Raw genomic sequence first — 115,343 nt, forward strand, 5'->3', positions numbered from 1 at the left:
TTCTCCGCAACCGGAAAAGCTGGTTGCGGAGAAGACCAAAGCGCGGTTGGGCTGCGCCCAGGCCGTACGGGGAACGAACCGAGGCCCTTCCTTGGGCTAGATAGCCCGTCAAAAGCGCGCGCTTCGCGCGAAAAGCGGTGGAGTGGGTGGAGGGTTAGGCGGTGCGCTTACCCAAGCGGACCGGGAGTGAGCGCATGACGCGGACGAAGTAGGAGGGGGCCCACACCAATTCTTCCTCCGGCACCGCCAGTTCCAAGTCCGGGTACCGGGTGAACAAGTGTTCCACCGCCACCTGGATCTCCGTCCTCGCCAACTCCGATCCCGGACAGAAGTGCGGGCCGCGGCCGAATGCCAGGTGGTGGTTGTCCTTCCGGTGGAAGTCCATGACGTCCGGGGCGTCGAACTGGCGTGGGTCGCGGCCGGCTGCCGCGATGCCCAGGATGACCGTGTCACCCTTGGCGATCTTCGTGCCGGCGATCTCCAGGTCTTCCGCCGCGAACCGGCGGAAGCCGGTGTGCACCGAGCCGTCCCGGCGGGACAGTTCCTCCACCGCGCGGGCGATCAGGCTCGGGTCCGTGCGCAGCTCGGCGACCTTGTCCGGGCGCTTCAGCAGGGACAGCACGGCGTTGGCGATGCCGGCGACCGTGGTGTGGAAGCCGCCCAGCAGCATGAGCAGGGCCAGGCCGACCATCTCGTCGTGGCTGAGGTTGTTGCCGCCCTCGTCCGGCATCGTCGCCCAGCGCGAGATCAGGTCCTGGCCGGGGTTCTCGCGCTTGGCCGCCACAACGCCGTTGATCCACTTGTAGAGCTCCGCGAACGCCGCCGCGCTGCGTTGCGGGTGCTCGGTGAACAGCTCCTTGCTCCAGTTGCGGAACGCCTCGTGGTGTTCCTCCGGCACGCCCATGATGTGGCACACCGCCAGGATCGGCAGCGGCACGATCAACTCGTCCATCAGGTCCACCGTGTCGCCGTCGCGCACGGCGTCGACCATCTCCGCCATCCAGCGCTCGATCAGCGGGCGCATCGCCTCGATGCGGTCGCGGCGGAAGGCCAGGTTGATGAAGCGGCGGAGCCTGGTGTGCTCCGGCGGGTCGGCCAGGACCAGGTTCGCCGACGGGATGCGTTCCACGATCAGCTGCTCGCGGTAGTCCGGGCCGGCCGCTTCCGGGGCGCGGACCAGGCGGGGGTCGCGCAACGCCTCCGCCACCTCGGCGTACCGGGTCACGTACCACGCCGGCACGCCGTTGATCAGGCTCACCCGGTGCACGGGGCCCTCTTCCAGCATGCGGTCGAACAGGGTGTGCGGGTCGCGGAGGTAGCTCTCGTCGAACGGCATCTTGTGCTGGTGCGCTGGGCACGATGACACGGGACTGGTCTCCTCACTTGGTCCGGGCGGCGCGGCGGGGGCGGTCGGCGAGTCTGGGTTTCGACGCGGTCAGGGGGTCCCAGTCGGGGCCGCCCGCGGTGAGGCGGGTCGGGTCGCCGTAGACGCGGCCCGCCTTGACCTCCGTGAGCAGGTCGCGGCCGAGCACGGCGCTCGCCGTGCCGACGCCGCTGTTCATCACGTTGACGATGCCGTGGCAGAACACGGTCCCCGCCCCGGTGAGGTACAGCCCGCCGATGCCGGTGACCGGACCCGGGCGGTTGCGGCCGAGCTGGTCGATCGCCATCTCCAGGCCGTAGCTGGACCCGTGCGACGACAGCGTGAACCGCTCCTGGGTCAACGGGGTCGCGGCCTCGCGCCACACGATGTGGCCCTCGATGCCGGGGATCAGTTCGGCCGTCCGCGCGATGATGCGGTCGGTGATCCGCTCCTTCAGGTCCCCGTAGGCGGCTTCGCCGCGGTAGCTGCCGTCCGCGGCGTCCGCGAAGCCCCACAGCGGGCTGCCCTGCGGCACCACGGCCATGATCTCCATGGTCGAGTGGCCGGGTGGGGCGCTGCGCGGGTTGCCGGGGTCCTTGACCGTGGCCGAGGTGATGAACAGCGGCAGCTCGTCGGGCAGTTCGCCGCGGTAGAGGGCCTCGTAGTAGCCGTCCACGTCGGTGTCGGGGAAGGTGTAGAAGTTCGTGTTCGGCATCCGGTCCGCGAGGTCCACGTCGAGGCCGAGGTAGACCGTCAGGAGGGGCAGCGCCATCCGGTAGTTCGACACGCGGTCGGCCTGCCGGTCGGTGAGGTGTTCGCGGCCGACCAGGTCGAGGAACGTGCGCCGGACGTCGGCGTTGGAGATGACGGTGTCGGCGTTGATGGTCTCGCCGGAGGCCAGCCGCACACCGGTGGTCCGGCCGTTCTCGACGAGGATCCGCTCGACCTTGGTGTGCGTGCGGACGACACCGCCGTGCGCCTGGATCACGTCGAGGAGGTGGGCGGCGAGGACCTGGCCGCCGCCGCGGGGGTAGTAGGCGCCGCCGCGGATGTACTGGTCCATCGCGGCCGCGTGGACCACCGCGCTGACCCGGTTCGGAGGGGCCGCGTAAGTCGCGCTTTCGCCGGAGATGACCGCCCGGGCGCTTCCGCTCAGGCCGCACAGTCTGTATAAAGTGGACAGCGGGCGCATGCCCAACGTGGTGAGCACCGGCGCCCGCAAGGGGAAGAGCAGCGCTTGTTTCGGTGTCGTCGGCAGGCCCTTGCGCAGTTCCGCGCTCATCCGCCGCAACAACCGGACGCACAACCGCAGGCCGCGTTCCTCGTCGGGGAACGTCTCGACCAGCCGCTCCAGGTAGCGGTCCCACCCGCGCGGCACCCGGAACGTGAAGTCCGGGAACACCAGCGTGGTGAACCCGTCCGGGTCCATCTCCACGAACTCGACCCGGTCGGCCAGGCCCACACCCCGCAGGATGCCGGTCAGCAGGCCGTCCTCCTGGCACGCGCCGATGTAGTGCACGCCCACGTCGAACTCGAACCGGCGCTGCCGGCGGAACACCTGGCTGCACCCGCCGGCCACCCGGCCCTGCTCCAGGACCAGCGGGCGCACCCCGTTGGTCGCGAGGTAGGCCGCGGTGGTGAGGCCGCCGAGCCCGGAGCCCACCACCACCGCGTCCCATGCTTCACCTGGTAAGTCCCCCAGGACCGTCATCAGTCACCTTTCGCCGATGGGCCCGCGCTCCCCAGCACGTGCCCGCCCTCGGGTCGCAGTTCCCGCGACCGCCGGAAGTCGCGGTGCACGAAGATCCGCTGCAACCAGCGGTCCCGGCCGTCGTAGCGCGGGGTGAACTCGGTGCGGCCGTGCAGCGCCAGCCGGTTGTCCACGAACGCCAGGTCACCGGGTTCCAGGACGAACGTGCGGCGGGCGGAGCGCAGGGCGTCACCGAGCACCGCCATCGCCTGCTCCGCCTCGCCGTCCAGCGGGAAGGAGCTCTCGAAGTCGACGCGGATGTCCGGGTCGTCGAAGCTGCCGCCCAGGATGCCGTGCGGCTCCGGCGCGCTGTGCAGGTCGCCGAACGACGCCGGCGGCTCGGTGAAGAACCGCGGCTCGTGCAGCACCCTGCGCACCGCCTCGGGCAGCATCGGCAGGGCGTTGCGGATGGACGCCACCTGCAACCCGGCCACGTTGTCGTGGTCGTTGCGCAGGCAGTGCAGGCCGACGTAGTCCGGCCGGTACATGTGGAAGGCGTTCTCCACGTGCATGGACAGCATCACCGAGCCCGCGTTGCCCTGGAAGGCCTCCATGCCGGGCACCGGCACGACGTCCTGCACCAGCGCGCCGCTCTTCTCCTCGCGGAACGCGATCAGCTCGCCGAGCTGGAGCCCGACGAGCACCTGCGCGGCGGCGGGCACGGTCGATTCCCGTTGCACGGACCCCGCCACGTTCGGCGTGTCCGGCAGGTCGTCGCGCTCCACCGGCAGGTTGCGCACGAGCAGGACGCCGTCCCGGCCCGCGTCCCAGGTGAAGCGCCGCAGCATCTGCCGCAGCCGCGCGGGCAGGTTGCTGGACAGCTCGCGCGCGGTGGCGAGCCACGCGGTCGAGTCCAACCGGCGCGGCGGCCGGCCCGCGAGGTAGCGGGCGATGGTGTCGACCTCGATGTTCTCCTCACTGGTCAGGGTGATCACGCGGTCGGTGCCGTGTGTGGGCTGGACGTCGATGGTCACGCCGAGCCTCCTCTGCTCAAGACTTCTCTGGCGGCTAGCGATCGGATCGGTCAGTCGTCTTCTTCGTCGTCCTCGTCGAAGAACGCGGAGTCGAGGTGCTCCGCGAGCTGCCTCGGCGTCGGGTTGGCGAACAGGTCGGCGAGCTGGGCGGGCAGGCCCAACTCCTTCTTGACCTTCTGCACCAGTTGGGCGCCGAGGAGTGAGTGGCCGCCGCTCGTGAAGAAGTTCGAGTCGGCGTGCAGGCCGGGCCGGTCGAGCAGCTCGGTCCAGACGGCGACGAGCGCGGCGGTCGTCTCGTCCGGCGGCTCGGCGGTGGCGGCGATCGCGGTGGACTCGGCGAGTTCCGCGAGCAGGACCCGGTCGAGCGTGGCCGCGGCCGTGCGCGGGATCCTGCTCACCACCACCGGTTCGGGCACGAACGGCAGGGTCGCCTTGGCGTGCTCGCGCACCCGGTCGGCCGCGTCGGCCTCGGTGAACACGAACACCGTGCCGTCCGCGTGGGCGGCGGCGACCGGTGCGACCGGGGACAGCGCCCGCTCGACGTCCGCGAGGTGGACGCGCTGCCCGGCGACGGTGACGTGGTCCGCCAGCCGTCCGATGACCTCGACCGTCCCGTCCGCGTGGCGGACCGCGAGGTCGCCGGTGCGGTGGAACCGGCCGTGTGCCGGGTGCTCGCCGAACCGCTCGGCGTCCAGGTCGGGTCGGCCGTGGTGGCGGGTGGGCAGCGCGGGACCGGTGGCGCACAGCTCGCCACGCACCCCGACGCCCAGCTCGTGCCCGGTCCCGGGCTCGGCGACGAACCCGGTCCGGGTGTCCGCGGCCGGCGCGGTGTCGGGGGAGACCACGACCCGGCCGCCCGAGGTGAGCGGGCCCAGCACGTCGACCAGCGCGGCGGTGGTGGCGGAACTGCTCCGCCACAACGCCTTGGCCTGCTCGGGCACGACGCCGGCCAACGCCCGGTGCGAGAACTCGACCCCGACGGCCTCGCCGGTCGGCGGGTACTCCAGGTGGGCCGGGGCGTCCACCGCGACGGCGGGCGCGTCGGCCCGGGTCCCGCCGCCGACGGCCGGGACGCGCACCGCGCCCGGCACCGTCACCCCTTCGGCGGCCAGCACCAGGCCCGCACCGGAGTCGGCGAGCCGCGCCGCCAGGTCGGGGACCGGCTGCATCGGGTCCAGCAGCACGACCTTCGCGCCCGCCGCCCACACCCCCAGCCACGCCGCCACCAACTCCGCGCCACGCGGTGCCAGCACCGCCACGGTGTCGGTCCCGACCAGGTCGCGGGTGTCCAGGGCGGCGGACCAGAGTTCGCCGTAGGTGACCGAGTCCGGCCCGTCCTCGACCGCGACCAGGTCCGGCTGCTCGGCGACCGTGCGGTACACGGCGTCGAGCACGTGCCGCTCGACGACCTCCGCGACCACCGGCTCGACGCGGTCCGAAGCGCCCAGCCGCGACAGCTCGGCCACCGGCCGGTCCACCGCGCCACCCAGCTCGACCAGCAGGGCGTCGTACCGCTCCACCAGCCGCACCACGTCGGCCTCGTCGAACGCGTCCACGCGGAACGCGGCCCGGATGGTGGTCCCCTCCGGGCCGGGCATGATGAAGAACTCCAGGTCGAACCGGCTGAACCCGTTCTCCGCCAGGACGTGCCGCACCGGCATCCCGGTCAGCGTCGGCGCGGCCTCGACCGTGCCCGGCACGTAGTTGAACAGGTGCCGGAAGAACGAGCTGCGCCACGACGACGGCGTGTCGCCGAGCACGGCGGGGGAGACCTGCTCCTGCGGCACGCCCGCGTGGCTGATCGCCTCCAGGAACGTGGACCGCGTCCGCTTGACCACCGCCCGGAAGTCGGCCTCGGGGTCGAGCCGGACGCGCAGCGGCAGCAGGTTCGCGTGGTAGCCGATGGCGTTCATGCTCTGCGGGTCCCGCACGTTCACCGGCGTCCCGATGACCACGTCCGAGCCCGCGCCGTGCTGGGTCAGCAGCACGTAGTAGGCCGCCAGCAGCACAACGGCCTCGGACGCCCGCAACTCCTTCTGGAACCGCCGCACGACCTCCCGCGCCTCAGCGGAAAGTCCATAGTGGATGGTCGAAGCGCGCAGCGACGACCCGGCGCCGGGCGGCTTGGCGCACCACAACCCGGACTCGCTCGCCCGCAGCCCGTCCAGGCTCTTCCGCCAGTAGGCGATGCTGCGCTCGTCGGCCTCCGGTTCGGCGCGCGGGGCCACGACGTCGGCGGACGGCGTCCGACCGGCGGCCACCTCTTCGTACGCGGTCAGCAGCTCGCGCAGCAGGATCGTGGTGGACATGGCGTCGAACACCAGGTGGTGCACGACGACGCAGCACACGTCGTTGTCGCCGCTGCGCACTCCCGCCCGCACCAACGGGCTGCCGTCCAGCGCGAACGGGGTCGCGATGAACGCGGTCAGGTCGGCGTCGAGACCGGCGTCCGTCACCGGGACGTCCAGCAGCGGCACGTCGATGGCGGGCCCGACTTCCTTGTCCAGCGCCACGTCGTCCGCCCGGAACACCGTCCGCAGCACGTCGTGCCGCGCCACCACGGCGTTCACCGCCCGTGCGAGCACCGCGCGGTCGAACCGGCCACCGATCTCGAACGCGACGGTGACGTTGTTGACCCCCGTGCCCGGCACGAGCCGTTCCAGGAGCCACATGGCCGTTTCCTTGCGGCTGACCGTCATTCGTCCCCCTCGGCATCGGCGCAGGCCTCGGCGATCCGCGCCACGGTCCGGTTCTCCAGCACGTCCCGCAGCGACAGGGCGAGCCCGAGCTTGCGCGCCTCATTGACCAGTTGGGCGGCCCCGACGCTGGTGCCGCCGCGCACGAAGAAGTCGTCGTCCACACCCACCGCGGACACGCCGGTGAACCGCGCGAACAGCCCGCAGAGCAGGGCCTCCAGCTCGTTGGCCGGGGCACGGCCGGCCGCCTGACCGGTCGGCGCGGGAAGAGCGGCGGTGTCGAGCTTGCCGTTCACGGTCAGCGGCAGCTCCGCCAGCGCGACCACGGCACTGGGCACCATGTAGTCGGGCAGGCTCTCCGCGAGGTCCTTGCGCACCTGTTGGACGTCGAGGTCCGCCGGGGCCACGTACGCGACGAGCTGCTTGACGTCGGGCGCGTCCTCCCGGACCACCGCCGCCGCGTGCCGCACCTCCGGCACCCGCAGCAACGCCGCCTCGACCTCGCCCAGCTCGATCCGGTAGCCGCGGATCTTGGTCTGGGTGTCCACCCGGCCACAGAACTCGTACTCGCCGTCCGCGGTCGGCCGCACCCGGTCGCCCGACCGGTACATGCGGGACCCGGGCGGCCCGAACGGGTTGGCCACGAACCGGCTCGCGGTCAGCGCGGGCCGATCGAGGTAGCCGCGGGCGAGCTGGGCGCCGGAGATGTGCAGCTCGCCGATCTCGCCGGGCGCGACCGGCCGGAGGTCGTCGTCCAGCACGTGGAAGCCCACGCCGGGCATGGGCTGCCCGATGGGCAGGGGGCCCGGCGGCACGACGTCGTCGGGCTCGATGACGACCGTGCTGCACCCGACGGTCGTCTCCGTCGGCCCGTACTCGTTGACCACGCGCGCGCCGGGGTGCCGGCGTCGCCACGCGTCGACCGTCTCGCCGAGCAGCAGTTCGCCGCCGGCCATCAGCTCGCCGGTGGGCGACGCCTCGGCGGGCAGGGCGGTGAGCAGCGGGATGTGCGACGGCGTGACCTTGACGAACCCGGGCCGCGCGCGGCCCAGCGGTCCGGCGGCGGGCGTGCCCATCTCCTCCAACGCGCCGACGTGCACGCACCCGCCGGTGGCCAGCGGCGCGAACAGGGCGGTCACGGTGAGGTCGAACGCGAACGACGAGTGCAGCAGCGCCCGATCGCGCACGCCCTGGTAGGTCCGGACGACGTGGTCGAGGTAGGTGGCCAGCTGCCGGTGCTCGATCACCACGCCCTTGGGCTTGCCCGTCGAACCGGACGTGTAGATGACGTAAGCGGGGTTCTCCGGCCGCAGGTCCACCGTGAACGGCTCGTCCGAGGTCTCCTCGACCAGCACCTCCCGCGCGTCCGACGCGGGGATGGCGTGCCGGTCCTCGGGGGTCGTCAGCAGCAGCGAGGGCTTCGCGTCGTCGAGCATGTGGGTCAGGCGCTGCGCCGGGTAGTCCAGGTCCAGCGGCAGGTAGGCCGCGCCGGACTTGAGCACCGCCAGGGCCGCGGTGACCACGTCGGCCGACCGGATGCCGATGGCCACCAGCCGCTCCGGTCCCGCGCCGAGGGCGACCAGGCGGCGGGCGAGCCCGGTGGACCGCGCGTCCAGCTCCGCGTAGGTCAGGGTGTGCTCGCCCCACGCCACCGCGACCGCGTCGGGCGTGCGGCGCGCCTGCGCGGCGAACAGGTCGGGGAACACCGCCGCTACCCCGCCATCCGCAGCGCGCCGGTCATCAGCTCGGACACCGCCGCCGCCACGTCCGGGTGGCGCAGCATCTGGTCGTGGTCCACGTCCAGGCGGATCTCGCGCGCGAACTCCGCACCGCGCCGCGTCGAGTGCGCCGAGGTGATCGCGGTCGCGTCCGCCCACCGGGGCAGGGGGTCCAGCTCGGTGGCCGCGCGCAGGTAGCCGACGAACGACGCGAAGCTGCCGCCCAGCTCGCCGCGGATGTCCTCGTCCAGGCCGAGGCGCTGCCCGGCCACGTCGATGGCGTCGCGGAAGATCCCGGCCAGCGCCGGGCCGATCAGGGACAGGTCCTCGAACCCGTGCCGCTCCTGGACCGCCTGCCCGTCGGCGTGGAACTTCGTGATCTCGTCGGGGGACAGGATCGTCTTGAGCGCGTCGGCGGCGGCGTGGAAGTCCCGGTACAGGCCGACGATGTTGGGCAGCTCGGGGTCGAGCAGGACCAGTCGCGGCGCGACCTCCTGGGCCTCGGCCAGGCGCGCGGCCAGCGGCGCGGCGAACACCGCGCCCGCGCAGTACCCGATGACGGTGTCCACGGTCCGCTCGCGCTTGCGCACGGCCTTGGCCCAGCGCTCGACGTAGTCCGCGCCGGACATCGTCTCCTCGGCGCCCGCGGCCAGCGCCACGGTCTCCCAGACCTCGCCGGGCGCGGTCAACAAGGGGACGAGGTCGCGGAAGCACGCCTGGGTGCGGCCGGTGCTGGTGAAGTCGACGGTCAGCGTGAGCCCACCCTGCCCGCCCTTGCGCAGTATCTGCCAGGAGTTCTTCTTCACGTGGGATTCCCTTGTCGTAGCAGTGGAAGACGTCAGACGCGGGCGCTGTCCCGCACGTACCGCATGACGACCGCGCCGCCGAGCACGACGGTCCAGCCGGCGAGCACCACGGCCGCCGTCGCGCCGGACCCGCCCTCGCCGACCGCCGCGTGCCCGATCTCGGCCAGCCAGCGGCTCGGCATGACCGTCGAGACCGCCTGCATCCACTCGGGGAACGCCACCGACGGGAACAGCGCGCCGCCGAGGATGCCCAGCAGCATGTGCGACATCGTGGTGAACACCTGCACGCTCTCGGCGGTCGCGATCTGCCCGATGAACACGCCCAGCAGCGCGAACGGCAGCGTGCCCGCCCAGATCCCCAGGACCAGGTGCAGCCAGCCGGCGGCGGGCAGCCGGACGCCCTCGACCAGCGCGCCCACCAGCGCCACGGCGGCGATCGCGGGCAGCGCCACCACCATCGCGGCGGCGAGCTTGGCCACCAGGTACGACGGCGCGGACAGCGGCGTGATGCGCAGCTGCCGCTGCCAGCCGGTGGACCGCTCGATCGCGACCCGGGTGCCGACGTTGAGCGCCACGAAGAACGCGCCGAACGCGGCCAGGTTCCCCAGCAGGTACTCGCTGAAGTCCACGCCCGCCCGGTCGGCGATGTCGCCGCGGAACAGGTTGGCCTGCATCAGGTACATCAGGGTCGGGAACAGGAACGCGATGATCCAGAACTTGCGCGCCCGGACCACCCGGCGCACCTCGAACAGCAGGAATCCGGGGTTCATCAGGCAGCCTCGTCCTCGGTCGCGGTGAGGGCCAGGAACGCCTGCTCCAGGCCGATGGACCCGATCTCCACGTCGTGCGCCTGCGGGTGGCGGGCGAACAGCTCGCGCGCGGCGGCGTCGGAGTCGGAGCACACGAGTTCGACCCGCCGGCCGCGCGCCTCGGCGGCCACGACCCCGGGCAGCAGCCGCAGCTGTTCCGCCGTCACGCCGGGGACGGTGGCCGACAGCGACCGGCCGGCGACCACCGAGCGGATCTGGGCGACCGTGCCGTCGGCGACGACCTTCCCGCCGCGCACCAGGACCACCCGGTCGGCGAACTCCTCGGCCTCCTCCAGGTAGTGGGAGGCGAACACGACCGTGCGGCCGGTGGCGGTGAACTGGTGGATCGACGTCCAGAACACGTTGCGGGACTCGACGTCCATGGCCACGGTCGGCTCGTCCAGCACCAGCAGGCGCGGGTCGGACACCAGCGTCATGGCCAGCCGCAGGCGCTGCCGCTGGCCGCCGGACAGCGGGCCGCGGCGGTCGGCGAGGTCGGTCAACCCGGTGCGGGCCAACACCTCGTCCACCGGCAGCGCGTCGCGGTACAGGCCCGCGGCCATGGTCAGCAGCTCGCGGATCGACACGTCGTCCAGCAGCGCGCCCTCCTGGAGCATCGCGCCGACGACGCCGCGGGTCACGGCCTCGCGCGGGGTGTGCCCGAACACGCGGACCTCGCCCGCGTCCGGGGCGGCGAGCCCGAGGACCAGGTCGACCAGCGTGGACTTGCCCGCGCCGTTGGGGCCCAGCAGGGCGACCACCTCGCCGGGCGCGATCTCCAGGTCCAGGCCGTTGACCGCGCGCACGTCGCCGTAGCGCTTGTGCAGGCCCCGAACGCTGATCGCGGCGTCGCCGGTCGCCGGCGCCGGCCGCGCGACCACGGCGAGCGCGGGCGGTGCCGCGGTGAGCCCGATTCCTTTGTCCATGTGGATTTCCCCATTTGGGTCGGCGCGGGTATGCGCTTATTGTTAGCAGCACCTCCCCGGCGGTCGGCCGGAAATAGTGGGCGCGGGCGCGCGATGTGTGGTCGTGGGGCCTTTTTTGTGGGGGCGCAGGGGTTGCGGTAGGGGTACCCCCGGGTCGCCGGCACCGGTCATGATCAGGCCTGTTGTGGCGGTTGGGTGCGCGTTTCGGCCGCGCCCGCTCGGGGAGGTGCTTCGTGGCACGCATGAAGGGGAACGGTCACTGTCACTCGTTCAACGGTGACGGTCGGATGGACGTCATGGCCCGTGACGACGTCACGGGGGAATTGTTCGTCTTTCCCCACCGTGGCGGTTTCCAGGGCACCGAGACCTTCGGTGAGCCGGTGCTCATCGGCACCGGTTTCGACCCGCTGCGCGACCACTACCTGGTGCGCACGATCGACATCAACGGCAACGGCTACGCCGACGTCCTCGGCCTGAGCATGCGGCCGATGAACGAACACCACGGGATCTTCCTGTACCCGAACAAGGGCGGGCTCAACGGCCTGGACACCCTCGCCGACCCGATCCGCATCTCCGGCGCCCGCGACGACAAGAAGTGGGAGACGCTGGGCATCTACGACGTGGACCTCGACGGCTGCGACGACATGTTCGGCCGCGAGCAGGACGCGGGCAACGTGGACGCGTTCTTCAACCGCCGCGAGGTCAAGGAGAACGAGACCTACGACAAGGCCGCCCACCGGCTGGTCACCGTGGACGTGGACGACTTCCCGTTCGCCATGGCCGACATCACCGGCACCGGCCGCCCGGACCTGTTGGTGCGCCGGAAGAACGGCGACCTGGACGTGTACGAGTTCGCGCACGACGAGTCCGGCGACGGGCCGTGGTGGCGCGGCGAGGGCCGGTGGTCCACCCTCGGCCGGGGCTGGCAGGAGTACGACATCATCACCGTCACCGACCTGGATCTCAACGGCAGCCCCGACCTGATGGGCCTGCGCGGCGACGGCACGCTGGTCGTCCACCTCAACAACGGCTGGGACCCGTCCGCGCCGCTGGACACGTTCGGCGCGCCCGAGGTCGTCGCGACCGGGTGGCAGAAGTTCTCGGTGGTGAGCTGACGTGGACGACCTGCTGGGCACCTTCGTGCACCGGTTCCCCGACGCCGAGTCCGCTGTGGACGGTCCGCTGGCCGGTGTGACCATCGGGGTCAAGGACATCATCGCCGTGGCCGGCGCGCCGAGCACCGCGCAGAGCGCCGTCCACGACCCCGCCTGGTGGGAGGACCGCGACGCCCCGGTCGTCGCCCGGCTGCGCGCGGCGGGAGCGACGATCGTCGGCAAGACCACGATGGCCGAGCACGCCCTGTCCCGGCCCGACCCCGCCGCCGCGTTCCCCGTGCCGCGCAACCCGTGGGACCCGAACCGGTGGACCGGCGGGTCGAGCTGCGGCAGCGCCAACGGCATCCCCGCCGGGCTGTTCGACGCCGGCATCGGCACCGACAGCAACGGCAGCATCCGCATCCCGGCCGCCCTGTGCGGGGTGACCGGCCTCAAACCGACCCAGGGCCTGCTGCCGGCGGCCGGCATCCGGCCGTTGACGCGCTCGATGGAGACCGCCGGCCCGCTGGCCCGCACCGCCCGCGAGTGCGCCCGGCTGCTGGCCGTGATGGCCGACCGGCCCTACGAGGTCTCCCGCACGGCGCTGGACGACCTGGCCGGCGTGCGCGTCGGCGTGCCCGGCGACCTGGTGAAGTACGCCGCCGCGCTGACCGGTGACACGTCCGCCGCGTTCGAGGCCGCGCTGGAGGAGCTGCGCGCGGCGGGCGCCGAGGTGGTGGACGTGCCGGTGCACGAGGGCTTCCCGCTGGTCGCCGCGCAGCTGGTGACGTTGCTGGTGGAGGCGTTCGAGGTGCACGGGACGCACCTGCGGTCCCGCTGGGCGGACTACGGGCGGCCGTTCCGGTGGAACGTGGCGCTGGGCGGCGTGCTGACCGCGGAGACGTACCTGCGGGCGCAGCGCGTGCGCCGGTGGGGCGCGGACGCCCTGCGCGCGCGGTTCGGCGACGTGGACGTGATCGCCACCCCGACGTGGCCCGCCGGCGCGCCGCGGTACGACGACGCCGCCGGCCTGCAGACCATCTCGTGGCTGCCCAGCGTGTGGAGCGCGGTCGGGTTCCCGGCGCTGGCCCTGCCGATGGGCTTCGACGCCGACGGGCTGCCGCTGTCGCTGCAACTGGCCGCCGCGCCCGGCCAGGACTTCGAGCTGGCCGCGATCGCCGACGTCTACCAGCGGCGGACCGGGTGGCACGAGCGCGAGGCGCCGCCGTCGTCCGGGGACGACTTCGCGCCCGTCGCCGCGCCCGAGGCGCCCACCGACACCGTGGACCCCACCGCCCGCAAGTGGCTGGCCGACGCGTTCGGCGAGCTGGAGGTGCCCGTCGGTGACGACGACCTCGACCAGATCGCGATGACGTGGTCCAAGGTCACCGCGCTCACGGCCGTGCTGCCCGAACCACCCGTGGACGTCGAGCCGTTCCACGCGGACCCCAGGAGAAACCGATGAGCACCGTCCCCGGGCCGGCCGGCCACCCGTTGCTGGGCGTGGTGCCCGCGTTCGTCGCCGACCTGCTGGGCACGTTGGAGGCCACGTTCGCCGAGCACGGCGACCTGGTGGCGTACCGGTTCGGCCCGAAGTGGCCCAGCCGCACGGTCTACGGCGCGTACCACCCCGACGACGTGGCCCGCGCCATGACCGACCCCGAGGTGTTCGGGCGCGACACGGCCGGGTTCAAGGTGATCCGGGAGAGCATCGGCGACGGTCTGTTGACGCTGGACGGCGAGACGTGGAAGCGCCACCGCAAGCTCGTGCAGCAACTCTTCACGCACCGCCGGGTCATGGGTTACACGGCGTTGATGGCGGAGGAGGCGGCGAAGATCGTCGACGACCCGTCGCTGCGCTCGGGGACGGTGGACCTGCACGACCTCATGCAGCGCTACACCCTGCGCGTGGTCGGCCGGGCCCTGTTCGGCGACGCCATCGACGACATCGTGGAGGAGCTGCAAGAGCTGGTGCAGCAACTGGGTGAACTCTCCACCGCCCGCCGGTTGCAGCTGTTCACCCTGCAGCTGTCCCTGCCCACCCCGCGCAACCGCAAGCTGCGCGACGTCCGCCGGCGGCTGTTCGCCATCGCCGACCGGGTGCTGGACCTCCCGTCCGACCCGAACGCCGACGACCTCCTCAGCCGCCTGCGCGGCGCACGCGACGAGGAGACCGGCGGTGGCCTGTCGGAGCAGGAGATCCGCGACGAGGTGCTGGGCTTCCTCCTGGCGGGCCACGAGACCACGGCGGGCGCGCTGACGTTCACCCTGCACGAGCTGGGCCGCCGCCAGGACGTCCAGGCGGACATCGCCCACGCCACCGACGACACCCTCGTCCGGGCGACGATCCAGGAGGGCATGCGCCTGTACCCGCCGGCGCACAGCACCGAGCGCATCACATTGGTGGACACCAAGATCGCCGGCTACGACGTGCGGGCGGGCAGCCAGATCCTGATCTCCCCGTGGGTGACGCACCGCCACCCGGACTTCTGGCCGAACCCGACCACGTTCGACCCGTCCCGCTTCCTGGACGGCGGCCCGACGCACCGGTACGCGTACATCCCGTTCGGCGGGGGCGCGAGGGCGTGCATCGGGATGCAGTTCGCCCTGATGGAGTCGACGATCCTCCTCAAGACCCTCCTGCGGTCCTACCGCTTCGACACCACCGCGCACGAGCTGTCGGTGAACCCGTTGCTCACCCTGCGCCCGAACGGCCCGGTCCGGGCCACGGCCACAGCCACCACCCCACAACCCGTGTAAGCCGCCCCCTGCGGCACGCACGGCCAGGTGGCCCCGGGAACCCCCGTCCCGGGGCCACCCCCCTTTTCACGGCTTCAACGCCAACTTCCCGACGGTCCGCCCCGCCGCCAGGTCGGCCAACACCCGCGGCCCGTCGGCCAGGTCGAACACCGTCGGCTCGCCGGGCGCGTAGACGCCCGCGTCCCTGAGCGCCTCCAACTCCCGCATCACCTCGGCGTACACCTCGGGGGCTGCCTGAGCCATCCCGGCGATGTGCAGGCCCATGACCTGGACCTGGTGCCTGAACACCAACTCCCAGTTCGTCACGGCCGCTTCGCCCGCGGCGGCCCCGAACACGACGATCCGCCCGGTGACCCGTTTCGCGAGGGCGAGGCTGTCCCGGAACGCCGTGCCGCCCACCGACTCCAGGACCAGGTCCACGGCACCCGCCACCCGCCGCACCTCGGCCACCACGTCGTCGCCCCGGTAGTCGATCACGTGGTCAGCCCCGAGCCCGCGCACCACGTCGAGCTTGGCCGCGGAAGCCGTGCCGATCACCGTGGCGCCGTAGTGCTTGGCCATCCTCACCGCGGCCTGCCCCACGCCACCGGCAGCGGCCTGCACCAACACCGTGTCGCCGGCCCCGACCCGCCCCAACGGCTTGAGCGCCGCCAACGCGGTGGCCCAGTTCAACACCAGTCCCAGCGCTTGCTCGGCGGACCACCCCGCAGGCGCCGGCACGACCCCGTTCACCGGCATCACCACGTACTCGGCGAACGCGCCATACCCGGTGCCGACGACCAGATCCCCGACCCCGACCCGCCCGTCCCCACCCGCGACCACCTCACCGGCAGCCTCGAACCCCGCCAGGTAGGGCGGCTTCGGCCCACCGTCATACGTCCCGAGCGTCTGCATGACATCGGCGAAGTTGACCCCGGCGGCCCCCACCCGCACCAACACCTCCCCGTCCTGAGGCGAAGGCACCGGCACCTCGACCAGCTCAAGATCCGAAGGCCCACCCCAAGACCCCTGCCGCAACGCCCGCATGGTTCGCATGCGGTCGACGCTAAAACCCTGACGCAAGCGTGAGGGTCAAGCTGACCTGCGAGCGGCGTCCAGGTAGGCGCGCAGGGCGTCCCGGTTCCGCGTGAGACAGGTGATCCGCCGCTCCAGCGCGTCCAGGTGGGAGGCCACCGCACCGAGCATGTACTCGCAAGGCTCCTCGGGCACCAACTCCCCGGTCCCCTCCAGGAAGGGCAGCAGTTCCCGGATGATCCGAGTGGGCATCCCGGCCTCGATCAACCCCCGGATCTGCCGAACGACCTCGACATCGGCGTCCTGATAACACCGATACCCGTTCACCCCCCGACCAGGCCGAACGAGCCCCTCCTCCTCGTAATACCGCAAGGCCCGCACACTAACCCCAGCCACCCGAGCAAGATCCCCAATCCTCACCACCCCAAGCTAACCCGCCCGGGGGACCGCACCGACCCGGAACCGCGGGGTAGGGGTTCAACCGAGGCGAGAACAGCGACAGACTGAGTTGGTGTCGGACAGGGCGCGCGTCCACAACGAGGCCACCGCTGAAGTGCCTGGCGTGGTGGTGCAAGCCGGGGACGTCGACAAGCTGGTGCTGGCCGGCTGGAACGACGCCGGAGCCGACCGGGTCGAGCCGCGCGTGGTCCCGCGGCAACTGCCGATGGCGATCAGGGACTTCACCGGCCGCACGGATTACCTGGCCGCGTTGGACGCGCTGCTCTCCGCCGCCGACGAGGGTGGCGCGGAGGCAGTGGTGATCTCGGCGGTCGACGGCGCCGCGGGGATCGGCAAGACCACGCTGGCGGTGTGGTGGGCGCATCGGGTCCAGGACCGGTTTCCGGACGGCACCCTGTATGCCAACCTGCGAGGCTACGGGCCCGGTGACCCCGCGACGGCGACTGAAGTGCTGGACGGCTTCTTGCGGGCGTTGGGTGCCAGGGCCGAGCGCATCCCGGCGGACGTGGAGGCCAGGGCGGGCCTGTTCCGGTCGATGTTGGTCGGCCGGCGCATCCTGATCGTCCTGGACAACGCCAACAGCGCGGACCAGGTGCGGCCCCTGCTGCCGGGGTCCTCGGGGTGTGTGGTCGTGGTCACGAGCCGCGACAGCCTGACCGGCCTGGTCGTGGGACTTGGTGCGGTACTGCGCCCGATTACCCCTGGCCCTGCGCATCGCGGCGGGTCAAGCCACCGACCCGCACACCACCGTGGCCGAGGTGGTCGCGGAACTCGCGGACGAGGACTACCGCCTGGACGTCCTGAGTCGCAGCGGTGATGAGCGGGCCGCGGTGCGGGCGGTGTTCGACTGGTCCTACCGGCGCTTGGCCGCCGAGCACGCGCGGGTGTTCCGGCTGCTCGGGTTGCACCCGGGGCACGAGTTCGGCGTGCACGTGGCCGCCGCGACGGCGGGCTTGGACCTGCCAGAGGCGCGGCGTGTGCTGGAACTGCTGGCCGAGGCCCATCTGGTGGAACGGGCGGCAATGCGGGGCAGGTACCGGTTCCACGACCTGCTTCGTGCCTATGCCGCCGGCCGCGCCGAACGGGAGGACACCCCCGCCGACCGGGAGGACGCGAGACAGCGGCTGCTCAAGTGGTACGCCTGCCATGCCAAGACCGCCTACGAGGTCCTGTATCGCGCGCACCGGGATTGGTATCCCTCGTTGTCGCTGACGGTCCAAGCCCATCCGGAGATTTCGATCACCGGGCGGCAGGGAGCGTGGGGGTGGTTCGACCTTGAACGGGAGAACCTGGTGGCCGCTGTTCGTGTGGCGGACCGGTACGGGCACACACCCCTCGTCTTCCTGCTCGCCGTGACGACCGCGATGGTGCTGAACCGCAGAGGGCGTTGGGACGATCTGTTCGACGTCCACCGCCGGGCCTTGGCCGCCGCCCGTCGCAGCGGGGACCGGATCACCGAAACCGAGGTACTGCTGAACCTGGCGGAATCGTATGACTCCGCCAACCAGTGGCAGAACGCCCACGACACCTACCGAGCGGCACGAGAACTCGCTCGTGGCTGCGGCGATGAATGGCGGGAAGCGGTCGCGCTCAACGGACTGGGCGTGATGTATGCCCAAGTCGGGCAATACGCCACGGCGAGGGAACACCTCGTCGAGGCTCTGCCCTTGGTCCCAGGGGCTCAGCACGGGCGCATGGAAGCCGTGATCGAAAGCAACCTGGGTGTCGTGTGCGTGGGTCAAGGCGCATACCGGCAGGCCCTGCACCATGTGCGCCGCAGCCTGGCACTTCGTCGGCAGGCTCAAGACCGTGAGGGTGAAGCGCACGTGCTGCACATCATGGCGCTTGCCCATCAAGGCATCGGCGACCGCCCGAAGGCGATCGAACTGTGCGAGCAAGCATTGGCGATCAAGGAACACGATCGTTCGCCACGCGACACCGCCGCGATCCTGGTGACCATCGGCGACCTGCTGCGCGACACCGTCACCGCGCGGGCAGTCCAATGCTGGCGCGAGGCGCTGCGGATATACGACGACTTCGGCGACCGTCGAGCCCCTGACGTGCGCCAGCGCCTCCAGGGCGTCGAGGTGTCGTCGGACACGCCGTCCTCGACCTGATCAGGACGACAGCGGTCTTCGTCCCGCCACACGTCCGAGAGGACGTGGCTGCCCCAACCGGCTCCACCCGCGGCTCCACGCACACCAGGCGGCGAAGAAGATCAACTACGTCCCCTGACCTGCGGTACAGGTCAGGGGCCTGGCCCGTCGAGCGCCCCCGGCAGGATTCGAACCTGCGACCTCGGGATTAGAAGTCCCTCGCTCTCTCCACTGAGCTACGGAGGCTTGAGGGCAGCGACCACGCGCAGTAGCAGGGTAGCTGCCCCACCGGACACATCGTCCGGAAGGCGCGGACCGTTTCGTCCAGGCACCAGAAGAGTGATCAAGACGGCCTAAAAGTGAGGTGGATCACTCCGGTGGGGCTGTCGAGTCGCGTTCCACGAGCGAGACCGGCAGTCTGGACGGCTCGCCTGGTCTCCCTCCGTCGAGCAGGCGCAGCGCCAGCTCGCCGGCGCGTCGGCCCTTGTCCGTCAGAAGTTGACGCACAGTAGTCAACGGTGGGTCTGAGTGTTCGGCGAACGGCACGTCGTCGAAGCCCACCACCGACACGTCCGACGGCACCCGCAGGCCCAGTTCGCGAGCCGCCTGCAACGCGCCGAACGCCAACTCGTCCGAAGCGCACAACAACGCCGTCGGACGCGGCTCCGAGCGCAGCAACGCGCGGCCCGCCGTTCGGCCCAGGTCGCGTCGGCTGCCGGGCACCTCGAACACCGGCGTCGCCGGCCCCGCCACCGCCAGGAACCCGGCCAACCGGTCCCGGCTCACCCGGAACACCCCCGACGACTGCCTGGCCGGCGGCGCGAAGCCCGAGAAACCGTCCGGGTGCAGCCCGAACGTGATCACGCCGAACCGCGTGTGCCCCAGTGACCGCAGGTGGGTCGCGGCCATTCGCGCGCCGCCCTCGTCGTCCACCTCCACGCGTGCCGTGTCCGGCAGAACGGGCTGGTCGATCACCACCAACGGCAGGCCGCGGGCCCGGACCGCGTCCAGGGCGGGCGCGTTGTCCGGCAGCGAGTACGCCACGACCACATCGGCCGCGGCCCGTGCCACGGTCGACGGACGCGGCCCGCCGGTCTCGTTGCCGGGCATCAGCACCAGGCAGTGGTCGTGGCCGTCCACGGTCGAGGCCAGGCCGTCCAGCACGATGGACACCGCCGGGTCGGAGAACGCCGCCGACAGCGGCTGCCCGAGCATGAATCCGACGGCCGCGCTGTGCCGGGTGGCCAGGCTCCGGGCGACCGGGTCCGGCCCGGCGTACCCGATGGACGCCGCCGTCTCCAGGATGCGTTCCCGCAGCGCCGCGGACAGCTGGTCCGGCCGGTTGTAGGCGTTGGAGACCGTCGCGCGCGAGACCCCCACCGCACTGGCGACGGTGTCGAGGGTGGGCTTCCGGGGACGGTCCACGTGATGAGGTTAACCGGGTAATCGATTGGACGTTCTGAAGCGCTTCAGCCACACTCGGACGCGTGTCCCGTGCAGCCGTCTTCGCCGTCTTCCTGTTCAACGGCGCCCTCTTCCTGTCCTGGGCTGCCCGGATGCCCGCGCTCGCGGCCCAGGTCGGCGCGACGGAGGGCACCCTGGGCCTCGCCCTCCTCGGCGCGAGCATCGGCCTCGCCCTGACCGCGCCCTTCGCCGCCCGCGCCTGCGCCACGCTCGGCGCGCGCAAGCTGGTGACCGCCGGCGTCGCGGTCACGGTCGTCGCCGTGCCGTCCCTCACCCTCGCCGACACCCCGCTGCAGCTCGGCCTGATCCTGTTCGTCCTGGGCTCCTGCGGCGCGACCCTCGACGTCGGCATGAACGTCTCCGCGGTCGCCGTCACCCGAGCGCTCGACCGGCCGCTGATGCCCCAGTTCCACGCCGGCTTCAGCATCGGCGGACTGGTCGGCTCGCTCGGCGCGGCTGCCGCCGCCGGCGCCGGCTGGGGCCTCCAGCGCCACCTCCTCACCGCCGCCGTCGTCGGGGCCGTCGTGATGGCCGTGCTGATCAGGCACGTCCCGGGCGCGACGGGGGAGACGCCCGAGGCGCGGGAGGACCGCCGACCCGTCCTGCGCCGCCCGGTGCTGTGGCTGCTGGCCGGCATCACGTTGTTCTCCGCCATCGCCGAGGGCGCCGCCTCCGACTGGTCCGCCCTGTTCTTCGTGCAGGAACGCCAGGTCGGCGAGGCCGCCGCCGCGGCGGGCTACGCCGGGTTCTCCGTCGCGATGGCCATCGCCCGGCTGGGCGGCGAACCCGCTCAGCGCCGCCTCGGCCCGTACCGGCTGCTCGCGGGCGGGGCGATCGTCGCCGCCACGGGTCTCGCGCTGGCCGTCGCGGTGCCCGTCCCCGCCGCCGGGTACGCGGGCTTCGCGCTGGTCGGCCTGGGTCTCGCGTTCTGCTTCCCGGTGGTGATGGACCTCGCCGGCGACGCGGGCAGGCGGGCCGACGGCACCGGCGGCGAACGCGAGATCGGCCTGGTGACGACCGTCGCCTACACCGGCTTCCTGGCCGGACCGCCGCTGGTCGGCGGCATCGCGCACGCGAGCGACCTCAGCGTCTCGCTCGGCTGCGTGGCGCTCATCATCGCCCTGATCGTGCCCACGGTCTTCGCCGCGCGCGCCGCCCGGACCCGGGAGCTCAGCCCGCGGGAAGCCGGTTCACGGCAGCCTTGATCATCGGCTGCAACACGGCGACCATCTGGTCCTCCTTGCCGCCGTTGAGCGACATGGCGACCAGGACGCTGCGGTTCGGGTTCACCGCCGTGGTGGTCGTGCACACGGTCGCGTTGCCGTCCCGCTCGCACAGCACCCAGGACGAGTGACCCTCCACGACCACCTCGCGACCCTTCGGCTGGCGGTCCCGCACGTGCTCGTACTTCTGGTACAGCGCGGCCACCACGCTGCCGTCGGGCAGCACGTACTGGCACGACTCCTGGATCAGGTCGTCCTTGCGCGCCGGGTCCTTGACCAGTGACCCGACCGACTTGAGGTCGTCCCCGGTGAGCAGCTTGCACGGGTCCACGCCGGCCACGGACCGCTGCTTGGCGATCTTCGGCGGACCACCGGCGGTGCCGGACGCGGTCGTCGAGGGCGTGGACGACGGTGTGAAACCGGCCTCGGGCAGCGCGTCGCCGTTGATGGTGTAGCTGCACCCCGAGAGGACGAACGCGGACAGGGCCACCAGGAGCAACGTGCGAGTGCTGGTCACGACAGGCAACGGTAGTCGGTGTGATCGCCGCACGTCCGGCGGTTGGTGGTCGTGCCACCGCTCCGCCTACGCTCGACGGCGTGCCCATCGACGCGCCCTCCCGAACGCAGCGCACCGGTCTGATCCCCCTGCTGGTGGTCGGCACGGCCATAGCCGCGCTGGTCGCGGCGGGCCTCGCGACGCTCACCGGCGCGGACCGGGTCGGACTGCTGGTGGTGCGGGTGCTCACCGAGTCCGCGGCGGCCGTGACGATCGGCTCGCTGCTGCTCGCGGCCTTCCTCGTCCCGCCCCAGGAGAACGGCAACCTCGCCGCCGACGGCTACGCGGCGCTGCGCACGGCGGCCTGGACGGCTCTGGTGTGGACGGTGGGCGCGGTGGCGTCCGTGCCGTTCACCGTCGCCGACGCCCTGGGCCAGCCGGTGGGCGCGGTGATCGAGCCGTCCGTGCTGTTCCAGTTGGCCGGGTTCATGGAGCAGGCCAAGGCGTGGATGATCACCGCCGTCGTGGTCGCGGTGCTCGCGCTGGGCTGCCGGCTGGTGCTGTCGTGGGGCTGGACGGTGGCGTTGTTCCTGCTGTCCGTGTTCGCCTTGATGCCGGTCGCGGTGACCGGGCACTCCTCGGGCGGCGGCGCGCACGACGTGGCCACCAACAGCCTGCTGTACCACCTGGTGGCGGCGGCGCTGTGGGTCGGCGGGCTCATCGCGCTGCTCGCGCACGGCCGGCGCGGCGGCGACCACCTGGGGCTCGCGACCTCCCGGTTCTCCAAGCTCGCGCTGGTGTGCTGGCTGGTCATGGCCGTTTCCGGCGTCATCAACGCCAAGGTGCGGCTGCCGTGGAGCGTGCTGTTCACCAGCGAGTACGGCGTGCTGGTGCTGGCCAAGGTCGCCGCGCTCGTCGTCCTGGGCGTCTTCGGCTACCTGCACCGCACCAGGAGCGTCAAGGAAGTCGTGGCCACCGGCACCGGTCGCTCGCTGCTCAAGCTGGCCGGCGTCGAGATCCTGCTGATGTTCCTCACCCTGGGCCTGGCCGGCGCGCTGAGCCGGACGCCCCCGCCGCCGGAGGGCCGGGCGTTCCCCAGCACCGTGGAGATCCGCATCGGCTACGACCTCGCCGGCGCGCCGACGCTCACCCGGCTGTTGTTCGACTGGCGGTTCGACCTGATCTTCGGCGCGGGCGCGATCGCGTTGGCCGTGGTGTACCTGCTGGGCGTGCGGCGGCTGCGCAACCGCGGTGACGCGTGGCCGGTGGGGCGCACGATCGCGTGGGTCGCGGGCTGCCTGACCGTGCTGCTGGCCACGTCGTCGGGCATCGGCCGGTACGCGCCCGCGATGTTCAGCATCCACATGGAGAGCCACATGCTGCTCTCCATGCTCGCCCCGATCCTGCTCGTCCTGGGCGGCCCGGTGACGCTGGCGTTGCGCGCGCTGCCGGTGGCGGGCAAGGGCAACCCGCCCGGTCCGCGCGAGTGGGTCCTGGCGGTGGTGCACTCGCCGGTGGCGCGGGTGCTGACCAACCCGTTCGTGGCGCTGGCGCTGTTCGTCGGGTCGTTCTACGGGCTGTACTTCTCGGGCCTGTTCGACTGGGCGCTGGACTTCCACTGGGCCCACCTGCTGATGAACCTGCACTTCATCCTGGTCGGGTACGTCTTCTACTGGCCGGTGATCGGCATCGACCCGGCCCCGAAGCGCCTGCCGCCGCTGGGCCGGCTGGGGCTGCTGTTCGCGTCCATCCCGTTCCACGCGTTCTTCGGCATCGTGCTGATGAGCTCCCAGACCGTCATCGGCGAGAACTTCTACCGCGGGCTGGCGCTGCCGTGGGTGACCTCGCAGCTGGAGGACCAGCGGCTGGGCGGCGGCATCGCGTGGGCGGCGGGCGAGGTGCCGCTGATCGTGGTGATGGTGGCCCTGCTCGTGCAGTGGGCCCGCTCGGACGACCGCGACGCGCGCCGCGCCGACCGCAAGGCCGACTCCGACGGGGATGCGGACCTCGCCGCCTACAACGCGATGCTGCGCAAGCTGTCCGAACGGGAGTAGCGCCGGGCACCCACCCGGCGCCACCCCGCGGGTCGGTCGCTCAGAGCGGCTTGCGGAAGCCGCGCACCGCGAACACCCAGCCGACGACCGCGAGCCCCGCGCTGGTCACCAGCGCGCCCACCAGACCGCTCACCGGGTGCGCCAGGGCCAGCGCGCGGGCCGCGTCCACGGCGTGGGTCAGCGGGTTGACGTTCGCCACCGCCTGCAGCCACCCCGGCAGGCCGGACACCGGCACGTAAGCGCTGGAGGCGAACATCAGCGGGAACATCGCCAGGAAACCCACGGTCTGCATCAGTTCGGCGTTGCGCACCCAGGTCGCGATGGCGAGGAACACCCAGCCCAACCCCCAGCCGACCGCCAGCGACAACGCCAGCGCGACGGTCACGCCCGCCACCCCGCCGGCGGGGGAGAAACCGAAGATCGCCACCGCGAACAGCAGCATCAGCACCAGTTGCGCGGCCGTGCGGACCAGGTCGGACAGGCTGCGGGCGACCAGGACCGAGCCCAGCCGGATCGGCAGCGACCGGAAGCGCGCCAGCACGCCGTTCTTCATGTCGGTCACCAGGCCGACCCCGGCCTGCAGCGCCGACTGCATGGCGGTGTTCACCAGGATCGCGGGCATCAGGTAGTCGATGTAGGCGACACCGGTGGGGAAGCCCGGGGTGTTCGCGATGCTGGCGAAGATCTGGCTGAACAGGGTCAGCATGATCAGCGGTTGCAGGACGCTGAAGACGATCATGCGCGGGTCGCTGACCAGGGTGCGCAGCGACCGCTGGGTCAGCACCAGGACCTGGGTGCCGAAGTCCGTGCCACGCCAGCGCGTGGCCGTGAGGGTGGTCATGGCTCTCCTAAGCGGCGTGCGCGAGGGTCAGGTAGACGTCGTCCAGGGTCGGTTCGGCCAGGGCCAGCTCGGTGGCTTCCAGGCCGACCTCGTCCAGCGCGCGGACCACCACGGCCAGCTCGCGGGAGGACGTGACGGGGGCGGTGAGGGTGGCGCCGGCCGCGACCGGCTGCATCCCGGCGCGTTCCAGGGCCTCCTGCGCCTTGGGCACGTCCGAGGCGTCGTCCAGGGTGACGGTGACGGTGCGGCGGCCGACCTGGGCCTTCAGCTCGGCGCTGGTGCCGGCCGCGACGACCTTGCCCTGCGCCAGCACGGTGATCCGGTCGGCGAGGCGGTCGGCCTCGTCCAGGTACTGGGTGGTCAGCAGGACGGTCGTGCCGTCGTCCACCAGGCGCTCCACGACCTCCCACAGGCCCAGGCGGCTCGCCGGGTCCAGGCCGGTGGTCGGCTCGTCCAGGAAGACCACCTCGGGGTGGCCGACCAGGCCGGCGGCGAGGTCGAGCCGGCGCCGCATGCCGCCCGAGTACGTGCGGGAGGGGCGCTTGGCGGCCTCGGTGAGGTCGAACAGCTCCAGCAGCTCACCGGCGCGCGCCTTGGCCTCCCTGGTGGACGCGCCGAGCAGGCGGGCGATGAGGACCAGGTTGTCCAGGCCGGACAGGCCCTCGTCCACGGAGGCGAACTGGCCGGTGAGCCCGATCCGGCTGCGGACTTGGTGGGCCTGGCGGACCACGTCGAAGCCGGCGACGCGAGCCTGGCCCGAGTCCGGCGGGAGCATGGTGGTGAGGACGTTGACCAGCGTGGTCTTGCCCGCGCCGTTGTGGCCGAGCAGGCCCAGGACGGTGCCCTTCGGGACGGAGATGCTCACCCCGTCCAGCGCTTTTTGCGCGCCGAACGCCTTGCCGACGTCGGTCGCCTCGATCATCGGGTCGTTCACCGGTCTCCCCTCAGTACGCCGTGCAGGAAAAGCTCCACGAGCTGGTCGGTGTCGGCGGCGGAGTCCCCGAACCCGTCGCCTTGCATGCGGTTGGTGAACACCAGGCCGAGCAGGAGGCGGGCGGCCAGCTCGGCGTCCACGCGCAGGTCCGCCGCGTCCGGCTCGAACAGCCGCGCCACGCCCTCGGAGATGCGCTGCATCTCGACCGGCGGGCCCTTCTGCTTCTGGTGGTCGGGGTGGTAGCCGGAGTCGCGCAGGACGCTCATCAGCTTCCACATCCGGTCGAGGTAGCCCGAGACGGCGCTGATGGCCCACGACAGCCGTACGGGGAGCGTGGCGGCCTGGCGGGCGTCGTCGAGCAGGGCCAGTTCGGCGTCCACGGCGAGGACGGACTGCACGCAGGTGGCGAGCAGTTCCTGCTTGTCCTTGAACGCGCGGAAGACGGTGCCCTCCGCGATGCCCGCGGCCTTGGCGATCTGGCTGGTGGTGACGTTCGCGCCGTGGTCGAACAGCAGCGGCACGGTGGCCGCGACGATCGCCTCCCGACGGTTCTCGGGGCTCATCGCGGGGGCGCGCCTGCGCTTTTGCGTCGTGTCCTCGGGCATGGTGCCGACTGTATGAGTGAGTCCTCACTCATGTCAACGAGTGAGTGCTCACTCATTCGCGGTTGTCCACAGGTCCCGAGTTGTCCACAGATCGCCGGCTCGTCCTTTCCGCCCTGCTCAGTGCCCGGAAACCTGGTCTCACGGAGATCGCTCCGGTTCGGTCCAGTTCGGTTCGGTTCGAGGAGGACGTCATGGCTTACAACGAGACGCGCGTCACGCTCACCGGTTCCGTGGCGAGCGAGGTGACGTGCACGAAGGTGGGGACGGGCTACAGCCGCGCCAACTTCCGCATGCTGACCCGCGAGCGCTTCTGGGACGTCGAGCGGAGGCTGTGGGTGGACGGCAACCACATGTTCCTGTCGGTGACGTGCTGGCGGGACTTGGCCGACAACGTCAAGGCGTCGCTGGCCAGGCACGACCCGGTGGTGGTCGCGGGCAAGTTGACGGTGAAGGAGCTGCCGGAGGGCGAGCGCTACCGCCAGTTCATCGACGTCGAGGCCTACGCGGTCGGCATAGACCTGACGAGGTGCTCCGCCGCCATCACCAAGCCCCAAGCCCCACCCGACACGTCCACCGCCGCCAAGCCGCCGGACCGCACACCGCCGGACCGCACACCGCCGCGCGGCAAGCGGCCCGCAAAGCCACCCGAACCCGACAACCCGGCCACCCCGCCGGCCGCCGACCCGCCGCCCGCCGCCGACCCGCCCGCCGCCACGGTGGCCGCTGGCCACTCGGCCGCCGGTCAAACCGCTGCCGCCGGCCAACCCGCTGCCGCCGACCGACCCGCTGCCGCCGACCCACCGGCCGCCAGTCCACCCGCCCCCACCCCGACTCCCACCCCCGCCGGCCAACCCACCGTGGCCTCACCGCGTAAGGAGAGCGAAGCCCTCCGAACCCGCTCCAAGACCCGCTCACCCCTCAAGGAGGTGGACAAGGTGCCCTTCTAACCCCACCCGTCCCACCACGTGGACACAGCGCGCGAATCCACCGCTAGTGGAGCAGTCGGCAGCCGGTGCGCGGTGACGCTCGGCAGCGGGTCCGCGCAACCGAAGCCGCGGCCTGAGCCGTTCGGGGCATGAATGGCCGAAACGGGTCCGGGCACCGGCCGAGGTTGCACAATGCCCGTCGAGTGTCGCCGTCACCGAGCTGTCGAGGAGGGAGGTCGTGGGGTCGGCGTCCGTCGGCGGGTCCCGTGCAGGCATGAGGGCTTGACACCGCACCGAGTTCGCGCATCAGGCCGGATCCGCTGGTCACAGCGCCGCACCTGAGTGGTCACCGCACGCTGTTACAGGTGTGGGTGACCCACGTTCGCGTTAACTCTGCGTTGTCGCACCCTTCGTTGCCGGCGTCCGAGGTACTTGCCCGATCGGCACCGCTCTACGATCGCGGGCATGGCCGAGTTCATCTACACCATGAAGAAGGTGCGCAAGGCGCACGGGGACAAGGTCATCCTCGATGACGTCACGATCATGTTCCTCCCCGGTGCGAAGATCGGCGTTGTCGGTCCGAACGGCGCCGGCAAGTCGAGCGTGCTGAAGATCATGGCCGGCCTGGACACACCGGGCAACGGCGAGGCGTACCTCTCGCCGGGCTACACGGTGGGCATCCTCCAGCAGGAGCCGCCGCTCAACGAGGAGAAGACCGTGCTCGGCAACGTCCAGGAAGGCCTGGGCGAGATCAAGGTGAAGCTGGACCGCTTCAACGAGATCGCCGAGAAGATGGCCGTCGACTACTCCGACGAGCTGATGGAGGAGATGGGTGCCCTCCAGGAGGAGTTGGACCACGCCAACGCGTGGGACCTCGACTCCCAGCTGGAGCAGGCGATGGACGCCCTGCGCTGCCCGCCGCCCGACGCCGACGTCAAGACCCTGTCCGGTGGCGAGCGCCGCCGCGTCGCCCTGTGCAAGCTGCTGCTCAGCAAGCCCGACCTGCTGCTGCTCGACGAGCCCACCAACCACCTGGACGCGGAGAGCGTCCTGTGGCTCGAACAGCACCTCGCCCAGTACTCCGGTGCCGTCCTGGCGGTCACCCACGACCGGTACTTCCTGGACAACCTCGCCGAGTGGATCCTGGAGCTGGACCGGGGCAAGGCACACCCCTACGAGGGCAACTACTCCACCTACCTGGAGAAGAAGGCCGAGCGCCTCGCCGTCCAGGGCAAGAAGGACCAGAAGCTCCAGAAGCGCCTGAAGGACGAGCTGGAGTGGGTCCGGTCCGGCGCCAAGGCGCGCCAGGCCAAGTCCAAGGCCCGCCTCGGCCGCTACGAGGAGATGGCCGCGGAGGCGGAGAAGACCCGCAAGCTCGACTTCGAGGAGATCCAGATCCCGCCGGGCCCGCGTCTGGGCAACGTCGTGGTCGAGGTGGACAACCTCAAGAAGGGCTTCGGCGACCGCGTGCTGATCGACGGCCTGTCGTTCAGCCTGCCGCGCAACGGCATCGTCGGCGTCATCGGTCCGAACGGCGTGGGCAAGACGACGCTGTTCAAGACCATCGTCGGCCTGGAGGAGCCCGACGCGGGCACGGTGAAGATCGGCGAGACGGTCAAGCTGTCCTACGTCGACCAGAACCGCGCCGGCATCGACCCGAAGAAGAACGTGTGGGAGGTCGTCTCCGGCGGCCTGGACTACATCCACGTCGGCAACGTCGAGATGCCGTCGCGGGCCTACGTCAGCGCGTTCGGCTTCAAGGGCCCGGACCAGCAGAAGCCCGCGGGCGTGCTGTCCGGCGGTGAGCGCAACCGGCTCAACCTGGCGCTCACGCTCAAGCAGGGCGGCAACCTGATCCTGCTCGACGAGCCGACGAACGACCTCGACGTCGAGACCCTCGGCTCGCTGGAGAACGCCCTGGAGCAGTTCCCCGGTTGCGCCGTGGTCATCTCCCACGACCGCTGGTTCCTCGACCGCGTCGCCACGCACATCCTCGCGTGGGAGGGCACGGACGAGAACCCGGCGCAGTGGTACTGGTTCGAGGGCAACTTCGAGGGCTACGAGAAGAACAAGGTGGAACGCCTGGGCGCGGAGGCGGCACGTCCGCACCGCGTCACGTACCGCAAGCTCACACGAGACTGAGCCGAGGTAGGGACGATCGTGGCGGCGAGGGGCGAAGCGCAGGCGGACGTCGAGGTGAGCACGCTGGTCGTGCCCGCCTGGCGGCTGCGTTGGCGGGCACCGGAGCTGGCTCTGGTGCTGGGCGAGCGCGCGGTGGCGCTCGCCTCCGCCCGCCGCGACGAGGTCGACCGGTTGCGCGCGGAGTCGTTGGTGGTGTTCGCGAGCAACCAGGTGGGCCGGAGCGTCAAGGTCGCCGACCGGGCGTTGGACGCCCTCAAGGCGGCCGAGGCGGAGTCGGAGCACGAGACGGCGTGGCGGCTGCGGGTCGAACTGGCCCACAGCGCCCGCGCCGTCGGCGCGCCGCTGACCGGGTTCGCCGCGGTCCGGCCGGTGCTGGAGGCCGAGGGCGTCCCCGACGCGCTGCGGGCCTCGGCGCTGGTCCAGGCGAGCGAGTGCCTGGTGTCGGTGGGGCGCGGTTCGGCGCTGACCCAGGCGCTGGAGGAGGCCGACCAGCTCTACACCGCCGACCCGGTGCTCGACCACGACGCGGCGTTGCTGCTGCGCGGTCTGCTCCGCGCGTCGGCGGCCGGTCAACACCGCCGCTGGGGTGACCTGGAGGCGGCGATCGCGGCGGCCCGCGAGGGGATCGAACTGCTCGACCAGCTGGGCGACGCCGAGGCCGACAGCGGTCAGGTGCGCGGCAGCCTGGTCGTGGAACTGGTCTGCGCGCTCATGGACGCCGACAAGCACGCCGACGCGTCCGAGGCGGGCACCCCGTTCCTCGAACGCCCGGTGCGCGCCCCGTCGGCCACGCCCGCGGGGTGGTTGCGGCTCGCGCTGGCGACCCGCGTGCACCTGCCGGCGGGCCGCGTCGACCAGGCGCGCGACCTGTTGCGCGAGGCAGCCGACAGCGCGGAACGCCACCAGTTGGACACCCTGCTGGCCGAGAGCCTGTTGGCGTTGGCGCACGTGCACGAGGTGTCCGGCGACCTGACCGAGGCGCTGGCGGACCTGCGTTCGGCGCACGCGGCGGAACGCAGGCGGGCCAGGTCCGTCTACGCGGTCCGCGCGCGGCTGGCCGCCGAGTTCTCCGGCGTGCACCGCCAGCCGTCCGGCCTGCACGACCAGTTGGCGGCCCTGCTGCGCCGGGAGGCCGCGCCGGGCGAACACCGGGAAGCGGCGCTGCCCCCGGAGGTCAAGCAGCAACTGCGGCAGTGGCGTCCCGTCCAGGTCCACCGCACCGAGGGCCTGCGCGTGAAGCGGGCCCGGCGGGCCGCCGAGGACATGACGGTGGAAGGCATCTCGGCGGCCAGGGCCCACGCCGCCGACCGCTGGCGCCTGGTCCAACCCTTCGGCGACCCGATGGAAGCCGAACCCAAGCCCGGCGGCCGCCGCCGAGCCCCGGAACCGGACACCAAGACCCCCGACACCACCACCCCGGCCGCCGCGACTCCGGAAGCCCCGACCGCGGCTGCCACCACCCCGGCCGCCCCAACCCCGGCTGCCCAGACCCCGGAAACCACCCAGGGCCGCCCGGAGCACACCAGCACGGCCGAAGCCCGCCCCCGCCCCCGCGGCGGCACGTACCTGGAACAGGCCTTCGCCCACCACGAACGGCCAACCCCACCCCTCTTCCCACCCCTGCCCCCGGCGCTACAGCCCCACCCCACACCCCCGCCGCAGACGCCGCCCGCGCAGCTCGCGCCGACTCCGGAGCAGGCGACCCCCGCACCACCGCCGCTGCCGCCCGCCGCTCAGCCCGCGCCCAGCCCGGAGTTCGCCGCACCGCAGCCTCCGCAGACGACGGTCCCGCCCGCGACCGCTGTGCCGCCCGCGACCGCTGTGCCGCCCGCGACCGCTGTGCCGGCTAGCGCTGTGCCCGCGCCGCCGGCGAACCCTGCGCCCGCGCCGCCGGTGAAGCCTGCGCCTGCCGCCGCTCCGACGCCTCCAGTCGCGCCGCCCACTCCGACCACCCCGACCACCCCGGTCGCCCCGCCTGCGCCCGCCACTCCCGCTTCTCCGGCTGCGCCTGCTGCGGCCCCCGAGGCCGAGAGCGCCCCGCAGTTCCCGCCGCCCGCTCCGCCCTTCCCGGGAACGTCCTTCCCGGCGACCCCTTTCGCCTCGACGCCCATCACGTCCGCGGCTTTCTCGGCGTCCGAGCCGCAAGCCCCGGCCTCCGCGCACGAAGTGTCCGAGAATGCGCCCTCGCCGAAACCCGAGCTTCCCGCGCAACCCGAAGCGGCGCGGGAAGGCAGTGGTGAGCGGACTGTTTCCGCTGCCGGTCTCATCGCCGCCGCCGGTGCGGTGCGCAGTGGGCGGCGGCGGGCGGCTCGGGAGGCCGCTGAAGGGGAGGAGCAGGCCGTCGTTCCGCAGGGGTCCGATGGCGGGAGCGTGCTGGAGACCCTGAAGGCCGCCGGGCTCTTGGACTCCCAGCGTGCCGGCGGCCGGCGGCGTGCGCCCGAGGTGGAGGAGTCCGGGCCGTCGGACGACGAGGTCCAGTGGCGGGTCGAGGCTCCCCAGCGGTTGCGGGAGGGGGGCGACGTGGACATGTTCGACTCGCCCGCCATGGTCAAGCCCTCCGAGCCGGACGAGGACCTCCCGCCGGTCGGGCTCGGAGCCGCGTTCATCAAGGGACCGGTCATCCCCACGGCGCGCGTGCCCGAGCCGCTGCCCGAGCCGGAGATCGGGACCTCCGACAGCTTCCTCGGGTTCGGCGATGTCGAGCCGGATGAGCCGACGCACACCGAGCCGACGCCGATCGAGGCGACGCTGACCGAGCCGGTGGAGAGCGTCCCTGCGGAAACGCCGGAAGCCGAGATGCCGGAAACCGAAGCGCCGGTGGCCGAAGTGCCGGTGGTGGCCGAGCCGGTCGTCGAGGACGAGCCTGAACCAGCGGCCGTCGCGGAACCGGTGTCCACGTCCGAGCCCGAAGCGGTCGAGGAAGCACCGGCGGCAGGGCCGGACGGGGAGCCGTTCGTGCGCACGGTGGTCGTCGGCGGGCGGACCATCGACCTCACCGACGGGTCGCCCAGTGCCACGCGCGCCTCGCGCCGGCCCAAGAGCGACCTCAGCCTCGCCGAACTGCTCGCCGAAGCCCTCGTCGCCTACGAGGCCGGCCGCCGCGAGGACGAAGCCGCCCAAGCCCAGCACCAGCACAGCCACGAGGACAGCGCCGAGAGCACGGTCCCGATCACGCCGGTGGCCCCTCCGGTCACCGACAGCGAGACGACCGCGCCCATCGAGCGGGTCACCGCGGAACCGCCCCGGTGGACGTTGCCCGAAAGCTGACAAAAGGCAATTGAGGTTTTATTGAGGTTTCCCGCGGGTAACTTCCGCGGGACGCCGAAAATAGTCCGTGCGGACCGACTTTTCCACTTGACCGCAAGTGGCTCGATTCAGTGTCCAGGGTTGCTCCGACAGGGCGGAGCGAGTCTGGTTAAGTGGTGCGCGGACCCGGCACACAGAGGTGCCGGATAGCGTGGAGTCGCCTGAACATGACCTCGACTGGAGTCCCGTCCCGATCGGACCTCCCCACTCGCCACGACGCCGGTGCCGGCCGCACCCAGGCCAGTCCCGAACAAGCGCGTGACGAATTGATCGAACGGGCCGCCGCCGGCGCCCCCGAACTCGCCGACCTGATCCGGCTGTACTACCGCCACGTGCCCGCCGAGGAAGTCAACGACGACGACCCGGTGGACCTGGTCGGCGCGGTGCGCTCGAACTACCAGCTCGCCGAGACCCGCGTGCCGGGTCGCCCGGTGGTGCGCATCCTCAACCCCACCCGCGCCCACGACGGCTGGACGTGCCCCGCGACCGTGGTGCAGGTCGTCACCGACGACATGCCGTACCTGGTCGACTCGGTGGCCTCCGAGCTGACCCGCGGCGGCGTGCAGGTGCAGCGGGTGGTGCACCCGATCGTGGTGGTCCGCCGCGACCCGGTGACCGGCGCGCTCAACGAGGTCCTGCCCACCGCCGACCCGGCCGACCCGCCGGGCGACGCGATGGCCGAGTCGTGGATGTACATCGAGGTGGACCTGCTCACCGACCCGGACCGGGCCCGTGAGCTGGAGACCAAGCTGCACACCGTCCTCAACGACGTCCGCGAGGTCGTCGAGGACACCAAGAAGATGACCGACACGGCGCTCCACCTGGCCGACCAGCTCCAGGCCAGCCCGCCGCCCTTGAACAGCGAAGAGGTGGACGACGGCGCGCGCCTGCTGCGCTGGCTGGCCGCCGACCACTTCACCTTCCTGGGCTACCGCCAGTACGAGCTGGTCCGCGACGACCCGTCGACCGGCGGCGAACCCGCCCTCCGCGCGGTCCTGGCCAGCGGGCTGGGCGTCCTCAGACAGGACAGCCTCGCGGCGCGCAGCCTGACCGCGGGTCCCGACGCGGGCGCGCAGGCCCTCTCGCCCGAGCTGCTGGTGCTGACCCAGGCGAGCGCCCAGTCGAGCGTCCACCGGTCGGTCTACCCGTACTACGTCGGTGTGAAGACGTTCGACGCGGACGGCAACGTCACCGGCGAGCACCGGTTCCTCGGCGTGTTCTCCACGACCGCCCTGCACGAGGACGTCCTGGACATCCCGGCCATCGAGCGCCGGGTCCGCGACGTCATCCACCGCGCCGGCTTCCCGCTGCACTCCTACTCGGGGCAGCGGATGCTGGAGGTGATCCAGAACTACCCGCGCACCGAGCTGTTCTCGGTCGACACGGACACGCTCTACCAGACCGTCACCGGCGTCATCGCGCTCGCCGAACGCCGCCGCCTGCGGCTGTTCCTGCGCCGCGACCCGTACGGCCGCTTCTACTCGTGCCTGGTGTACCTGCCGCGCGACCGCTACACCACGACCTCCCGCCTGGCCATGCAGGAGGTGCTGATCGCCGAACTCGGCGGCGTCAACCTGGAGTACAGCGCCCGCGTCGGCGAGTCCGCGCTGGCCCGCGTGCACTTCATGGTGCACACCGACCCGAACCGCCAGGTCGAGCCGGACACCGGCTACATCCAGAACCTGCTCGCCGAGGCGGTCCGCTCGTGGGACGACCGCATGGTCGAGGCGGTGCTGGAGGCGCAGGGCGACGGCCTGGGCGCGGAGTCGGCCTCCGAGCAGGGCCTGCGGTTCGCCGCCGCGTTCCCCGAGGCCTACAAGGAGGACTTCACCGCCGCCGAGGGCCTGGAGGACTTCCGGCGCATCGAGGCGCTGGGCCGCGGCGACCTGGACATGCAGTTCTACGTGCCGCGCGACGCCGAGCCGGGGGAGCGGCGGTTCAAGCTGTTCCTCGCCGGCGCCCGGATCACGCTGTCGGACGTGCTGCCGATGCTCCAGCGCATGGGCGTGGTCGTCGCCGACGAGCGCCCGTACGAGCTGGTCCGCGAGGACGGCACGGAGTGCTGGATCTACGACTTCGGCCTGCGCATCGACCAGGTGACCCTCGACCGGCTGTCCCAGGAGGACCTGGAGTCGGTCCGCACCCGCTTCCAGGACGCGTTCGCCGCCGCGTGGCGCGGTGAGGCGGAGGTCGACGGCTTCAACACCCTCGTCCTCAAGGGCGGCCTGACCTGGCAGCAGGCCGCGATGCTGCGCGCCTACGCCAAGTACCTGCGCCAGGCGGGCGTCGCCTACAGCCAGGACTACATCGAGGACGCCGTCCTGGGCCACACCGAGGTCGCCACGGCCCTGGTGCGGCTGTTCGAGGCCCGGTTCACGCCGACCCTGGACGACGCCCACCGCGCGTCGCGCACCGAAGCCCTGGTCGCCGACATCACGGCCATGATCGACGACGTGACCAGCCTGGACGCGGACCGCATCCTGCGCAGCCTGCTCACGCTGGTGCAGGCGACGTTGCGCACCAACTACTTCGTGCGCGACGCCGACGGCAACCCCCGCCCGTACCTGGCGGTCAAGCTCGACCCGCGCGCCATCCCGGACCTGCCGCAGCCGCGGCCCCGGTTCGAGATCTTCGTGTACTCGCCGCGGATCGAGGGCGTGCACCTGCGGTTCGGCCCGGTCGCGCGCGGCGGGTTGCGCTGGTCCGACCGGCGCGAGGACTTCCGCACCGAGATCCTCGGCCTGGTCAAGGCGCAGGCGGTGAAGAACGCCGTGATCGTGCCGGTCGGCGCGAAGGGCGGCTTCGTGGTCAAGCGCCCGCCGGCCCCCACCGGCGACCCGGGCCTGGACCGCGAGGCGTTCATGGCCGAGGGCATCGCGTGCTACCGCATGTTCATCTCCGGCCTGCTGGACCTGACCGACAACCTCAGCTCGGGCACGGTCATCCCGGCCCCGCAGGTGGTCCGGCACGACGGCGACGACACCTACCTGGTGGTCGCGGCGGACAAGGGCACGGCGTCGTTCTCCGACATCGCCAACGAGGTGTCCCAGTCCTACGGCTTCTGGCTGGGCGACGCGTTCGCCTCCGGCGGCTCGGTCGGCTACGACCACAAGGCCATGGGCATCACCGCCAAGGGCGCGTGGGAGAGCGTGAAGCGGCACTTCCGCGAGCTGGGCGTGAACACCCAGGCCGAGGACTTCACGGTCGTCGGCGTCGGTGACATGTCCGGTGACGTGTTCGGCAACGGCATGCTGCTGTCCGAGCACATCCGCCTGGTGGCCGCGTTCGACCACCGGCACATCTTCATCGACCCCAACCCCGGCGCGGCCACCAGCTACGTCGAGCGCAAGCGGCTGTTCAACCTGCCGCGCTCCTCGTGGGACGACTACGACCGCTCGCTGATCAGCCCCGGCGGCGGCGTGTGGCCGCGCACCGCGAAGTCCATCCCGGTCAGCGAGCAGGCGCGCGAGGCGCTGGGCCTGCCCGAGGGCGTGGTGAAGCTGTCGCCGCAGGAGCTGATGAAGGCCATCCTGCTCGCCCCGGTGGACCTGCTGTGGAACGGCGGCATCGGCACCTACGTCAAGGCCGGCGCCGAGTCGCACGCCGAGGTCGGCGACAAGGCCAACGACGCCATCCGCGTCAACGGCGCCGACCTGCGGGTCAAGGTCATCGGCGAGGGCGGCAACCTGGGCCTGACCCAGCGCGGGCGCATCGAGTTCGCCCGCGCCGGCGGCAAGGTCAACACCGACGCCCTGGACAACTCGGCCGGCGTGGACTGCTCCGACCACGAGGTCAACATCAAGATCCTGCTCGACGAGCTGGTCCGCGAGGGCAAGCTCGACCAGCGGCAGCGCAACGAGCTGCTCGGCCAGATGACCGACGAGGTCGGCGAGCTGGTGCTGGCCGACAACTACTCGCAGAACCAGGTCCTGGGCGTGTCCCGGGCGCACGCCGCGCCGATGCTGTCGGTGCACGCGCGCCTGGTGGCCGACCTGGAGCAGCGCGGTCACCTGGACCGGGCGCTGGAGGCGCTGCCGTCGGCCGCCGAGTTCCGGGCGCTGGAGAAGGCCGGCGACGGCCTGACCTCGCCGGAGCTGGCGACGCTGCTCGCGCACGTCAAGCTCGCGCTCAAGGAGGAGGTGCTGGCCAGCGACCTGCCGACGATCGACGTGATCGCCCGCAGGCTGCCGGACTACTTCCCGACCGAGCTGCGCGAGCGGTTCGCCGACGCGATCGGCAGCCACCCGCTGGCCCGCGAGATCATCACGACCGTCCTGGTCAACGAGGTCGTGGACGGCGGCGGCGTGTCCTACGCGTTCCGGCTGGCCGAGGAGATCAGCGCGTCGGCGACCGACGCCGTGCGGGCCTACACGGTCGTCACGGCGATCTACGACCTGCCGTCGCTGTGGCGCGACATCCGCGCCCTGGACACCAGGATCGCCACCGACGTGCAGGACGACATGGTCCTGGAGAGCCGCCGCCTGCTCGACCGCGCGTCGCGGTGGCTGCTGACCAACCGCCCGCAGCCGCTGGCGGTCGGCTCGACCATCGCCCGGTTCGCCGGGGTCGTGGGCGAGCTGGCGCCCAAGACCCTGGACCTGTTGCAGGGCCGGGAGAAGGAGTCGGTGCTCGCGCACGTCGAGCGCCTGACGACGGCCGGCGTGCCGGAGGACCTGGCCCGCCGGGTCGCGGTGCTGCTGTTCACCTACGGCCTGCTGGACGTGACCGAGGTGGCGGAACTGGCCGAGCGCGAGGGCGAGGGCCACGGCGTGGGCCAGGAGCGCTCGCACCTGGAGACCGCGGAGCTGTACTTCGCGCTGTCCGAGCACCTGGACGTGGACCGGATGCTCAGCTCGGTGAGCGGCCTGGAACGCGGCAACCGCTGGCACGCCCTGGCGCGGCTGGCCCTGCGCGACGACTTCTACTCGTCCCTGCGGTCGATCACCATCGACGTGCTGCGCTCCAGCGAGCCGGGCGACACCCCGGCGGAGAAGATCGCGACGTGGGAGCAGGCCAACACCTCGCGCCTGGCCCGCGCCCGCGCGGCCCTGGAGGAGATCAACCGGGCGAGCCGCCTGGACCTGGCCACCCTCTCGGTGGCCGCCCGCCAGGTCCGCAGCATGATCCGCTAGGCACGGGCTGAAGGCCGGGGTTCCCGCGCGGAACCCCGGCCTTCAGCGTGTTCAGGCGAAGAGGACCGACCTGAACAGGGTCTTGTCCGAGCCCCTGCCGACCTTGGCGGCCAGCTCGAAGGAGTCGGTCCCCACGCAGCCGGAGGCCTTGAACCCGATGGCCCTGACATTGGTCTGGTTGCGGGGGCGGAACGCGTGCGCGTCGGGCGTGTTGGCGACTTCGGGGACCTCGATGCACACCGGCGCGTTGTCCGGATCGATCAGCTCGGCCTTCCGCGTCTCGCCGGCCGCGTCGGTGTACCGGTAGCTGAACTCGCCCTCGGCCGCGGACGCGGTCCCGGCGATCGTGAGGACCAGTGCGACAGCACTGGCTGTGGAGACCAACGTGGTGCGCAGGCGCATCGGACCGGATCCTTTCAACGGGGGATGCTCACGCCAACGTCCCTGGTCACAGCGGTCTCCGCGCGCCGGTCCACCCGACCGTGCGACGCCGTGTCATCTGCCCGGGTGAGCGTCTCCGCGCTAGGGCCGCCAGGTGTCGTTCAGCGTCGCGGGTGCGGTCGCCGTGCGGTTCGCGCCGCTCTCCCACGTCACCGCGCCGGACGAGTCCTTGCGGATGTACTTGTACTGGAACGCCGTCCCGGCCGGCACCGCCACCGAGCCCCGCCACACCGGGTAGGACGCCGACGACAGCGCCACCGCGTTCGCCGTGTTCCACGCCCCCAGCGACGGGTGGTCGCCGACCACGAAGATGTTCTGCCCCAACGACGTCGTGGCGTTCACCGCGAACGACGTGCCCGACGCCGACGACGTCGCGCCGACGTGCAGCGCCAACGCCGCACCCGCGCCCACGGTGGCCGTGAAGCGGCCGGCCGAGTCCACGGTCACCGGTGAGCACCCGGACTTCTGCACGTCGCAGTACGTGCCGGCGGGCAGCGAGGTCTGGAAGGTCCGCGTCAACGCCGACGTCTCCCGGTTCACCACCACGTACCCGCGCGTCCCGCGCCCGAACGCGATGGCGTCCGCCCCGTTGTCCCACCAGTTCACCACCGACGTCCCGGCGACGGTGTTGCGGAACTTCACCATGTTCGCGATCTGCGCCCACCGGTGCTGGCACTTCCAGCCCACGTAGCACTCCGAACCACCGGGCGGGCCGGCGTCGTGGTCGGTGAACTCGTAGCCCGAGTACACGTTCGGGGCACCGTAGGGCCACGCCAGCATGAACACGTTCGCCAGCGTGTAGGTCGAGCCGTCCTTGTACGTCAGCGTCGAGCCGTTGCGCTCGGTGTCCCAGTTGTCCACGAACGACCGCGCCTGCCCCGACGGCAGGTAGCCCCACGCCTGCCCGAAGTTGCTCAGGTAGGCCAGGTTCTCGTTCTGGAACACCCGCTTGAGGTCGTAGGCGTAGCGGAACTCGTCCACGTCGCCCGACCCGGTGTACTCGCCGGGCTGCACGGCCTCGCCCGTGCCGTAGATCACCTCGTGCACCCAGAAGATCCCGGGGTTGGTCAGCTTGCCCTTGATCGCGGCCAGGTCGGCGGCGGCCATGTGCTTCGCCGCGTCCACGCGGAAACCGTCCACGCCCATCGCGATCAGCCGGTTCAGGTACGCGGCGATGGTGTTGCGCACGTACTCGCTGCCCGTGTTCAGGTCGGACAGCCCGACCAGCTCGCAGTTCTGCACGTTGTCGCGGTTGCGGTAGTCGGTGATGTGGGCCCGGCAGGAGTGGAAGTCCCAGTCGCTGTAGTAGCCGGGGTAGTTGTACTTCGAGTACGACGAGCCGCCGGTCCCGACGCCGGACCCGGCGCTCATGTGGTTGATCACCGCGTCCGCGATGACCTTCACGCCCGCCGCGTGGCAGGTGTTGACCATGTCGCGGAACGCGGCCTCGTCCCCGAGCCGGCCCGCGATCCGGTAGCTGACCGGTTGGTAGGAGGTCCACCACTGGTGGCCCTGGATGTGCTCGGTGGCGGGCGACACCTCGACGAACCCGTACCCGGCGGGGCCCAGGGTGGACGTGCACTCGGCCGCCACCCGGTGGAACGGCCACTGGAACAGGGTCGCGGTGACGTCCTTCGGACCCGGCGGTGTTGCAAAACTTTGCGGAACGACCAGCAGGCTGAACAGCACGGCCGCGCACAGCAGGAAGGCGCGTTTGACTGAGGAAACCACGTTGTCTCCTTCGGCAGGGATGTGCTCTAGGTCATACCATCTGCGGGACTTGCTGAAAACACTTGCAAAGTATTTCATCGGTCCCGCCACTCCCGGAGGAAGGACGGAACCCATGAGCCAGGACTGGTGGCGCGAGGCCGTGATCTACCAGGTCTACGTGCGCAGCTTCGCCGACTCGAACGGCGACGGCGTCGGTGACCTGCCCGGCATCCGCTCCCGCCTCCCGTACCTCGCCGACCTCGGCGTGGACGCGGTGTGGATCACCCCGTTCTACTCCTCGCCACAGGCCGACGGCGGGTACGACGTCGCCGACTACCGCGCGGTGGACCCCATGTTCGGCGACATCGAGGACGCCCGCGCCCTCATCGCCGACGCGCACGACCTCGGCATCCGGGTCATCGTGGACCTCGTCCCGAACCACACCAGCAGCGAGCACGAGTGGTTCAAGCAGGCCCTCGCCGCCGCGCCCGGCTCCCCGGAGCGCGCCCGCTACCACTTCCGCGACGGCGACGGCGACCAGCCGCCCAACGACTGGGAGTCCATCTTCGGCGGCCCCGCCTGGACCCGCGTCCCCGACGGCCAGTGGTACCTGCACCTGTTCGCCCCCGAGCAGCCCGACCTGAACTGGGAGCGCCCGGAGGTCCGCGAGGAGTTCCTGGACGTCCTGCGCTTCTGGTTGGACCTGGGCGTGGACGGCTTCCGCATCGACGTGGCGCACGGTCTGGTCAAGGCCGACGGCCTGCCCGACGTGGGCCGCACCGAGCAGCTCAAGCTCCTGGGCACCGAGGCGCTGCCGTTCTTCGACCAGGACGGCGTCCACGAGATCTACCGCGACTGGCGCAAGGTCCTCGACTCCTACCCGGGCGTCCGGGTGGGCGTGGCCGAGGCGTGGACGCCCAGCCCCGAGCGCACCGCCCGCTACCTGCGCGCGGACGAGCTGCACCAGGCGTTCAACTTCCACTACCTGACCGCCGAGTGGGACGCCGCGGCGCTGCGGACCGTCATCGACGAGTCCCTGGCCGCGATGGCCCCGGTGCAGGCCCCGACCACGTGGGTGCTGTCCAACCACGACGTGCAGCGCCACGTCACCCGCTACGGCAGCCTGGCCCGCGCCCGCGCCGCCGCGCTGCTCATGCTGGCCCTGCCCGGCTCGGCCTACGTCTACCAGGGCGAGGAGCTCGGCCTGCCCGAGGTGCTGGACCTGCCCGAGGAGGTCCTGCAGGACCCGGTGTGGGAGCGCTCGGGCCACACCGACCGGGGCCGCGACGGCTGCCGCGTCCCGATCCCGTGGACCACCGACGGCCCGTCCTACGGCTTCGGCGACGGCGGCTCGTGGCTGCCGCAGCCCGACACCTGGGGCGCGCTGAGCGTCGCCGCCCAGCAGGAGGACCGGTCCTCGACCCTGCACCTGTACCGGGACGCCCTGCGCATCCGCCGCGACCACCCCGCGCTGGGCCAGGGCACGGACGTCGAGTGGCTGGACACCCCGGCCGGCGTCCTCGCCTTCCGCCGCCGCGGTTTCACCTGCGTGGTGAACCTGGGCGCGGAGGAGGTCGAGGTGCCCTTCGCCGGCGAGGTCCTGCTCGCCTCGGGCGACCACCGCACCACCGACACCACGCTGGTGGTGCCGTCTGACACGACGGTGTGGTGGCACCGGCCGTAGAGTCACCCGGTGTGACAGCGCGGCTCAGTGACATCGCGACCCAGGCAGGCGTGAGCGAGGCGACGGTCAGCCGGGTGGTCAACGGCAAGCCGGGCGTCTCGCCCGCCACCCGGCAGGCGGTCGTCGCCGCGATGGACGTGCTCGGCTACGAGCGCCCACCCCGCCTCCGGCAGCGCAGCGCCGGGTTGATCGGGCTCATCACACCCGAGCTGAACAACCCGATCTTCCCGGCGTTCGCCCAGGTCATCGAGCAGGTGCTCAGCCGCGACGGGTTCACCCCCGTCCTGTGCACCCAGACCCCGGGCGGCTCCACCGAGGACCAGTTGACCGAAATGCTGGTCGACCGGGGCGTCACCGGCATCGTCTTCGTCTCCGGCCTGCACGCCGACACCACCGCCGACACCGACCGCTACGTGAAGCTGGCCGGCCGCGGGGTGCCGTTCGTGATGGTCAACGGCTACACCGACCGCGTCAAGGCCCCGTTCGTCTCGGTGGACCACCGGGCCGCGGTCCGCCTCGCCGTGAGCCACCTGCAGGACCTGGGCCACGAGCGGATCGGCCTCGCGGTCGGCCCGTCGCGGTTCGTCCCGGCCCAGCGCATGGTCGAGGCCTTCACCCAGCTCGACCGCGACCCGGCGTGGGTGGAGCACTCGCTGTTCACCGTCGAGGGCGGCCAGGCGGCGGCGGACAAGCTCTACGACCGGGGCTGCACGGCCGTCGTGTGCGGCAGCGACCTGATGGCCTTCGGCGCGATCCGCGCGGCCCGCCGCCGGGACCTGCACGTGCCCGGCGACATCTCCGTGGTCGGCTTCGACGACTCCCCGCTCATCGTCTTCGCCGACCCGCCGCTGACCACGATCCGCCAGCCGGTGGAGGCGATGGGCCAGGCGGCCGTGCACGCGCTGCTGGAGGAGATCGGCGGCACCCCGGCCCCGCACGCGGAGTTCGTCTTCCAGCCGGAACTGGTGGTCCGGGGTTCCACCGGGGCCAGGCGATGACCGTTCTGGCGCAACGCATGCGCGCCCAACGCCTGTCCGACCGGCCGAGCACCACCGACGAACTGCTGGACTCCGTCCTGGCCCTGCAGGCCCAGGACGTCAACGCCCTGCGGCTGGCCGCGCGAGCCAGGGGCGTCCACGACCTGACCGGCGACGTCGTCCGCACCTGGGCCATGCGCGGCACCCTGCACCTGCTCAGGAGGGACGACCTCTGGGTGCTGGGCCCGCTGTCCCCGGTCAACGTCCACCGCGGGAAGCGCCGGCGCGAGGAACTCGGCCTCACCGACGACCTCTGCGCCCGAGCCCTCCCGGCCCTGCGCGAGGTCCTCACCGATCCCCTGCCCCGGCAGGACGTCGTCGCCCGCCTGGCCGAGGTCGGCATCACCCTCGACCCGAAGTCCCAGGCACCGGCCCACTTGATGGCCTACGCGGCGGCCAACGGCGTCCTGTACCGGACCCTGGACGACCGGTACGCACTCCTGACGGACATCCCGGAACCCGGCACGGTGGAACAGTTGTGGCGGCGCTACCGACGCGCCTACGGCCCGGCCACGGTGGCCGACTTCGCGGCGTGGAGCGGCCTGCCCAAGTCTCAGCTCCGCGACCTGCCCGAGATCGAGGACGAACCGGCCACCCCCACCGGCACCACCCGCATGCTCGGCCACTTCGACACGTACCTGTTGGGCTACAAGGACCGCAGCCTCGCCCTGGACCCGGCGCACGCGAGCCGGATCCAGACCGGCGGCGGCGTCCTGACCCCGCACGTGGTCGTGGACGGCCGCGTGGTGGCGACGTGGCGGCGCACCGGAACCGGTTTCGAGGTCGACGCCTTCGGCCCGCGCCCGGACCTGGACCGGGAGATCGCGGACCTCAGCCGGTTCCTGGGCGTGGACGGCGCTCCAACCTGGGCTTAGCGGTCGGATAGGGTCACGTGGATCCGTCCGACATGGGAGGCGCGTTCAAGTTGGGTGTGTTCGTCACGGGAGTGCGTCCGAGGTGGTCGGACATGGACGCGTACGGCCACGTCAACCACGCCAACACGGTGACCCTGCTGGAAGAGGCGCGGATAGACCTCCTGTTCACCGAGGCGGCGCGGCACGGCGTGCCGGACATGGCCGAGGGCGTGGTGGTGGCCCGCCTGGTGGTCGACTACCTGGCCCCGCTGGTGTTCACCGGTGACGAGATCGTGGTGGAGATGTCGGTCCGGGAATTGAAGTCCGCGTCCTTCACGTTGGACTACACCGTACGCAACGGGCGCCGGGAGGGGAGCCCGGTGGTCGCGACCGCCGAGACCCTGATGGTGCCCTACAACCTCACGGCCGGACGCCCGCGCCGTCTATCAGAAGCCGAACGCGACTTCCTCGCGGGCTGGCGTGCCGGAGGCAACGGTGCCTGAACTGGTCCTGGCCGACCCGTCCGAGCGAGACGACCTGGGCGCGTTCGTGGCCCGAGCGGTCCGCCTGGACGCGACCACCGTCGTCCGCCTGCGCAACCGCCCGTCCGGCGACCTCCTGGACGCCTGGGTGGCGACCCCGTTCGACACCCTGGCCACCCGCACGGTCGCCGGCCGCATCACCCCCGGCGACGTCACGGTGTCCGGCACGGACCTGCTGACGGGCCTGGCGGTCGTGCGCAGCGAAACCATCGACCCGGGCGCACCGAAGGACCTGCTGTGGCGCTCGGCCCTGCCCCCGGCCGAGGGCTGGCAACAGGTGGACCGCCTGCCGGGCAACGTGGTGTCGGACCTGGCCGAACAGGGCGTGGCGGTAGCCCGCGAGAACACCGGACCGCACGGGACGCCACCGGCGTCGTTGCTGGACCAGACGGTGCTGACGGTCAGCGGGTCGGGGTTGGACGTGAAGGTGCCGCTGCGGTGCCTGTTCGCGTTGTCGGGGATGGGTTTCCTGGGCGGCGACGACGTGCGGGTCACGGCAACGGACTCGTGGCTGCGCATCGATGCCCGTTTCGGCGCGGTAGTCCGCCGCCGCCACTCCATGCTCCCGCTCCTGGTCTGACCCTGGCTCCTCGGTCTGACCCCCGCGCCGCTCCGCCCTTTCGCGCGAAGCGCGCCCCGCCGCGCAGCGGCGGTTTTGGTTTGGGCTCCCAGCCACAAGGGGCCTTCGTGTTCCCCACCGTATGACCTGCCCGAAGGGCTACCACACTTTTCGGGGGTCGGGCCAAAAAGTTTTGCGAGGAACGAGCAAAAGTTTTTCGACCGACCCCCGAAAAGTGTGGTTGGCTCCGCCAGGTCATGCGGTGGGGAACACGCAGGCCCTTCCCCCCACTGGAGGCCTCCCGGCCGCTTTTATCTTTAGAGCGCGAAGCGCGTTCGAGCTTGAGAGCGCGGAGCGCGTTGCGTGAGGACCCGCGAAGCGAGGGCTTGAGAGCGTCAGCGTTCAGTTCAAAGATCAAAAGAGCCTCGCCGGCGGGCGAGCCACCAAAGATGACACAACTGCCAAAGCGGGGGCTTCTTGCTTGTGTCATCTCCGCATGACCCGGCAAAGCCAACCACACTTTTGGCCGGGTGCCGCTAAATTTTTTGCTCGTTCCTCACAAAAAATTCGGCTGCACCCGACCAAAAGTGTGGTAGCCCTTCGGGCGGGCCATACGGAGATGACACAAGCAAGAAGCCCGGCTTGGGTTGTGTCCTCTCCGGTGGACTGCCCGCTTGCGGCTTCGCCGCCCCCGTGGGGCGTTTGTGCTTAGGGCAGTAGGCCGGTTAGCAGGAGGTCCAGGCGGGTGTTGTGGTGGTCTGGGCGTAGGCGGTCGCTGCCGGTCAGTGTTGCCAGGCCGTGTAGGGCGCTCCACAAGACCTCGGTGAGGGTTTCCAGGTCTCGGTTGCCGGCCAGGGGTTGCACTACCGAGACGAAAGCGCCGAAGGCCGCCTTCAGTTCCGGTGGTGACTCCGGGGTGCCGAACGGGATGTCGGTGCGCTGCACGAACATCGCGTCGTAGAGGGCCGGGCGGGTTCGGGCGAAGTCCAGGTAGGCCTCGGCCACCGCGCGCAGGGCGGCCACGGGGTCCGGGTGTGCGTCCCGGGCTTCCGTCAGGGTTTGTGCCAGGTCGCCGCAGCCCTGGATCGCCACGGCGGACACGATCGCGTCCTTGCCCTTGAAGTGGCTGTAGAGCACGGGCTGGCTGTACTCGACCCGTTCCGCCAGCCGGCGCGTGGTCACCGCCTCCCAGCCCTCCGTCTCGGCCAGGTCCCGGGCCGCGTTGACGATCAGGCGGTGGCGTTCGGCGCGTTCGCGTTCACGGCGCTGTTGGATGGACACACCCCGATGCTAGCACCGCTAGACAAGCGAGCGGCGGCCATCTAGTGTTGCTCTCACACCTAGCAGCGCTAGAAACTGGAGCATCGAATGAAGCGCCTCAACACCGTCCTGGCCGTCCTCGTCGTCCTCGCGGGCTTCTACTTCGGCCTGGGCTTCCTGCTCGACGGGGTGGGCGCGGCCTCGGGGTTCGGGATCACGCCGTGGCCCACCGACGAGGGCACGGGCTACTACATCGTCAAGGGCGTGCGGGACATCGCCTACGGCACAACCGCCCTGATCCTGCTGCTCATGAACCACCGCAAGGCGCTGGGCTGGGTCATCCTCAGCGACGCGATCATGCCGATCGGCGACTGCGTCGCGGTCGCCACGCACGGCGGCACGGTCGGGTACGCGCTGGCCGTCCACGGGTCGGCGGCCGTCATGGTCGTCCTGATCGGCGTGCTGCTGCTGGTCGAACAGCGCCGCGCGGTCACGTCCGCCCGGTGATCAGGCCCGTCCGGTAGGCCATCGCGATCGCCTGGGTCCGGTCGTGCAGGCCGAGTTTCGCCAGGGCGTGGGAGATGTGCGACTTCACCGTCGCCTGGCTGCGGTGGATCGCCTTCGCCGCCTGGCCGGTGGTCAGGCCGCTGGCCAGGAGCCTGAGCACCTCCAGTTCTCGGGCGGTGAGCAGTTCGAACCGGTCGCTGCCCTGGGTGCGCGGGGCGGGCAGGCACGACGTGAGCTGGTCGAGCACCTGCCCGGCCAGCGACGGGGCCACGAAACCCTTGCCCTCGGCCACCGCCCGGACGGCCTCGACCACGTGCCACGCGGAGTCGCTGCACAGCAACAGCCCGCGCGCGCCGTCCCGGACCGCCCGCTCCACCTCCTCGGCGGAGGCGTCCCGGCACAGCACCACCACCGGCAGCCCGGTGAACGCGCCGCCCGCCCGGCCGCTGACCACCAGGTCGGGCCGGGTGTCGCGGCGGACGGCGGCGGGGTCGTCGCCCGGCGCGGTCTCGCCGACCACGGTGATGCCGGGTTCGGCGTCGAGCACGATCCGCAGGCCGGTGCGGATCAGCTCGTTGTCCTCGTCCAGCAGCACCCGGCAGGGCGGCGCCGCGCCGTTGCGGCGCACACCCGGCACTTCTGCAGCCATCCACTCGCCCCCAACGCGCTCACGGGTCTGGCCAGGGCCCGATGATGCCTCCCGGAATGTGGGAGCCGCACCCGTGCCGACCACAAAAGCGGGCGGACGGCTTCGGGGTCCCGCCACCGCGACCACCCGGGTAGCGGACTGTGACCGCCGCCTCACCGGTACGGCGGTTGCGTCGGCACGGCGGGACGGGGCGTGAACGTCCAGCGCAACCGGTCCACCGCGGCCGGCAGCGTGTCCGTGCGGTCCAGCCGGGCGAGCGCGCGCAGCGTGCCGCGGTGCTCGCGGTACCAGGACAGCCCGCCGGACCGCCGGGTCGTCAGCTCCCGCACCTGCTCGCGGTAGCGGTCCACGACCCGCTGCACCGCCGCCGCCGGGTCGGCGTCCGGGTCCGCGCCCGCGCCGTGCAGCCGGACCAGCGCCGCGACCCGGTACCGGTTGTGCGGCAACGGTTCCAGCAGCCCGGCGTCCACCAGCCGCTCGGCCGCGCAGCGCGCCGGGCCCTCGGCGGTGTCCAGCAGGGCGGCCACGGTCCACGCCGTCACCACCGGCAGGTCCAGCTCCGCCAACAGGGTCAGCGCGGTCACCGCCGTCCGGTCGCCGTCGGCGCGCAGCCGCCGCACGCACGACCCGAGCAGCTCCCGCACCCCGGTCAGCACCTCCAGCCGCTGCCCCGGGTCGGCCAACCGGTCGGCGAGGTCGGCGACCGTCCACTCCGGACGCGCGGCGAGCCGGCCGCCGGCCACCCGCACCGCCGGCGGCAGGCACTCGCACCACGACACCACCGCCGCCGCCGGTTCCGGCTCGGCGTCCGCCCGCTCGTGCCCGACGACCCGCCGCAGCAACCCCACCGCCGCCGCGACCGGCAGCCGGCCCAGCCGCAGCTGCCGGTACCCGTCGGCCGCGCCGACCGCCGCCCGCCCGGTCAGCACGGCCGCGCATCCCGGTGGCAGCAACGGTTTCACCTGCTCCGCCGCACGCACGTCGTCCAGCACCAGCAGCACCCGGCGCTCCGCCACCACCGCGGCCCACTGCGCGGCCGGCCGCGATTCGCCCAGTGGCACACCGAAGGCGTCCAGCAGAGCGGTCAGCGCGTCCGCGGGGTCCAGCGGGTGGTCGGTGGAGCCGCGCAGGTCCAGGTGCACCCGGCCGTCGGGGAACCGGTCCGCCACCGCGTGCGCCGCCCGCAACGCCACCGCGCTCTTGCCCACGCCCGCCATGCCGTGCACGGCGCACACCGCGCCCTCGGCCAACGCCGCCGCCACCCGCGCCACCTCGGCCTCCCGCCCGTGGAACACCGGGTCGCACGCGGGCAGCAGGTCCGGCGCCTGCCGGGACGGCGGCGCGGCGCGCAGGCCCACGTCCTCGGCCAGGATGCGGGCTTGCAGGTCCCGCAACGGTTTGCTGGGCTCCACGCCGAGTTCGTCGATCAGCAGCCGGCGCAGGTCGCGGTACGCGCCCAGCGCGTCGGCCTGTTGTCCCGACCGGTACAGCGCGACCATCAGGTGCTCGTGCAGCCGTTCCCGCAGCGGGTGCTGGGAGATGACGAGCTTCAGCTCCGGCAGCACCTCGTCCGGCTCGCCCAGCTCGATCCGCAGCCCCAGCCGCATCTCCTCCACGGTGAGCCGGGACTCCTCCAGCCGCGCCCGCTCGGCCATCACCGACTGGGTGAACGACACGTCCGCCAGCGGTTCGCCGCGCCACAGCTCCACCGCCGCGGTGAACGCCTCCAGCGCGCCCGGCAGGTCGTCGGCCGCCCGCCGCACCCGGCCCACGTCCACCAACCGCTGGTACTCCGCCAGGTCCAGCGCGCCGGGCGGCACGGTGAGCTGGTACCCGCCCGGCCGGGTCACCAGCGCCCGCCCGGCCTCGTCGCCCAGCGCGGCGCGCAGCCGCCACACGCAGCCCGCCAACAGGTTCTTCACCCGCGAGTACGGCCGGTCGCCCCACAGCTCGGCGTGCAGCTGGGCCACCGGGACCACGCGGTTGGCGTGCAGCAAGAGCAGCGCCAGCAACGTGCGCTGCTTGGTCGACCCGATCGACCGCCACCCGTCGCCGCAGGAGAACTCGACCGGCCCCAGCAACCGGAACCGGGCGCCGCCGAACGCCGAAGTCGCCAACGACCCTCCCCACCCGAACGATGCTCAACAATCGCACACCGGGAATCGTTGGCACATCAGGACAATCGTCGGGCAAGACCTACACCCGAGGTGAGCCGGCGTCCGTTCCCGGCGCGACTGCGGACGAGGGTGTCTCCACTTTCGGTGGAGAACCCACCAGTTCGGCCAGGCGCGACCGGTCCACTTTGCCGTTGGCGTTGACCGGGAACCCGTCGAAATGACGGTAGGCGAAGGGCAGCATGTAGACCGGCAGGCGGCGGCCCGCGGCCTGCGCCAGCTCCCGGTCCAGGCCGGGCGCGCCGGTGTAGCAGGCGTGCAGCACCAGGTCCCCGCCGGCGCCGGGCACCGCGACCACCACGGCGTCGTGGACCCGGTCGTGGCCGCGCAGCACGCCCTCGACCTCGCCCAGCTCCACCCGGTAGCCGCTGATCTTGACCTGGTGGTCCACCCGGCCCACGTGCACCAGCAGGCCGTCCTCCTCCCGCACCCGGTCGCCGGTGCGGTACCAGCGCGGGCCGTCGGTCGTGACGAACCTGCCCGCGTCGGCCGCCGGGTCCACGTACCCGTCGAACCGCTGCTCGCCGCGCACGCACAGCTCGCCCTCGCGCGCCGGCCGCCCGTCCTCGCCCAGCACCACGGCCTCGACGTGCGGGTAGACGTGCCCGATGGGCAGGGTGCCGTTGGACGTGCGCGGCCACTGGTCGGGGTCGGCGGGCAGGCGGTAGTCGGTGACGGTGACCGTGGTCTCGGTGGGCCCGTAGACGTTCATGATCACGCTGTTCGGCGCGGCCGTCGCCCACGCCCGCGCCTGCTCGTGGGTCAGCCGCTCGCCGCCGAAGATGCTCCACCGCAGCCCCGGCATCACCCCGGGCCGCAACGCGCGCAGCCGCCGCGCGATGGAGATCACCGACGGGACGGAGAACCAGTGCGTGATCCCGCGCCCGGCCACGAACCGCACCGGCACCAGCAGCTCGTCGGCCTGCGGCACCACCACGGTCGCCCCGGACGTCCAGGCCACGAACAGGTCGAACACGGAGATGTCGAAGGTCAGGTCCGCCGCCTGCGACACCCGCGCGCCGGGGCCGACCTCGTAGCGCTCGGCGCAGAAGGGCAGGTAGGTCGCCAGGTTGCGGTGCTTGATCGGCACGCCCTTCGGCGTCCCCGTCGAGCCGGAGGTGAACAGGACGTAGGCGACGGCGTCGAGGTCGTCGGGGACCGGGCCGCGGTGCGGCGGCGGCAGGTCGCGCAGCTCGGCGACCGGGCCGGTGGTCACCGCGGCGGCGGTCTCCGCGCCCCGGTCGTCCACGATCACCACGTCCACGCCGGTCTGCTCGCACATGGTCCGGTTGCGCGCCGGCGGGAACGCCGGGTTCAGCGGCACCACCGCCGCGCCCAGCCGCAACGCGCCCAGGTAGCCGGCGTAGGCGGGCAGGCTGCGGGCGGCGAGCAGCCCGACCACGCGCGGGGTGCCGGCGCGGCTGAGCAGGGCGGCGGTCCGCTCGGCCAGCTCGACCAGCTCGCGGTAGGTCAGGGCGTCGTCGCCGACCTCCAGCGCGGTCCGGTCGGGGTGGCGGCGGGCGGTCTCGGCGACTCGGGTGAACAGGGTCGTCATCGGGTCTCCCGGAGGCTGCGGACGGCGTCGGCGACCCGGGCGACGGCGGGGGCGCGCAGGACCGTCCAGTGGTCGGCGGCGACCCGCACGACCCGGGTGTCGTCGGGCAGGTGGGCGCGCCAGCGGGTCACGTCGTCGTCGGTGAGGTCGGCGGCGATCACCGTGGCGGCGGTCCGGGTCCTCTTCTCGGAGACGTGGGCCGCGCCGGCGCGGGCGTGGCGGCGGTAGGCGTGCCAGCGGTCCACCAGGGCCCAGGCGGGGACGTCGTCGCCGGTCACGGCCAGGTGGGCGGCGAGGGCGCGGACGGCGAGGGTGTCGTCGTCGGAGTCGGGGGCCTTGAGGTCGGTGACCATGGCCGCGAAGTCGGCGGTGGTCGGGTGGTCGGGGTGGCCGGTCGGGGGTGGGGTGTCGATGAGCAGGAGGGCGGCGTCGTGGGCCATCTCGTGGGCCACCAGGCCGCCGAAGGACCAGCCGGCGATGACGTCGGGGGCCTGGCCTGAGAGGTCGGCCGCGTAGGTGGCGGCCAGGGCGGTGACGGTGGTGTGGGTGGTGCGGTCCTGGGAGGCGGTGACGCGCCAGCCGGGGAGGGCGTCCACCAGGTCGCGGAAGTCCTGCGGGGAGCCGCCGGCGCCGTGGACCAGGTGCAGGTGGGGGCCGGTGGTGTCGCGCAGGACGACCAGGGTGGTCGGGGTGTCGGTGCGGCCCTGGCCGGCCAGGCGGCGCGGGGTGGGGTCGGCGAGCCAGGCGATGAGGTCCGGGCGTTCGCCGGTGGCCGCTTCGACGGCCGCGGCCAGGTGCAGGACGGTGAGGGAGGTGCCGCCGGCGGCGAAGAAGTCCTGGTCGGGGGAGGTGGGCGGGTGGCCCAGGACCTGCCGCCACGCGTGGGTGATCGCCGGCGGGAGGGGCCGGTCCTGGGGTGGGGTGGCGGTGGGGCGCGGCCTCCGGCCCCCGGTTCCATTGTCCCACGGGGGACCGACAATTCCGGGTTCGGCGGGCGTGCGGGCTTCGACGGTTTTGGTGCGCAGGGGGAGGGAGCTGATCGGGTCGGTTGGCGCCGCGGCCAGGACCGTGTCGAGGTCGTGCAGGAGGCGCAGGGTGGTGGCCCGGTCGTAGCGGTCCTCGCTGTACTCGACCTCGATGACGATCCCGTCGTCGGTGTCCCAGTAGCCGATGGTGAAGTCGGCTCGGGCCGCGCGGTTGGGGCTGCGGTGCGGGGTCAGGGGGATGGGGCCGAGGCTCAGGCCCGAGGACAGGGGGCCCAGGTGGGTCAGGACCACCGGCGGGATGTCGCCCAGAGCGGCCTTGGTGTGGTCCGGGAGTTCGGCGAAGACCTTCGGGTAGGGGGCGGTCTGGTGGGACAGCATCTGCCACACGGTGTCGCGGGCGCGGGTGGTGACGTCCGCGACGGTGTCGGTGTCGTTGATGTGCGCGCGGGCCACGACCAGGTTGGTCAGGTAGCCGACCAGCTTCTGCTCGCGGGCGGTCAGGCGGTTGGCCGCCGGGGTGGCGACCGTGACGTCGCCGCCGGCACCGCCCCGGGCCAGGACCGTCTGCAACGCCGCCAACATCACCGCGAACGACGTGGTGCCCGCCGCTTGGGCGTGGGCCGCCAGACCGCGTGCGGCCTCCGGGCTGACCTCGTGGCGCAGCGTCGTGCCCGCCCCGCCGGGTCTGGCCCGCACGGGCCGGTCCGGCGCGACGGTGACCGCCGAGGCGCCGTCCAGCGCGGTCCGCCAGTGCTCGATCGCCTTGCGCCACCGGCCCTTCTCCTCCGCCGCCCGTTGGTCGAGCGCGTACTGGGCGAAGGACGGCGCTTCGGGGAAGGTCGGCTGCCCGCCGCTCAGGGCGGCTTGGTAGGCGGTGGACAGGTCGTCCAGGACCAGGCGGATCGCCCAACCGTCCACAACGGAGTGGTGTGCGGTGAGCAGGAGTTCGTGCTCGTCGTCGACCCGGACCAGGACCAGGCGCGCGAGGGGCGGTCGGTCCAGGGGCATGGGTTCGTCGTGGACCTCCTCCGCGATGCGCGCCAGCAGAGGGGCGGCCGGGCCGGACGTGTCCACCGACACCGTCCGCACCGGCGCGCTCAGCCGGTCGGCGACGGCCGCCCGGACCACGCCGTCGTCGGCGGCCAGGCCCATGCGCAGGGCGTCGTGCCGGTCGACCACCGCCCGCCACGCGGCGCGCAGCGCGGCCGGGTCGGGCGGCGACGCGCAGCCCAGCCGCCACGTGATGTGGTAGACGGACTTGCGCGCCGCCCGCTGGTGCGCCCACCACAGCGCTTCCTGCGCCGGGGTGGCCCTCGGGTCACGCACCGCCGGCCGCGAACTGCGCGGTCAGCTTCTTGCGGTCCACCTTCCCGACCGTGGTCAACGGGATGGCGTCGCGGCGGTGGAACCCGCGCGGGTGCATGTAGCGGGGCAGACCGCCGAGCAGCTCGGCGAACTCCGCCGCGGGCACCTCCGCGCCGGTGTAGAGGGCGTGCAGGTCCACCTCGCCGTCGGCGGCGGTCACGGTGATCACCACGACCTCCACCACCGCCGGGTGCTTGCGCAGCGCGGACTCGATCTCGCCCAGCTCGACCCGGTTGCCGCGGATCTTGACCTGCTCGTCGATGCGGCCCACCAGCACCAGTTCGCCGTGCTCGATGCGGCACCGGTCGCCGGTGCGGTAGTAGTGCCGCGGGGTCAGCGGCTCCGACCCGTCGTACAGCGTGCCGACGCCGTCCTCGAACCGCACGAACCGGCCGACGTTCTCGCCCGGGTCCAGGTAGCCGGGGAACCGCTGCCGGCCGCGCAGGCACAGCTCGCCGTCGTCGCCGGCGCGCAGGTCCTCGTCCAGCAGCACCCACTCGACGTTCGGGAACGGGTGGCCCAGCGGGATGTGGCGGTTGGACACGTCCGGCCAGTCGGCGCGGTCGCGCGGCACCACGTAGCCGGTGACGATGACCGTGGCCTCCGACGGCCCGTAGCAGTTCTGCACCTTCGAGTTCGGGGCCGCCGCCGACCACGCCTCGGCCTGCTCGAACGTCAGCCCCTCGCCGCCGAACTGGCTGCTGCGCAACGTCGGCATCGACCCCGGGGCCAGGGCGCGCAAGCGCTTGGCGAACGAGATCAGCGACGGCACCGACAGCCAGTGCGTGAGCTGCTTCTCGTTGACGAACCGCACCGGCGTGAACACGTCGCTGTGCTGGGCCACGCACAGCGTCGAGCCGGACGCCAGCGCGCCGAAGATCTCGATGACCGACCCGTCGAAGGACATCTCGAACGTCTGCGACACCCGCGCGCCGGGCCCGAACCCGAACCGGGGCACGATCTCGTCCAGGAACGAGTCCATGCAGTCGTGGGTGACCTGGACGCCCTTGGGCCTGCCGGTGGTGCCGCTGGTGAAGATCAGGTAGGCGATGTCGTCGGGTCCGCGCTCGGCCTCCGGCGGCACGGGCCCGCGCGGGTCGAGCATGGGCCGCCACCGGTCGCCGGTCAGGTCCAGCACCTCGCCGGGCGTCTTCTGCCGGTACTCGCCGACGTCCGCGCCGGAGGTGTCGTCCACGACGGTCAGCTCCAGGCCCGCGTCCTCGGTGATGGTGAGGTTGCGCAGGGCGGGCGCGGCCGGGTTCAGCGGCACCGCGGTGGCCCCCAGCCGCAGCGCGGCCAGGTAGGCGACGTAGCTGACCGCGCACCGCGAGGTGAGCAGCCCGACCTTCGTCGGCGACGCGCCCCCCAACGCCTCGACCATGCGCGCGGACATCCACTCGGCCGCCGCTCGCAGGGCCGCGTAGGTCAGCTCGACGCCGTTGACCTCCAGGGCCATCCGGTCGGGGTTGGCTTCGGCGGCGGACCGGAACCGTGCGTAGAGGGATGTCATCGTGCCGTCCTTCCGCGTGACGGCAGGACCGGCGTCCTGCCGCTCTCGATGTGCAGGAGGTTGCGAAACGTCAGGTCCACCAGCGAGTCCCGGGGCCGGCCGCGCCGAGCGGAGTCCACGGCGAACCGCAACGCCCCCGGCAACTGCCGCCAGGCGTCGGCGGCCCCGTCGTCCCCGACCCGCCGATACCGGAACACGTGGTGCCCCGAAGCCGTCCACAGGTCGTCCAGAACGACGGAAGCCCCCACCGGATCCCGCCGGAACCACTCCGCCAGGAACGGCAACGCCTCGCCGACGCCCACGAACTGTCGTACCCGAGCGCGAGAATCGAACCGGGGGCCGGAGGCCGCCCCCCGCTCCCGCCGAAGCCACGTCCGACCACCGCCCGGCACCTCGACCGGGTGCCCGAACGCCAACGCGTTCCGCCGGACCTGCATGGGCGACAAGCGTTCCGGCCCGTCCATGGCGTGCATCAGCGCGGAGGTGCTCATCACGCCCTCGAAGGGCCGCTGCTCTCCGGTCGGCAGCAACCCGGCGAAATGGTCCACCACGTGCCACTCGTCGCCCGCGCACCCGTCGAGCAGCACCCAGTGCGGCGCGGTGGCCGCGGTCCCGAACGACGGCGACCACGGCAGCCGAGCGTTGTCCGCCACCACGATCACCCGTCCGTGCAAGGCGATCTCGGCCCGCAACGCCTCCGCCGTCTCCTCGCCGCCACTCGCGTACCGCAGCACCGAGCCGTCCGGCAGCACGTCCAGGGGCGTGCGGTGGTGCGAGAACGCCGGCTCGTCCAGCCGGACCGCGAGCCGCACGGACTCCGCGAACCGGTCCACGGCGGTGTCGTCCACGGCGGCCAGGTAAGCCAGCAGGTTCGCGGTGTAGCAGCTCAACCCGGTGAACTCGCTCATGCCCGCTCCCGGTAGGCGCAACTCGCCGGGACCGGGGTCGGCAGCCGGTGCCAGCGGTAGCCGTGCCACCCGCCGGTCACCTGCCCGACCTCGACGGGAACGCTCCACGGCAGCCCGCCGATCCCCGTGCCCTCCGCCTTCACGCACGCCTCCTGCACCGACCACATCCACGCGAACTCACCATCCACAGTGGACAGGGACGACAGCGCCGCGAACGCGGTCGAGGTGCAACAACGGCGCAACATCCCGTGCGACACCGGCAACGGCGGCTGCACGTCCACACCCACGTCCACCCCGATCCCGACCGCCGCCGCCACCCACCCGCCGTCGTGCGACAGGCTCACCGACAGCTCCGGCCGCCCCTCCAGGAAGGGCTGCCCGCTCTCCCGGGACGACACGGGGAGCAACGCGGCCGACGGCTCCACCACACCCAGCAACCGGGCCAACATCCCCCGCGCCGCCAACCCCTCCGACGCGCAAGCCGCCCGCCCCACCGCGGCGAACACACCCGGCGCGACCGCGAAAACCCCGGGCGCGACAACCGAAACGCCCGCCGAGGCGACAGTGCCCGCGTTCGAAGTCACCGCGCACCACCCACCAGGTCCTCCGCGTGGTCGGCGATCCCGGCCAGCAGCGCGCCCGAAGCGCCACCGGCGATGCCGAACATCGCCGCCTCGGCTCGCAACCCGGCCACCCCTCCGTCCGCGAAAGCGTCCGCCCCCAGCAACTCCGCGCACGCCGCCAGCACCCGGTCCACGCTCTCGGCCACCGCGACCTTCACCAGCATGCTGTCCACCAGCTCCCCCTCCCGGAACGAGGCGCACAACGCCTCCACCCGCCGCGCCTCCACCAACCCGCGCGCGAACCGGTCCCGCACCACGGCGTTGTCCCAAGCCACCCCGCCGCCCAACGGCCGCGACACCAACACCCGCCGCGTCTCGGCCAACACCCGCCGGCACAGCACGGCCGCCCACAACGCCCCCGCCAACCGCTCGGTCGCGACGTGCCGGGCGAACACCGCCAACCCCCGCCCCGGAGCGCCCACGACGTGCTCACGCCCCAACGACACCCCGGAGAACGTCAGATGCCCCACCCCGGCGCCCGGGAAGCACGACCCGGCCGACTCCCGCGTCACCCCGGCGGCATCCAGCGGCACCAGCACCCACGCGAAACTGGTGAAGTGCCGCTGCGGCCGGTGCCGAGCGAGCACCAACGCGTGATCGGCCGACAGGGCGTTGGTGATCCACCGCTTCCCGCCGTCCACGACCACCCGGTCCGGCGACAACCGGGCCGACGTGGTCAAGTCCATCAGGTCCGACCCGGCCGCGCCGCCGTCCGTCGCGGCCAACGCCACCACGACCTCACCGCGCACCGCCTCCGCGCACACCCGCCCGACGACACCGGACGGCCCGTGCGAGCGCAGGATCGGCAACGCGGACGCGATCTGCACGCACACCGACAGCACGATCCCCAACGGGTGGCGGGCGTCCAGCGACGGCAGCACCGACCGCAACACCTCGACCGGCCGGTCCTCGGCCAGCACCCCGGACCGCCCCAGCGACGCCCACACCGCCCGCGCGTCGAGGGCCGGCACCGCCTCACGCAAGGCGGACCTCCGGGTCCAGCAGCACCGCCACCCCGTTGGCCAGCCGCAGCCGGTCGTCGGCGTAGTTCAGCGACGCCGACCGCAGGTCCCGGAACACCCGTTCCAGCCACAGTGCCGACCCGCGCAGGTACCCGTGGCGCAACCCGACGATCTCGACCAGCACGTCCACCGCCGCGAAGCACTGCGCCGCGGCCTCGACCTTCAAGGTGTTGACCAGCATCCGCGCCGGCGCGGCGGACAGGTCCGGAGCGGCGGACACCACGTCCACCGCCCGCCGCAGCACCGCGTTCACCACCTCCAGCCGGCCGCGCACCACCGCCAACCGGGACAGCAGCAGGTCGGACTCGGTGTCGAACTGCTTGCGCCCCTCCGGCGACCGGATGTGCCCGACCACCCGCGACAACGCCCCGCACGCCGCGCCCAGCCACGCCGCCGCCCACCCCAGGTGCGCCAACGGCCCGAACGTCGCCGTCACGATGTCGCGGAACCCGCCCGGCGCGCCCACGACCTGCGCCACCGGCACCGCCCCGGTCAGCCGCATCGGCACGCTGCGCGTGGCCCGCATGCCCAACGGGTCCCACCCGCCCAGCACCGACACGTCCAGCTGCGACCGGTCCGCGTACACCAGCGACACGTGGCTGGGCGAGGCGGCGTCCGGCGCCAGGGCCGTGATCAGGTAGGCGTCCGCGTGCTCGCCGCCGGTGACGATCGGCGCGTCCCGGTCCACCCGCAGCACCTCGGCGTCCCCGGTGGTCGCCGACTCCGACACCAGCAGGTGCCCGCCCTTGCCGCGCTCGGTGGTCACCGACCCCAGGTACAGCTCGCCGCGCCCCAACGCCGGCAGCACCCGCTCCCGCAGCGACGGGCCGGCGTGCCGCACAAGCGTGGCCGCTTGCTGGCAGTGCATGGCGAACACCATCGCCACCGACATGTCCTCGCGGGCCAGCCGCAGGGTCACGTCCACCATCTCGGCGTACCCGCCGCCCATGCCGCCGAACTCGCCCGGCACGAGCAGCCCCAACAGCCCCGACGACCGCAGCGCCGCCAACGACCGCACCGGGAACCGCGCTTCGCGGTCGGCCTCGCCGGCTTCCTCGGCGACGACCGCCAGCACCTCCGGAAGCGTCAGCACGACCGCGCCCCGGAGATCGCGGCCCACAGGCTGCCGGCCGTGGCGAACGTGGTGTCGGTGAGCAGTTCGTCGGGCAGCGACACCTGGTAGGTGTCCTCGATGGCGAACAGCAGCTCGATGGCCTGCATGGAGTCCAGGCCCAGGTCGCGCAACGACGACTCCACCGTGATCTCCGCGCCGCCCGCGTACTTCAGGAACGGCCGCAGCATGTCCGCGAAACGGGAATCCACTTCTGCCTCACTCCCAGTCGTGATCGGTGGCGCGCTCCCGGCGCAGCGCCAGGGCGGAGACGTCCAACACGCGTCCACTTCGGACGGTCACCTCCACGGGCGGCGGGTGCCCGAGGAACGCGACGAGGCTCGCGTACAGGCCGTACGCGCCGACGTTGGGCACGGCCAGCACGTCACCGGGCCGCGCGGCCACGACGTCCACGCCCCGGCCCCACGTGTCCAGCGGCGTGCACAGCGGCCCGGCGACGATCGCCCCGCGCAGGACCCCGGCGGGGTGATCCGCGTGCAGGTGCGGCACCATCGGCGGCAGCCGGCGCAACCCGGACATGCCGCCCAGGTGGTTGATCCCGGACTCCAGCACCAGCACGGGCGTGCCGTGCGAGACCTTGGCGTCCAGCACGCGGGTCAGCAGCCGGCCCGCCGTCGCGACCAGGTACCGGCCGGACTCGAACGCCACCCTCGGCCGCCCGTCCCGCCAGCCCGGGAACGCCGAGTCCAGCAGGTCGGCCACCCGCCCGGCCAACCCGGCGAACACGGGCAGGTCCCCGGCGCGGGCGAACGGCGCGCCGAACCCGCCGCCCAGGTCCAGCACCTCGACGTCCCACCCGCAGGCGTCGGCGAGCTTGCGCGCGGTCGTGGCGGCCTGCGTGAACTGGGCGACCAGGGCGTCCTCGTCGGTCAGGTTCGTGCCCATGTAGAGGTGGAACCCGGCGGGCGTGGCCGCGACCCGCGCGCCGAACAGCTCCGGCCGCGCCAGCACCCACTCGGCGTCGGCCCCGAACTGCGACGCCACCCCGGTCATGGTCAACCCCTGACCCGGCACCGGCGCGCTGTCGTTGACCCGCAGCAGGAACCGCGCGTCACCGGGGGAGAGCCGGTCGAGCTGGTCGATGGCGTGCGGCGAGTCCACCGAGAACCACCGCACCCCCAGCCGCAACGCGCCGGCGACCTCGGCGTCCCGCTTGCCCGGCCCGGTGTAGAGCACCTCTTGCGGCGAGAACCCCGCCGCCAGCGCCACGTCCAGCTCGCCGGGCGAGCACACCTCGGCGTGACAACCGGCCGCGCGCAGCGCCGCGACCACCAACGGGTGCGGGTTGGCCTTCAACGAGTAGTACAACCGGCTCGGCGACGGCAGCGCGGCGCGCAGCAACGCCGCCGAGCGGTCCACCTCGTCCAGGTCGTAGACGTACGCCGGGGTGGTCGTCACAGCGCCACCGCCAGCGCCCGCCGGTCGGTCTTGCCGTTGCGGGTCAACGGGATCTCCTCCACCGCCACGCACCGGCCGGGGACCTTGAACTCCTCCAGCTCGACCCGCAGCCCGGCCAGCACCGCCTCCGGCGCGACCTCGGCGACCACGAACAGCACCGCGCCCTCCCGGCCGTCGCCGGGCGGCAGCACGGCCGCCGACCGCACCCCCGGCACGCGGTGCGCGGCGGCCTCGACCTCGGTCGCGCTGACCCGGAAGCCGCGTTCCTTGTAGAGGTCGTCGCGGCGGCCGGAGAAGTACAGGTAGCCGTCGGCGTCCAGGTGCCCGTAGTCGCCGGTGTGCAACTGCGGGAACAGGCCCTCGACCCGCCGGAACCGCTGTGCCGTCAGCTCGGGCCGCCGCCAGTACCCGGCCATCACGTTCGGTCCGCGCACCACGATCTCGCCGACCTCGCCCGGCGGCAGCCGCCGGCCCTCGTCGTCCACGGTGAACACCTCGGTGCCCGGCAACGCCCGCCCGCACGCGCCCGGCCGGCGCAGGTCCTCGTCCGGCGGCATGATCGTGGCCCGTTTGCACTCGGTCAGCCCGAACATCAGCTGCACCCGCAGCCCCGGCACCCGGGACCGCAACCGCCGCAACGGTTCCTCCGGCATGGCCGCACCCGTGTTGGTCACCAGCCGCAGCGGCGGCGGCTGCGCGCCGGGCCGGGACAACAGCCGCGCCAGGCCCTTCGCCATCGCCGGCACCGCCGGCAGCACGGTCGCCCGGTGCGCCACCAGCTCCCGCAACAGCCGGGGCCCGGCGTCCTCCGCCGTCGCCAACCGCACGCACGCGCCCGACAGCACACCCAGGAACACCTGGTAGAGCCCGTAGTCGAAGGACAACGGCAACGCGCAGAACACCACGTCGTCGCGCCGGTAGGCCAACACCGACTGGATCGCGGTCGCCGCGAACACCACCTGGGCGTGCGTGGACACCACCGCCTTGGGCCGCCCGGTGCTGCCGGAGGTGTAGATCAGGCACACCGGGTCCACGGCCGGCACCGGCACCTCGACCTCCGCCTCGGCACCGGCCCGGACCTCGGCGCTCGTCACGGTCTTGACCCCGCGCCGCACGGCCGCCACCTGCGCGGCCGGGTCGTCGGTCACCAGCACGGCCGGTTCGCAGTCCTCCAGCACGTGCACCAGCGCCGCCACCGGCGTCCGCTCGTGCACCACGCTGAACACCGCGCCGGCCCGGGAGCACGCGAACAGCAGCGCCGGCACCACCGCGTCGGTCGGCACGCACACCACGACCCGGTCGCCGCGCCGCACGCCCGACCCGGCCAGCACCCCGGCCGCCCGCCGCGCCGCCGCGTCCAGCCCGGCGACCGTCACCGTCTCGTCGCCGCAGGTCAACGCCACCGCGTCGGGGTGGTCGGCCACCGCGCGGTCCAGCAGGTGGTGCAGCAGCGTCACGGCCCGCTCACCGCCCTCCGGAACAGCCCGGCCAGCGCGTCCACGTCCCGCAGGTCGCCGGTGGCCAGGTCGTCGGGGTCCAGCTCGACGTGCAGCGCCGCCTCGACCCGCTCGATCACGTCGACCAGCCGGAACGAGTTGAACCTCGGCAGCTCCCGCAGCGGCCCGGCCACCGCCGCCTGGTCCAGCTCCAGCACCGCGGCCAGCGCCCCGACCACCGCCGAGCGCACCGCCAGCTCCACCGCCAGGTCCCGGTCGGCCAGCAGCAGCTCGTGCACGCGGTCCACCAGCGCACCGGACATGCCGCCGCCGCGCTTCGCCCGCCGCATCGCCACATAGGTCTGGGCGGCCAACGTCAGCCACGCGGCGGCGCCTTCCGCCGCCCGGCCACCGTCGTCCACGCCGGCCCGGGCGAGCCACCGCGCGTGCAGGGCCCGGGTCCGCGCCACCAGCCACACGTCCAGCACCAGCGCGTCCCACCCGGCGGGCCGGTCGCCGTGCTCCCGCACCGCCTCGACGTACCGGTCCACGAAACCCAGCGCCCGCGCGGTCGCCACCAGCTCGGCGCCCACGTCCAGCGCCGGCACGGCCGACGCGGTCACTGCGAACGCCGACGACTTCGGCACCGCGGCGTCGAAGTCGGCCACCGCCATCCGCCACACGGCCGGCCGCGCGGACCCCCACGGCGTGTCGTTGTGGTAGGCGTCCACGAGGGTGCACGACTCGCTCACGGCCGTCAGCAGGAAGCTGTGTTCCATGTGCTTCTGCCCGAAGTAGGGCACCCACGGCATGGTGTGCGCGTCGCCCACCACGTACAGCGGCCCGTGCGCGGCGGCCAGGCGGCGCAGCGCCGGACCGTCCAGCCCGTCCTCGCGGACCGCCACGGCCAGCCCCAGCAGCCGGGACGCCTCGTCCAGCCGCCCGTCCAGCGGCACGTCCAGCGACGGCGGCCCGTCGGGCGGGAACGCGGGCGCGAACCGGGGCGCGGCCCCCAGCGCCACGTGCGTCCCCGCGCCGTGGTGGCGGTCGGCCAGGACCGCCAGGTTCGCCTGCAGGCAGTCCAGCTCGGCCGCGTGCACGCCGTCCAGCACCGGTGACCACGTCCGGTCCACGGTCTCGCTCGGCACGGTCACGACCATCACCCCACCCCCGTCAGATCGGCTTCGACCAGGCGCAACCCGGCGGTGGCGGCGGCCAGCGCGGCGTCGTCGGCGGCCAGGTCGCGCACCCGGCCGGCCAGCAGTTGGTCGTAGGCGGACAGGTCGAGCAGGCCGTGCCCGCTCACGCACACCAGCACCCCGCGCCGCGACCCGCGCGCCGCCCGCGCCGCGCCGGCCAGCGCGTGCCCGGACTCCGGCGCGGGCACGACCAGTTCGGACACCGCGAACCGGCGGCCCGCGTCCAGCGCCTCCCGCTGCCCCACCGCGACCGCGTCGATCGACCCGTGGTGGCGCATCGCGGACAGCAGCTTCGCCGCGCCGTGGAAGCGCAGCCCCGCCGAGTGCGACGCCGGGATGGGGAAGGAGCTGCCGATCGAGTACATCGCCTCCATCGGCCCGGACCCGGTCGCGTCGGTGTGGTCGTAGGCGTACACCCCGCGGGTCAGCTTGGGCGTGGCGCTGGACTCCACCGCCAGCAGCCGCGCCGCCTCCGCCTCGCCCGCGCGGTGGCGGGCGTGGAAGGGCAGCGCGACCCCGCCGAAGTTCGAGCCCGCGCCGACGCTGCCGACCACGGTGTCCACCTCGGCGTCCAGCGCCGCGAGCTGCTCGGCGGCCTCCAGCCCGATCACCGACTGGTGCAGGATGCTGTAGTTCTCGCCGCTGCCGATGCAGAACGCCCGACCCTCGCCGCCCCGCGCGTACTCCACCGCCTCGCCGATGGCCAGCGCCAGCGAGTTCCCGCCTTCCGCCAACGACGTCAGCCCGCTCGGGCTCGCGTGCACGGTCGCGCCGAGCAGCCGCATCAGACTGCCCCGGTAGGGTTTGTCCCGCAGGCTGCCGCCGACCATGAACACCGTGCACCGCAACCCGAACGCGGCGCACGCGGCGGCCAGCGCCGTGCCCCACTGGCCCGCGCCGGTCCCGGTGACGACCTCGCGGATCCCGGCCCGCTGGTAGTAGAACGCCTGCGCCAGCGCGGTGTTGAGCTTGTGGCTGCCGGAGATGTTCCCGCCCTCGTACTTCACGTACACCGGCACGCGGGCGTCGATCTCCTTCTCGAACGCCGTCGCCCGCCACAGCGGAGTGGGCCGGTACTTGCGGTACTGCGCCACGACTTCCTCGGGGATGTCCCACCACTCCCGCAGCGAAATGCTCTGCCGCACCAACTCCAACGGCAACCCCGTGCTCACCGGTCCCTCGGCGCGCTCGGGCGTGAGGTCCGGCGGCAGGTCGTAGCCGAGGTGCGGGAGGACACTGCGCCAGGCCTTCACCGGTGCTCCTCCACGGCCCGCAGCACCACGTCCACCAGGTCCGACACGACGGTGAACACCTTGCCGGTGAACAGGTCGTCGGGCAGTGTCACGTCCAGCTCGTCCTCCAGCCGCACCAGCATCCCCAGGAACCCCAGGGAGTTGATCCGCAGCACCGCGCCGTTGAGCGGCTCGTCGTCGGCGATGTCGGCGGGCGACAGCGACAGCCGGGACTCCCGGACCACCAGCCGTTTCACCGCCTCGGTCACCTCGTCGCGCCTGCTGTGCGTGGTCGTCACCGAGCCCCTCCCGTTCCCCGGACCGCACCCCGGCCGCGGATCGCCCAGCTGTGCGTGAGCAGCGCGGCCAACCCCACCGGGCCGCGCACGTGCAACCGGCCCGTGCTGATCGACAGCTCCGGGCCCAGGCCCATCGTCGGGCCGTCGTGCAGCCGCATCGACCCGTTGACCACCAGCGCGGCGGCGTCGGCCCCGCGCAGGAACCGGTCCACCACCACCGGGTCGGTCGCCGCCACGCCCTCGGTGTGCCGCGAGCCGTGCCGCCGGATGTGCTCCAGGGCGGCGTCCAGGTCCGGCACCGGGCGCACCCCGAACGACCGGTCCAGGAACTCGCGGCCGTCGTCGTGCCCGGCCAGCGGCACCACGCGCGGGTCCGCGGCCCGCAGCCGCGGGTCCAGGCGCAGCGTGAAGGCGTCCGGCCGGGCCACGAACCGCCGCACCAGCTCGTCGGCGACCTCGTCGTGCGCCAGCACCATCTCCAGGCTGTTGCACGCGGTCGGCTCGGTCAGCTTGGCGTCCAGCGCGATGTCCACGACCACGTCCAGGTCCGCGCTGCGGTCCACGTACAGGTGGTTCACCCCGCCGCCGCTGGCGATCACCGGGATGGCCGAGGTGGTGCGGCAGTGGTCCACCAGCGACGGGCCGCCGCGCGGGATCAGCGCGTCGATCGCGTCGTAGCGCTTGAGCAGCTCGCGCACCATGCGCCGGTCGGTCTCGGCCAGCACGTGCGCCATGCCCGGCAGCCCGGCGGCGGTCAGCGCCTCGCCGATCACCCCGCCCAGGGCGGCGTTGGTGGCCGCGATCTCCCCGCCACCGCGCAGGATCGCCACGTTGCCCACGGCGACCGGCAGCAACGCGCCCTCCACGGTCACGGTCGGCCGGGCTTCGTAGATCATCAGCACCACGCCCAGCGGTTTGGGCACCTTCCGCGCGGTGCAGCCGAGTTCGCCGGTGACGGGTTCGCCGACGGCGGTCACCGCGGGCAGCCACGACTTCACCCGCTCGGCCAGCCCCACCAGCACACCCAGGTGGTCCCGGGTCAGCCGCAACCGGTCCACCAGCGACTCCGGCAGCCCCTTGGCGGCCCCTCGCGCCACGTCCTCGGCGTTGGCGTCGAGCACCGCGTCCCAGTGCTTGCCCAGCCGCACGGCCAGTTCGTCGCAGTAGGCGGCGTACCGGTCGTCGCCCGGGGGAGGGGCCAGCGTGCGGGCCGCCGTCGCGGTCGCCAGGATCTCCTCGACGGTGCTCATCGCCCGCCCTCCCCACGGCCCAGGAACGCGCCGATCGCGTCGGTCAGCTCGGGCAGGTGCTCGGGGTCGAACACCTCGAAGTGGCTCGCGCGCAGGGTGCCGCGGTCGAGGTGCTCCGCGAGGGAATGCCAGCGCTCGGCCTCCGCCTGAGGCACGCCCTCGTCGGCGCACAGCAGCAACAGCACCCGGCCGGCGTAGGGCCGCTCGACCCGGTGCGCCGACAACGCCCGGACGTGCGCGTCGAACGTGCGCACCAGCCGGTCCACGGTGTCCGGCGCGGGCCGCGCCCCCAACTGCGCCACGATCACGTCCCGGATCGCCCCGTCGCGCTCCACAGTGGACAGCCACGGTTCCGGGGAGCTGTCCACCACCACCAGATCAGGTGTGGCGCCGCGCGCGGCGAGATCGGCGCACACCTCCCACGCCACCACCCCGCCCTGCGACCACCCGAACACCAGGTCCGGCACGATCCCGGCGTCGTCCAGGGTGGCCAGCACGGTCGCGGCCATGCCGGGGATGCTCTCCTCGGGCTCCTCGCCGGGCAGCAACCCGGTCGAGCGCACCGCGTACACGTTGTGCGTCTCGCCCAGGAACGACGCCAGCCGCAGGTACGGCCCCAGCCCGCCGCCCGCGCCCGGCACCATCACGCACACCGGCCGGTCCTTGCGGCGCACGAACGGGATCAGCCGGCCGGGCAGCGTGCCCGCGCTCACGGCCCGTCCTCGTCCCGCAGCCGGCGCACCAACGCGGCCAGCGCGGACACCGTCGGCACGCGGAAGAAGTCCGCCACCGGCACCGCCACGCCGTGGTCCTCCTCGACCCGGGCCAGCGCGGTGAACACGTTGAGCGAGTGCGCCCCGTACTCCAGCAGCGACCGGTCCGGCTCGACCTCCTCGACGTCGAGCACCTCGCACCACAGCGCGGCCAGGTCGCGTTCGAGGTCGTCGGCGTACTCGACCGGACCCGTGCTCTCCGGGGTCTTCTGCAGCCGGCCGGCCAGGTCGGCGAGCGCGGCGTGGTCGGTCTTGCCGGTGCCCGAGGTCGGAACCTTGTCCAGGTCGTGGATGCGCGTGGGCACCATGTAGGACGGCAGCGCGGCGGCGAGCCGGTCCCGGACTCGCCGGTGGTCGGCTCCACCCACGAGGAAGAGCACCAGTTCCCGGTCCGCGCCCGCCCCGACCGCGACGGTGACCGCCTGCCGGACGCCCGCGACGCCGTTGGCCACGGTGTCGATCTCGCCCAGCTCGACCCGGTAGCCCCGGATCTTGACCTGGGTGTCGCCGCGCCCGAGGAACACCAGCACGCCGTGCTCGTCCCGCACCACCAGGTCGCCCGTGCGGTACATGCGGCCGGCGCCGGCGAACCGGTCGGGCAGGAAGCCCTTCGCGGTCTTCTCCGGGTCGTTCAGGTAGCCCTCGGCCGGGCACAGGCCGCCCAGGTGCAGGTCACCCGGCACGCCCACGGGAGCCAGGTGGCCGGTCTGGTCCACCACGTACGCGGTGACACCGTGCAGCGGCAGCCCGATCGGGACGTGCGCGGGCCAGGTCGCCTGGGCGGCGGTGAGTCGGTGGGTGGTGACGGCGTGGGTCTCGGTCGGGCCGTAGAGGTTGACCAGGGCGCAGTGGGGGTGTGCGACGAAGAAGTCCCGGATCTCGTCGTCCACCATGAGCTGTTCGCCCGAGACGCAGACGTGCCGCAGGTGGGGGAAGCTCGTTCGCGCGTCCCTCGCGGCCTGCACGAAGGGCCGGAGGGCGGCGACCGGCAGGTAGATGTGGGTGACCTCGGTGGCGGCGACGTGGCGGACCAGGGCGGGGAAGTCCCGCCGGTCCACGCCGCCGCGCCCGACGACCGTGCCGCCGGCGGCCAGCGTGGGGACGATCTCCTGGAACGACACGTCGAAACCCAGCGGCGCGTACTGGAGGAACCGGGTCTCGCGGCCCTGGTCGAGGTAGCCGATCTGCCAGGCGGTGAGGTTGAGCAGCGGCCCGTGCCCCATCAGCACGCCCTTGGGCAGGCCGCTGGAGCCGGAGGTGAACATCAGGTAGGGCGCGGCCCCGGCCACCCCGCCCGGCACCTCGCCCGCCGCTGCGTTCTCGGTGCCGTGTGGGGCCGCCGGCACCACCTCGACCCCGGCCAGCTCCACGCCGCGGCCGACCACCAGTCGGCACTCGGCCTTGTCCGCCATGTACTTCAGGCGGTCGGCGGGCAGGGTCGGGTCCAGCGGCAGGAAGGTCGCGCCGCACATCAGGATCGCGAACATGGCGGTCGTGGTGTCGCACAGCGTCTCCGCCGCCAGCCCGACCACGTCGTGCGGCCGCACGCCCCGCGCCACCAGCTCACCGGCCAGCCGCTCGGCCCCGGCGACCAGCTCGGCGTAGGTCAGGCGCGCGCCGGGCTCCTCGATGGCGGGCGCGTCGGGGCTCGTGCGGGCGGTGTCGCGGACCCAGTCCACCAGGGTCGCCGCCGGGACGCGGCCCGGGTAGCCGTCGGTGCGCAGGGAGTCCACCCACGACGAGTCGGCGAACAGGTCCGCCACCGCGCGCGTCCCGTCCGCGACCGCCCGCCGCAGCGCGGTGCGCAGGGAGTCCAGCAGGCCGTCGGCCACGGCGGGCGCGATGAGCTGCCGGTCGTACTCCAGCTCCAGCAGCCAGCCGCCCCCGCGCGGGGTCGCGCCCAGCCACAGGTCGAACTTCGCGGTGTCGTTGCCGGGCTCCCGGACGTCCAGGACCGTGCTGCCCGGGGTGCCCTCGAACGTGTCCTGCATCGCCAGCATCGCCGAGAACAGCGGGTTGCGGTTGCTGGTGCGGTCCTGGCGCAGCAGCGCGACGAGCTGGTTGAACGTGACGCCCACGTTGGCGCGGCAGTGGTCCACGGCCGCGCGCGCCACCTCGCCCACGTGCTCGTCCACCGTCCGCGACCAGTCCACGTCCACCCGCACCGGCAGGGTGTTGACGAAGAACCCGCACAGGTCGTACGAACCGACCGTCCGGCGCGCGGTGAACGGGCTGCCCACCAGCACGCTGGTCACCCCGCCGTGCCGCGCCAGCACCGCCCCGTACACGGCGGTGAACAGCACGAACGGCGTCACGGACAGGCGTTTGCAGGTCTGGCGCAGCAACTCGTTGTCCCGCTCGGACAGCAACCACGACACTCGCGCGCCGGTGAAGTCGGTCTCGTGCGGCCGGTCCGGGCGGGGGCTGAGCACCAGCGGCGGCACGTCACGGAGGCGCTCGGCCCACGCCCGTGCGGCGTCCACAGTGGACTGTGCGGTGGCGGTGCGGTTCTGGGCGTTCAGCTCGCGCACGAAAGCGGTCTCGCGCGCGGCGGCCAGGTCCGTGGTCAGCTTGCCCGCCAACGCCGCTTCGAGGTCCCGCACCAGCGGACCCATCGACACCCCGTCACCGACCACGTGGTGCGCGCACAGGACGACCGCCGCCGCGGACCCGTCGGTGGCCCGCACGTAGCCGAACCGGTAGGCCGGGCCGGCGTGCAGGTCGAACGGCTCGCCGCCGAGCTTGGCCGCCAGCGCCGAGCACGCCGCGGCGTAGGCCGGGGCGGGGGAGTCGACGCGCTCCAGCGGCAGGGTCTCGCGCGTGGGCGGCGGGGTGAGGCGGGCGTGCAGCTCCGGCAGGGACAGGAACACCTGCCGCAGGCCCGGCTGCACCGCGACCAGCACGGTCAGCGCGTCCAGGACGGTGTCCGGCGGCAGCGACGGGTCCAGCTCGACGTGCATGAGCTGGTTGTAGATCTGCGCCGTGCTGACCCAGCCGTCCACGACCAGCAGCCCCTTCTGGGACTCGGTCAACGGCAGCGCGGCGAGCCCGGTGTCGGTGGTCATCAGGCGTCCGCCGCCGGTTGGCCGGCCATCTCCGCCAGCCACGCCTTGAGGTCGCCGATGGTGCGCAGGTCCACCATGCGGGTGGCGTCGATCTCGGTGTCGTCGTCGCCGGCCACCTCCACCGCGAGGCGCAGCAGCGACAGCGATTCCAGACCGGCGTCGAGCAGCGGGGTCGAGTCGTCGTAGGCCGCGGTCGCGTGCTTGGCGATGGCCGCGTCGAGATCCACTGGTGCGGTCGTCACGATGCTCCCCAGATCGTCCGTCCGTGCGCCGGCGTGGGGCCGGTCACACCATCCGGGAGCGATGGTTCACAGTGGCGATGCGCGGTCGATGTGCCCGTGATTCGCGGTCGATGTGCGCTTCGGGACCCCGCTGCGTCAGGGGCGCGGGTCGGCGGCGGCGCGTTTGCGGGCCGAGTAGGAACGGGCCTTCGCCCGGTTGCCGCACACGCGCATGGTGCACCAGCGGCGCGAGTGGTTGCGCGAGACGTCCCAGAACACCCAGCCGCACGTCTCGTCCGCGCACCGCTTGAGCCGCTGCGCCTGCCCGGTCACCGCCACCTCCGACCAGGCGATGGCCAGCACGCCCATCGCCTTGCGCGCGGCGGGCAGCGCGGGGTCGGGGCGCAGGCCGTGCCGGGGCGGCGGTCCCTGCGGGTCCGGGTCGGCGGACAGGAACACCAGCACCGGCAGGTCCCGCAGCACGGCGTTGGCCACGGCCAGCACGTGCGGGGACGACGGCCCGTCGCTGCCCAGCGCGTCCCGGACGCCGGCCCGCAGGTCCAGCAGCATCCGGTGCTCCTCGCGGGTCAAGGCCACCGGCCGGTCCACCAGCCCGCGCTCCAGCAACCACCCCGCCGCCTCGGGCGCGGAGGCCAGCACGTCGGTCTCGTCCTCCAGGTCCACGGTGTTCGCGAACGCGGCGACCAACTGCGCCTCGGGGGACGCCTCGATCATCGGCGACCTCCCTCGGTGCCCGGCTACGCCATTCGGTGGTTACTACGCGGTGTTGGCTACAGCATTGTCTGTCGCGGGCGTACTGTCCAGTCAACCCGGTAGCCGGTTAACCTCTGGGAGCCGAAACATGGCCGAGCAGACCAGGGCCGCAGACGCGCCGCCCGAGCATGGGGCGGCTGTGCAGGGGGCGTCCGAGCACGGGGCGGCTCAGCAGGGGGCGGCTCGGCAGGGGGCGGCCGACCCCAGTGGTCGCAACACCGCCGTCCTGGTGGGCTTCACCGCCGTCACGAACCTGACCGACGGCGTCACCAAGATCGCGTTCCCGCTGCTCGCGACGACCATCACCAGCTCACCCGCGCAGATCTCGGGCGTGGCGCTGACCCTGTGGCTGCCGTGGCTGTTGGCCGCGCTGCACGTGGGCGTCCTGGTGGACCGCGTGGACCGGCGCAAGCTGCTGTGGGCGGCGAACCTGGTCCGGATCGTCGTCGTGGCCGGCGTGCTGTGGACGGTCGTGCGCGACGCCGTGTCACTGCCCGTGCTGTACGGCGGTGGCCTGGCGCTGGGCGTCGCGGAGGTCGTCGCCCTGACCTCGGCGGCGGCCCTGGTCCCGGACGCCGTCCGGCCCGCCCACCGCGAGCGCGCCAACTCGTGGGTCGCCGGTGCGGAGACGGTGTGCAACGAGTTCGCCGGGCCGCTGGTCGGCGGTCTGCTGGTGGCCGCGAGCGCCACGCTGGCGTTCGGCACGTCGGTGGCCGGTTACCTGGTCGGCATCGTGATCCTGCTGGGCCTGGTCGGCACGTTCAAGGTCGCGCGCGCGTCGGACGAGCCCCGCGAGTCGGTCAACAAGCAGATCGCGGCCGGGCTGAAGTTCCTGTGGCACCAGCGGATGCTGCGCATGATGGCGTTGGTGCTGACGGTGCTGTGCGCGTGCTGGGGTGCGTGGTTCGGTCTGATGCCGTTGTACGCGACGAGTGTCATGGGCCTGGACGGTGCGGGGTACGGCGTGCTCATCAGCGCGATGGGCGTCGGCGGTGCCCTGGGCGCGTTCGTCACCACGACGCTGAACCGGTTGGTGGGTCGGCGGTGGGTGATGCTGGCCGACCTCGTCGGCACGCTCGCGATGGTGCTGGTGCCGGTGCTGTTCCCGTCGGTGTGGCTGGTCGCGGCGTCCGCGTTCGTCGGTGGGCTGGGCGGCACCCTGTGGACGGTGAACTCGCGAACCCTGAGCCAGGGCATCGTGCCCACCGAGATGATGGGCCGCTACAACGCCGCCGCCAGGTTGTTCAGCTGGGGCGCGATCCCGCTGGGGGCGGGGTTGGGCGGCCTGCTGGCGGAGTGGTTCGGCATGAAGGTCGCGTTCGCGGTCTTCGCGGTAGCGGTGTTCCTCTTGATCCCTTCGTTCCTGCACACGTTCACCACAAAAGCGCTGGCGGAAATCGAACCCCCCAAGGAATAACCGCCCGCGCGTCCCCCACGCCGTTCCCGGTCGCGCTTGCTGGCGCACGCGACCGGGAACGGCGCTTTGCTTCGGACGACGCGCTGCGCGCTCTCAAGCGAACGCGCTGCGCGCTCTCAAGATCAAAAGCGCCTCGCCGGCGGGCAGGCCGCCGGAGATGACCCAAAAGCAAAAGAAAAGGCGGGGGCTTCTTGCTTGTGCCATCTCCGCATGGCCTGGCGGAGCCAACCACACTTTTGGTCGGGGTGCCGCTAAATTTTTGCTCGTTCCTCACAAAAATTCGGCTGCACCCGACCAAAAGTGCGGTAGCCCTTCGGGCAGGCCATACGGAGATGACACAAGCAAGAAGCCCGGGTTGGGTCGTGACCTCACGAGGCGCTGAGCGTCCGGGGGACTCGGTCAGTTCTCGTGCACGAAAGTCCTGATCAGGGTCGCGACCCGGCTTGGTGTTTCGACCACGGGGGAGTGGCCCGCCTCCGCGATCGTCTCCACCCGCGCGCCCGCCGCCGTGTACCGCCGTGCCGAGCGCGCCCCGTAGAACCGGTCACGTTCGCCCAGCACCACCAGCGTTGGCAGCCCCAGGTTCCGGACTCGGGTGTCGAGTGGGTTCGCTGCGAGCCGCCGGCGGCGGTGGCTGAGCACGATCGGGAACATGCCCGCGTCCAGCGCCCGGTGGTCGTCGAGCGCCTGCCTCGCCAAGGCCGCCCCCACCCGGAAGCCGGGGGCCACCGCGTGTGCCGCCACCGCCCGGACCGCGAACGCGGGCGCGAAGCGGTGCAGGAGGGAACCCAGCACCGGCAGGGTCATCAGGAAGTCCCCGCGTGGGAAGGTCGCGTCCGAGTAGTCCGGTGCCTGCGCCACGACGACCACGCGCGCCACCCGGCCCGACGTCTCCGCCAGAGACAGCGCCACGTCCGCCCCGAACGAGTGCCCGACCGCCGTCACACCCGACAGGTCCAACCGGGCCAGCACCCCGGCCACCGCCCGCGCCTGCTCGTCGGCATCGGCCGCCGGACCACGGGTCATGCCGTGCCCCAACAGGTCCACCCGGACCACCCGGCACCCGGTCAGCAGCGGCACCACCCGGTCGAACCAGTGCAGGGAACCGCCGAACCCGTGCAGCAGCACCAACGGCGGACCGGCAGGCGGCCCGTCCACCCGGTAGTGGACCGACCGCCCTCCGACCGACGTGAACGACCCGGCCACCCGCCTCACAGCGAACGGGCCAGTGCCAGGCCCGCCGCACGCCCCGAGAACACGCACCCGCCCAGGAACGTCCCCTCCAGAGCGTTGTACCCGTGCACGCCACCGCCGCCGAACCCGGCGACCTCACCGGCCGCGTACAGCCCCGGCAGCACCGACCCGTCCGCGCGCACCACCTGCGAGTCCAGGTTCGTCTCCAACCCGCCCAACGTCTTGCGGGTCAGGATGTTCAGCCGCACCGCGATCAACGGGCCGTGGGCCGGGTCCAGGATGCGGTGTGGTTTGGCCACGCGCGTGATCCGGTCGCCCAGGTACCGCCGCGCGTGTTCGACGGCCGCCAGTTGCAGGTCCTTGCCGTACTTGTTGCCCAGCTCCCGGTCGCGCGCCACGATCTGGCGCTCCAAGTCGTCGTGGTCGATCTTCGGGCCGCGGGCGATCTTGTTCATGCCGTCGACCAGTTCGCGCAGCGTCCGCGCGACCACGAAGTCCACGCCGTGCTGCTTGAACGCCTCCACCGGGCCGGGCGCGCCCTTGGCCAGCCGGCTCTTCAACGCCAGCTTCACGTCCTTGCTCGTGATGTCGGGGTTCTGCTCCGACCCCGACAGCGCGAACTCCTTCTCGATGATCGTCTGCGTCAGCACCAGCCACGAGTAGTCGTGCCCGTCGGCCAGGATCGCCTTCAGCGTCCCGTTCGTGTCGAAGCTCGGGTAGTTCGGGGCCGGCAGGCGCTTGCCCGCCGCGTCGAACCACAGCGACGACGGACCGGCCAGGATGCGGATCGCGTGGTCGGGCCAGATCGGGTCCCAGTTGACGATGCCCTCGGTGTAGTTCCACATCCGGTCGCGGTTGACCACGTTCGCGCCGGCCGTCTCGCTGATGCCCAGCATCCGGCCGTCCACGTGCGCGGGCACGCCGGAGATCAGCGTCTCCGGGCACTTGCCCAACCGCTCGGTGGGCCAGTACTTCCGGATGATGTCGTGGTTGTGCCCGACGCCGCCGGACGCGACGACCACGGCCGCCGCCCGGTGCTCGAACTCGCCCACGACCTCCCGTGAGGACGCCTTGCCGCGCTCCAGGTCGTCACACGGCTCCAGCACGGCCCCGCGCACGCCGACCACGGCCCCGTCCTCGACGATCAGCTCGTCCACGCGGTGGCGGAAGCCGAACTCCACCAAGCCGCGCTTCTCCGCCCCCAGCACGGGCTCGGCGAACACCCGCACCACCTCCGGACCGGTGCCCCAGGTCAGGTGGAAGCGGGGCACGGAGTTGCCGTGGCCGTCGGCCTTGCCGTCGCCGCGCTCGGCCCACCCGACCATGGGCAGCACGCGCAACCCCAGGTCGTGCAGGTACTGGCGCTTGCCGCCGGCGGCCCACTCGACGTAGGCCTGCGCCCACCGCCGCGGCCAGTGGTCCTCGCGCTCGCGGTCGAACGCCGCGCTGCCCAGCCAGTCCTGCATGGCCAGCTCGTAGCTGTCCTTGACGCCCAGCCTGCGCTGCTCGGGCGAGTCGACCAGGAACAGCCCGCCCAGCGACCAGAAGGCCTGCCCGCCGAGGTTGTTGCGGTTCTCCTGGTCCAGCACCAGGACCTTCCTGCCCGCCTTGGCCAGCTCGTGCGTGGCGACCAGGCCGGCCAGTCCGGAACCGACGACGATGACGTCCGGGTTCATGCGTCCCCTCCCGGGGTGGTGTAGGCGAGCACGACAGCTTCGAACAGGTCCAGCCGGCGGCGGCGCGCCGCGGGGTCGTCCGGCTCGACCAGGCACTGCACGGTGGTCCCGTCGTGCACGGCGACCAGCGCGAGCGCCAGCGCCCGCGGGTCGGCGACCGCGCGCCCGACCCGCCGCAGGAAGGACACCAGGACCGGGGTGAGGGTGCCGGCGATCGCGTCCTCCCGCTGGGCGACCACCTCGCGCAGGCCCGGCGTGCGCAGGGCGTGCGCGGTGAACTCGGCGGTCACGCGGTACCAGGCGTCGTCCACGCCCACCGCCGCGTCGACCAGTTCCACCAGGTCGCGGGCGGTGCGCACGTCGGTGGTGTCGGCCGCCGCCAGCGCCGCCCGCAGGTCCTCCAGCAGCGCCCGCGACCGCTCCGCCCACATGGCCAGGAACAGCTCGTCCAGCGAGGCGAAGTTGGAGTAGAACGCGCCGCGGGTGAACCCGGCCCGCTCGCAGACCTGCTCGACGCTGGCCCGGCCGAAGCCCTCGGCGGCGAACACCGCCAGCGCGGCCTCGTGCAGGCGGCGCAGCGTCTCGGCCCGGCGGCGGGTGGGCGGCATGCGAACCTCACTCTCGATACACCAATGTATCGGGTACACCGCTGTATCGGAAGTGGTCAGAGCCAGCCGCGTTCCTTCGCGAGCATCCCGGCCTGGAAGCGGGTCGCCGCGCCCAGGCGCGCCATCAGGTCGGCGACGTGGGTGCGGTACTTGCGCAGCGACACGTTGACCGCCCGCGCCGCGACCTCGTCCTTGTCGTACTCGGCCAGGCTGCGCAGCACCTGGCGTTCGATCGTGGTCAGCGGCACGTCCAGCTCCCGCGCCCGCGACCAGGTGCCCTCGAAGGCCTCCACCAGCGTCGCCACGATCCCCGGCTGCCGCACCTCCAGCGCGCCGGCCTGCCCGTCGGCCGGGTCCAGCTGCACGAACGCCACCGCCCGGTCGATGATCAGCACCTGGCGGCGGTACTCGTCGCTGATCCGGTGGTGGTCGCCGGCGGCGTGCTGGCGGCGGGCGTAGTCGTGCTGGGCCGGGTCGTCCAGGGACGCCGATGGCACCAGCGTCCGGCACCGCAGGCCCGCCGCCAGCCGGCGGTGGAACGCGCGGACCGCCTTGTCGTCGGCCCGCGCGCGGCTCATCGGGCGCGTTTTCATGTTCATCGTCTCGGTGCACGTGGACGCCAGCTGCCACACCCGGTTGTTGACGGTGTCCGCGCCCTCGATGCGTTCCACCAGCTCCACCGGCCGGCCCCGGGTCTGCTCCTCGACCAGGTCGCGCACCACCACCCACGCCGAGCTGAGGTTGTGCAGCTCGCGCGAGGTCTCCTCGACCCGGCGGCGGATCAGGCGGTCCACCGCCACCGCGGGCGGGACGGGGGTGTGGGTGGCGTCCACCACCTCCAGCTCGTGCAGCTCGGCCAGGACCGCGGGCACGTCGAGGCCGTCGAGGTCGGTGGGCGCCCGGCCCGGTGACCGCAGCAGGTGCCGGTACACCCGTTCCTGGTCGGCCGTCAGCCCCAGGCTTGTCAGGTTCAACGCGCGCGACCCTCCTTTTCGTTGCCTGCAACAAGCTGCAGCGAACGTGCAGGTTGTTGGACTTCAGCCGCAATGATCTTCCGGCGATCCTCGCACGGACAACCGGGTTCGCAGAGGGGGAGACCGTGAGCGACAGGGCGGAGATCGTCGAGGTGTGCACGCGGATGGCCGTGCACGCCGACCGGCGGGAGTGGGACGAGCTGGCCGAGGTCTTCGCGCCCTCGGTGACCCTTGACTACACCAGCCTCAACGGGGGTGAGCCGGGCGTGCTCACCCCGGCGGAGATCGTGGCCGCGTGGTCGGGTTTCCTGGGCGCGTTCGACGCCACCCAGCACCTGGTGACCAACCACCTGGTGACCGCCGCCGGGGACAGCGCGGTGTGCACGGCGTCCTTCCAGGCCACGCACGTGCTGGCCAACCGGTTCGGCTCGCCGCTGTGGACGTTGGGCGGGGACTACGAGTTCCACCTGGTGCGCGTCGAGGGCTCCTGGCGGATCGCGGGCGTGGTCATGACCGTGGTCTGGGCCGACGGCAACAAGGACCTGCTCGCGCTGGCCGCCGCCGGGGGCGCGTCGTGACCATCGTGGAGCGCGTCGTCTTCGACAGCGACGGCGAGGAGTTGACCGGCAACCTGTACCTGCCGGAGTTCCGCGCGCCCGCCGTGGTCGTGGCCGGGACGTGGACCAGTGTCAAGGAGCTGATGGCCGACCGGTACGCGCGCCGCCTGGCCGACCGCGGCATCGCCGCGCTGTCCTTCGACTTCACCGGCTTCGGCGAGTCCACCGGCGAGCCGCGCGACGTGGAGGACCCGGCGGGCAAGATCAAGGACATCCGCGACGCGCTGACGTTCCTGTCCGGACACCCGGAGGTGATGGGCGACCGGCTGGGAGCGCTGGGCGTGTGCGCGGCGGCGATGTACATGGCGGGCGTCGCGGTGGAGGACCCGCGGGTGCGGTCGTTGGCGCTGGTCGCGCCGTGGCTGCACGACGCCGCGATCTGCGAGGAGGCGTACGGCGGTGCCGAGGGCGTGGCGGCACGGACCGAGGCCGGGCACCAGGCGCGGGCCCGGTTCGAGGCGACCGGCGAGGTCGAGTACGTGCCGGTGGTGAGCGGGACCGATCCCCGGGCCGCGATGCCGATGGAGATCGACTTCTACCTCAACCCCGAGCGCGGCGGCATCCCGGAGTGGCCCAACCGGTTCGCGGTGATGGCGTGGCCGGGCTGGCTGGGCTACGACTCGATCGCCCTCGCGCCGCGGGTGTCCGCGCCGACGATCATGGTCCACAGCGAACAGGCGGCCATCCCCGACGGCGCGCGGCGCTTCTACGCCGGGCTGCCCGGCCACAAGGCGCTGGTGTGGACCGAGGGCACGCAGTTCGACTTCTACGACTGGGAGCCGAACGTGACCATGTCGGCGGCTGCCGCCGCCGCGCACTTCCGGGAGACGCTGTGACCGTGCTGGTGACCGGCGCGACCGGCAACGTGGGCTCGGAGGTCGTGCGCGCGCTGGTGGCGCTCGGGGTCGAGGTGCGGGCGCTGGTGCGGTCGCCGACGCCGTTGGACGTGCCGCAGGTGGTCGGCGACCTGAACGACCCGGCGTCGCTGTCGTTCTTCGGCGTGGAGTCGCTGTTCCTGCTGCCCGGCTACCGGGACATGCCGGGCATCCTGGCCAAGGCCGTGGACGCGGGCGTGCGCCGGGTGGTGCTGCTGTCCAGCCCGGCGGTGACCGCGTCGGACACCGCGAACGCCGTGTCGCGGTACATGATCCGGTCCGAGGAGGCGGTGTTCGCGTCCGGTCTGGAGTGGACCGTGTTGCGGCCCAACGGTTTCATGTCCAACACCCTGCGCTGGCTGCCGCAGTTGGCCGCCGGGAACGTGGTGCGCGACGCGTTCGGCGGCGTGCCGGTGGCGATGATCAACCCGTACGACATCGGCGAGGTGGCGGCGCGGGCGTTGACGTCCGACTTCGCCGGGCAGGTGCTGGCGCTGAGCGGTCCGGAGAAGCTGTTGCCCGGCGACCGGGTGCGGGTGCTGGGCGAGGTGCTGGGCCGCAACCTGTCCTTCGTGGCGTTGCCGGACGAGGTGGCGCGGGCGGAGATGTCGGCGGCGATGCCCGCGGAGTACGTGCACGCGTTCTTCAGCTTCTACAGCGACGGCACCCTGGACGAGTCCCGCGTGCACCCGACGGTCCAGGACGTGACGGGCCGCCCGCCGCGCGACTTCGGCACGTGGGCGCGGGCGCACGCGGCGGAGTTCGCGACGGCGTGACGGGGACGCCCTTCTCCGGCTCGCTCCGCGGAGTCGGAGAAGGGTTCGTTCAGGGGAACGCGAATGCCCGCCGAACTCTGGGAAGCTCGCGGCCATGCAGCCACCGCCGGGTGCCACGGGTTCACTCATCGGACCAGCGGACGCGTTCGACGTCCCCGTCTTCGTCCGTCGATCCGCACCGCTCAGCCCGAGCGTGCGGCCCAGGCCCAACGCGGTCGCCAGCGCGTCCAGGCCCTGGCCGACGCCCTCGGACGTGCCACCGTCCGGGGCCTACCGGGTGGCCACGACCTGGCGCGACGTCATCGACGCGGCGATGTCCGTCGGTCGGGACGTGACGACGTGGCTGACGGCGACCCCCGTTCTGGCGTGGGCGGAGATCGTCGCACGGAGGGCTCCGCTGTCGGCTTACCTCGGCCGCACTTCGCGCCCAGCTTGGGGGAGCACGGGCTTCGTCGTGGAGCCGAACGTCGTGTACACGGACGGGACCGAAGCGACGGCCAAGACCGCCTTCGGCTACCGCATGGGCATGACCATGGCGGAGTGGGCGTGTCGCGGCTTGTTGGGCCTCGGTCCGACCACTCATGCCGAGTCGCTGACACCCGTTGACGCTGGTCCCGCTTGGTCCACCGCCTCCGGGCTGCCGGACCTCGTCGGTTATCACCCGGCGACCGGTGACTTGACGTGGCTGGTCGAAGCCAAAGGCAGTCGGAGACTGGGCCAGCCGATGCTCGCGAACGGTGTCGAGCAACTGTGCCGCCAGGGCCTCATGGTGGGTCCCCACATGAGAGTGCTGTGCGGCACCAGTCTTGAGGACAGGCTCTTCATGATCATCGACGTCGAAGAGGTGTCCGGTACGCCCCGGGACGACTGGTCGACCGACGACGGCCTGCTTCCACTCGCGCGGTCACGCATGCTCCTGTACCTCGCGTTGAGGGCCATGCCGACAGAGTCGCTCACCGTGCTGCCGGTCGGCTCCGGTGTCGCGGAGCAGCGCGGACGCCGGGGCGGACTTGGAACGGTCGCGCTGTTGGAGGACGATCCCGCGACTGAGGAAGCACGCCGAGAGGCGCGGTCTCGGCCAGGGCGCAGGGGCGTTCGGCAGTCCGACATGCTCACGGCGCAGGTTCCCGGCACCGATCTGGTCATCGGCATGTCGCGCCGCCTCTATGGCGCTTGCGCGAGCCTCGCGCGGGTAGAGGCGGAGCTTGTTTCCGAGGTCAACGTCCGGCAACCACCTCCGCGACCCGATGCAGGCGAGAACGAGATCGAGGACGTTTCCCAACGACGACTGCACCACCTGCACGTCTTCGAGCGCGAGCGCCGGTCGTCCGCTGCCGCCGAGACCCAGCAGGGTTACTACAGAGGCGCGGAGTCGGAGTGGGACGACTTGGTCGGGAGCGAACCGAGGTTCAGCGCCGAACCGGTCTCCGGGTACCTGGAGGCGGCCACCGAGGACATCTACCTCGCGGTCGACGATCGGTCCATCACCGGAGTTCAGCGGTAGCCCACGCAGGCGACGATCGCCGCCATGTGATCGGCTCAGCCGGTCAGGGCTTCGCGCACGCGCGTGATCACCGCGTGTTCGCCCTCGCCCACGAACCCGTCGGCCGTGGCGACCTCGCGGCAGACGGACAGGACCGCCTCCGGGAACGTCCGCGCGTCCGCCGGGGACTTCGCGGACAGGATCTCCGTCGACCGGCGCAGCGCCGTCAGGACGCCCGCCTCCACGTCGGCCACCGTGCCCTCCGGCAGCACCGGGTGGTCGGCGGACAGGACCTCGCGCAGGGCCGGCGAGAACGTGGCCAGCGCGCGGATGCCGGCGTGGCTCTCCTGGTCCAGCGCGCCCGGTTCGGCGGTGGAGACCAGGACCATCGCGCCGAACACGGCCGTGCGCAGGGTGCGGGCTTCGGTGTCGGTGTAGATCACCCGGTCAGCCTAGAGAGCAATGACTGCGATCTTCAGTAACTGCTACTCGAAGTTACACATATTTGGTATGGTCACCGAAACCCGGCGCACGGCAGGAGGCGACGATGCACGTCCTGGCACACGAGGCACCACCGGCGGGTGGGGCGGAGTTCTGGCAGGTCCTGGTCGCGGCGGGGATGGCGGCCGTGGTGTTCGTGCCGGTGCTGCTGTTCGCGGTCAAGGAGCGGGCCGGGCGGCCCAACGCGGTCGGGCGGCTCGCCGACCGGGCCGCACAGCGAACCGGCCTGCCGCGCTGGGCCGCGCTGCCGATGGGGCTCGCCGGGCTGTCCGGGTTCGCGGCGCTGGTCGGGGTCTACTGGGACGTCCCGATCCACATGGAGCTGGGCCGCGACGAGGGGCCGCTGGCCAACCCGTCGCACTTCCCGATCTACTTCGGCCTGATGGGCATCCTGGCCAGCGGCCTGGTCAGCGCGGCCCTGGCCAAGGACCCGCTGCCGACGCGGACCCTGCGGATCACCAAGGACTGGCGCGTGCCGATGGGCAGCGTGCAGATGACGGCCACCGGGCTGGTGGGCGTGGCCGGGTTCCCGCTGGACGACGTGTGGCACCGGCTGTTCGGGCAGGACGTCACCGAGTGGGGTCCCACGCACATCCTCATGATCGGCGGCGGCGTCGGCGTCGTGATCGGGCTCCAACTCCTGCTGGCCGAGGCACGCCAGGTCGGCGCGCACGGCCGGCTGGTGCGGCTGCTCGGGCCGGTGCTGGCGGGCGCGTGGCTGATGGGCGCGTCGACGTTCCTGATGGAGTTCGACCTGGGCGTGCCGCAGTTCCCGATGCTCGCGCAGGTGGTGCTGGTCGGGCTGGTCGGGGCGTGGACGCTGACCGTCGGGCGGCTGTCGTGGGGGCCGGGCGGGACGCTCATCGTGCTCGCGGTGCTGCTGGGCAGCCGGGTGCTGTACTCGGCGATCCCCGCGGTGGCCGACCTGCACGTGGCGGTGCCGCTGCCGTACCTGGCCGAGGCCATCATCGTGGAAGCGGCGGCGCTGTTCGTCACGAGGTGGCGGTTCGCGCTGGTCGCCGGGGTCGGGGCGGGCACGGTCGGCATGCTCGGCGAGGCCGCGCTGTCGCAGACCCTGATGCCCAACCCGTGGCCGTCGCACCAACTGGTCTGGTACGTCGCCTACGGCACGGCGGCGGCGGTGGCGGGCGCGCTGATCGGCGTGTGGCAGCACGAACGCGTCGAGGAGGTCGCCGACCGGTCCGAGAGCGCCGGTCCGCGCCACCTGCCCGGCCTGGTCGGCGCGCTGGCGGCGGTCGGCCTGATGGCGGCGGTCGCGGTGCCGCAGGACCCGGAGCCGACGAGCGGGACGCTCACGCTGGCCGAGGCCGGCGCCGGCTTCGAGGTGTCCAACCCGAACAGCGACGCCACGCCGAAGTGGGTGCACGCGACGGTCCGCCTGGAACGCCCGGTGGACAACCCGGTGTGGCTCAACGGTTTCGCGTGGCAGGGTGGCGACTTCGCCACGACCCCGCTGGAGGAGGTCGGCGACGGCGTCTACCGCACCGCCCAGCCGCTGCCGGTCTACGGCCAGTGGAAGTCCGGCGTCCGCCTGCACACCCCCGACGGCGTGATGGCGATCCTGCCCATCTACGCCCCCGCCGACCCGGCCGCCGGTGCCGCCGCCATCGAGGCGCGCGACGGGGCACGGGCGTTCATGGCCGAAATCGACTTCCTGCAGCGCGAACGCAAGAGCGACACGCCGGCCGTGCTGTGGGTCGTCGCGTACGTGATCGTGGGCCTGATCTTCGCCGGCATGTGGATCCTGTTCGCCTGGCTCTACGCCAACGCGTCCCGGGTCCGGGGCCTGCACCGGGCGGTCTGACGACCGGCGGGGGGGGGGGGGGGCCCCCCCCCCCCCCCGGGGGGGGGGGGGGGGTGGGGGCCGGGGGGGGGGGCCCCGCCGGGGGGGGTCTCCCCCGGGGGGGGGGGCGGGGGCCCCCCCCCCCCCCGCCGGAGGTCAGGACAGCTTGACGATCTGGGCCGCGACCTCGACCGGGGCCTCCAGCGGCAGCATGTGGCCGGCGTCCTCGACCACGATCGACTCGCCGCCCACCGCCTCGGCCAACGCCCGCGCGTTGTACTCGCCGACCAGCCGGTCCTCGTCGCCCACGATCGCGATCACCGGCTTCTCCGCCGCCACCGTCAGCGCCGCCTCGCGGTCGTAGCGGTCCACGGCCGGGCGGAACAGCGCGATCGTCTCCGGCCAGTGCGCCCACACCATGTCCGCCGTGAGGTCCACGTCCTCGGCGCGCGGTTCGTCGCCGAACAGCCACCACCGCAGGCCCGCGGTCTTCGCCGGCTCGATGCGCTCGCGCACCGCCCGCACGATCGGCCCGAACGCGCGTTCCAGCTCCCGCACCAGCTTGCCCAGCGCCTTGGGCCACGCCAGCGAGGTCTCCGACAGGCCGCTGGCCGCCGTGGACACGAACACCAGCCCCGCCACGCGCTGCTTGTAGAGCCGGGGCCGCCGTTCGGCCATGGCCATCGCCGCCATGCCGCCCATCGAGTGGCCCGCGATCACCACCTGACCGGTGGGGACGAGGCGTTCGATCAGCTCGCCGAGGTCGTCACCGAGCTGCTCGATGGTCGCGGTCTCCCGGGTGGCCGGGCCGGACGCGCCGTGGCCGCGGTGGTCGTAGGCGATCACCGCCACCGACTCCGGCAGCTCCGCGACCACCCGGTGCCAACTGCGGTGGTCCAACGCGTAGCCGTGCGCGAGCACCACGGTCACCTCGGCGTCGGGCGTGCCGCTGCGCACCAGGTTCAGCTCGGTGCCGTCTTCCAGCCGCAACCGCTCGGTCGCCATACCGCCGTCCTTTCGTCGTCGGACCTCACCCGGATCAACGACGAGCCGAACGGAACGTCACGGTTCCGCCGCGAAGGTCCCCGTCCGGGCGGGACCAAAGACCCCAATCCGGCGGAACCGCTAACGGGCCGTGAGCACCACCCGAAACACGGACCAACAGATGAATCGTCAACGACCGGACGGACGCGCCCGCGTGACCCGTTCGGCGGAGCCCTCGACCGGAACCGGTGCACCCATGAACCCGACCTCACGGCGAGGACTCGTCGTCGTCGCGGCGCTGGCGCTGCTCGCCCCGCCCGTCGCGCAGGCCACCACCTTCGGCTCACCGGCCGCCGCCTACACCGCGGGTGGCATCTCGGCCGGCGGCCTCTACTACGCCAAGTCCGGCAGCACCCTCACGCTCACCGTGAAGACCGACGACCGCGCCCGATGCGTGCAGGTCACCGGCCTGACCACGCAGACCTCGCCGACCGCCAAGACCACCTGGACCTTCACCCGCCCCGCCGGCTCCGGCGCGGACGGCGTGCGCACCGCGACCGTCACCATCGGCGAGAACGTCAACACCAACGGCGTGTGCACCGTCCGCACCGCCACCACCGGCGTCTCCCACGTGCTCGACAACACCGGCCCCACGGCCACCGCGTCCCTCGACCCCGCCGCCAACGCGGCCGGCTGGCACCGGGACGCCGTCGCCCTGACCTGGACCGCCGACGACGGCGGGGGAGTGGGCGGCGGCACCGTCACGCCCCCGTCCACCGTCACCGACGACACCGCCGGCACCACGATCACCGGCACCGCCACCGACGCCCTGGGCAACACCGGCCCGACCGCCTCCGTCGTGGTCCGCCGCGACACCGGCGCGCCCGCGATCAGCGCCGCCACCACCCCGCCCGCCAACGCCCACGGCTGGCGCGACGGCCCGGTCACCGTCACCTTCACCTGCGCGGACCCGTTGTCGCACATCGCGTCCTGCCACGCCGACGGCACCACCTCCGCCGCCCGCACGCTCACCACCGAGGGCGCGGACCAGTCCGTCACCGGCACCGCCACCGACAACGCCGGCAACACGACGACCACCACCGCCGGCGGCATCGCCATCGACACCACCCCGCCCACCATCACCGGCTCGCACACCGCGACCGGGTGGACCAACCAGCCGGTCACCGTCACGTTCACCTGCGCCGACCCGCTGTCCGGCGTGGACACCTGCGCCGCCCCGGTCGTCCTGGACGGCGAGGGCGCGGACCAGTCCGCCACCGGCACCGCCACGGACAAGGCCGGCAACACCGCCACCACCACGCACGGCGGCATCGACATCGACCGCACCGCACCCGTCACCACCGCCACCGCGCCCGGCACGTGGACCAACACCGACGTCACCGTGGGGCTGACCGCGCACGACGCCCTGTCCGGCGTCCGCGAGACCCGCTACACCGTCAACGGCGGCCCGGAGAACACCGGCACCAGCGTCCCGTTCACCGCCGAAGGCACGCACACGCTGACCTACTGGAGCATCGACCACGCCGGCAACGCCGAGACCGCGCGCACGGTCACCGTGGACATCGACAAGACCCCGCCGTCGATCACCCACACCATGACCCCCGACGCCAACGCCAACGGCTGGCACGCCGGGACCGTCACCGTCGCGTTCACCTGCGCCGACACCGGCTCCGGCGTCGCGAGCTGCGGCCCGGACCGGACCGTCACCGCCGAGGGCGCGAACCAGGCCGCCGACGGCGCCGCCACCGACCACGCCGGCAACTCCGCCACCGACCCGGTCCGCGTCAACCTCGACCGCACCGCGCCGACCATCAGCGCCGAGCCCGCCACCGCCCCGAACGCCCACGGCTGGCACCGCGAGGACGTCACCGTCACCTACACGTGCGCCGACGCGCTGTCCGGTGTGGACACCTGCCCGTCGCCGACCGTCCTGGGCGAAGGCGCGGACTCCGCGTCCGGCACCGCCGCGGACGCGGCCGGCAACACCGCCACCACCACCCTGACCGTGAACATCGACAAGACCGGCCCCACGCTCACCGGCACCCCCTCGACCACCGCGTGGAGCACCGACGACGTCACCGTCACCTGGACCTGCGCCGACACCGCCTCGGGCGTGCTCGACGCCCCCGCGCCCAGCACGGTGACCGGCGAGGGCGCGAACCTCGCCGCCACCGCCACCTGCACCGACAAGGCCGGCAACACCACCACCGCGACCACCGGCGGCATCCGCATCGACCGCGCCGCCCCCGCCACGCAGGCCGCGCCCGTCGCCGCCGGCTGGCACGCCGACCGCGTGGACGTGACCCTGAACGCGGCCGACGCCCTGTCCGGCATCGCCCAGACCCACTACCGCGTGGACGACGGCCCCGCCCAGCCCTACACGGGCACGTTCGCCTTCACCACGGGTGGCAAGCACACCATCGCGTACTGGAGCACCGACGCGGCCGGCAACACCGAGGACCCGCGCGCCCTGGCCGTGTGGATCGACGACGCCGACCCGACCGTGACCGCCGACCACCCGGCCGCCAACGCCCACGGCTGGCACAACGCGCCCGTCACCGTGACGTTCACCTGCGACGACACCCAGTCCGGCGTGGCCGGGTGCGCCGACCCGGTGGAGGTCGGCGAAGGCGCGGACCAGTCCGCCACCGGCCACGCGGTCGACGGCGTCGGCAAGTCCGCCACCACGACCGTCACCGGCCTGGACATCGACCTCACCCCGCCCACGCTGACCCCGTCGCCGACCGCCGGCTGGCACCGCTCGGACGTCACCGTCGGGTGGACCGCGTCCGACGGCCTGTCGGGCATCGACTCGGCCCCGGCCGACAGCGTGATCACCGGCGAGGGCCGGTCGCTGTCCGCGGGCCCGGTGACCGCGAGGGACAAGGCGGGCAACGAGAGCGCCCCCGCGTCGGTGACCGGCGTGATGATCGACCGCACCGCCCCCGTCGTCGCCGGCACCACGCTCACCGCGCCCAACGCGGCCGGCTGGTTCCGCGACGAGGTCGTCGTCGACTTCGCCTGCACCGACCCCGACCTGGCCGACGGGACGGCCGGTTCGGGCGTCGCGACCTGCCCGACCAGCCGCGTGCTGCGCGGGGACGGCGTGGACCAGTCGGTGACCGCCGACCCGGCCGCGGACGTCGCCGGCAACACCGGCGCCCCGGTCACGTTCGGCGGCGTGGACATCGACGGCACCCCGCCCACCACCACCGCCGACAACCCGTGCACGGGCTGGTGCACCGGCTCCACCGCCACGGTCGTCCTGACCGCGTCCGACGCCCTGTCCGGCGTCACCGAGATCTACTACCGCATCGACGGCGGCCCCGAGCAGACCGCCGCGGGCGCCACCACGACGGTCGCCGTCCCCCTCGACGGCACCGGCTCCGGCACCATCAGCTACTGGTCGGTCGATGCGGCCGGCAACGCGGAAAGCCCCAACACCGCCGCCCTGAAGTGGGACAACATCGCTCCCGCGATCACCCACACCCTCACGCCGGCCCCCAACGCCGACGACTGGAACAACAGCGACGTCACCGTCACCTTCACCGCGCGCGACGACGACGCCGGCTCCGGCATCGACCCGTCCACCCTCACCCCGCCCACGGTCGTGTCCACGGAGACCGCCGGCACCACCATCACCGGCACCGCCCGCGACCTGGCCGGCAACACCGGCACCGACACGGTCACCGTCCGCCTGGACAAGACCCCGCCCACCATCACCGCCGAGCTGGTCGGCGGCCCGAAGCCCTGGCACACCACCCCGGTGACCATCCGCTTCACCTGCACCGACAACGGCTCCGGCATCCCGGCCACGGCGTGCCCCGACGACGTGGTCCTGTCCACCGACGGCGCCGCTCAATCCGCCACCGCCTCGGTCACCGACCGGGCCGGCAACACGGCTCAGGCCTCGCTCACCGGCATCAACATCGACCAGTCGGCCCCGACCATCACCGGCACCTCCGTCACCGACGGCGCGATCTACGACTTCACCGCCCCCGCCCCCGCGTGCACCGCCACCGACGCGGTCTCCGGCATCGACACCTGCGCCGTCACCGTCCAGCCCGGGGCCGAGGGGGTCCACACCTTCACCGCGACGGCCCGCGACCAGGCCGGCAACACCACCACCCGCACCGGCAAGTACCAGGTCCGGCGCTACCGGTTCAGCGGCTACCTGCAACCCGTCAACGACCCGGCGAACCCGGTGAGCGTGTTCAAGGCGGGCAGCACGGTGCCCGTGAAGTTCCAGCTGTTCGACGCCGCCGGCACGCCGGTCCAGGCGGCCACCCCGCCGACCTGGCTGACCCCGGTCCGCGGCGGCGCGACAACGACCCCGGTCAACGAGTCCGCGGGCACCGAAACGCCGACCGGCGGCACGTTCCGCTGGGACGAGACAGCCCGCCACCACATCTACACCTGGCAGACCAAGGGCCTCACGCCCGGCTACCACTACAAGATCGGCGTGAAGCTGGACGACGGCCAGACCAAGTACGTCACGGTGGGCCTGAAGTAGTCCCCAACGCCCGGACCCGCCGATCCAACAACCAGGCGAACCCCTCGGGATCGCCGACGACCATCTGGATCACCCGCCCCTCGGCCCGCACGGCGACCACAGGTCCGCCGGGCGGGCCGTCGGCGTGGGCGACCCAAACGCCCTGGACGTCGCGCAACGCCACCCGCCCGCCATGCAGGTCAGCCCCGGTCCCCACCCGCCACCACAACCACCGGCCGTCAACACCGGCGGTCGCCAACACCGGCTTCCAGACCCCCAACCCACGCACAGCCCGAGCCCGACTGCGCATCACCAAGGAGGTCCCCGCGACAGCCCCGTTGGCGGCGTCGAACAACACCTCATGCGCCCGCAAGACCAACAAAACGCCCAACACCCCGGCCACAACCGGCGGCACCCCCAACAAGGCCCGCCCGGTCACCCCCACAACCCCCACCACCTGCACCACCGCACCGAGCGCGACCACCCAGCCCCCGCCGGCCCTGACGAACCCCCGAGCGGCGAAGAACCCCACCGGCAGGAGGCACCCGACGACCAACACCCCCCACCACCCGGCGTTCCGGGTCCCACCCACCGCGGCGGTCACCGCACTCTCGACCGGCGGCCCCAGGAACCCGGCGAGGAGCAGCGGAAACACCCGCCGCCACCGCCCGCGGAACTCGGCGAGGACGGCGGCGTGGGCAACGAACGGCAAGCCCACAACCCACCTCCCGACCCCTCCACGAGACCACGGCCGGCCCTTCCGCGCGCGCCGAAACCGTCGTCCCCCCGTGAGACGATCGAACCGGGGGCCGGAGGCCACACCCCCTCACGCGGCTCGTCCACCCCGCCGCTGTTCGCGCGCCAGCCGGTCTCACCCCCACAACGCCGTCGGCCGCCGCACGCCCCGGCACCCCGGACCGCACGGCGGCCGACCCGTCGGTTCAGCTGTTCCGCAAGAACCGGTCCAACACCCGCACCCCGAACTGCAACGCGTCCACCGGCACCCGCTCGTCCACCCCGTGGAACAGCCCGGAGAAATCGAGATCCGCCGGCAGCTTCAACGGCGCGAACCCGAAGTTCCGAATCCCCAACTGCTGGAACGACTTGGCATCCGTCCCCCCGGACAGCATGTAAGGCAACACCCGCGCGCCCGGGTCCTCCGCCGTGATGGACGCCGTCATCGCGTCCACCAACGCCCCGTCGAAGGTCGTCTCCACCGGCGGCAGCCCGATCCACTCGCGCTCCACGTCCGGCCCCAGCAACTCGGCCACCTCGCGGTCGAACGCCTCCTCCCGCCCCGGCAGGATCCGGCAGTCCACAGTGGCCTCGGCGACCGACGGGATCACGTTCGCCTTGTACCCCGCGTTCAACATGGTGGGGTTGGCCGTGTCCCGCAACGTCGCCCCGATCATCCGGGACAACGCCCCCAGCTTCCCGACCGCGCCTTCGACGTCGTCGTCCGGGAACTCCAACCCGGTGATCTCCGAAACCCCGTCCAGGAACTCCCGCACCGACGGCGTGATCACCACCGGGAACCGGTGCTGCCCCAGCTTCGTCACCGCCGCCGCCAGCTTCGCCACCGCGTTGTCCCGGTGGATCATCGACCCGTGCCCGGCGGTCCCGCGCACCCGCAGCTTCAGCCACCGGATGCCCTTCTCCGCGGTCTCCACGAGGTAGGCCCGCACGTCGTCCTTCAACGTGATCGAGAACCCGCCCACCTCGGAGATCGCCTCGGTGACCCCCTCGAACAGCTCGGGCCGGTTGTCGACCAGCCACTTCGCCCCGAACAACCCGCCGGCCTCCTCATCGGCCAGGAAGGCGAACACGATGTCCCGAGGCGGCACCACACCATCACGCTTGAACCGACGAGCCACCGCCAGCGACATGGCGACCATGTCCTTCATGTCGACGGCCCCGCGCCCCCACACGTACCCGTCCTGCACCGCGCCCGAGAACGGGTGCACCGACCACTCCGACGGGTCCGCCGGCACCACGTCCAGGTGCCCGTGCACCAGCAGCGCCCCGCGCGACGGGTCGGCCCCGGCCAACCGCGCGACGACGTTCCCGCGCCCCTTGGCGCCGGACTCCACGTAGGTCGTCTCGTACCCGACCTCTTCGAGCTTCCCGGCGACCCACTCGGCCGCCTTCCGTTCCCCGACGAGCGTCGTGGGATCCCCGGTGTTGGTGGTGTCGATCCTGATCAGCTCGCTGGCGAGGCCGACGACCTCGTCCTGCGCCACCCGGAGGCCTTCTTCGACGTTGCTCACCCCGCCTTCCTACCACTCCGGCCCGACCCGCCTTGCGCCCGCGTTGCGGGGGAGGACCATGGGAGGTGTCCCCGAACGAAGGTGGCCCGCGATGCCGGACGACTTCTTCCGCTTCGGCAACAACCCCCTGGAGGACCTCGTCGGCAAGCTGTTCGCCGGCCTGGGGGGCGCGCCCGTCTCGCAGACCCGCCGGGCGGAGCGGTTCGGGCGTGACCTGACCGCCTCCGCGCGCGAAGGGGCGTTGGACCCGGTGGTGGGCCGCGACGACGTCATCGACGAAGTGGTCGAGGTGTTGTCGCGGCGCACCAAGAACAACCCCGTCCTGCTCGGCGACCCCGGCGTGGGCAAGACCGCGATCGTGGAGGGCATCGCCACCCGCATGGCCACCGGCCACGTCCCGCCCACCCTGGCCGGCCGCCGCCTGATCTCGATCGACCTGGCCGCCATGGTCGCCGGCTCCAAGTACCGCGGCGAGTTCGAGGAACGCCTCCAAGGCGTGATGGACGAGGTCGCCGCCACCAACCGCATGATCGTGCTCTTCATCGACGAACTGCACACCGTCGTGGGCGCGGGCAGCGCCGAGGGCGCGGTCATGGACGCCGCCAACATCCTCAAACCCGCCCTCACCACCGGCCGCCTGCAACTCATCGGGGCCACCACGGTCGAGGAGTACCAACGCCACATCGCCAAGGACGCCGCCCTGGAACGCCGCTTCCAACCCGTCCTGGTGGACGAGCCGTCACCCACCCAGGCGATCACCATCCTCACCGCCCTGCGCGCCCGCTACGAACGCCACCACGCCGTCCGCATCACCGACGAAGCCGTCCGCGCGGCGGTGGAACTGTCCGCCCGCTACGTCACCGACCGCTTCCTCCCCGACAAGGCCATCGACCTGATGGACCGCGCCGGCGCCCGCGTCCGCCTGCGCCAGAAGACCCCGCCCCCGGACCTGGACGCCCTGGAGGACCGCGTCCGACGCCTCCGCGAGGACGACCCCGACCAACGCCTGCCCGAAGCGGAAGCCGAGCTGGCCGCCGCCCGAGCCGCCCTCGCCGACGCCCCCCGGGTGGACGCCGACGACATCGCCGAGGTCGTGTCCCGCAGCACCGGCATCCCGGTCACCCAGCTCACCGAGTCCGAACGCCACCGCCTGCTCACCCTCGAAGACCAGCTCCACCGCCGGATCATCGGCCAGGACGAGGCCGTGGAAGCGGTGGCCGACGCCGTGCGCCTGGGCCGTGCGGGCCTGAAGCACCCCGACCGCCCCACCGGCTCGTTCCTCTTCCTCGGCCCCACCGGCGTCGGCAAGACCGAGGTGGCCAGAGCCCTCGCGGAGGCCCTCTACGGCTCGCCGGACCGCCTGATCCGCTTCGACATGTCCGAATACGCCCAACAGCACGTGGTCCCCGCCCTCACCAGCGCGGCCCGCCGCACCCCGTACTCGGTGGTCCTGCTGGACGAGATCGACAAGGCCCACCCCGAAGTCCTCAACACCCTGCTCCAACTCCTGGACACCGGCCGCCTCACCGACACCCACGGCCGGACCACGGACTTCGCCAACACGGTCGTCATCATGACCAGCAACACCGGCCCGGAGCACGTCCTGCACTTCCGCCCGGAGTTCCTCAACCGCCTGGACGAAACCATCCTCTTCCGCGCCCTGGACGCCGACGACCTGCGCCGGATCACGAAACTCCTCCTCAACGACACCCGCGACCGCCTGGCCGCGCAGAACATCACCCTGGACGTCACCGAAGAGGCCGTCACCTGGCTGGCGGCCACCAACTACACCCCAGACCACGGCGCCCGCCCCCTGCGCCGCACCATCGCCAAGGAGTTGGACCGCCGCCTCTCCCGAGCCCTGCTCACCGGCGACCTGCGCCCAGGCCACCACGTCTCCGTGACCGTGCAAAACTCCGAACCGGTCCTGACCATCACCGGTCGGGCGGGCGAGGAGGAGTCGAAGTGATCGTGGTCGGCGTGGACGGTTCGCAGGAGGCGCAGGCGGCGGCGCGGTGGGCGGTCGCGGAGGGGAAGCGGCGCGGGCTGCCGGTGCGCCTCGTGCACGCCTACCGGGTCCCGCCGATCGGGTTCCCCGTGTCGTTGCTGCCCGCCGAGGACGTGCGCGCGGAGTACGAGGAGCAGGGCCGGCGGATCCTGGCCGAGGTCGCGCACGCGGGGGAGACCCGCCTGGTCGAGGCCGGGACGGTGGACGCGCTGGTGGCGGAGTCCCGGCAGGCGGAGTTGGTCGTGGTCGGCGCGCGCGGGGCGGGCGGGTTCGAGGGATTGCGGGCCGGTTCGGTCGCGACGGCGGTGGCGGCGCACGGCAGTTGCCCGGTAGTCGTCGTTCGCGGCCACGAGCGCACGACCGGCCCGGTGGTGGTCGGTGTGGACGGCGCGCCGGCCGGTGAGGCGGCGATCGGTTTCGCGTTCGAGGCGGCTTCCACCAGGGGCGCGGCGCTACGCGCGGTCCACGTGCCGTCGCCGCTGGTAGTAGCCGGTCCCGACGCCGCGCCGCGACTGGCGTTCGACCGGGACGTCCTGGACCGGGAGGGTGAGCGCCTGCTGGCCCAGCGCCTGGCCGGGTGGCAGGAGCAGTACCCCGACGTCACCGTCGAACGCCGCGTCGTCCACGAAACCCCGGCCCAAGCCCTGCTAGACCACGCCGAAGACGCGCAACTGCTGGTCGTGGGCAGCCACGGCCACGGCGGCTTCGTCGGAATGCTACTCGGCTCGATCGGGCAGGCGATGATCCTGCACGCGCCCTGCCCGGTGGCCGTAGTGCGCCCTTCGGAAGGGCGATAAGTCCTCGGCGGGGCGGCGATCAGCGTGATCAACTGACGACGGAAGCGGTCACACTAGTCCGCCGCCCCAAGGCCGACCACGTGGCCCATCCAAAGATCCGCAACAACCTAACGAAGCCGCCCACCCTGGGTTCCCAACACCGCGGGCGCAGCACCCGTCACCGGTTCAGTAACAGCGTTATACGCGCTTGGAAAACGATGGTCAGCGCATCAGTCACTCCAAAGGGAGTCTTCACCCTAAACGTTCCAATATAAGCGCACGGTAACGAATGGCGATCATCAAATGGACGCCGCACCCATGCACCTTCTCGCCCCAACCTGGAACGCCGAGGTGCCCACCCCACCCCAACGCTCAACCCTGAACCCCTGCCCCCGCCGCGCCCCCGGCCGACGCCACGCCAAGTCAAGCCCCTGAGCAGCGACAACCCGGGCAACCCTCGTGACAGGTACCCCGATTTGGACCATGAAAGACGATCATGTAACCTATGACCACACCACGGCGAGAGCCGAGTCCGGGTGGCGGAATGGCAGACGCGCTAGCTTGAGGTGCTAGTCCCCGCAAGGGGGTGGGGGTTCAAGTCCCCCCTCGGACACAAAATGAGCTGATATCTCAGCCTCACCCCCAGTGATCTTCGCAGGTCACTGGGGGTTTTGTGTGTCAACATGAGATAACTTCAGCGCCTAGATGATCTTCTTTTCGGCGCGTGTTCAAGGCGACACTCTAACACCGCCGCTGCATAGTCGCTGGTCAGCGCGTTGTGTGGTGAGTGTCTACTGTGGACATTGATGACCTGTCGGCGCGCGCCCAGAAAAATCGCCAGCCGCTCATTACCGTCAGTAACGGACGTATCGTGCGGCTCGGCATGCGGCACAGACCGGACGGCGGAGCATGCTCCAGGCATCGCCCCGCAGAACCGGGCCGTGCCGGAAGTCAGACTTCGTCGTCCGTAGGCCGGAACAGTTCGAACGGCTCCACCTGCAAGGCGTCCGCCAAGACGAACACACGGTCGAGACTCGGCGAATGACGGCCGTTCTCGATGCGGTTGATCGTCTTGCGGTCGAACCCGCTCGCCTCCGCCAGTTGCTCCTGCGTCAGATCGCGTCCCAAACGCAGTGAAGCGAGGCGGTGCCCGAAGCGCGCACGGTAGTCCGCGAGGCGCGGATGAACCGGGGACGCTGGCACGGGGGCAACGTTGGTACGTTTGGCCGTGCGAGTCCGTACCAACACTGGTACAACATGCGGCACCGGAATCCGGACCGACGACGTTCACGCTGGTCAGCCCGCCACCGCCGCAGCACCATGACTCGAGGACACCGTTGAGCACCGACCCCAAGACCGTCCAGGCCGCCCGACTGCTGATCGCCCAACTCGGCCTCACTCCCCAGGACCTGATGTGGGTCCCGACGGACATCCCGACCTTCGCGCAGTACGTGCCCAAGGTGGTAGCGGCCTCCGGCCCAGGCGCCGCCCGCACCTACGGCACCTACTGGACCCGCATCACCGAGACCTTCGGCGACCGGCGCCTTGACGAGGTCACCGCCACCGACATCGAAATCCTCAAGCGACAGCTGGTCGCCAATCGACGCATCAGGCGCAACGACCGCGGCGGCCAGTCTGTGGCCGAACACCTCGTCTCAGCCATGCGAGCCATCTACGCCCAGGCCATCAACGACAACCTTCTGCCCCCTCACCACAATCCTGCCCTCAAGGTCGCCAAACCCCGCCCTCGCCCCATCACCCACTACGCCTTGGCGTCCAATGAAGTAGCCGCCCTGTCCGACGCACTGACCACCAGCGGCCACGACGCCGTACTGGACACCCTGCTGTTCCGTCTGCACCTGGAATCCGCCTGCCGACGTGGCGGCGCACTGGCCCTTCGAGAGGAGGACATCGAACCGACCTCCTGCCTCATCCGCCTGCGCGAGAAGAACAACACCGTGCGTCTGCAACCGATCAGCCCCACCCTGATCGCCTCACTACTGGCCCACCGCGAACACCGCGGGAACGGCAAACCCACCACCGAACCACTGCTGCGCCACCACAACGGCACCCCGATCAACCGCCGCCGCTACGACCGCATGTGGCAACGCCTGGCCGACCGCATCCCCTGGGTAGCCGCCCACAACATCTCCACCCACTGGCTGCGCCACACCACCCTGACCTGGGTCGACCGCCACTACGGCCCTTCAGTCACCCGCGGCTACGCAGGCCACAGCCACCCGCGCGGCGACAACGTCACCGGCACCTACACCAAAGCCACCCTGCCCGAGATCGCCACCGCCCTGGCCGCCTACACCCGCGAACCACACCCCTTGGCCACCACACCACCACCCGAAGGCGGACAGCCCACGTTCCCCGTCTTCACGCCGGTACGTCCGTGACCGAGCGTCCCACGCGGCTTTTCGTCCCACCGACCAACCGCCCGCAGGTACCGCTGCAGACCATCGCCCCGCCACCGGCGCTTTCAAGGAAGGCCGAACTCCTGCTCGTCACTGCGGCCATCGACCACTCCGGCCGCATCCCGGCCCGTCGACTTCTGCGTGCACTGGCCTGGAACCCAGGCGACTCCACCAGCACCCAACTACGCGGCGACGTGATCACACTGCGCCTCGACCCGAAGAGCCCGCGTCGGATTGACAGCCGGCACCACGTCTTCGTCCCCCTCGGTCTACGTGACCTGACGGGTATCCGCACCGCCGACCACATCGCACTCCTCGCCGTGCCCCAAGAACAGGTGCTCCTCATCTGTCCTGTGGGGGTCCTACGCTCGCTGATGGCAGATCATTTGACGCTGGAGGACGACGCTGTAGTAAGCCAATCCTGATCAACGCCCTCAGCGTGAGGTCGCAATGAGTGCCTCTCGCAACGCGCTCGATCACGCATCGCTGCAACTAGGAGTGCACCTTGCTCCGAATCCGAGACCGATACGCCGGCATGGCTGGTGAGCGCACTACACCCCTTACGTCAACGACTCGGGCTGGTCGAACCAGTCAGCCAACATGGTCGCGGACAGCACCTCGACCCCGACGTGTTCCTGGACCAAGCGCCTACCATCAGCGACCGCAGAAGTCGCGGCCTCCCCTAGTGGCTCGTCGAACCACGTTCGCGCCCACGCGACGAGGGCGGCCGTCGGGCGTGCTGTGTTCGACGGGCGTGCGGTTCCGTGGTGAAGCAAGAGTCGATAGAGCCCACGTGCGGGTATGACCGGTGGTAGAGCCAGCTCCGCAGCACGGCTCTCGGCCAGCTTGGCGACTCGCAGACCTCCCGTGTCGATGTCGCCGAAGTACCAGCAGGCGGTGGGCGCAGGTGCCATCGTGCTCAAAGCCGCGAGGCGGGTCCCAACCTGGTTGCCCGAGCCCCAAACGACCCGACCGTCGAACCCCAACTGTTCCGCCCGGTCGCTGATCGAGCGGAAAGTGGTGTAGTTCTCGATCACCAACCACGATCGGTCGCCAAGCGTTGTCTGCTCCACCGGCGGCCAGCACGCGTAAGCTTCGAGCAGTTCGAGGGTGAGCCTCCCCGGACTGAAGAGCGGGCCGAGCACCCAGCCTTCCAACTCCTTCTCGTCGCCCAGAACCTCCAAGGAGCGCTCGCGCACCGGGACCCGTATGGCCCTGCGCTTCGGCAGCCAGTTGTTGACCGCCTCGAGGAACGACAACTCGGCAGGGCTCAGGAGATCTTCGTCGAAGAGCCGGGCCGCCCACGCCAACTCCGCATGCCAGACCACGGGTGGTCTCGCGGTTCGCTCGGGACGGAGCGGCGCGGGCCTCGTCACGTAGAGGGGGAGTGGGGGATGGGCTGAGCGATCCAGCCTGGTCCGCGGCAGTTCCACTCGCCCCTCAGCAGCCAGAACGGCGAGAGCCCTGAGCACACGGCTCCTCCATCCCACTGCGGCGGCAGCAGTCCGATCGACCGACGCGGCGGCGACGAGGACGGCTTGCAGGGGCACGCGACGGACACGTGACTTCTCCACCGCCAGGGCGATGGCGTCCGCGATGGCCTTCTCATGGTTCATGCCGCACCGCCGACACCACGTCGACGACCTGCGAGTTGTTGTCATCGACCTGCACGTACGCGCGACCTTCGCGCGTCGTGGAGGACCGCTTGTGCATGGCCGCGATCCGGGGGAAGGTCGTAACGGCCCCGAGGTCGCCGATACCCGTCCAGAACACCAACTGGACGCCGTTGGCCCGGGCGACCTTGCGCTGGAGTTCGAGGAAGGGCAGGTAATTCGCCTTGCCGAGGGGGTTGTCCAAGGGCACCACGCCGCCCGCGGAGCCGGCTTTGGCACCGGTGCGCTGCTCGGCGCGCAGTCGGGCGAGTACGCAGAAGAGCACCAGTGAGGCGGTGAGGTTCTCACCACCGGACCACTTGCGCATCTCCTCCACCGGGGTTCGCCCGATCGGCTGATCGGGCGAGGGCTTGAGCACGGTTGCCTTGAATCCCTCGACGACTGACGCTTCCGTCGCGCGCCACAGCAGCTCGACGGCGTCCAACTCGATGCGGCCACTCCGGACCATGCGGTCCACCAGCTCCCCGACCCGAAGGACGACCTGTTCCCGGTTTGGACGGTTGCGCGCTTCGACCACCAGGAACTTCCGGTGTTCCCAGCGGCCGATGCCCTCCGGCAGCTCAGACAGGGCGGAGGCGCGGTTGAGCAGGGCGAGAGCATCGGCGACCAGGTCGCTCAACCTCACCACGACGTTGTTCTTGTGGGTCTCGACGTTGTGGAGCTGCTGGGAGATGGCCTTCTCCCTGGTTTCCAGGTCGAAGGCCAGCTCACCGGCCAGCGCGGCCACGCGTTCAATGACGTGCTCGCCGCGGAACATCTCCCGCAGTCGATGCACGGCCTGCCCGTGTTCGTCCTCCGCGACCGCGGCGAAGCGGTCCTGCCCGGCCCAAGTCCGCAGGTCGTGCACGGCCGCAGTGCGGGCGCGATCAGCTGCCACATACGCCTCCTGCACCTTCTCCAGCTCCGTGACGAGGTTCCCGACGACGGCCCGGGTCTCCTCGTCGTCGTCGGGAACCGTCCCGGACGGCTCGACGGCCGCGGCGACCGGACGCAGCTTGTCGGCCTGGTCGCGCAGGAGACCGGCGCGGGTTTCGGCCTTGCGGACCGCGTCGGCCGCGGCATCACGGTCCTTCTCGGTCTGTCCCAGCTTCACCTGCCCCTCCGACGCCTCCGCCTCCGCGGCCGCGGCCAACCGCTCGGCGTGCTCCTGGTCGACGGGCTGCTCGATCTCGTCGGTGCCGCGGAGCTTGCTCACGGGTGCTTCGGCTTGTTTCCGCCTGGCGGTATCGAGATCCGTCCGAGCCGCGCCGACCGCCTGGTTGGCGCGTTCGAGGCGCTCGGCGGCGCGGGCGGCGGCGCGGGCGCGGAGGTCGTGATCCGCGGATGCCTCACCGGCGACCAGTTCGAGGGCGGATCGCTGCACCTCCTCCGGGTGCGCGTACCACGCCCTGCCGACCTTGACGACCTCGCGTTCGGCATCCTCCACCGCCCTGCGCAGCTCTCGTTCCGGGAACTCCTCCCGCAACTGGCGCTGGGCTTCGGCGTCGACGGTCTCGGCCGCCTCCAGTGCCAGGTCGGTAAGGGTGGCCGGTCGGGGCAGTCCTTCACGTCGTCCCGTCCACTCGGTTCGCCGCCGGTCCAGCTCACGGATGTCCGTGGCAAGTCGCTCGATGATCTGAGCCGCGTCCTCGCGGTGCCTCTCGGCCTGGCCGGCCTGGGCCGCGGCCCGGGAGCGCTCGTCCGGGATCGCCGCCAGCCTGGCCTTCGCGGGTTCCGCGACGTCCCGTTCACCAGCGGCCAACGCCGCCACCCGTGGCAGGACCGCCCCGATCCGCGCGAGCTGCTCCCTCCGGTCAGCGAGCAGGCCGGCTACCTCGTCCGCGCCCTCCCGGGTCGTTCGCAGCTCCTCCGACACGGTGTCCTCGTGCTCACGGGCTCGTGCCAGTGCGGACTCGGCGGCGGAGGTGCGCTCGCGCAGGCCGTCAATGCCGTCAGCGGGCAACTCGCCGACGAACGCCTGGATTCGCGCGATCCGGGTGGCGTCGTGGCCGCGCTGCTCGCTCAACCGTGCCAGGAGCTCGCCGTCCGCGGTGTGGCGGCCGCGTCGACGCTCCAGTTCCGCTGAGGCCGCGCCGGGGTCGTGGTGGGCCCGCGCCGGGCCGAGGACGACACGTGGCGCGCCGGGGTGGGCGAAGGCCGTCGCCGGAGCCAGGACGACCACGTCCTCGACTGCCGTGGTGATCTTGGCCGCGGCACCGGCGGGGTCGCCGTAGACCACCACACCGTCGACCACGTCGGGCAATGCCGCGATGACGGCGGTGTGCTCGTCCGGCCGCACGTGTTTGGCGAGGTAGTGCCACCCGGAATGCGCCGTGATCCCCTGCCGGTGCAGCTCGTGGAGCACCTTTTCGACCTCGGGGCGCGGTGGCAGCAGGTCTGTTTGCTCAAGGCCGAGAATCGCGCGCTCGTCCCGTGCCCGTTCCTCCCGAACGTTGATCACTCGGTGATCGGCAGCGGCAACGGCACCGGCGAGCCCATCCAGGATGTCGTCGACACCGTGTGTCAGGTCCACCAGGTCGGTTTGGAGCAGTTCCCGCAGGCGCGCGTCATCAGCCAACTCCGCAGCTCGCCGCGTCAGCCGGCGGAGCTCCTCCGCGAGGGGCTGATGCACGTCGCGGGCCTTGGTCGTCCCGGCCCGGGCCAGTGCCAACCGCTTCTCGCAGGCACTGATCTCCTCCAGTGCGGCCACCTGAGCGGCCCGCAGCCGCTCGACGTCCTGCCGAGCGGCTCGTTCCTCCTCACGCCACCGGACCTCGGCCGCGTCGATGCTCTCATCCCGGGTGATGATCCCCTCGGTCACGAGCTGCTGCTTCTCGGCCTGGAAACGCGCGAGGTGGTCGTGGAGCGAATCTTCTTCGCTCTTCAGTGCGGCGAGCCGCTCGTTCGCGGCGTCGAGTTCCGCCTGCGCCTTGACCCTGACGCCGCGGGCGTCACCGAGAGCGGATCTCATCGTCCCGAGTGAGCGATCCGCCTTGGCGATCTCGTTCTCCAGCGCGCCGGCCACGAGGGCCTTCGCCGCCTCCGCCCTGCGGACGAGCGGTTCGACCTGGTCGGCCGCGTCGAGCAGGGCGTCCTTGGTCGTGTCCAACCTGGCCTTTGCGACTTCCAGGACGAGGTGGTCCTCCACCGCGCCCCAAGCGCGCACTTCCAAACCAACCGCGTCCACCTCGCCCTGCGCTTCGGCGAGCCGGGTCTTCGCGGAGCGGACGAGGAAGTCCACGGCGATCCTGCGGTACTCGTCCCGCCGCCTGCGGGCGGCGTCAACGCCACCTTTCAGGTCGGTCAGCCTCCCGCTGAGATCCTCAACCAACCCGGCCGCGTCGTCACGCCTGCCCCGGGCGACTTCCTCCGCCTGGTGCAGAGCGCGCTTGAAGCCTGCTGCACGCACCCATACCCCATCGCGGTTCTTCGAGGCTTTCTCCACGGCCTGGTGCGTCTCACCCAGCGCGACGACCTTGGGCGCCGCCGTGGTGCAGAACTCTCTCTCAGCCTGGTACATCGGGCGTTTGGCGATCTCGGCGGCGGTGTCCGCGAGCAGTTCGCGCACCGGAGCCACCCGCTGTTTGTCGCCGACGAAGCGCAACAGGTAGCGCACGAACGCGCCGGGGGAGTCGATCTCGGCGAACAGCCCGTCGATACCGCCTTCGGCGGCGTTCACCTCGGTGAAGTAGTGGAACAGGTCGGGGTCGAAGTTGCGCTCGCGCAGCGCGTTGTGCCACTCGGCGATGGTCTGGTCGGCCACCACGGCGTTCACGCCGAGTGCTGCCAGTTCGTTGACGTGCGACCGAAACCGCTCGAGGTCGTACCTGCCGCCGCTGCGGAGGGTGAACGGCAGGTCGTCGAGGGTCGAGCCTTCCACGTACGGGTCGGGGTGGACGCACCACCAACTGCGCCGGAGCTTGTCCTTGCCTGGGCCGTTGTAGTCGCGCGGCCGCACCCGGCCATCCCACTCGTAGACGGCGCCGGTCAACAGGAGGTTGCCGGCCGGGTCCGCCCATTCGGCCACCACGTGCGCCGTGTCCTTCGCCTGGACCAGGTCCTCCAGCGTGCGCTTCTTAGTCCGAGTGGCGAGGAAGTCGCGCCGGTCGGGCAGGATCAGTGCGAGCAGCAGTGAGAGCATCGTGGTCTTGCCCGCGCCGTTGCGCAGCCACACGATGGCGTCGCAGGGGTCGCCGGCCACGTCGGTGAAGTCGACCGACAGGTCGGAGAACCGGTTCTCGGGAACGCCGATGGAGTCCAGGTACAGCCGTCGCAGCCGGAACATCAGTCGCTCTCCTGCCCGGAGCCGCGCGCCAGGGCCGCGAACACCAACGATTCGGTCGTCTCGGCAAGCCCCACCCGGAACCGGTCGTTGAGCATGTACGCCTTGCCCCGTTCGTCGTCGAGGGAGGGCTCTCGACGGGCCCGCCCCGTCGTGACCAGGAATTCGAGGGTGCGGTGCACGTAGTCACGACGGCAATCGCGCTTGAGACCGCCGTTCTGAGCCGGCAACACCTCAGGCAGGTCCTGCCACATCCGTGCGGCTTCGCCGAGCTGCCCGTCCAACTCGTCCTCGACGCCGGCTGCGGCCTCGACGACCGCGCCGATGTTGCGGTCAAGGAAGCGCTCCAGGTCCACCGGGCGGACGGTCGGGCTGCCGGTCTCGATCAATGCTTCACCGTTCGGGTAGGCGAAGGCCGCGACGGCCACCAGTACGAGGCCGAAGCAACGCCTGTCCTGTAGCCGGTTCTGGCCGGTGCGGATAGGCAGACCGGAGTTCTCCAAGGTGACCGCGAACGGACCATCGCCGCGTCCGGATACGAGCAGACCCAGCGGTGTGGGCTGCCGCAGGTCCAATCCGAGCCCGTCGGCGACACGTGACACGATCTCGGCGAAGCCGGTGTCCGTCATGTAGCGGTCCAGCAGCGCGCGGTACGGGCTGCCCGTCGTCGGGCGTTCCTTTGGACCGAGCGCGAATCGGATGAGCAGTGCGGCGCTGGTCACGTCGGCGAGGTTCATGCGGCTCCACTCGAATCGAGGTCCATCCGGTCGAGCGCCACCGATGTGGCGAGCACGAGGTCGGGACCGCGGTAGCGGTCGTCCACCAGAGAGATGCCTTGGTCGAGCGCGACCAAGGGGGCCAGGGCGGCTGCGATGTCTTCACTGCGCGGCCGGTCGTCGGGCGCGGTGTCGTCTCCCGTGACGAACACCCACAGCGAAGCCCCCCACACCACGTCCAGCAACCGGGTCGGGTCGTCGACCTCCGCCGCCCGGGAACGTGCGACGGCGAGCAGCTCGGACAGCCGCGTCGGGCGGTGCGCCGCCGCAGCGAGGATGTCGGCCGCGCACCTGGCCACGTCGTCGGGAACCGAGTCGCCGACGGCATCTCCGAGATCACCGGGATCGTCGACCTCCGGATCGGGTTGTTCCCGGATCACCGGGGCGCGCAGCAGCACTGAGCACAGCTCGTCGAGCCCCCAACAGGAGGGGACAACAGGTGGTGCGACGCCCGCCGTCAGCTCGTCCGCGGAGACCGCGAACGAGTCGTCGTCCGCAGTGAGGAGTGGCCGCAGCACGTCTCGCGCAAGGTCGATCGCCGCTGCGAGGCCACGCGGCTGGAACCGCTGAACCTCTTGGGCGGCGAGGAACACCGGAATCGCCCGTTGGACGTACCGCTCCAGCCGCAACCACACGTCCTCGCCGCGCCTGACCTCGCGCACGATCTCCCTGCACGTGTCCCGTGCCGCCGGGTCGGCGCTGGACCGCTCGGCCAGGTCGCGAAGCTGTCGATCGCGTTCGAGCTGCGTCGACAGCTGGGCCAGAACGTCTGTCAGCCACGTCGGCATCTCGCCGCGCCAGTCCACGGCCCGGATGTCGCGGCGGGTGTCCTCCAGCCTCTCCCGCAAGCTCGCCGAGAGCCCTTGGGCCGTTCTGGTCGCCTGCCGCGCCGACGCGAGCGCCTTGGCGAATTCGCCCGCCTTCATCTGAATCTCGACCATCAGCTTGAGCGCCAGTGCACGGTCGGCGAGGTCGGTGTTGAGCGCTTGCAGGTAGAGCACGATCGCCTGATCGGTGGCCGTGATGGCGGCACCCTCATCACCGTCGGTCAGGCGTAACAGCCGGAACCGGAACGCCTCGGTCCGCTCACCGGTCTCGTCGTCGGCGGCGGGCTCCACCCACGTCGCCTGATGCGGTCGACCATCGTTCAACACGGTGCCTAGCACCAACTTCGCCACCTTGGCCCACGGACGACGAGGGTCGGACGGGTTCATCCGCCTCGCCACCTGCGTCAGGTGGTCCACCACGGCGGCCGGACTGACGGAGCCGTCGAGGCTGGCCTGGTTGAGCACGACGTAGTCGATCAACCGAAGTGCGAGCTGGGCCAGGTCGTAACCCCGGTGCTCGAAATCCGCCCTGGGCGCGGCACGGTTGAGGAGTTCGAACACGGGCCCCAGCAGCTGCAATGTCTGCCATCGCCCGTACAGCTCCGTGGCCGAGCGGGCATCGGACGGTCGGCTCATGCTCCACGGGTTCCATTCATGCCGGGACGTCGCTTCTGACCGGTCTAGTCGCCCACGGTGCCGAGTGCGTTACAGACTGTCCAATTGCGTTCCATCGCCGTCGGTCTCGGTCCGAAGTCGTGGTTGCGGTGGAAAGAGCTGCGACCGTAGGTCAAGGTTCCTTTGCAGCTCGTCGCTGGCCAGCTCATCGGCTGGCTTCTGCGGAAGATGCTCAACGAATAGCGCGAGCCACCGCGCCACGGCGGTCCTGGCCAGCGCATTGAGCTATCCGGGGCTGGCCGGGCTGACCACCAGGTGCCCGCTTTGGCATCGACGACGCGGAAGACGGCGCCAAGGATGCCGCGTCGTCGCCACCGCGGCTACCGACGGAACACCACGGGGTCGTTCATGCAGTACGACGAGACCAGTCATCGCTGCCGCATCGTTCGCGCACTGGCGGTGCAACGAATTCTCTCACAGGGTGAAAGCCAGACTCAGGGTCATCCTCACAGGCAGAGCGCCCGACACGGGGCCGACCAACTCCGGTTGCACAAGAGAGCTGCGGCTCGCGTCCGCGCACCACCCAGCAAAGGTGACCGGCGCGTTGTTTTGGGCGCTCGACTGGTCGGAGGATCCGCTGGCGCCGGAGATGCCGGCGTGGCAGGCCCTCCACCGCGGCGTTCCCGTCGCGCGACGGATCGCCGAAGCAGTGCTCGCCGCAGCGCCCGTCCGCCTGGCCTCCGACATGGCTGACACCGCCGCTTGTGAGTAAACCTCAGACGCGCGTGCGAGAGCACCCTCGTCGTAGTCGGCGACCACGGGCAGATGGTCCGACGCAGCGCGCGTGGCCGGAGTGTCGACGATCATGTGGTCACGCAACGCCGTCACCACCTCGGCAGTGACCCGGACGGCGTCGACCCGCCGTGACCCCAACGGGTCACCGGGCCAGTGGCCGCTGCTAGCCGTCCACGGCACGCCAAACGGCAGGTGCTCGTGCAACACCGCGACGGCGTCGCGCAGGCCGCCGGAGAACAGCACGTCGGCGGGCTCACGGTCCGCGCGCCATCCGGACCGCCTGCCCTCCAGGTAGGCCCAGGTGGTCTGCCGACCCCGACGGCGTGCACGTGCACAACGCCATTGGCGAACTGGGGGAGCATCCTCAGGTCATTCCATGAGCCCGCCGGTTCCCGGATCGGTTGACAAGGCGGATGCGCTCCCTGGTGCGCGGCCTGCCGCGAACGCCCGCAGGCCCCGCACCAGGGCGGTGTCGATCAAGACGCGCTTGTAATCGCTGATCAACGCGACGACCTGCTCCGGATCAGGCGCTGTCGCGTCCGAAGATCTCGGTCAATCGACGGTGTCATCCTCGTCGGGTCTCGGGTCCGGGTCGTCGTCAGGATCCTTCTCGGGCATCAGCGCGGCGCGGATCACCTCTCCCACGTCGTTCAGCTGCTCGACGGGGATGGCGAGCTCGCCCTCGTACACGCGGTGGTGTCCTCGCGCGGTAACCCGCCAGGTGCCGCGCAGCTCCGCGATGTCGGACGCATGGACGACCAGGGCGAACTCGTCGGGGTCGGTGTCGTGCACGCTTCAGGGTCGCAACGCGTCCAGCGTCACGGTGAGCGACGTCGACCCGTCGTTGCGGTACAGCACCTCGATCCGTGTGGCAGCCTGTCCGAACACGTTGGTGCCGAGGTACCTGCCCAGGCCCACTGAGCTAGACAGCGGCGTGTCGGCACCCCACCGGACAGGAAGGTCCGGCAGCTGTGAGGCGAGGTTAACCCGATCGGGCTCGACCGGGTTGACGGCCGTCGCTTCACCTTCGATGAGGACCTGTACTTGCACGTTCTCCAGGAATACGTCACTACTGTTGCGGATGCGCAGCACGGTGCCGTGTCCGGCGTAGCCAGCGAGGTAGTGCAGGAAAGCCGGCCACGCCTGCCGCACCTCCTGCTCCCAAGACTCGACCTCCGCCAGGAACTTCTCAGGGCTGCGACGGTCGGAGAACGCGAACGGGGCGAGCTGATCGTTCCACCCGAAGGCACGGGCGCGGATCCTGCCGCGGGCCGATGCCTCGCCGAGGCTGTCACGGTGCGCCCGGATGTAATCCTCCAGCACCTGTTCATAGCCGTGTGGATGCCGTACCGCGCGGCCGACCACGGTTACGTCCAGCTCGGCGGCGACGGCATGCTGTCGGCTCCGATCGACCATCGCGCGGATCTCCGCGCCCTTGGCCAGTCGCGTCTCGCCGTCGGCCCGGAGGAAGATGGCACCGTCGGTCAGCTTCTCGGGCCCGTCGTTAAGGCACGTCCACACGCTGCCGGTCGGCGGGTCGACGACGATGACGATGACGTCCTTACCGTTCCCTGCGGGGATGCGCTCGAAGTCCCAACGGGGGCCGGGCGTCCCGGTATAGCGGGCGACGAACCGGGCCAGCTCCATCGCCTCGAACGGCGCGATGCCGGTGACCGCGCCGGGAGCGACCCCGAGAACCATCAGGGCGCGCCCCTGGAAGTACCGGGCTGCGGTGTCCGGGTCGCGATTGGCCGCGCCGAGGATGACCGGAGGCTTACGCGAAGTACCTTCATGTTTTGACTGTCGTGCGGCCACACTGCGAATTGTCTCAGCCGCGCACCAGGACGGAGAACGGTCGCCCCGGCGGCAGCGGGACGTATCACGATCCTCCGCTCACCCGAAAGTTGTCCACGTTCACCGGCCAACGCGGGGCCGTGGTGGGCGGCGGCAACCCCGGCGCGCGGATCGCCGTCGACCTCGCCGACCTCACCGGCCACGGCCGGCTCACCCAGCGCCCCCGCTGCGCTACCTGCGCGACGAGATCGACTGCGAGACCCTGTTCGACGTCGCCACCCACAACCAGAAGGCGTCGGCGCGCTGGGCGACATCGTCGCGGTCCCACCACCCGCAAAGCCCGCGATCGAGACCTCCGTGGTTTGGTCGTGTGGTGGCGTCAGCCGGGCGCCACCCCGCCGCGTCAGCGAGAAGGGGTAGTCGATGGAAGCGAGTCTGTGTTGTGACGCGCTGTTATCGTTCCCGAATGGCGCAATGGCCTCCCATCACGAGGGATGACCTCCGGCACGCCGCCGGTCTGGCCGGGTTCGATGCCGACTTCCCTCTATTGGTGCGCCGATTGATCGCCGAGACCGGCTGCGGTGTGACAGAACTGGACATGCCTGGGGGTTCGGGTGTGTCCACCGGCGGCTTCGACGGGGTCGTGACCACCTCGGAGTCCGCGCTGTTCGTCCCCGCAGGGATGTCGGTGTGGGAGCTGTCGGTGGAGAAGGACGCGCAGGGCAAGGCGAATGCCGACTACGGCAAGCGTCTCACCGGTCCCGGCGGCGAAGCCACCTGCGACATCAGCTACATGCAGGTCAGCCTGGCGCATTGGGGGAAGGCCAAGTCGTGGGCCGCCGAGCGCAATCGAGAGGGGCGATGGAAGAAGGTCTACGCCTACAACCTCGACAGCGTGCACACATGGCTCGACACCGCGCCTGCCACGATGGCATGGCTGGCCGAGCGTCTGGGCAAGGCATGGCCGGGAGTCCAGGCCGTCGACACGTGGTGGGCCGACTGGTGGCTGTCCTCGACCACCGTGCCGCTGGACGCCGATATCGTCCTGGCTGGACGGCACTCCGCCGCCAAGACCTTCGACGAGCTGGCGCGGTCAGGCCAAGCAACGATCACCGTCGGTGGTGACCTGCACGCCGATGAGCTGCGCGCCTTCGTCGCCGCACACTTCGAGCACGCGAACAACGAGAACTCCACGGCCGTGGCCGCACGGACCCTGTTCGTCGATTCCCGGGAGAGTCTGGCCCAACTGCTCCGACATCCGACCCGCCTGGTGCTCGTCGTTGCCGACGCCGCCCTGCTGACCGGGCTTCCGCTACAGCACGGCCACCAGGTCATCGTGCCTGTCGAGCCTGGCGAGGACGCGGACGTGGTGGTGCCCCGGCTCGACGACGACGAGGTCGCCAACCGCCTGCGGGCGGCAGGGATCGAGCACGAGCACGCCTACCGGTACGGCATCCTCGCGCGTCGAAGCCTGTCGGCCCTGCGTCGCGCCCTGGCCGTGAAGCCTGCCGTGCTGCGACCACAATGGGCGCGCGCACCAGGACGAACCGAGCGGCGCCTGGTGCTCATTGGAGGCTGGGACGGCACCAATGTTCACGACCGGCACCTCGTTCAGAAATTGGTCGGCTGCTCCTACGACGATGTTCAGGAAGCCGCACACCTCCTGGCGGCGTCCGGCGAGATGCCGTTGCTGGGCAACCTGCGCGAGCACTGGCATGTGCTGTCGCGGGGCGATGCGTGGTCGCTGTTGGAACACCACTTCCACCGCGACGACCTCGAAGCCCTTCGGGAAGCCTGCCTGGAAGTCTTCGGCGAGCCGATCCCACCCGGACACAGCGGCGGGTACAGCCGACGGCACCGGTACTCGACACTGCTGCGAGAAGGGTTGGCCGACTCCCTCGCGCTACTCGGCACTACCAAGGACCTTCCGCAACTGCCCAGCGGCATGACCGGCGGCGGCACCGCCGAAGCAATCGTCGAAGCCCTGGTAACCGCGGCCAACGCCGACGACACCTACGGTCTGTGGATCTCCCTGACCGATGTCCTACCCGAACTAGCCGAGGCGGCCCCCGACCCAGTCCTGCGCGGCATGCGAGCCGGACTACGAGGCCCTGCGCCACTGCACCGCAGGATGTTCCTCGACAACGACACGAACGTTCTCGGGCCGTCAGGCTGGTCGCCACACCTGGATGTACTGCGGGCTCTGCATGTGCTGGCCTGGTCACCCGACCACCTCGACGAGGTCGCCGACATTCTTGCCGCGCTGGACGACCTCGACCCCGGCGGCAGCTGGTCCAACCGGCCCGCGGCCAGCCTGGTCGAACTCTTCCATCCGGCACGTCCCAGCACCTCAGCGGACTGGCGACACCGCCTGCGGGTCCTGCGGCGGCTGCTGCACCGCCACCCTGAGGCCGGGCGCCGTCTGCTCAACGCACTGCTGCCCGGTGGACGACCGTCCCGCAGCCTGCACGGAGGCCCGAAGCACCGCGCCTGGGCTCGACGGACCCCGCTCAACAACACAGACCTGAACAGCACGCTCTCCGGCATCATGGACCTCCTGATCGACGACCTCGCCGACGACCCCGCCCCCTACCGGCTCATCACAGACAAGATCGACCGCCTCACCCCCGAGAACCGCCACCGGCTGACCGAACGCTTCATCCAGCTCGGCTCGACACTCGACGACGAGGCAGCCCGAGCAGACCTCTCCCACACCCTGCGGACAAGAGCCGCCCGCCACCGCGAGTACCCCGACGCCAAATGGGCCCTTCCCGAGGACCAACTCCAGGTCATCGACCAGGCCGCAGCCGCGATGCAACCACGGACCGCAGTCATGCGAGCCGCTTCGCTGTTCACCATCACATGGCTGCACCTGGGCATACCCCACAAGCGCGACGATCCCGTGGCCCACGAACAAGCCATGCAACGAGTACGCACCGAGGCTCTCACGGCGGTCATAACCGAAGGCGGGCTGACCGCAGTCGCAGAACTGGCCGCCATGACCCAGTACCCCCACCTCGTCGGCGCCGCGCTCGCCGACCACACCACCGACCTCGACGCCACCATGCTCGACTGGCTGGACAGCCCGCAACCGCAACGCGAAGTCGCTATGACCTACTTGCGGATGCGGCTGTCCCGCGAGGGCACATCACTGCGCGACAACCTCCTCACCGCCGCCGCCACCCCCGCGATCCAGGCATCAATCCTCGAAGCAGGCGGCGACTCGGCCGAAGCGACGCGCACCCTCCAAAAACTTCCGTCCGAGGTCTCCGAGCACTACTGGAGTTCACTGTCCTGCTACGACGTCGCCCGGACCGACTCCCACACCCTGGAGGCCGCACGCGGCTTCCTCAGCGCGGGGCGACACGAAGCGGCGATCACGCTGATCGCGATGCGCGTCAAGAACACCGACACAGCCGAAGCAGCGGAACTCGCCGCGACCGCGATGGAAGCGCTGCTGACCGCCACGACACCCGAGCCGCGCTCACCTCGACCAGACGAGTACCACTACCAGGCGTTGTTCGCACTGCTGGCATCCCACGCCACCACGGTGGGACGCCAACGCGTCATGCGCCTGGAGTGGCTGCTGTTGCCCAAACTGGGCCACGAGCCCGACGCTCCAACCATCCACGCCGCCCTGGCCGACGACCCCGCACTCTTCGCCGAGGTCGTCGGACACCGTTACCAACCGCTCGACGACGACACCGATGATCCGATCGCCGAGGACGAGCCGCGCAGGTTCATCAAGGTCCGCGCCTACGAAATCCTCGACTCCTGGTCCCACTGCCCCGGACTGGGCCCGGATGGCTTCGTCGACGCCGAACGCCTCCGCGACTGGGTACTCCAGGTCCGCGCGCAACTCGACAACCTCGGCCTGACCGAGCAGGGTGACCGCGAGATCGGCTGCATCCTCGCCCGCGCCCCGGCAGACCACGACGGCCTGTTCCCACCTCGCGCGGTGCGTGCCGTCCTGGAGGACCTCGACAGCGACCACGCCGACGACACCTTCCACTCCGGTGTCATCGCCAGGCAGGGCGTCACGGTCCGAGGCATGACCGACGGCGGCGTCCTCGAACGCGACCTCGCGGCCGCGTACCGCCGGCAAGCCAACGACTGCGACGACGGCCCCCGAACCCGACGACTGCTGCGCAACATCGCTCAGACCTATGAGCACCTCGCCCGCAGCGAGGACGACGAAGCGGAGCGCCTCCGCCGCGGCCTTCCCGACTAACCGGTTACGGGCCGAGCGGGGACGGCAGCCGGAGCCATCGAAGTCAGGTATCCCGGCTGACCGCCGCCTAGCTCGTCAACGCGGTGGGCACGAAACCCGTAGGAGCCGATCCGCTTACCTCGGCGCATCGGCTATGGCACATGACCAGCGTTCGGTGGGGCCTGGGCTCCCTCGGCCGTGCTTGTCGGACAGGCCCGCTCCACATCCAACCGCCAAGCCGAGACGTCCACGGAACCTGATACTCGCGCGTCGTCCGCTCCGTGGAATACGAACCGCAACCCCAAGTCACCACTCACCACGTCGCTAGATCGCCATCCCCCCGGCAGCGACACGCATTGAACTACCCCTGACCGGGCGCACCGCCGCCGTAGGGTTGCCTAATGCCTACAAGTCGAAGATCCAGCGAGTGTGGCCCGGTGCTGCTCGACTGCCACGACCTCGACGCGGCAGTGCGCTCACTCGCCGTCGCGAGCGACCGCAGGGAGCAAGCACTGATCGACGCCATCGCGTCGGTCGACCTTCCTGGAGGCACGGTGTCAGAGGACACCGAGACCGCAGTGCCACGTCGAGCGTTCGAGATGCTCGAACTGACCGACGAAGACTTCCGGTTCGACGGCACCTGCTTCTTCCACGGCACACGAACGCTGGATCCGTCGAGCTTCCGGCGACATGGCATCCTTCCGCTCGGCCGCACGGTGGACCAACTGTGGATGGACCTGCATAAACTGATCTCCGAAAAGATCACCCTGGCCGAATGGCGTGATCACCGAGCGATGGTGGAGAGAGGCGGAGGAGGCCACGGCGGCTACCTCTATCGCCTGAAGACAACCGGGCTGTCCTTCCACGGTGGCCCATACGCTTTCCTGATCCGTGACCACCACCTTGACAGAATCGACGGCAATCACGACTACCTTGCCACGCCGGAGATTGTCCACGACATCGCGCGCACCTGCGATTTCGACCTACAGCAGGTTTTCGAGGACGCGGCCAAGCCGTACATCGTCAAGTTTCGCACGGCTGAAACGACAATCCATGCGCTGCATGCAGCATTCTGGTATGTCCACGCTGCACTGCGCGGCGAGAAATCCGGCTGGTACAGCCTGTACGGGCATGATTGCCGCAACACCGTCGTTTCTGTTGAAGACGTGCTGGACATCGCCCCTGTCGTCCCCCCTGCTTGATTCCTGTACCCAGTTCGAAATCCTCTCAGTCGCTTCTCGTGGCAAGCCGATCTACCGGCCGCTGTCCGTGGGATGTCTGCTGGTGTGAAGGCATAAGCAGCGGGTGGTGTTCGGCTCTTGTGTCGGGACCTGTTGACTGAGGTCGTACCGGAGTCCACTCGCGCCAACACTTCCGCCACGTCCGCGAACTCCCGCGCCCGCACCAAGGCTTCGACGCACTGCGGAGCGTGTCGGGATGATCGTCACCGAGCACCCGTCCCCGATGGCAAGCACGTCCTGCAACTCCGCCTCCCCGGCGGCCAGATCGCCGAGCCGGCCGAGCACCACCGCGCGGGCATGGCGGACGTCCAAGGTGTACCGGTGCTCCGGCTCGAGCGTCCGGGCGTACGCGTCGGTCAACGCGTTGTACTCAACCGCGGCGACCGCAAGATCGTCCTGCTGCTCCAGGAAGCCTGGCGATCTGGAAGTTCGCGAACAGCACGGACGGATGATCTGGCCTGCGCACCCGACGCTGAATCCGCAACCGCCGCCGGGCATCCGGCCCCGACCTGCATGGCGGCCGACATGCGTTCAAGTGGACTCGACCGGGACCGGAACTCGAGCATCTCGCTGAATGGGCGGGATTGTCGGTGCCGTCCGCTGCCGTGGACGCATTTTGATCTTGACGAGAGCGCAGACGTTGCGGTGGTGGTGTGCCCGGCCCGCTCGGATGACTTGTTGGCGAAGCGGGTGGACGTACTGGTGGCCGAGCGAGGGCTGGTGGGCTGCCTGCGGTGCCCGATGACCCGGCGTTCCGATCGGCGTCATCGGCTTCGTGCCCTGGGCGCTGAAACCAGCCGTAAGCCCGTGACCACCCATCGAGTTACGAATCGATCACCGATCCCAAGATGCATATCCCAGCCTGACCCCGGCTGACGATGTTCCGGCAAGTTCACAAGTCAATATCGTCGTAATCAGGTATCGCAGCGAGTGGAAGGTATGGGTGGAGAGCCTCAACTTGCGCGAAGTGGGGTCCGGTTTCGTCGACCACTTCGTAGCAGTGGATGACGACAGGGTTCTTCGGTCGAGTGGAAAGCGGATTACGGCGGTTGACCGCTTGCTGATTCTGTTCCACGCGCTCAACGATGCTGTCCAGACGAGACGTGAGAGTGTCTGGGATCAGGTTGCGGGGCACGGCTCTGGACAGCCATTGAAGGAACGGGGTTACGAAGTGTGGCGCTGCCGAGGCGCCGTGGGCCGTAAGGAAGTCGATCACCTGTGTTGTGAACTGCACGGCGGCACGCTCAGGAAGAGGTTGAGGAGCTGGCGCCAGGGCAAGGGGAGGGATGCGACCGACGTCGCGCATGGGGGTGGTCGTCGCGACGCTCAGCCAGGTCGAGGTGTAGTGCGTCCACTCGTGGAGACGTGCTTGGAGGGTACCCCTCAGTACGAGGTAGGCGACAACGTCGCGTGCTGCATGGCCGTGGCGTAGCCGCGACAGCAACCTATCGTCGCCGCGCAGGCGGGCGTGATGCAGGTATTGCAGGTGCGGGACCGATCCGCGGAGACCTTCCCGGGCGACTGTAGTGCGGTCGACCAGGTCGATCGCGCTCAGCATCGAGTGGTAGCCCTGTTCGTCCAGACCGGCACGCCACAGGTCAACCACACCTCGCCACGAGTGAAGCGAATCGAGGGCATCCGGAAACAGTCTGGCCAAGGGCACGCCAGTGTCGCCGAGTGGCCGTCGGATCCGCAGGAGGACAAGATTGGCCGTGTAGCAGGCCATCGCGCGCAGAGCGTCGGGAGAAAGCGGTCGGTAATCGACGATCCGATGGGACGCACCGCTGCGGCTGTAACCGGCCACGAGGGTGTCGAGTGTGGCGCGGATCCAGATTAATTCCTCGGGTTGCAGGTCTACAAGAAGGTCGTCGGCGAATTGCAGCACAGGAGATTGGATGGCCAGCGGCTGATGCGACAACAGCGCGCGCAGCAGGTTGTCGTCAGGCTCATGACGTTTACGCCGCCCCAGAGCACCTTCAGCGGTGTCGCGCAAGACGTCGATCACATGTGCGGCGACGAGGTACTCACCGAAGGTGGCGTGCAGGAACTCGTAACTGCGGCGCACCGTGCTGGTCTCGCGGACCTCGGGGGCGTGGATGAAGAAGAACTCGCCCAGTACGCGCTCTCCCGTGGGCGCCAGCCCTTCCAGGGCAGCGAGGTCCGCAGTCAGGTCGGCCTCGGTGATGTCCTGCCTGCCGCGGTTGAACATGCCGAGCGCAGCGATCGACAACGCCCGCAGTTGCGTCTCGATGGCGGCGTCGAGTTCGTTGCCGTGCAGGCGTCGTCCTGCTTTCTTGGTCGCCTCGCGTTGCGCGTAGTCGGCGACCAAGCGCTGGTACAGGTGTGTGGACGACAACGTCGCGGTCTCGCCGGTCCGGTCGCGGGAGGTGTAGTACAGGGTCAACAGCAGGAGCAACAGCGGCTGCGCTGCCAGTTGGGGATGGGAATGTGCGACGGCCGCAGTCATGGTGGCTGACCCCGGGACGGTCTGGGCGGAGTTCCAGCGTCGAACCCATTCGCGGATCGCAGCGTGATCGAAGTCCTCCAGCTTCGCCACGGGCATGGCCGCCGGAACCGAGATCCGGTCGACGGCGAGGGTGCGGGCGGTGACCACGACTGCGACCGGATAACCCAGAGCGGCCTCGGTGCGCTGAAACTCGACGATCCGGTGCAGGTAGTCGGCACGGTCGACCGTGCCGACCTGAAGCAGCTCGTCCAGACCGTCCAGTAGGACAACGCGGATCCGGTCGGCGCTCTGCTCTACGAGGTCCGGCCAGGGCACCCGGTTGTGGGTCGCGGCGTCCAATGCCTCTTGGATCTGGACCGGTACTGTGGCGTTGGCCTCGACATGCCGCAACGGGACCCGTACGACTGTGTAACCGAAATCGGGCAGTCGTGCCGCGATCACCTTGGTCAGCAGCGACTTACCCGCTCCGGGATGTCCCAGTAACAGCAGTGGTGACGTCGTAGCCTCAGCGGAACTGAAGTGGCGGGCCAGCACCACCCCCACATCCTGGGCTTTCCCGCGCTCAGTCGACGAGATCTCGCCGCTGAGCAGTGCTCCTAAATTGGCACCGATCGTGATCTTGCACCGCGGGTCGACGAAGAGGTCTTCCAGGGAGGGGAACGTGGTCCAGTCTCCGTAGCCATCGCTCTCGATGTCGAGCACGGGTTGCCGCAGAACGGCCTGATTGACCTGCCGGACGACGGCCAGCAGGTCACGGTGAGACGGAAGGGCGGCCACGGTGGCCGACAGCAACTGTTGCATCCTCGTCAGTGCGGTCTGTGTGGCGCCGTGTTCCACCAGGTCCGCCCATACGCGGAACTCCGGGACTCTGCCCGCCAACTCGAGGTACGCCGCCTCATAGCGAGCCTTGGTCCCTTCGGCGACGGCGCCGTAAATGTCCCTGCCGAACCGATTCGTGGGGCGGTGGCCAGGTTCGGGACTGTCAACGACAGGACCATTCCCGTCGTCTGTACCGCCGTCGGAGTCGTCGAGCAGGACTTCCTCGACGAAACGGGCCACAACGCGGGCCTTGCCGAGCGCCCACTCGAAGACGTCGATCGCTGTGGCGTGGAAACCCGCGGCGGCCGAGGGTGCCGGGACCTCCAGGGTGTACAGGGCTTTCACAGTCTCGTCTGCCAGTTCCTGACGTACTCCCGCCAGCAGCAGCTTCTCCCGGTCGGACACCCCGGCTTCAGCCAATGCGTCCCCGATCGGGGACTCCGCCAGTGCGTCGAACAACGAACTCATCACCAGCGCTGTGTGTGCGGCCACGACCAGCTCGTGGCGCTGCAGCCCTCCGGTGTCCAGGATCCGGTCGGCCACCTTGCCCAGCGCCGTACGCAGCAACCCGGCCGCTTCGTTCTTTTGGTCCACCCACCCCCACATCGCCGACACCGATGCCTCGGCGGGCGCCAGACCGGCACTCAGGATCAGTCCGCCGCACAGGCTATCCAGCCGTTGTAGCCACGGATGCTCATGGCTGCCCAAGATCTGCAACGCGCCGCGGAACGAAATCGGTGGATGCCGTCGCACAACCACAGCCTAGTGCTCGGGACCACGGAAGCGCGGCGAGGCACCGGGACTGATCGCCTCGACCGTCTCCCGCCGAACCTGGACGCGCGGGCAGCGCTGTACCGCGGTCTCGTCGCCGGTAAACGGATGCTGATCGTGCTGGACAACGGCGCTACCACCGTCCGGTCGTCCCGCTGTTGCACAGCAGCCCGACCTGCACCGTGCTGGTAGCTGGCCGCACCACCACCGACGTAGTCGCCGAGGCAGCACCGTCGTGAACAGGCCACGGCATGATGGCCGGGTGTCACCGAGCCACCACGAAGTCGTCGGCGCCTTCATCGTCCGCGCCCGGCGCGTCGAGGCCCACTCGCTCGTTCGGGACCCCGACGTTCTTTCCGATCTCGCCCGGGAACGGTTCGACGTACACCTGCGCCCGGATGGAACCAGTCGGATCCGCCATCGCCTTCCTCCCGACGAGGAGGTCTTC

The 115,343-nt window shown here is 71.5% G+C and carries 86 protein-coding genes and 2 tRNA genes (1 of these 88 running past the window's edge); 32 read left to right on the plus strand and 56 right to left on the minus strand.

The window, feature by feature from the left end:
* Positions 1 to 154: 154 nt before the first annotated feature.
* The 8 genes from AB0A74_RS04735 to AB0A74_RS04770 are packed head-to-tail and all read right to left on the minus strand — an operon-like array spanning position 155 to position 11,042.
* Positions 155 to 1,336, minus strand: coding sequence for a cytochrome P450 (locus AB0A74_RS04735; protein WP_358247528.1), 1,182 nt, complete (start codon positions 1,334 to 1,336; stop codon positions 155 to 157).
* Positions 1,337 to 1,379: 43 nt separating this feature from the next.
* Positions 1,380 to 3,074 (minus strand): NAD(P)/FAD-dependent oxidoreductase, encoded by a 1,695-nt coding sequence (locus tag AB0A74_RS04740; protein WP_358247529.1) that lies wholly within the window; start codon positions 3,072 to 3,074, stop codon positions 1,380 to 1,382.
* A complete protein-coding gene (locus AB0A74_RS04745; RefSeq protein ID WP_358247530.1) occupies positions 3,074 to 4,087 on the minus strand; it encodes a TauD/TfdA family dioxygenase in 1,014 nt (337 codons plus the stop codon). The genes AB0A74_RS04740 and AB0A74_RS04745 overlap by 1 nt, the downstream gene beginning before the upstream one ends.
* Before the next feature lie 50 nt (positions 4,088 to 4,137).
* Positions 4,138 to 6,759 (minus strand): condensation domain-containing protein, encoded by a 2,622-nt coding sequence (locus tag AB0A74_RS04750; RefSeq protein WP_358247531.1) that lies wholly within the window; start codon positions 6,757 to 6,759, stop codon positions 4,138 to 4,140.
* Between the two features lie 23 nt (positions 6,760 to 6,782).
* Entirely contained in the window at positions 6,783 to 8,489 is a 1,707-nt protein-coding gene (locus AB0A74_RS04755; protein WP_358247532.1) for a non-ribosomal peptide synthetase, read from the minus strand.
* A gap of 5 nt (positions 8,490 to 8,494) precedes the next feature.
* On the minus strand, positions 8,495 to 9,307 hold the full coding sequence (locus AB0A74_RS04760; protein WP_358247533.1) for a hypothetical protein: 813 nt from the start codon (positions 9,305 to 9,307) through the stop codon (positions 8,495 to 8,497).
* Positions 9,308 to 9,339: 32 nt separating this feature from the next.
* Positions 9,340 to 10,077 carry an ABC transporter permease gene (locus tag AB0A74_RS04765; RefSeq protein WP_343936089.1) on the minus strand — a complete coding sequence of 246 codons (738 nt, stop codon included), beginning with the start codon at positions 10,075 to 10,077 and terminating at the stop codon, positions 9,340 to 9,342.
* The gene (locus AB0A74_RS04770; protein WP_358247534.1) at positions 10,077 to 11,042 is read right to left on the minus strand and encodes an ABC transporter ATP-binding protein; all 966 of its coding nucleotides are present in this window, start codon (positions 11,040 to 11,042) and stop codon (positions 10,077 to 10,079) included. The genes AB0A74_RS04765 and AB0A74_RS04770 overlap by 1 nt, the downstream gene beginning before the upstream one ends.
* A gap of 242 nt (positions 11,043 to 11,284) precedes the next feature.
* Between AB0A74_RS04770 and AB0A74_RS04775 the strand changes: the two genes are divergently transcribed.
* From AB0A74_RS04775 to AB0A74_RS04785, 3 genes are read left to right on the plus strand one after another with little or no spacing between them, the layout of a single operon-like run.
* Positions 11,285 to 12,157: a VCBS repeat-containing protein gene (locus AB0A74_RS04775; protein WP_358247535.1), complete on the plus strand. Its 873-nt coding sequence runs from the start codon at positions 11,285 to 11,287 to the stop codon at positions 12,155 to 12,157.
* A gap of 1 nt (position 12,158) precedes the next feature.
* On the plus strand, positions 12,159 to 13,601 hold the full coding sequence (locus AB0A74_RS04780) for an amidase (protein WP_358247536.1): 1,443 nt from the start codon (positions 12,159 to 12,161) through the stop codon (positions 13,599 to 13,601).
* Positions 13,598 to 14,896, plus strand: a complete 1,299-nt coding sequence (locus tag AB0A74_RS04785) for a cytochrome P450 (protein ID WP_358247537.1) — start codon at positions 13,598 to 13,600, stop codon at positions 14,894 to 14,896. The genes AB0A74_RS04780 and AB0A74_RS04785 overlap by 4 nt, the downstream gene beginning before the upstream one ends.
* 66 nt (positions 14,897 to 14,962) lie before the next feature.
* On the opposite strand, the gene AB0A74_RS04790 is transcribed toward AB0A74_RS04785, so the two are convergent.
* The gene (locus AB0A74_RS04790) at positions 14,963 to 15,931 is read right to left on the minus strand and encodes a zinc-binding dehydrogenase (protein ID WP_358247538.1); all 969 of its coding nucleotides are present in this window, start codon (positions 15,929 to 15,931) and stop codon (positions 14,963 to 14,965) included.
* Between the two features lie 36 nt (positions 15,932 to 15,967).
* Positions 15,968 to 16,333, minus strand: coding sequence for a MerR family transcriptional regulator (locus AB0A74_RS04795; RefSeq protein ID WP_358247539.1), 366 nt, complete (start codon positions 16,331 to 16,333; stop codon positions 15,968 to 15,970).
* An 88-nt stretch (positions 16,334 to 16,421) separates the two neighbouring features.
* On the opposite strand from AB0A74_RS04795, the gene AB0A74_RS04800 reads away from it, so the two are divergent.
* Positions 16,422 to 17,186 (plus strand): NB-ARC domain-containing protein, encoded by a 765-nt coding sequence (locus AB0A74_RS04800; RefSeq protein WP_358247540.1) that lies wholly within the window; start codon positions 16,422 to 16,424, stop codon positions 17,184 to 17,186.
* Entirely contained in the window at positions 17,128 to 18,486 is a 1,359-nt protein-coding gene (locus tag AB0A74_RS04805) for a tetratricopeptide repeat protein (protein ID WP_358247541.1), read from the plus strand. The genes AB0A74_RS04800 and AB0A74_RS04805 overlap by 59 nt, the downstream gene beginning before the upstream one ends.
* A gap of 152 nt (positions 18,487 to 18,638) precedes the next feature.
* Here AB0A74_RS04805 and AB0A74_RS04810 read toward each other — a convergent pair.
* Positions 18,639 to 18,711 (minus strand) — tRNA-Arg (locus AB0A74_RS04810).
* Between the two features lie 123 nt (positions 18,712 to 18,834).
* Positions 18,835 to 19,890: a LacI family DNA-binding transcriptional regulator gene (locus AB0A74_RS04815; RefSeq protein ID WP_358247542.1), complete on the minus strand. Its 1,056-nt coding sequence runs from the start codon at positions 19,888 to 19,890 to the stop codon at positions 18,835 to 18,837.
* A 62-nt stretch (positions 19,891 to 19,952) separates the two neighbouring features.
* Between AB0A74_RS04815 and AB0A74_RS04820 the strand changes: the two genes are divergently transcribed.
* On the plus strand, positions 19,953 to 21,134 hold the full coding sequence (locus tag AB0A74_RS04820; protein WP_358247543.1) for an MFS transporter: 1,182 nt from the start codon (positions 19,953 to 19,955) through the stop codon (positions 21,132 to 21,134).
* On the opposite strand, the gene AB0A74_RS04825 is transcribed toward AB0A74_RS04820, so the two are convergent.
* Positions 21,100 to 21,669 (minus strand): DUF3558 family protein, encoded by a 570-nt coding sequence (locus tag AB0A74_RS04825; protein WP_358247544.1) that lies wholly within the window; start codon positions 21,667 to 21,669, stop codon positions 21,100 to 21,102. The two genes, AB0A74_RS04820 and AB0A74_RS04825, sit on opposite strands and share 35 nt — an antisense overlap.
* An 80-nt stretch (positions 21,670 to 21,749) precedes the next feature.
* On the opposite strand from AB0A74_RS04825, the gene AB0A74_RS04830 reads away from it, so the two are divergent.
* On the plus strand, positions 21,750 to 23,702 hold the full coding sequence (locus tag AB0A74_RS04830; RefSeq protein ID WP_358247545.1) for a cytochrome c oxidase assembly protein: 1,953 nt from the start codon (positions 21,750 to 21,752) through the stop codon (positions 23,700 to 23,702).
* A 40-nt stretch (positions 23,703 to 23,742) separates the two neighbouring features.
* On the opposite strand, the gene AB0A74_RS04835 is transcribed toward AB0A74_RS04830, so the two are convergent.
* From AB0A74_RS04835 to AB0A74_RS04845, 3 genes are read right to left on the minus strand one after another with little or no spacing between them, the layout of a single operon-like run.
* Positions 23,743 to 24,543 (minus strand): ABC transporter permease, encoded by an 801-nt coding sequence (locus AB0A74_RS04835; protein ID WP_358247546.1) that lies wholly within the window; start codon positions 24,541 to 24,543, stop codon positions 23,743 to 23,745.
* A gap of 7 nt (positions 24,544 to 24,550) precedes the next feature.
* A complete protein-coding gene (locus tag AB0A74_RS04840; protein WP_358247547.1) occupies positions 24,551 to 25,477 on the minus strand; it encodes an ATP-binding cassette domain-containing protein in 927 nt (308 codons plus the stop codon).
* A complete protein-coding gene (locus AB0A74_RS04845) occupies positions 25,474 to 26,082 on the minus strand; it encodes a TetR/AcrR family transcriptional regulator (RefSeq protein ID WP_358247548.1) in 609 nt (202 codons plus the stop codon). Before AB0A74_RS04845 ends, AB0A74_RS04840 begins: the two co-directional genes overlap by 4 nt.
* A 191-nt stretch (positions 26,083 to 26,273) precedes the next feature.
* On the opposite strand from AB0A74_RS04845, the gene AB0A74_RS04850 reads away from it, so the two are divergent.
* The 4 genes from AB0A74_RS04850 (at position 26,274) to AB0A74_RS04865 (ending at position 37,588) form a co-directional block, all read left to right on the plus strand.
* A complete protein-coding gene (locus AB0A74_RS04850; RefSeq protein WP_358247549.1) occupies positions 26,274 to 27,029 on the plus strand; it encodes a single-stranded DNA-binding protein in 756 nt (251 codons plus the stop codon).
* Positions 27,030 to 27,473: 444 nt separating this feature from the next.
* Positions 27,474 to 29,150, plus strand: coding sequence for an energy-dependent translational throttle protein EttA (gene ettA, locus AB0A74_RS04855; protein ID WP_358247550.1), 1,677 nt, complete (start codon positions 27,474 to 27,476; stop codon positions 29,148 to 29,150).
* 18 nt (positions 29,151 to 29,168) lie between these two features.
* Positions 29,169 to 32,417: a hypothetical protein gene (locus AB0A74_RS04860; RefSeq protein WP_358247551.1), complete on the plus strand. Its 3,249-nt coding sequence runs from the start codon at positions 29,169 to 29,171 to the stop codon at positions 32,415 to 32,417.
* A 206-nt stretch (positions 32,418 to 32,623) separates the two neighbouring features.
* Complete coding sequence (locus tag AB0A74_RS04865; protein ID WP_358247552.1) at positions 32,624 to 37,588, plus strand: NAD-glutamate dehydrogenase; 4,965 nt, start codon at positions 32,624 to 32,626, stop codon at positions 37,586 to 37,588.
* Positions 37,589 to 37,639: 51 nt separating this feature from the next.
* Here the strand turns inward: AB0A74_RS04865 and AB0A74_RS04870 are convergent, their stop codons facing one another.
* Both AB0A74_RS04870 and AB0A74_RS04875 read right to left on the minus strand, forming a co-directional pair.
* Positions 37,640 to 37,990, minus strand: a complete 351-nt coding sequence (locus tag AB0A74_RS04870) for a hypothetical protein (protein ID WP_358247553.1) — start codon at positions 37,988 to 37,990, stop codon at positions 37,640 to 37,642.
* A gap of 120 nt (positions 37,991 to 38,110) precedes the next feature.
* Positions 38,111 to 39,760: a carbohydrate-binding module family 20 domain-containing protein gene (locus AB0A74_RS04875; RefSeq protein ID WP_358247554.1), complete on the minus strand. Its 1,650-nt coding sequence runs from the start codon at positions 39,758 to 39,760 to the stop codon at positions 38,111 to 38,113.
* A 112-nt stretch (positions 39,761 to 39,872) separates the two neighbouring features.
* On the opposite strand from AB0A74_RS04875, the gene AB0A74_RS04880 reads away from it, so the two are divergent.
* From AB0A74_RS04880 to AB0A74_RS04900, 5 genes are read left to right on the plus strand one after another with little or no spacing between them, the layout of a single operon-like run.
* Positions 39,873 to 41,423 carry a glycoside hydrolase family 13 protein gene (locus AB0A74_RS04880; protein ID WP_358247555.1) on the plus strand — a complete coding sequence of 517 codons (1,551 nt, stop codon included), beginning with the start codon at positions 39,873 to 39,875 and terminating at the stop codon, positions 41,421 to 41,423.
* 11 nt (positions 41,424 to 41,434) lie between these two features.
* On the plus strand, positions 41,435 to 42,421 hold the full coding sequence (locus AB0A74_RS04885) for a LacI family DNA-binding transcriptional regulator (RefSeq protein ID WP_358247556.1): 987 nt from the start codon (positions 41,435 to 41,437) through the stop codon (positions 42,419 to 42,421).
* The gene (locus AB0A74_RS04890) at positions 42,418 to 43,335 is read left to right on the plus strand and encodes a crosslink repair DNA glycosylase YcaQ family protein (protein ID WP_358247557.1); all 918 of its coding nucleotides are present in this window, start codon (positions 42,418 to 42,420) and stop codon (positions 43,333 to 43,335) included. The genes AB0A74_RS04885 and AB0A74_RS04890 overlap by 4 nt, the downstream gene beginning before the upstream one ends.
* A gap of 50 nt (positions 43,336 to 43,385) precedes the next feature.
* Entirely contained in the window at positions 43,386 to 43,817 is a 432-nt protein-coding gene (locus AB0A74_RS04895) for a thioesterase family protein (RefSeq protein WP_358247683.1), read from the plus strand.
* A complete protein-coding gene (locus tag AB0A74_RS04900) occupies positions 43,810 to 44,436 on the plus strand; it encodes a hypothetical protein (RefSeq protein WP_358247558.1) in 627 nt (208 codons plus the stop codon). Before AB0A74_RS04895 ends, AB0A74_RS04900 begins: the two co-directional genes overlap by 8 nt.
* Before the next feature lie 687 nt (positions 44,437 to 45,123).
* Here AB0A74_RS04900 and AB0A74_RS04905 read toward each other — a convergent pair.
* Complete coding sequence (locus AB0A74_RS04905) at positions 45,124 to 45,696, minus strand: TetR/AcrR family transcriptional regulator (RefSeq protein ID WP_358247559.1); 573 nt, start codon at positions 45,694 to 45,696, stop codon at positions 45,124 to 45,126.
* 87 nt (positions 45,697 to 45,783) lie between these two features.
* Between AB0A74_RS04905 and AB0A74_RS04910 the strand changes: the two genes are divergently transcribed.
* Complete coding sequence (locus AB0A74_RS04910) at positions 45,784 to 46,182, plus strand: DUF4267 domain-containing protein (RefSeq protein ID WP_358247560.1); 399 nt, start codon at positions 45,784 to 45,786, stop codon at positions 46,180 to 46,182.
* On the opposite strand, the gene AB0A74_RS04915 is transcribed toward AB0A74_RS04910, so the two are convergent.
* The 20 genes from AB0A74_RS04915 to AB0A74_RS05010 all read right to left on the minus strand — a co-directional run bounded on the left by AB0A74_RS04915 (position 46,166) and on the right by AB0A74_RS05010 (position 69,714).
* The gene (locus AB0A74_RS04915) at positions 46,166 to 46,831 is read right to left on the minus strand and encodes a response regulator transcription factor (protein ID WP_358247561.1); all 666 of its coding nucleotides are present in this window, start codon (positions 46,829 to 46,831) and stop codon (positions 46,166 to 46,168) included. The genes AB0A74_RS04910 and AB0A74_RS04915 overlap by 17 nt on opposite strands.
* A gap of 152 nt (positions 46,832 to 46,983) precedes the next feature.
* Entirely contained in the window at positions 46,984 to 48,948 is a 1,965-nt protein-coding gene (locus AB0A74_RS04920; RefSeq protein ID WP_358247562.1) for an AfsR/SARP family transcriptional regulator, read from the minus strand.
* A 79-nt stretch (positions 48,949 to 49,027) separates the two neighbouring features.
* Complete coding sequence (locus AB0A74_RS04925) at positions 49,028 to 50,560, minus strand: amino acid adenylation domain-containing protein (protein ID WP_358247563.1); 1,533 nt, start codon at positions 50,558 to 50,560, stop codon at positions 49,028 to 49,030.
* Positions 50,557 to 52,872 (minus strand): condensation domain-containing protein, encoded by a 2,316-nt coding sequence (locus AB0A74_RS04930; protein ID WP_358247564.1) that lies wholly within the window; start codon positions 52,870 to 52,872, stop codon positions 50,557 to 50,559. The genes AB0A74_RS04925 and AB0A74_RS04930 overlap by 4 nt, the downstream gene beginning before the upstream one ends.
* Entirely contained in the window at positions 52,865 to 54,421 is a 1,557-nt protein-coding gene (locus tag AB0A74_RS04935; RefSeq protein WP_358247565.1) for an AMP-binding protein, read from the minus strand. Before AB0A74_RS04935 ends, AB0A74_RS04930 begins: the two co-directional genes overlap by 8 nt.
* Positions 54,418 to 55,329, minus strand: coding sequence for a hypothetical protein (locus tag AB0A74_RS04940; protein ID WP_358247566.1), 912 nt, complete (start codon positions 55,327 to 55,329; stop codon positions 54,418 to 54,420). Before AB0A74_RS04940 ends, AB0A74_RS04935 begins: the two co-directional genes overlap by 4 nt.
* Entirely contained in the window at positions 55,326 to 55,913 is a 588-nt protein-coding gene (locus AB0A74_RS04945; protein ID WP_358247567.1) for a 4'-phosphopantetheinyl transferase superfamily protein, read from the minus strand. Before AB0A74_RS04945 ends, AB0A74_RS04940 begins: the two co-directional genes overlap by 4 nt.
* On the minus strand, positions 55,910 to 56,935 hold the full coding sequence (locus tag AB0A74_RS04950) for an acyl-CoA dehydrogenase family protein (protein WP_358247568.1): 1,026 nt from the start codon (positions 56,933 to 56,935) through the stop codon (positions 55,910 to 55,912). The genes AB0A74_RS04945 and AB0A74_RS04950 overlap by 4 nt, the downstream gene beginning before the upstream one ends.
* A complete protein-coding gene (locus tag AB0A74_RS04955) occupies positions 56,928 to 58,067 on the minus strand; it encodes an acyl-CoA dehydrogenase family protein (protein WP_358247569.1) in 1,140 nt (379 codons plus the stop codon). Before AB0A74_RS04955 ends, AB0A74_RS04950 begins: the two co-directional genes overlap by 8 nt.
* Positions 58,061 to 58,297: an acyl carrier protein gene (locus AB0A74_RS04960; RefSeq protein ID WP_358247570.1), complete on the minus strand. Its 237-nt coding sequence runs from the start codon at positions 58,295 to 58,297 to the stop codon at positions 58,061 to 58,063. Before AB0A74_RS04960 ends, AB0A74_RS04955 begins: the two co-directional genes overlap by 7 nt.
* A 7-nt stretch (positions 58,298 to 58,304) precedes the next feature.
* Positions 58,305 to 59,504: a type III PLP-dependent enzyme gene (locus tag AB0A74_RS04965; protein ID WP_358247571.1), complete on the minus strand. Its 1,200-nt coding sequence runs from the start codon at positions 59,502 to 59,504 to the stop codon at positions 58,305 to 58,307.
* Entirely contained in the window at positions 59,501 to 60,961 is a 1,461-nt protein-coding gene (locus AB0A74_RS04970; protein WP_358247572.1) for a class I adenylate-forming enzyme family protein, read from the minus strand. Before AB0A74_RS04970 ends, AB0A74_RS04965 begins: the two co-directional genes overlap by 4 nt.
* Complete coding sequence (locus tag AB0A74_RS04975; RefSeq protein ID WP_358247573.1) at positions 60,958 to 62,094, minus strand: hypothetical protein; 1,137 nt, start codon at positions 62,092 to 62,094, stop codon at positions 60,958 to 60,960. Before AB0A74_RS04975 ends, AB0A74_RS04970 begins: the two co-directional genes overlap by 4 nt.
* Positions 62,095 to 62,099: 5 nt before the next feature.
* On the minus strand, positions 62,100 to 63,392 hold the full coding sequence (locus AB0A74_RS04980) for a TrpB-like pyridoxal phosphate-dependent enzyme (RefSeq protein ID WP_358247574.1): 1,293 nt from the start codon (positions 63,390 to 63,392) through the stop codon (positions 62,100 to 62,102).
* Positions 63,389 to 63,670: a phosphopantetheine-binding protein gene (locus AB0A74_RS04985; RefSeq protein WP_343938662.1), complete on the minus strand. Its 282-nt coding sequence runs from the start codon at positions 63,668 to 63,670 to the stop codon at positions 63,389 to 63,391. Before AB0A74_RS04985 ends, AB0A74_RS04980 begins: the two co-directional genes overlap by 4 nt.
* A complete protein-coding gene (locus tag AB0A74_RS04990; RefSeq protein WP_358247575.1) occupies positions 63,667 to 64,920 on the minus strand; it encodes a glutamate-5-semialdehyde dehydrogenase in 1,254 nt (417 codons plus the stop codon). Before AB0A74_RS04990 ends, AB0A74_RS04985 begins: the two co-directional genes overlap by 4 nt.
* Positions 64,917 to 65,633: a thioesterase domain-containing protein gene (locus tag AB0A74_RS04995; protein ID WP_358247576.1), complete on the minus strand. Its 717-nt coding sequence runs from the start codon at positions 65,631 to 65,633 to the stop codon at positions 64,917 to 64,919. Before AB0A74_RS04995 ends, AB0A74_RS04990 begins: the two co-directional genes overlap by 4 nt.
* Complete coding sequence (locus tag AB0A74_RS05000) at positions 65,630 to 68,758, minus strand: amino acid adenylation domain-containing protein (protein WP_358247577.1); 3,129 nt, start codon at positions 68,756 to 68,758, stop codon at positions 65,630 to 65,632. Before AB0A74_RS05000 ends, AB0A74_RS04995 begins: the two co-directional genes overlap by 4 nt.
* Positions 68,758 to 69,000, minus strand: a complete 243-nt coding sequence (locus tag AB0A74_RS05005) for an acyl carrier protein (RefSeq protein ID WP_358247578.1) — start codon at positions 68,998 to 69,000, stop codon at positions 68,758 to 68,760. Before AB0A74_RS05005 ends, AB0A74_RS05000 begins: the two co-directional genes overlap by 1 nt.
* A 135-nt stretch (positions 69,001 to 69,135) precedes the next feature.
* Positions 69,136 to 69,714: a CGNR zinc finger domain-containing protein gene (locus AB0A74_RS05010; protein WP_358247579.1), complete on the minus strand. Its 579-nt coding sequence runs from the start codon at positions 69,712 to 69,714 to the stop codon at positions 69,136 to 69,138.
* Between the two features lie 127 nt (positions 69,715 to 69,841).
* On the opposite strand from AB0A74_RS05010, the gene AB0A74_RS05015 reads away from it, so the two are divergent.
* A complete protein-coding gene (locus AB0A74_RS05015; protein ID WP_358247580.1) occupies positions 69,842 to 71,170 on the plus strand; it encodes an MFS transporter in 1,329 nt (442 codons plus the stop codon).
* Positions 71,171 to 71,569: 399 nt separating this feature from the next.
* Here AB0A74_RS05015 and AB0A74_RS05020 read toward each other — a convergent pair whose 3' ends face one another.
* From AB0A74_RS05020 to AB0A74_RS05035, 4 genes are read right to left on the minus strand one after another with little or no spacing between them, the layout of a single operon-like run.
* Positions 71,570 to 72,376, minus strand: a complete 807-nt coding sequence (locus tag AB0A74_RS05020; RefSeq protein ID WP_358247581.1) for an alpha/beta hydrolase — start codon at positions 72,374 to 72,376, stop codon at positions 71,570 to 71,572.
* Between the two features lie 5 nt (positions 72,377 to 72,381).
* Positions 72,382 to 74,040 (minus strand): FAD-binding dehydrogenase, encoded by a 1,659-nt coding sequence (locus AB0A74_RS05025; protein ID WP_358247582.1) that lies wholly within the window; start codon positions 74,038 to 74,040, stop codon positions 72,382 to 72,384.
* A complete protein-coding gene (locus AB0A74_RS05030; RefSeq protein ID WP_358247583.1) occupies positions 74,037 to 74,648 on the minus strand; it encodes a TetR/AcrR family transcriptional regulator in 612 nt (203 codons plus the stop codon). The genes AB0A74_RS05025 and AB0A74_RS05030 overlap by 4 nt, the downstream gene beginning before the upstream one ends.
* 56 nt (positions 74,649 to 74,704) lie before the next feature.
* The gene (locus tag AB0A74_RS05035) at positions 74,705 to 75,622 is read right to left on the minus strand and encodes a hypothetical protein (RefSeq protein ID WP_358247584.1); all 918 of its coding nucleotides are present in this window, start codon (positions 75,620 to 75,622) and stop codon (positions 74,705 to 74,707) included.
* A gap of 125 nt (positions 75,623 to 75,747) precedes the next feature.
* Here AB0A74_RS05035 and AB0A74_RS05040 point away from each other — a divergent pair, with 125 nt between their 5' ends.
* The 4 genes from AB0A74_RS05040 (at position 75,748) to AB0A74_RS05055 (ending at position 79,394) form a co-directional block, all read left to right on the plus strand.
* Positions 75,748 to 76,200 carry a nuclear transport factor 2 family protein gene (locus tag AB0A74_RS05040; protein ID WP_358247585.1) on the plus strand — a complete coding sequence of 151 codons (453 nt, stop codon included), beginning with the start codon at positions 75,748 to 75,750 and terminating at the stop codon, positions 76,198 to 76,200.
* Positions 76,197 to 77,075: an alpha/beta fold hydrolase gene (locus AB0A74_RS05045; RefSeq protein WP_358247586.1), complete on the plus strand. Its 879-nt coding sequence runs from the start codon at positions 76,197 to 76,199 to the stop codon at positions 77,073 to 77,075. Before AB0A74_RS05040 ends, AB0A74_RS05045 begins: the two co-directional genes overlap by 4 nt.
* Positions 77,072 to 77,890, plus strand: a complete 819-nt coding sequence (locus tag AB0A74_RS05050; RefSeq protein WP_358247587.1) for an NAD(P)H-binding protein — start codon at positions 77,072 to 77,074, stop codon at positions 77,888 to 77,890. Before AB0A74_RS05045 ends, AB0A74_RS05050 begins: the two co-directional genes overlap by 4 nt.
* 277 nt (positions 77,891 to 78,167) lie before the next feature.
* Positions 78,168 to 79,394: a hypothetical protein gene (locus AB0A74_RS05055; protein WP_358247588.1), complete on the plus strand. Its 1,227-nt coding sequence runs from the start codon at positions 78,168 to 78,170 to the stop codon at positions 79,392 to 79,394.
* A gap of 35 nt (positions 79,395 to 79,429) precedes the next feature.
* Here AB0A74_RS05055 and AB0A74_RS05060 read toward each other — a convergent pair whose 3' ends face one another.
* On the minus strand, positions 79,430 to 79,816 hold the full coding sequence (locus AB0A74_RS05060) for a hypothetical protein (protein ID WP_358247589.1): 387 nt from the start codon (positions 79,814 to 79,816) through the stop codon (positions 79,430 to 79,432).
* 104 nt (positions 79,817 to 79,920) lie between these two features.
* On the opposite strand from AB0A74_RS05060, the gene AB0A74_RS05065 reads away from it, so the two are divergent.
* Positions 79,921 to 81,699 (plus strand): hypothetical protein, encoded by a 1,779-nt coding sequence (locus AB0A74_RS05065; protein WP_358247590.1) that lies wholly within the window; start codon positions 79,921 to 79,923, stop codon positions 81,697 to 81,699.
* 135 nt (positions 81,700 to 81,834) lie between these two features.
* Here the strand turns inward: AB0A74_RS05065 and AB0A74_RS05070 are convergent, their stop codons facing one another.
* Entirely contained in the window at positions 81,835 to 82,683 is an 849-nt protein-coding gene (locus tag AB0A74_RS05070) for an alpha/beta hydrolase (RefSeq protein ID WP_358247591.1), read from the minus strand.
* A gap of 235 nt (positions 82,684 to 82,918) precedes the next feature.
* Here AB0A74_RS05070 and AB0A74_RS05075 point away from each other — a divergent pair, with 235 nt between their 5' ends.
* Complete coding sequence (locus AB0A74_RS05075; RefSeq protein ID WP_358247592.1) at positions 82,919 to 87,196, plus strand: PxKF domain-containing protein; 4,278 nt, start codon at positions 82,919 to 82,921, stop codon at positions 87,194 to 87,196.
* Here AB0A74_RS05075 and AB0A74_RS05080 read toward each other — a convergent pair.
* Positions 87,177 to 87,887, minus strand: coding sequence for a hypothetical protein (locus AB0A74_RS05080; RefSeq protein ID WP_358247593.1), 711 nt, complete (start codon positions 87,885 to 87,887; stop codon positions 87,177 to 87,179). The genes AB0A74_RS05075 and AB0A74_RS05080 overlap by 20 nt on opposite strands.
* A gap of 229 nt (positions 87,888 to 88,116) precedes the next feature.
* On the minus strand, positions 88,117 to 89,442 hold the full coding sequence (locus AB0A74_RS05085; protein ID WP_358247594.1) for a M20/M25/M40 family metallo-hydrolase: 1,326 nt from the start codon (positions 89,440 to 89,442) through the stop codon (positions 88,117 to 88,119).
* Positions 89,443 to 89,533: 91 nt separating this feature from the next.
* On the opposite strand from AB0A74_RS05085, the gene AB0A74_RS05090 reads away from it, so the two are divergent.
* The 3 genes from AB0A74_RS05090 to AB0A74_RS05100 all read left to right on the plus strand — a co-directional run bounded on the left by AB0A74_RS05090 (position 89,534) and on the right by AB0A74_RS05100 (position 92,839).
* Positions 89,534 to 91,411: an ATP-dependent Clp protease ATP-binding subunit gene (locus AB0A74_RS05090; RefSeq protein ID WP_358247595.1), complete on the plus strand. Its 1,878-nt coding sequence runs from the start codon at positions 89,534 to 89,536 to the stop codon at positions 91,409 to 91,411.
* Positions 91,408 to 92,247 (plus strand): universal stress protein, encoded by an 840-nt coding sequence (locus tag AB0A74_RS05095; protein WP_358247596.1) that lies wholly within the window; start codon positions 91,408 to 91,410, stop codon positions 92,245 to 92,247. Before AB0A74_RS05090 ends, AB0A74_RS05095 begins: the two co-directional genes overlap by 4 nt.
* Positions 92,248 to 92,756: 509 nt before the next feature.
* Positions 92,757 to 92,839: transfer RNA gene (locus AB0A74_RS05100), tRNA-Leu, on the plus strand.
* A gap of 338 nt (positions 92,840 to 93,177) precedes the next feature.
* Here the strand turns inward: AB0A74_RS05100 and AB0A74_RS05105 are convergent.
* Positions 93,178 to 93,429: a helix-turn-helix transcriptional regulator gene (locus tag AB0A74_RS05105; RefSeq protein ID WP_358247597.1), complete on the minus strand. Its 252-nt coding sequence runs from the start codon at positions 93,427 to 93,429 to the stop codon at positions 93,178 to 93,180.
* 134 nt (positions 93,430 to 93,563) lie between these two features.
* Here AB0A74_RS05105 and AB0A74_RS05110 point away from each other — a divergent pair, with 134 nt between their 5' ends.
* Both AB0A74_RS05110 and AB0A74_RS05115 read left to right on the plus strand, forming a co-directional pair.
* Entirely contained in the window at positions 93,564 to 94,628 is a 1,065-nt protein-coding gene (locus AB0A74_RS05110; protein WP_358247598.1) for a site-specific integrase, read from the plus strand.
* Positions 94,625 to 95,071, plus strand: a complete 447-nt coding sequence (locus AB0A74_RS05115; RefSeq protein WP_358247599.1) for a hypothetical protein — start codon at positions 94,625 to 94,627, stop codon at positions 95,069 to 95,071. The genes AB0A74_RS05110 and AB0A74_RS05115 overlap by 4 nt, the downstream gene beginning before the upstream one ends.
* A 135-nt stretch (positions 95,072 to 95,206) precedes the next feature.
* Here AB0A74_RS05115 and AB0A74_RS05120 read toward each other — a convergent pair whose 3' ends face one another.
* The 7 genes from AB0A74_RS05120 to AB0A74_RS05150 all read right to left on the minus strand — a co-directional run bounded on the left by AB0A74_RS05120 (position 95,207) and on the right by AB0A74_RS05150 (position 105,408).
* The gene (locus tag AB0A74_RS05120; RefSeq protein ID WP_358247600.1) at positions 95,207 to 96,262 is read right to left on the minus strand and encodes a Wadjet anti-phage system protein JetD domain-containing protein; all 1,056 of its coding nucleotides are present in this window, start codon (positions 96,260 to 96,262) and stop codon (positions 95,207 to 95,209) included.
* Positions 96,252 to 100,583 carry a hypothetical protein gene (locus tag AB0A74_RS05125; protein WP_358247601.1) on the minus strand — a complete coding sequence of 1,444 codons (4,332 nt, stop codon included), beginning with the start codon at positions 100,581 to 100,583 and terminating at the stop codon, positions 96,252 to 96,254. The genes AB0A74_RS05120 and AB0A74_RS05125 overlap by 11 nt, the downstream gene beginning before the upstream one ends.
* Positions 100,583 to 101,317, minus strand: coding sequence for a hypothetical protein (locus AB0A74_RS05130; protein ID WP_358247602.1), 735 nt, complete (start codon positions 101,315 to 101,317; stop codon positions 100,583 to 100,585). The genes AB0A74_RS05125 and AB0A74_RS05130 overlap by 1 nt, the downstream gene beginning before the upstream one ends.
* A complete protein-coding gene (locus tag AB0A74_RS05135) occupies positions 101,314 to 102,819 on the minus strand; it encodes a hypothetical protein (protein WP_358247603.1) in 1,506 nt (501 codons plus the stop codon). The genes AB0A74_RS05130 and AB0A74_RS05135 overlap by 4 nt, the downstream gene beginning before the upstream one ends.
* Positions 102,820 to 103,272: 453 nt before the next feature.
* Positions 103,273 to 103,836: a hypothetical protein gene (locus AB0A74_RS05140; RefSeq protein ID WP_358247604.1), complete on the minus strand. Its 564-nt coding sequence runs from the start codon at positions 103,834 to 103,836 to the stop codon at positions 103,273 to 103,275.
* Positions 103,837 to 104,145: 309 nt separating this feature from the next.
* Complete coding sequence (locus AB0A74_RS05145) at positions 104,146 to 104,385, minus strand: hypothetical protein (protein WP_358247605.1); 240 nt, start codon at positions 104,383 to 104,385, stop codon at positions 104,146 to 104,148.
* A gap of 3 nt (positions 104,386 to 104,388) precedes the next feature.
* A complete protein-coding gene (locus AB0A74_RS05150; RefSeq protein WP_358247606.1) occupies positions 104,389 to 105,408 on the minus strand; it encodes a hypothetical protein in 1,020 nt (339 codons plus the stop codon).
* Positions 105,409 to 105,853: 445 nt separating this feature from the next.
* Here AB0A74_RS05150 and AB0A74_RS05155 point away from each other — a divergent pair, with 445 nt between their 5' ends.
* Positions 105,854 to 109,618, plus strand: coding sequence for a hypothetical protein (locus AB0A74_RS05155; protein WP_358247607.1), 3,765 nt, complete (start codon positions 105,854 to 105,856; stop codon positions 109,616 to 109,618).
* A 416-nt stretch (positions 109,619 to 110,034) separates the two neighbouring features.
* Positions 110,035 to 110,799, plus strand: coding sequence for a hypothetical protein (locus tag AB0A74_RS05160; protein ID WP_358247608.1), 765 nt, complete (start codon positions 110,035 to 110,037; stop codon positions 110,797 to 110,799).
* Between the two features lie 931 nt (positions 110,800 to 111,730).
* Here the strand turns inward: AB0A74_RS05160 and AB0A74_RS05165 are convergent.
* Complete coding sequence (locus AB0A74_RS05165) at positions 111,731 to 114,877, minus strand: hypothetical protein (protein WP_358247609.1); 3,147 nt, start codon at positions 114,875 to 114,877, stop codon at positions 111,731 to 111,733.
* Between the two features lie 280 nt (positions 114,878 to 115,157).
* Here AB0A74_RS05165 and AB0A74_RS05170 point away from each other — a divergent pair, with 280 nt between their 5' ends.
* Positions 115,158 to 115,343 carry the 5' end (the start) of a hypothetical protein gene (locus tag AB0A74_RS05170; RefSeq protein WP_358247610.1) on the plus strand. Its footprint extends 1,434 nt past the window's final position, so the window shows 186 of its 1,620 coding nt (coding positions 1–186); its start codon is at positions 115,158 to 115,160; its stop codon lies beyond the right edge, outside the window.

The sequence above is a fragment of the Saccharothrix sp. NPDC042600 genome (assembly GCF_040647305.1).
GTDB classification, from domain to species: domain Bacteria; phylum Actinomycetota; class Actinomycetes; order Mycobacteriales; family Pseudonocardiaceae; genus Actinosynnema; species Actinosynnema mutabilis.

Bases quoted from the DNA above. Each gene is read 5' to 3' on its own strand.
- AB0A74_RS04735 (WP_358247528.1), bottom strand. From the start codon at position 1,336: ATGCCGTTCGACGAGAGCTACCTCCGCGACCCGCACACCCTGTTCGAC.
- AB0A74_RS04740 (WP_358247529.1), bottom strand. From the start codon at position 3,074: ATGACGGTCCTGGGGGACTTACCAGGTGAAGCATGGGACGCGGTGGTG.
- AB0A74_RS04750 (WP_358247531.1), bottom strand. From the start codon at position 6,759: ATGTGGCTCCTGGAACGGCTCGTGCCGGGCACGGGGGTCAACAACGTC.
- AB0A74_RS04765 (WP_343936089.1), bottom strand. From the start codon at position 10,077: ATGAACCCCGGATTCCTGCTGTTCGAGGTGCGCCGGGTGGTCCGGGCG.
- AB0A74_RS04770 (WP_358247534.1), bottom strand. From the start codon at position 11,042: ATGGACAAAGGAATCGGGCTCACCGCGGCACCGCCCGCGCTCGCCGTG.
- AB0A74_RS04775 (WP_358247535.1), top strand. From the start codon at position 11,285: ATGAAGGGGAACGGTCACTGTCACTCGTTCAACGGTGACGGTCGGATG.
- AB0A74_RS04785 (WP_358247537.1), top strand. From the start codon at position 13,598: ATGAGCACCGTCCCCGGGCCGGCCGGCCACCCGTTGCTGGGCGTGGTG.
- AB0A74_RS04790 (WP_358247538.1), bottom strand. From the start codon at position 15,931: ATGCGAACCATGCGGGCGTTGCGGCAGGGGTCTTGGGGTGGGCCTTCG.
- AB0A74_RS04835 (WP_358247546.1), bottom strand. From the start codon at position 24,543: ATGACCACCCTCACGGCCACGCGCTGGCGTGGCACGGACTTCGGCACC.
- AB0A74_RS04845 (WP_358247548.1), bottom strand. From the start codon at position 26,082: ATGCCCGAGGACACGACGCAAAAGCGCAGGCGCGCCCCCGCGATGAGC.
- AB0A74_RS04850 (WP_358247549.1), top strand. From the start codon at position 26,274: ATGGCTTACAACGAGACGCGCGTCACGCTCACCGGTTCCGTGGCGAGC.
- ettA (WP_358247550.1), top strand. From the start codon at position 27,474: ATGGCCGAGTTCATCTACACCATGAAGAAGGTGCGCAAGGCGCACGGG.
- AB0A74_RS04865 (WP_358247552.1), top strand. From the start codon at position 32,624: ATGACCTCGACTGGAGTCCCGTCCCGATCGGACCTCCCCACTCGCCAC.
- AB0A74_RS04870 (WP_358247553.1), bottom strand. From the start codon at position 37,990: ATGCGCCTGCGCACCACGTTGGTCTCCACAGCCAGTGCTGTCGCACTG.
- AB0A74_RS04880 (WP_358247555.1), top strand. From the start codon at position 39,873: ATGAGCCAGGACTGGTGGCGCGAGGCCGTGATCTACCAGGTCTACGTG.
- AB0A74_RS04890 (WP_358247557.1), top strand. From the start codon at position 42,418: ATGACCGTTCTGGCGCAACGCATGCGCGCCCAACGCCTGTCCGACCGG.
- AB0A74_RS04910 (WP_358247560.1), top strand. From the start codon at position 45,784: ATGAAGCGCCTCAACACCGTCCTGGCCGTCCTCGTCGTCCTCGCGGGC.
- AB0A74_RS04915 (WP_358247561.1), bottom strand. From the start codon at position 46,831: ATGGCTGCAGAAGTGCCGGGTGTGCGCCGCAACGGCGCGGCGCCGCCC.
- AB0A74_RS04925 (WP_358247563.1), bottom strand. From the start codon at position 50,560: ATGACGACCCTGTTCACCCGAGTCGCCGAGACCGCCCGCCGCCACCCC.
- AB0A74_RS04935 (WP_358247565.1), bottom strand. From the start codon at position 54,421: ATGACATCCCTCTACGCACGGTTCCGGTCCGCCGCCGAAGCCAACCCC.
- AB0A74_RS04940 (WP_358247566.1), bottom strand. From the start codon at position 55,329: ATGAGCGAGTTCACCGGGTTGAGCTGCTACACCGCGAACCTGCTGGCT.
- AB0A74_RS04990 (WP_358247575.1), bottom strand. From the start codon at position 64,920: ATGAGCACCGTCGAGGAGATCCTGGCGACCGCGACGGCGGCCCGCACG.
- AB0A74_RS05000 (WP_358247577.1), bottom strand. From the start codon at position 68,758: ATGACCACCGACACCGGGCTCGCCGCGCTGCCGTTGACCGAGTCCCAG.
- AB0A74_RS05010 (WP_358247579.1), bottom strand. From the start codon at position 69,714: ATGATCGAGGCGTCCCCCGAGGCGCAGTTGGTCGCCGCGTTCGCGAAC.
- AB0A74_RS05015 (WP_358247580.1), top strand. From the start codon at position 69,842: ATGGCCGAGCAGACCAGGGCCGCAGACGCGCCGCCCGAGCATGGGGCG.
- AB0A74_RS05025 (WP_358247582.1), bottom strand. From the start codon at position 74,040: ATGAACCCGGACGTCATCGTCGTCGGTTCCGGACTGGCCGGCCTGGTC.
- AB0A74_RS05030 (WP_358247583.1), bottom strand. From the start codon at position 74,648: ATGCCGCCCACCCGCCGCCGGGCCGAGACGCTGCGCCGCCTGCACGAG.
- AB0A74_RS05065 (WP_358247590.1), top strand. From the start codon at position 79,921: ATGCACGTCCTGGCACACGAGGCACCACCGGCGGGTGGGGCGGAGTTC.
- AB0A74_RS05070 (WP_358247591.1), bottom strand. From the start codon at position 82,683: ATGGCGACCGAGCGGTTGCGGCTGGAAGACGGCACCGAGCTGAACCTG.
- AB0A74_RS05075 (WP_358247592.1), top strand. From the start codon at position 82,919: ATGAACCCGACCTCACGGCGAGGACTCGTCGTCGTCGCGGCGCTGGCG.
- AB0A74_RS05090 (WP_358247595.1), top strand. From the start codon at position 89,534: ATGCCGGACGACTTCTTCCGCTTCGGCAACAACCCCCTGGAGGACCTC.
- AB0A74_RS05120 (WP_358247600.1), bottom strand. From the start codon at position 96,262: ATGAACCATGAGAAGGCCATCGCGGACGCCATCGCCCTGGCGGTGGAG.
- AB0A74_RS05125 (WP_358247601.1), bottom strand. From the start codon at position 100,583: ATGTTCCGGCTGCGACGGCTGTACCTGGACTCCATCGGCGTTCCCGAG.
- AB0A74_RS05130 (WP_358247602.1), bottom strand. From the start codon at position 101,317: ATGAACCTCGCCGACGTGACCAGCGCCGCACTGCTCATCCGATTCGCG.
- AB0A74_RS05135 (WP_358247603.1), bottom strand. From the start codon at position 102,819: ATGAGCCGACCGTCCGATGCCCGCTCGGCCACGGAGCTGTACGGGCGA.
- AB0A74_RS05155 (WP_358247607.1), top strand. From the start codon at position 105,854: ATGGCGCAATGGCCTCCCATCACGAGGGATGACCTCCGGCACGCCGCC.